Source organism: Bacteroidota bacterium, assembly GCA_016715425.1.
In the GTDB taxonomy this organism is placed as follows: Bacteria; Bacteroidota; Bacteroidia; order Chitinophagales; family BACL12; genus JADKAC01.
Genome location: JADKAC010000008.1, coordinates 218,015 through 333,357, shown reverse-complemented (window position 1 = coordinate 333,357; position 115,343 = coordinate 218,015). Strand labels below are relative to the sequence as shown.

92 protein-coding genes, 1 tRNA gene and 1 pseudogene (2 of these 94 running past the window's edge) are annotated in these 115,343 nt (G+C 34.6%); 51 read left to right on the top strand and 43 right to left on the bottom strand.

Annotation, left to right across the window (positions count from 1 at the left end; genetic code table 11):
* The 5 genes from rplM to IPN31_15490 all read left to right on the top strand — a co-directional run.
* Positions 1–143: the 3' end of a 50S ribosomal protein L13 gene (rplM, locus tag IPN31_15510; protein MBK8683282.1), read on the top strand. The gene continues 298 nt to the left of window position 1, outside the view; the window shows 143 of its 441 coding nt (coding positions 299–441); the start codon falls outside the window, past its left edge; it ends in the stop codon at positions 141–143.
* A 9-nt stretch (positions 144–152) separates the two neighbouring features.
* Positions 153–539 carry a 30S ribosomal protein S9 gene (gene rpsI, locus IPN31_15505; GenBank protein MBK8683281.1) on the top strand — a complete coding sequence of 129 codons (387 nt, stop codon included), beginning with the start codon at positions 153–155 and terminating at the stop codon, positions 537–539.
* Positions 540–557: 18 nt separating this feature from the next.
* A complete protein-coding gene (gene rpsB / locus IPN31_15500) occupies positions 558–1,448 on the top strand; it encodes a 30S ribosomal protein S2 (protein MBK8683280.1) in 891 nt (296 codons plus the stop codon).
* A 22-nt stretch (positions 1,449–1,470) separates the two neighbouring features.
* Positions 1,471–2,310: an elongation factor Ts gene (locus IPN31_15495; protein ID MBK8683279.1), complete on the top strand. Its 840-nt coding sequence runs from the start codon at positions 1,471–1,473 to the stop codon at positions 2,308–2,310.
* A 75-nt stretch (positions 2,311–2,385) separates the two neighbouring features.
* Positions 2,386–4,023 carry an ATP-binding cassette domain-containing protein gene (locus tag IPN31_15490; GenBank protein ID MBK8683278.1) on the top strand — a complete coding sequence of 546 codons (1,638 nt, stop codon included), beginning with the start codon at positions 2,386–2,388 and terminating at the stop codon, positions 4,021–4,023.
* Between the two features lie 296 nt (positions 4,024–4,319).
* On the opposite strand, the gene IPN31_15485 is transcribed toward IPN31_15490, so the two are convergent.
* From IPN31_15485 to IPN31_15475, 3 genes are read right to left on the bottom strand one after another with little or no spacing between them, the layout of a single operon-like run.
* Positions 4,320–5,282, bottom strand: a complete 963-nt coding sequence (locus IPN31_15485) for a HipA domain-containing protein (GenBank protein MBK8683277.1) — start codon at positions 5,280–5,282, stop codon at positions 4,320–4,322.
* Positions 5,283–5,287: 5 nt separating this feature from the next.
* The gene (locus tag IPN31_15480) at positions 5,288–5,608 is read right to left on the bottom strand and encodes a HipA N-terminal domain-containing protein (protein ID MBK8683276.1); all 321 of its coding nucleotides are present in this window, start codon (positions 5,606–5,608) and stop codon (positions 5,288–5,290) included.
* Positions 5,595–5,831, bottom strand: a complete 237-nt coding sequence (locus IPN31_15475; protein MBK8683275.1) for a helix-turn-helix transcriptional regulator — start codon at positions 5,829–5,831, stop codon at positions 5,595–5,597. Before IPN31_15475 ends, IPN31_15480 begins: the two co-directional genes overlap by 14 nt.
* A gap of 592 nt (positions 5,832–6,423) precedes the next feature.
* Between IPN31_15475 and IPN31_15470 the strand changes: the two genes are divergently transcribed.
* The 7 genes from IPN31_15470 to IPN31_15440 are packed head-to-tail and all read left to right on the top strand — an operon-like array spanning position 6,424 to position 11,507.
* The gene (locus tag IPN31_15470; GenBank protein ID MBK8683274.1) at positions 6,424–7,098 is read left to right on the top strand and encodes a winged helix DNA-binding protein; all 675 of its coding nucleotides are present in this window, start codon (positions 6,424–6,426) and stop codon (positions 7,096–7,098) included.
* Positions 7,099–8,592: a phytoene desaturase gene (gene crtI, locus IPN31_15465; protein MBK8683273.1), complete on the top strand. Its 1,494-nt coding sequence runs from the start codon at positions 7,099–7,101 to the stop codon at positions 8,590–8,592. It begins immediately after the preceding gene.
* Positions 8,576–9,412 carry a phytoene/squalene synthase family protein gene (locus IPN31_15460; protein MBK8683272.1) on the top strand — a complete coding sequence of 279 codons (837 nt, stop codon included), beginning with the start codon at positions 8,576–8,578 and terminating at the stop codon, positions 9,410–9,412. Before crtI ends, IPN31_15460 begins: the two co-directional genes overlap by 17 nt.
* Entirely contained in the window at positions 9,409–9,864 is a 456-nt protein-coding gene (locus tag IPN31_15455) for a hypothetical protein (protein MBK8683271.1), read from the top strand. The genes IPN31_15460 and IPN31_15455 overlap by 4 nt, the downstream gene beginning before the upstream one ends.
* 4 nt (positions 9,865–9,868) lie before the next feature.
* Complete coding sequence (locus IPN31_15450; protein MBK8683270.1) at positions 9,869–10,342, top strand: SRPBCC family protein; 474 nt, start codon at positions 9,869–9,871, stop codon at positions 10,340–10,342.
* A complete protein-coding gene (locus IPN31_15445) occupies positions 10,339–10,791 on the top strand; it encodes a sterol desaturase family protein (GenBank protein ID MBK8683269.1) in 453 nt (150 codons plus the stop codon). Before IPN31_15450 ends, IPN31_15445 begins: the two co-directional genes overlap by 4 nt.
* 2 nt (positions 10,792–10,793) lie before the next feature.
* Entirely contained in the window at positions 10,794–11,507 is a 714-nt protein-coding gene (locus tag IPN31_15440; protein MBK8683268.1) for a lycopene cyclase domain-containing protein, read from the top strand.
* A gap of 444 nt (positions 11,508–11,951) precedes the next feature.
* Here the strand turns inward: IPN31_15440 and IPN31_15435 are convergent, their stop codons facing one another.
* The gene (locus IPN31_15435) at positions 11,952–13,307 is read right to left on the bottom strand and encodes an RNA methyltransferase (protein MBK8683267.1); all 1,356 of its coding nucleotides are present in this window, start codon (positions 13,305–13,307) and stop codon (positions 11,952–11,954) included.
* Between the two features lie 87 nt (positions 13,308–13,394).
* Here IPN31_15435 and IPN31_15430 point away from each other — a divergent pair, with 87 nt between their 5' ends.
* Entirely contained in the window at positions 13,395–17,390 is a 3,996-nt protein-coding gene (locus tag IPN31_15430) for a lamin tail domain-containing protein (protein MBK8683266.1), read from the top strand.
* A gap of 129 nt (positions 17,391–17,519) precedes the next feature.
* On the opposite strand, the gene IPN31_15425 is transcribed toward IPN31_15430, so the two are convergent.
* Complete coding sequence (locus tag IPN31_15425; protein MBK8683265.1) at positions 17,520–18,416, bottom strand: polyprenyl synthetase family protein; 897 nt, start codon at positions 18,414–18,416, stop codon at positions 17,520–17,522.
* A 227-nt stretch (positions 18,417–18,643) separates the two neighbouring features.
* Between IPN31_15425 and IPN31_15420 the strand changes: the two genes are divergently transcribed.
* The 4 genes from IPN31_15420 to IPN31_15405 all read left to right on the top strand — a co-directional run bounded on the left by IPN31_15420 (position 18,644) and on the right by IPN31_15405 (position 25,191).
* The gene (locus IPN31_15420) at positions 18,644–19,441 is read left to right on the top strand and encodes a M48 family metalloprotease (GenBank protein ID MBK8683264.1); all 798 of its coding nucleotides are present in this window, start codon (positions 18,644–18,646) and stop codon (positions 19,439–19,441) included.
* A gap of 577 nt (positions 19,442–20,018) precedes the next feature.
* Positions 20,019–23,540, top strand: a complete 3,522-nt coding sequence (locus IPN31_15415; protein MBK8683263.1) for a S8 family serine peptidase — start codon at positions 20,019–20,021, stop codon at positions 23,538–23,540.
* Complete coding sequence (locus IPN31_15410) at positions 23,537–24,499, top strand: hypothetical protein (GenBank protein MBK8683262.1); 963 nt, start codon at positions 23,537–23,539, stop codon at positions 24,497–24,499. Before IPN31_15415 ends, IPN31_15410 begins: the two co-directional genes overlap by 4 nt.
* A gap of 8 nt (positions 24,500–24,507) precedes the next feature.
* The gene (locus tag IPN31_15405; protein ID MBK8683261.1) at positions 24,508–25,191 is read left to right on the top strand and encodes a hypothetical protein; all 684 of its coding nucleotides are present in this window, start codon (positions 24,508–24,510) and stop codon (positions 25,189–25,191) included.
* A 257-nt stretch (positions 25,192–25,448) separates the two neighbouring features.
* On the opposite strand, the gene IPN31_15400 is transcribed toward IPN31_15405, so the two are convergent.
* Together IPN31_15400 and IPN31_15395 are read right to left on the bottom strand one after the other, a co-directional pair.
* A complete protein-coding gene (locus IPN31_15400) occupies positions 25,449–25,793 on the bottom strand; it encodes a DUF86 domain-containing protein (protein MBK8683260.1) in 345 nt (114 codons plus the stop codon).
* Entirely contained in the window at positions 25,786–26,085 is a 300-nt protein-coding gene (locus tag IPN31_15395) for a nucleotidyltransferase domain-containing protein (protein ID MBK8683259.1), read from the bottom strand. The genes IPN31_15400 and IPN31_15395 overlap by 8 nt, the downstream gene beginning before the upstream one ends.
* 129 nt (positions 26,086–26,214) lie before the next feature.
* Between IPN31_15395 and IPN31_15390 the strand changes: the two genes are divergently transcribed.
* The 3 genes from IPN31_15390 to IPN31_15380 all read left to right on the top strand — a co-directional run bounded on the left by IPN31_15390 (position 26,215) and on the right by IPN31_15380 (position 34,992).
* A complete protein-coding gene (locus tag IPN31_15390; GenBank protein MBK8683258.1) occupies positions 26,215–28,365 on the top strand; it encodes a T9SS type A sorting domain-containing protein in 2,151 nt (716 codons plus the stop codon).
* A 232-nt stretch (positions 28,366–28,597) separates the two neighbouring features.
* Positions 28,598–30,247 (top strand): T9SS type A sorting domain-containing protein, encoded by a 1,650-nt coding sequence (locus IPN31_15385; protein MBK8683257.1) that lies wholly within the window; start codon positions 28,598–28,600, stop codon positions 30,245–30,247.
* Between the two features lie 65 nt (positions 30,248–30,312).
* Entirely contained in the window at positions 30,313–34,992 is a 4,680-nt protein-coding gene (locus IPN31_15380) for a T9SS type A sorting domain-containing protein (protein MBK8683256.1), read from the top strand.
* Positions 34,993–35,104: 112 nt separating this feature from the next.
* Here the strand turns inward: IPN31_15380 and IPN31_15375 are convergent, their stop codons facing one another.
* The 8 genes from IPN31_15375 to IPN31_15340 all read right to left on the bottom strand — a co-directional run bounded on the left by IPN31_15375 (position 35,105) and on the right by IPN31_15340 (position 44,453).
* Positions 35,105–35,581, bottom strand: coding sequence for an OmpA family protein (locus IPN31_15375; protein MBK8683255.1), 477 nt, complete (start codon positions 35,579–35,581; stop codon positions 35,105–35,107).
* Complete coding sequence (locus IPN31_15370) at positions 35,581–38,178, bottom strand: T9SS type A sorting domain-containing protein (GenBank protein ID MBK8683254.1); 2,598 nt, start codon at positions 38,176–38,178, stop codon at positions 35,581–35,583. Before IPN31_15370 ends, IPN31_15375 begins: the two co-directional genes overlap by 1 nt.
* 59 nt (positions 38,179–38,237) lie before the next feature.
* Positions 38,238–38,612: a fluoride efflux transporter CrcB gene (crcB, locus tag IPN31_15365; GenBank protein ID MBK8683253.1), complete on the bottom strand. Its 375-nt coding sequence runs from the start codon at positions 38,610–38,612 to the stop codon at positions 38,238–38,240.
* Positions 38,613–38,636: 24 nt separating this feature from the next.
* Positions 38,637–39,161 (bottom strand): flavin reductase, encoded by a 525-nt coding sequence (locus tag IPN31_15360; protein MBK8683252.1) that lies wholly within the window; start codon positions 39,159–39,161, stop codon positions 38,637–38,639.
* Positions 39,162–39,215: 54 nt separating this feature from the next.
* Positions 39,216–40,832 (bottom strand): alkaline phosphatase family protein, encoded by a 1,617-nt coding sequence (locus IPN31_15355; protein ID MBK8683251.1) that lies wholly within the window; start codon positions 40,830–40,832, stop codon positions 39,216–39,218.
* A 229-nt stretch (positions 40,833–41,061) separates the two neighbouring features.
* The gene (locus IPN31_15350; GenBank protein MBK8683250.1) at positions 41,062–41,886 is read right to left on the bottom strand and encodes a universal stress protein; all 825 of its coding nucleotides are present in this window, start codon (positions 41,884–41,886) and stop codon (positions 41,062–41,064) included.
* A gap of 82 nt (positions 41,887–41,968) precedes the next feature.
* On the bottom strand, positions 41,969–42,784 hold the full coding sequence (locus tag IPN31_15345; GenBank protein MBK8683249.1) for a universal stress protein: 816 nt from the start codon (positions 42,782–42,784) through the stop codon (positions 41,969–41,971).
* 91 nt (positions 42,785–42,875) lie between these two features.
* Positions 42,876–44,453, bottom strand: a complete 1,578-nt coding sequence (locus IPN31_15340) for a choice-of-anchor L domain-containing protein (protein ID MBK8683248.1) — start codon at positions 44,451–44,453, stop codon at positions 42,876–42,878.
* A gap of 161 nt (positions 44,454–44,614) precedes the next feature.
* Between IPN31_15340 and IPN31_15335 the strand changes: the two genes are divergently transcribed.
* Positions 44,615–45,325: a methyltransferase gene (locus tag IPN31_15335; GenBank protein ID MBK8683247.1), complete on the top strand. Its 711-nt coding sequence runs from the start codon at positions 44,615–44,617 to the stop codon at positions 45,323–45,325.
* Between the two features lie 240 nt (positions 45,326–45,565).
* Here the strand turns inward: IPN31_15335 and IPN31_15330 are convergent.
* Together IPN31_15330 and IPN31_15325 are read right to left on the bottom strand one after the other, a co-directional pair.
* Positions 45,566–45,832 (bottom strand): annotated as a pseudogene (locus IPN31_15330) (hypothetical protein).
* 12 nt (positions 45,833–45,844) lie between these two features.
* Positions 45,845–47,386 carry a glutamate--tRNA ligase gene (locus IPN31_15325; GenBank protein MBK8683246.1) on the bottom strand — a complete coding sequence of 514 codons (1,542 nt, stop codon included), beginning with the start codon at positions 47,384–47,386 and terminating at the stop codon, positions 45,845–45,847.
* Between the two features lie 77 nt (positions 47,387–47,463).
* On the opposite strand from IPN31_15325, the gene IPN31_15320 reads away from it, so the two are divergent.
* From IPN31_15320 to IPN31_15290, 7 genes are all read left to right on the top strand, one after another.
* Entirely contained in the window at positions 47,464–48,093 is a 630-nt protein-coding gene (locus IPN31_15320) for a polysaccharide deacetylase family protein (GenBank protein ID MBK8683245.1), read from the top strand.
* Positions 48,080–48,856 (top strand): TatD family hydrolase, encoded by a 777-nt coding sequence (locus IPN31_15315; GenBank protein MBK8683244.1) that lies wholly within the window; start codon positions 48,080–48,082, stop codon positions 48,854–48,856. Before IPN31_15320 ends, IPN31_15315 begins: the two co-directional genes overlap by 14 nt.
* A gap of 68 nt (positions 48,857–48,924) precedes the next feature.
* Positions 48,925–49,012, top strand: a tRNA-Ser gene (locus tag IPN31_15310).
* 116 nt (positions 49,013–49,128) lie between these two features.
* Entirely contained in the window at positions 49,129–49,860 is a 732-nt protein-coding gene (locus IPN31_15305; protein MBK8683243.1) for a MotA/TolQ/ExbB proton channel family protein, read from the top strand.
* A gap of 18 nt (positions 49,861–49,878) precedes the next feature.
* On the top strand, positions 49,879–50,199 hold the full coding sequence (locus IPN31_15300) for a hypothetical protein (GenBank protein ID MBK8683242.1): 321 nt from the start codon (positions 49,879–49,881) through the stop codon (positions 50,197–50,199).
* A 10-nt stretch (positions 50,200–50,209) separates the two neighbouring features.
* Positions 50,210–50,764, top strand: a complete 555-nt coding sequence (locus IPN31_15295) for a biopolymer transporter ExbD (GenBank protein MBK8683241.1) — start codon at positions 50,210–50,212, stop codon at positions 50,762–50,764.
* Between the two features lie 6 nt (positions 50,765–50,770).
* On the top strand, positions 50,771–51,241 hold the full coding sequence (locus tag IPN31_15290; protein MBK8683240.1) for a biopolymer transporter ExbD: 471 nt from the start codon (positions 50,771–50,773) through the stop codon (positions 51,239–51,241).
* A 243-nt stretch (positions 51,242–51,484) separates the two neighbouring features.
* On the opposite strand, the gene IPN31_15285 is transcribed toward IPN31_15290, so the two are convergent.
* Together IPN31_15285 and IPN31_15280 are read right to left on the bottom strand one after the other, a co-directional pair.
* Positions 51,485–52,777 carry an amidohydrolase family protein gene (locus IPN31_15285; GenBank protein ID MBK8683239.1) on the bottom strand — a complete coding sequence of 431 codons (1,293 nt, stop codon included), beginning with the start codon at positions 52,775–52,777 and terminating at the stop codon, positions 51,485–51,487.
* A 3-nt stretch (positions 52,778–52,780) separates the two neighbouring features.
* Positions 52,781–55,753, bottom strand: a complete 2,973-nt coding sequence (locus IPN31_15280; GenBank protein MBK8683238.1) for an amidohydrolase family protein — start codon at positions 55,751–55,753, stop codon at positions 52,781–52,783.
* 75 nt (positions 55,754–55,828) lie between these two features.
* Here IPN31_15280 and IPN31_15275 point away from each other — a divergent pair, with 75 nt between their 5' ends.
* From IPN31_15275 to IPN31_15245, 7 genes are all read left to right on the top strand, one after another.
* The gene (locus IPN31_15275; GenBank protein MBK8683237.1) at positions 55,829–56,620 is read left to right on the top strand and encodes an alpha/beta hydrolase; all 792 of its coding nucleotides are present in this window, start codon (positions 55,829–55,831) and stop codon (positions 56,618–56,620) included.
* Positions 56,621–56,805: 185 nt separating this feature from the next.
* Complete coding sequence (locus IPN31_15270) at positions 56,806–59,082, top strand: gliding motility-associated C-terminal domain-containing protein (protein MBK8683236.1); 2,277 nt, start codon at positions 56,806–56,808, stop codon at positions 59,080–59,082.
* A 32-nt stretch (positions 59,083–59,114) separates the two neighbouring features.
* On the top strand, positions 59,115–61,241 hold the full coding sequence (locus IPN31_15265; GenBank protein MBK8683235.1) for a PKD domain-containing protein: 2,127 nt from the start codon (positions 59,115–59,117) through the stop codon (positions 61,239–61,241).
* A gap of 125 nt (positions 61,242–61,366) precedes the next feature.
* Positions 61,367–62,443, top strand: coding sequence for an anhydro-N-acetylmuramic acid kinase (locus IPN31_15260; GenBank protein ID MBK8683234.1), 1,077 nt, complete (start codon positions 61,367–61,369; stop codon positions 62,441–62,443).
* Between the two features lie 6 nt (positions 62,444–62,449).
* Positions 62,450–63,469 (top strand): NAD-dependent epimerase/dehydratase family protein, encoded by a 1,020-nt coding sequence (locus IPN31_15255; protein ID MBK8683233.1) that lies wholly within the window; start codon positions 62,450–62,452, stop codon positions 63,467–63,469.
* On the top strand, positions 63,466–64,170 hold the full coding sequence (locus IPN31_15250; protein ID MBK8683232.1) for a noncanonical pyrimidine nucleotidase, YjjG family: 705 nt from the start codon (positions 63,466–63,468) through the stop codon (positions 64,168–64,170). The genes IPN31_15255 and IPN31_15250 overlap by 4 nt, the downstream gene beginning before the upstream one ends.
* 174 nt (positions 64,171–64,344) lie before the next feature.
* Positions 64,345–68,100 carry a T9SS type A sorting domain-containing protein gene (locus IPN31_15245; protein ID MBK8683231.1) on the top strand — a complete coding sequence of 1,252 codons (3,756 nt, stop codon included), beginning with the start codon at positions 64,345–64,347 and terminating at the stop codon, positions 68,098–68,100.
* 49 nt (positions 68,101–68,149) lie between these two features.
* Here the strand turns inward: IPN31_15245 and IPN31_15240 are convergent, their stop codons facing one another.
* The 6 genes from IPN31_15240 to IPN31_15215 are packed head-to-tail and all read right to left on the bottom strand — an operon-like array spanning position 68,150 to position 71,856.
* Positions 68,150–68,473 carry a hypothetical protein gene (locus IPN31_15240; GenBank protein MBK8683230.1) on the bottom strand — a complete coding sequence of 108 codons (324 nt, stop codon included), beginning with the start codon at positions 68,471–68,473 and terminating at the stop codon, positions 68,150–68,152.
* 13 nt (positions 68,474–68,486) lie between these two features.
* Positions 68,487–69,179: a phosphatidylserine decarboxylase family protein gene (locus IPN31_15235; GenBank protein MBK8683229.1), complete on the bottom strand. Its 693-nt coding sequence runs from the start codon at positions 69,177–69,179 to the stop codon at positions 68,487–68,489.
* Between the two features lie 54 nt (positions 69,180–69,233).
* Positions 69,234–70,061 (bottom strand): phosphatidate cytidylyltransferase, encoded by an 828-nt coding sequence (locus tag IPN31_15230; protein ID MBK8683228.1) that lies wholly within the window; start codon positions 70,059–70,061, stop codon positions 69,234–69,236.
* Between the two features lie 44 nt (positions 70,062–70,105).
* Positions 70,106–70,306: a DUF2007 domain-containing protein gene (locus IPN31_15225; protein MBK8683227.1), complete on the bottom strand. Its 201-nt coding sequence runs from the start codon at positions 70,304–70,306 to the stop codon at positions 70,106–70,108.
* Positions 70,248–71,240: a CPBP family intramembrane metalloprotease gene (locus IPN31_15220; GenBank protein ID MBK8683226.1), complete on the bottom strand. Its 993-nt coding sequence runs from the start codon at positions 71,238–71,240 to the stop codon at positions 70,248–70,250. Before IPN31_15220 ends, IPN31_15225 begins: the two co-directional genes overlap by 59 nt.
* 43 nt (positions 71,241–71,283) lie before the next feature.
* Complete coding sequence (locus IPN31_15215) at positions 71,284–71,856, bottom strand: hypothetical protein (protein ID MBK8683225.1); 573 nt, start codon at positions 71,854–71,856, stop codon at positions 71,284–71,286.
* A 62-nt stretch (positions 71,857–71,918) separates the two neighbouring features.
* On the opposite strand from IPN31_15215, the gene IPN31_15210 reads away from it, so the two are divergent.
* Positions 71,919–73,229, top strand: coding sequence for a UDP-glucose/GDP-mannose dehydrogenase family protein (locus tag IPN31_15210; GenBank protein ID MBK8683224.1), 1,311 nt, complete (start codon positions 71,919–71,921; stop codon positions 73,227–73,229).
* A gap of 28 nt (positions 73,230–73,257) precedes the next feature.
* A complete protein-coding gene (locus IPN31_15205; GenBank protein MBK8683223.1) occupies positions 73,258–74,214 on the top strand; it encodes an SDR family oxidoreductase in 957 nt (318 codons plus the stop codon).
* 204 nt (positions 74,215–74,418) lie between these two features.
* On the opposite strand, the gene IPN31_15200 is transcribed toward IPN31_15205, so the two are convergent.
* From IPN31_15200 to IPN31_15185, 4 genes are all read right to left on the bottom strand, one after another.
* Entirely contained in the window at positions 74,419–78,957 is a 4,539-nt protein-coding gene (locus tag IPN31_15200; protein MBK8683222.1) for a T9SS type A sorting domain-containing protein, read from the bottom strand.
* A 134-nt stretch (positions 78,958–79,091) separates the two neighbouring features.
* Positions 79,092–79,733 (bottom strand): response regulator transcription factor, encoded by a 642-nt coding sequence (locus tag IPN31_15195; protein ID MBK8683221.1) that lies wholly within the window; start codon positions 79,731–79,733, stop codon positions 79,092–79,094.
* Between the two features lie 61 nt (positions 79,734–79,794).
* Complete coding sequence (locus IPN31_15190; protein MBK8683220.1) at positions 79,795–82,914, bottom strand: hypothetical protein; 3,120 nt, start codon at positions 82,912–82,914, stop codon at positions 79,795–79,797.
* A 44-nt stretch (positions 82,915–82,958) separates the two neighbouring features.
* Complete coding sequence (locus IPN31_15185) at positions 82,959–84,083, bottom strand: saccharopine dehydrogenase NADP-binding domain-containing protein (protein MBK8683219.1); 1,125 nt, start codon at positions 84,081–84,083, stop codon at positions 82,959–82,961.
* A gap of 61 nt (positions 84,084–84,144) precedes the next feature.
* Between IPN31_15185 and IPN31_15180 the strand changes: the two genes are divergently transcribed.
* The 4 genes from IPN31_15180 to IPN31_15165 all read left to right on the top strand — a co-directional run bounded on the left by IPN31_15180 (position 84,145) and on the right by IPN31_15165 (position 87,224).
* A complete protein-coding gene (locus tag IPN31_15180; GenBank protein ID MBK8683218.1) occupies positions 84,145–84,636 on the top strand; it encodes an N-acetyltransferase in 492 nt (163 codons plus the stop codon).
* A 35-nt stretch (positions 84,637–84,671) separates the two neighbouring features.
* Positions 84,672–85,310: a class I SAM-dependent methyltransferase gene (locus tag IPN31_15175; protein MBK8683217.1), complete on the top strand. Its 639-nt coding sequence runs from the start codon at positions 84,672–84,674 to the stop codon at positions 85,308–85,310.
* A gap of 82 nt (positions 85,311–85,392) precedes the next feature.
* Positions 85,393–86,679 carry a LysM peptidoglycan-binding domain-containing protein gene (locus IPN31_15170; GenBank protein ID MBK8683216.1) on the top strand — a complete coding sequence of 429 codons (1,287 nt, stop codon included), beginning with the start codon at positions 85,393–85,395 and terminating at the stop codon, positions 86,677–86,679.
* Between the two features lie 29 nt (positions 86,680–86,708).
* Positions 86,709–87,224 (top strand): hypoxanthine phosphoribosyltransferase, encoded by a 516-nt coding sequence (locus IPN31_15165; GenBank protein MBK8683215.1) that lies wholly within the window; start codon positions 86,709–86,711, stop codon positions 87,222–87,224.
* On the opposite strand, the gene IPN31_15160 is transcribed toward IPN31_15165, so the two are convergent.
* The 4 genes from IPN31_15160 to IPN31_15145 all read right to left on the bottom strand — a co-directional run bounded on the left by IPN31_15160 (position 87,225) and on the right by IPN31_15145 (position 93,250).
* On the bottom strand, positions 87,225–89,489 hold the full coding sequence (locus IPN31_15160; protein MBK8683214.1) for a carbohydrate binding family 9 domain-containing protein: 2,265 nt from the start codon (positions 89,487–89,489) through the stop codon (positions 87,225–87,227).
* A gap of 46 nt (positions 89,490–89,535) precedes the next feature.
* The gene (locus IPN31_15155) at positions 89,536–90,282 is read right to left on the bottom strand and encodes a hypothetical protein (protein MBK8683213.1); all 747 of its coding nucleotides are present in this window, start codon (positions 90,280–90,282) and stop codon (positions 89,536–89,538) included.
* 6 nt (positions 90,283–90,288) lie between these two features.
* Complete coding sequence (locus IPN31_15150; GenBank protein MBK8683212.1) at positions 90,289–90,669, bottom strand: hypothetical protein; 381 nt, start codon at positions 90,667–90,669, stop codon at positions 90,289–90,291.
* Positions 90,670–90,748: 79 nt separating this feature from the next.
* Positions 90,749–93,250, bottom strand: coding sequence for a S8 family serine peptidase (locus IPN31_15145; GenBank protein MBK8683211.1), 2,502 nt, complete (start codon positions 93,248–93,250; stop codon positions 90,749–90,751).
* Positions 93,251–93,352: 102 nt separating this feature from the next.
* Here IPN31_15145 and IPN31_15140 point away from each other — a divergent pair, with 102 nt between their 5' ends.
* The 3 genes from IPN31_15140 (at position 93,353) to obgE (ending at position 96,170) form a co-directional block, all read left to right on the top strand.
* Positions 93,353–94,471 (top strand): PQQ-dependent sugar dehydrogenase, encoded by a 1,119-nt coding sequence (locus tag IPN31_15140; GenBank protein ID MBK8683210.1) that lies wholly within the window; start codon positions 93,353–93,355, stop codon positions 94,469–94,471.
* 97 nt (positions 94,472–94,568) lie between these two features.
* Positions 94,569–95,147, top strand: coding sequence for an adenylate kinase (locus IPN31_15135; protein ID MBK8683209.1), 579 nt, complete (start codon positions 94,569–94,571; stop codon positions 95,145–95,147).
* Between the two features lie 6 nt (positions 95,148–95,153).
* On the top strand, positions 95,154–96,170 hold the full coding sequence (gene obgE, locus IPN31_15130; protein ID MBK8683208.1) for a GTPase ObgE: 1,017 nt from the start codon (positions 95,154–95,156) through the stop codon (positions 96,168–96,170).
* Between the two features lie 203 nt (positions 96,171–96,373).
* Here obgE and IPN31_15125 read toward each other — a convergent pair whose 3' ends face one another.
* The 9 genes from IPN31_15125 to IPN31_15085 all read right to left on the bottom strand — a co-directional run bounded on the left by IPN31_15125 (position 96,374) and on the right by IPN31_15085 (position 105,988).
* Positions 96,374–97,255 (bottom strand): NAD kinase, encoded by an 882-nt coding sequence (locus IPN31_15125; GenBank protein MBK8683207.1) that lies wholly within the window; start codon positions 97,253–97,255, stop codon positions 96,374–96,376.
* Entirely contained in the window at positions 97,233–98,645 is a 1,413-nt protein-coding gene (locus IPN31_15120; protein MBK8683206.1) for a hypothetical protein, read from the bottom strand. Before IPN31_15120 ends, IPN31_15125 begins: the two co-directional genes overlap by 23 nt.
* A complete protein-coding gene (locus IPN31_15115; protein ID MBK8683205.1) occupies positions 98,645–99,310 on the bottom strand; it encodes a CBS domain-containing protein in 666 nt (221 codons plus the stop codon). Before IPN31_15115 ends, IPN31_15120 begins: the two co-directional genes overlap by 1 nt.
* 1 nt (position 99,311) lies before the next feature.
* Positions 99,312–100,070, bottom strand: a complete 759-nt coding sequence (locus IPN31_15110) for an alpha/beta hydrolase (protein MBK8683204.1) — start codon at positions 100,068–100,070, stop codon at positions 99,312–99,314.
* Positions 100,071–100,122: 52 nt separating this feature from the next.
* Complete coding sequence (locus IPN31_15105) at positions 100,123–100,698, bottom strand: aminodeoxychorismate/anthranilate synthase component II (protein MBK8683203.1); 576 nt, start codon at positions 100,696–100,698, stop codon at positions 100,123–100,125.
* The gene (locus tag IPN31_15100; protein MBK8683202.1) at positions 100,695–101,258 is read right to left on the bottom strand and encodes a CvpA family protein; all 564 of its coding nucleotides are present in this window, start codon (positions 101,256–101,258) and stop codon (positions 100,695–100,697) included. Before IPN31_15100 ends, IPN31_15105 begins: the two co-directional genes overlap by 4 nt.
* 4 nt (positions 101,259–101,262) lie before the next feature.
* On the bottom strand, positions 101,263–101,715 hold the full coding sequence (locus IPN31_15095; protein MBK8683201.1) for a GatB/YqeY domain-containing protein: 453 nt from the start codon (positions 101,713–101,715) through the stop codon (positions 101,263–101,265).
* A 17-nt stretch (positions 101,716–101,732) separates the two neighbouring features.
* Positions 101,733–102,884: an N-acetyl-alpha-D-glucosaminyl L-malate synthase BshA gene (gene bshA / locus IPN31_15090; protein MBK8683200.1), complete on the bottom strand. Its 1,152-nt coding sequence runs from the start codon at positions 102,882–102,884 to the stop codon at positions 101,733–101,735.
* 146 nt (positions 102,885–103,030) lie between these two features.
* Entirely contained in the window at positions 103,031–105,988 is a 2,958-nt protein-coding gene (locus tag IPN31_15085; protein ID MBK8683199.1) for a serine hydrolase, read from the bottom strand.
* 185 nt (positions 105,989–106,173) lie between these two features.
* Between IPN31_15085 and IPN31_15080 the strand changes: the two genes are divergently transcribed.
* From IPN31_15080 to IPN31_15065, 4 genes are read left to right on the top strand one after another with little or no spacing between them, the layout of a single operon-like run.
* A complete protein-coding gene (locus tag IPN31_15080) occupies positions 106,174–106,428 on the top strand; it encodes a hypothetical protein (protein MBK8683198.1) in 255 nt (84 codons plus the stop codon).
* 9 nt (positions 106,429–106,437) lie between these two features.
* Positions 106,438–108,249, top strand: a complete 1,812-nt coding sequence (gene mutL / locus IPN31_15075) for a DNA mismatch repair endonuclease MutL (GenBank protein ID MBK8683197.1) — start codon at positions 106,438–106,440, stop codon at positions 108,247–108,249.
* 12 nt (positions 108,250–108,261) lie between these two features.
* Positions 108,262–108,966 carry a rhomboid family intramembrane serine protease gene (locus IPN31_15070; protein MBK8683196.1) on the top strand — a complete coding sequence of 235 codons (705 nt, stop codon included), beginning with the start codon at positions 108,262–108,264 and terminating at the stop codon, positions 108,964–108,966.
* Positions 108,936–109,850 (top strand): rhomboid family intramembrane serine protease, encoded by a 915-nt coding sequence (locus IPN31_15065; GenBank protein MBK8683195.1) that lies wholly within the window; start codon positions 108,936–108,938, stop codon positions 109,848–109,850. Before IPN31_15070 ends, IPN31_15065 begins: the two co-directional genes overlap by 31 nt.
* A gap of 191 nt (positions 109,851–110,041) precedes the next feature.
* Here IPN31_15065 and IPN31_15060 read toward each other — a convergent pair whose 3' ends face one another.
* Positions 110,042–111,895, bottom strand: a complete 1,854-nt coding sequence (locus tag IPN31_15060; protein ID MBK8683194.1) for a T9SS type A sorting domain-containing protein — start codon at positions 111,893–111,895, stop codon at positions 110,042–110,044.
* A gap of 570 nt (positions 111,896–112,465) precedes the next feature.
* Here IPN31_15060 and IPN31_15055 point away from each other — a divergent pair.
* From IPN31_15055 to IPN31_15045, 3 genes are all read left to right on the top strand, one after another.
* On the top strand, positions 112,466–113,560 hold the full coding sequence (locus IPN31_15055; GenBank protein ID MBK8683193.1) for an endonuclease/exonuclease/phosphatase family protein: 1,095 nt from the start codon (positions 112,466–112,468) through the stop codon (positions 113,558–113,560).
* Between the two features lie 76 nt (positions 113,561–113,636).
* Positions 113,637–115,139 carry a cysteine--tRNA ligase gene (locus IPN31_15050; GenBank protein MBK8683192.1) on the top strand — a complete coding sequence of 501 codons (1,503 nt, stop codon included), beginning with the start codon at positions 113,637–113,639 and terminating at the stop codon, positions 115,137–115,139.
* A 41-nt stretch (positions 115,140–115,180) separates the two neighbouring features.
* On the top strand, positions 115,181–115,343 hold the start of the coding sequence (locus IPN31_15045; GenBank protein ID MBK8683191.1) for a class I SAM-dependent methyltransferase. The gene runs 650 nt beyond the window's last position; the window shows 163 of its 813 coding nt (coding positions 1–163); the start codon lies at positions 115,181–115,183; its stop codon lies beyond the right edge, outside the window.

Genomic DNA, 115,343 nt, shown 5'->3' with positions numbered 1-115,343 from the left:
AAAATCCAACACATTTATTAGAGCGTTCTATAAAAGGTATGTTGCCTAAAACAAAATTAGGTGCAGCCATGTACAAAAAATTATTTGTTTACGCCGGTCCGGACCATCCGCATCAGGCGCAGAAACCAATCACCTTAAAATAACAGCAGCAGATGGAAACTATAAATGCAGTAGGTAGAAGAAAAGCCGCAGTAGTGCGTGTGTTTCTTACCAAAGGCAAAGGCAATATTATTATTAATGGAAAGGACTATAAAGAATATTTTCCGATTCAAATGTTGCAAGCCAAAGTATTACAACCATTACAAATAATTAAAGTAGAAGGTGAGTTTGATATCACCATGAATGCTACTGGTGGAGGTGTGAAAGGACAAGCCGAAGCTGCAAAGCTGGGTATTGCAAGAGCACTTGTAAAATTAGATGCTGAAAATAAACCTGCCCTGAAAGCAGAAGGGCTGATGACTCGTGATTCCCGCAGAGTGGAACGCAAGAAATACGGTTTACGCAAAGCACGTCGTGCAACACAATTCTCGAAACGTTAATTTAAAAGAGACAGACAAATGGAAAAACTATCATACAACCAATTGCTTGAAGCCGGCGTGCACTTTGGTCACCTGCGCAAGAAATGGAATCCGAAAATGCTTCCTTATATTTTCATGGAAAAAAAGGGCATTCACATAATTGATTTGTACAAAACAATTGATGCTTTGGAAGAATCTGCAGGTGCATTAAAAACAATTGCACGCAGCGGAAAGAAAATCATGTTTGTTGCTACAAAGAAACAAGCACAGGAAATTGTGGAAGAACAAGCATTGCGTGTAAGCATGCCTTTCGTAACTGAAAGATGGTTAGGCGGTATGCTCACCAACTTTTCTACAATTCGTAAGAGCATTAAAAAATTGCAGACTATTGATAAAATGTTATCTGATGGCTCTGCAGAAAGTATGACTAAAAAAGAAAGACTTGTATTGAGTCGTGAGCGTGATAAACTGGAAAAAGTGATTGGTGGTGTTGCACAATTAAACAGATTGCCTGCAGCATTATTAATTGTGGATATCGGACATGAACATATCGCACTTGCCGAAGCACATAAACTAAACATCAATACATTTGGTATTGTAGATACAAACTGCGATCCTACAAAAGTAGATTTCTCTGTACCTGCAAATGATGATGCTGCAAAGTCAATCCAGATAATTATTAAGTACTTGACGGATGCTATTGAAGAAGGATTAGAAGAGCGTGCAAAAAATAAAGAGGAGATAGATGAAGCAGCTCAACATGATAGAGATGATGATGATGATAAAGAAAAATTGAAAATGTCTGATGAAGATGGAGAGGGCGGAAATAAATCAGGTCGCAAATTTAAAGGTGCCACAAGAGGAGATGCAGGGGCAAATAAAAAACCACCTGCCCGCAGACCTGCCAGCAAACGCCCTACAAGAAATTAATTTTAAAAAAAGGATTTATATAATGAGTACAGTAACAATTAGTGCAAGTGATGTAAATAAGCTACGCCAGATTACCGGTGCAGGTATGATGGATTGCAAAAAAGCATTAACTGAAAACAATGGAGATTTCGATGCATCAGTTGATTGGTTGCGTAAGAAAGGTCAAAAGGTGAGCGAGAAACGTGCAGACCGTGAAGTGAATGAAGGAGTAGTGATTGCAAAAGTGAGTGAAGATGGTTCTTACGGAGCTATTTTCGGATTAGCTTGCGAAACAGATTTCGTTGCAAAGAATGAAGACTACATAAAATTTACAGAAAGCATTATGGATCTGGCAATGAAAAATAAGCCTGCCGATAAAGATGCATTACTCGCTTTGCAAATGGATGGATTTAGTGTTGCAGAACGCATTGCAGAATACGTAGGAAAGATTGGCGAGAAATTAGAAATTCCGGATTATGCATTAATTACAGGAACTTCTGTAGTAGCTTACAACCACTCCAATGGAAAAGTAGGTGTTCTGGTAGCAATGAATCAAAATGATGAAGCAAGTAAGAATATCGGAAAAGATATTACTATGCAAATTGCAGCTATGAATCCAATTGCAATTGATAAGAATGAAGTGCCGGAAGATGTGAAAAATCGTGAAATGGAAATTGGTCGTGAGCAGGCAAGAGCAGAAGGAAAACCGGAAAATATTTTAGATAAAATTGCAATGGGAAAATTGGAAGCTTACTTCCGTGATAATACATTGCTGAATCAAAAATTTGTGAAGGATAATTCTAAAACAATTGCAGAAGTATTAAAATCTGTAAATAAAGATCTTATTGTTACCGCTTTCAAAAGAATCGGTCTCGGAGCTTGATCTGTTAAATAATAAAGATTTAATTGCGCTGCACCCGTTGCAGCGCTTTTTATTTAATTAAAGTGTAATAAGAATATGTTAAGTACAAGAAATATCACTCTCGCTTATGGCAAGCGGGTTTTGTTTGATGATGTGAATCTGAATTTCACCAAAGGAAATTGCTATGGAATTATCGGTGCAAACGGCGCCGGAAAAACTACATTCCTGAAAATTCTTTCAGGTGAAATAGAGCCGAATAAAGGCAGCATTGATATTACACCCGGCGAGCGTATGGCAGTTTTAAAACAAGATCACTCAGCATATAATGATAACCTTGTTTTACAAACAGTAATTATGGGTCATGAGAAATTATGGCAACTAACGGAAGAGCGTGAAGTGATTTATGCAAAAACAGATTTCACTGAGGAAGATGGTATTCGTGCAGGTGAATTAGAAGCCGAGTTTGGTGAGATGAATGGTTATATGGCGGAAAGCGAAGCAGGTACTTTACTCAATTCATTAGGTGTGCCTGATGCTATGCATCAAATGTATATGCGGGATATACCAGGAAATTTAAAAGTGCGTGTGTTAATTGCACAGGCATTATTCGGTAACCCTGATATTTTATTATTGGATGAGCCTACGAATGATCTGGATGTGGAAACAATTAATTGGCTTGAAGACTTTTTAGGCGGTTATGAAAATATCATCATCGTTGTTTCTCACGATAGACACTTTTTAGATTCTGTATGTACACATATTGCCGATGTTGATCGGCAGAAAATAAAAATTTATACCGGTAACTATACCTTCTGGTATGAGAGCAGTTTGCTTGCTTTACGTCAGGCTAATGACAAGAATAAAAAGATGGAAGACAAGCGAAAAGATTTGTTGGAATTCATCGCTAGGTTTAGTGCAAATGCCTCAAAAAGCAAACAAGCAACAAGCAGAAAAAAAGCATTGGAGAAATTAGTGCTTGAAGATATTACACCTTCCACAAGAAAATATCCGGGCATCATTTTCAGACCTGATCGTGAAGTGGGTAATCAAGTGCTTACCGTAGATAAACTTTCAAAATCAAACGACGAAAAAGTATTATTTAAAAATGTAAGCTTCACAATAAATAAGGGAGATAAGATTGCTATTTACAGTAAAGATCACTTAGCAGTTACTGCATTTTTTGAAATAATAAATGATGAAATGCAGGCCAGTAGCGGAAGATTTACCTGGGGTACCACTATTACAAAAGCATATCTTCCAAATGATAATTCAAAATATTTTAATATGCATGTCACCTTGATGGAATGGCTTGCACAGTTTGTTCCGCCAACAGTGACCGATGCAGATGAGCCATTTTTAAGAGGCTATCTCGGGAAGATGTTATTTGGTGGTGATGATATTTTAAAAAGCACCAAAGTGTTGAGCGGTGGTGAAAAGGTACGTTGTATGATTAGTCGTATGATGTTGCAAAATCCAAATACATTAATCTTAGATGAACCTACAAATCATCTTGACCTGGAATCTATCCAGGCATTCAACGAAAGCATGATTGAATTTAAAGGTATTGTTTTACTGAGCAGTCATGACCATACATTTATGCAAACAGTTTCTAATCGTGTGATTGAATTAACTCCAAATGGTATTATTGATAAACTGATGAGCTTCGATGAATATATTGCCGACGAAAAAATTCATCAACTGCGTGAGGAGATGTATGGGGAAATGGCGGTTTAGTAAATTGACAATTGAAAGTTGACAATTGACAATGGGAAAAAGGATATTGGCTGTTAGCTATTTGCAGTTAGCTAAAAAAGTTTCGGGTTTCGGGTTTTAATACATAGACTTATTGACTATTGAGCAAAAGGCTATTGCTGTTTGCTATTGGCAGTTGGCTGAAAAAGTTTCGGGTTTCAAGTTTCGGGTTAAAAAACTAATTTTTGATTATTTATCCCTGATTACATCACTCATTACTGATTACTCATCACTGATTTATCCACTATTCACCATTCACTACTCACTAATAAAACTCATCACTGATTATTCACCATTCCAATCTGTGAAAATTTTTTATTAATTAATTCTTTATAATTCTCTTTCATTTCTTGTGGGAGAAAACTGATGTCAATATATTTTCTCCATTTGAAATATGATTTTTCCAATTTGTTAAACATCGCTGCAATTACTTTCTCATTTAAATGTGCACGTTTAAATGCTTCCACAAAATCTGATTGTTTTACTTTTCGTTTTTTGCCATTTAGAGTGAGCGCCAAATCTTCTTTGTCAATTGGATTTACTAATGCAGAAGCAACCATATCATAAGCCGGTGCCAATGTATAACCTGGCTTAGCATTTTTAATTAATGAGAAATTTTTTAGATGCATATCTGCATTACCGGTTAGAAAAGAAAATAAAACCTGCTCATAAAAATTTATTACATCTAAAACGGGATGTATAGAGAATTGTAAAATCGCTTTTGCAATTTGTTCATACGAGCCATCATATTTATGCTCAGTAAGTCGCTCAGTAATTTGACAAAAATCTTCCATATGTATTTTTTCAGAATTATGTCTGTCAATTCTTTTAGTTATATAAGCTAAACTTCCATCTTGCAAACGAATTAATGAATGCGGTACTGTTTTTATTTTGCTAATAGTTGCAAGATGCATGGTGGTATCTTCTACTTCCGGTAAATGCAGATAATTTTTTGTTGGGGGTTTTAAAATATAAGCTCCCCACAAACCAACAATGGTAAATCTTTTCGATTGTGATGGCTTTTTAGTTAGTTCAATATCCAAAGAAATTTTTGGTTGAACTCCTGTTACTGATATACTACTTTGAACTACTTGTAATGCTAAATCAAACATTTGTGATTCACTAAATGGCAATATAGGCACCTCTGTTCTTCCGAATATTTTTTTGCTGCATCGGGGATGAAAATCATGAAGTCCTTCTTCAAGAATTTGATAACAATATAGGCATCTTGATTCTTGCATCGTCATTAATCTATTATCTCAATTATACTTACGGCACCGATGCAATCTTTACAACATGCAAGTAACAAACCCATGCGATCTCGTGGGTTGAGCTTCCAGTTTTTTTCGGCAATTTCAAGAAGCCATCCTTCCGGAATAAGCCCATCAAAAAACGGAAACATAATCTTACTTTTAAATGGGGCATTCTGTAAAGGAAGTGTGATACTAATTGCTTCCGCACTTTTGTTTTCCAAATACTCCTGATTGTACATAAATGAAAAACCTTCCTCATTTTGAAAGAGATAACCGGCAATTTTATCATGCATTTTAATTTCAGCCTTTCTCATTCAATAATTTTTTTCTGTCCATATTCACAGCACCTAATTCACAGCCAAAAAGTTGTAATACTTGATTTACTTTATCCATTCTTAATGTAGTTTTCCCTTGTTCTATTTCACGAATAAAGCGCAATCCTACACCTGCTTTTTCTGCCAGTTCGGACTGAGTGAGGTTTTGTTGTTTGCGTTTTGCTTTAAGAAATTCCGCTAATGATATTATTTGCTGTTCCATTTCTATACCCTATCGGGTACAAATATATGTATTTCATTTTGATTTATACCTGAGCGGGTATAGTTAGTTGACAATGGAAAAAAAACTTTGACTATTGACATTGACTTTGACAAAAATGTTTTGGGTTTCAAGTTTCGGGTTAAAAAACTCATTGTTGATTATTCATCACTGATTATCACTCATTACTGATTACTCATCACTGATTTTTCACTATTCACCATTCACCACTCACTAAAAAAACTCATCACTGATTATTCATCACTCACTATTCACCATTCCAATCTGTGAAAATTTTGAGAAAGATTCCCGGCAAGTTTATCATGCATTTTTACTGTGCACTGTCTCACCCCTCTCTTCCCAAGAGAGGGGCAGGGGTGAGTTAGAAGCCACATTGAACTTTGGGGTTCTCACAGATACCTTTCAAAAAGAATTCTGTGAGAAATAATTATTGATTATTCCACTTTTCACAATTCACTTCCAATATTAGGTATAATAATGTACTAATACTCTCGATATTTTCATAAAACTAAAATATATAGTATATAAATGAACTATATTCCTACTTTTGTATTATTAAAAAGTGCAAAAGATTATGAATTATACTTTATTAAAAGATACTATCAATTTATTGGAACGCTTTGAGGCTGAAATACAGCATAGTGAAGATTCTTCCAATACTATCAATGACTTTAAATCCTGGATTGCCGAATCTAATAAGGAAGTAAAACCAATTATGATGGAACCCGAATGGGAAGGCAAAGAAAAAGGGAGAAGCCCGGAAAGTGTGATCAATACTCTGATAGTTCACATGAACCGCTATGCAAAAACATATTCAAAGGCTGCCATGCATGACTCAGATTTCTCTACTCAGGAAGAGTTTATCTATCTCATTAATCTGAAAGCAAAGGGCGCAATGAGCAAGATGGAGTTGATAAAAATGAATATCCAGGAAAAACCCGCAGGTATGCAAATAATAAATAGAATGCTGAGGCAAGGATGGATAGAACAAAACGATTCACAAACTGACAAGCGAAGTAAAATAATAGCGATTACTCCAAAAGGCTTGCAGGCATTGGAACAACAAATGGAAAATATTCGCCAAGCGACAAAGATTGTTACTGGAGATCTTTCCTATAATGAGAAAATGGAATTGATAAAGTTGCTCAAAAAACTAAAAGATTTTCATCACCCGATATTCAGTAAAAACTTACCCAGTTCTCAACTATTGGAAACAGTATTGAAGAACTATCAAACCCAGAATAATTAAATGAAAAAGAAAATTGCCGTTATTGGCTCAGGTATCTCAGGATTGTCGGCTGCGGCTTATTCGGCAAAGGCCGGTAATGAGGTGCATGTGTTCGAAAAAAACAGTGGACCCGGCGGCAGAGCACGTCAATTTAAAACTGATAATGGCTACACTTTTGATATGGGTCCGAGTTGGTATTGGATGCCGGATATCATCAATAATTTTTTTCTTGATTTTGGTTATGAGGCAACAGATTTTTATAAACTGATATCGCTAAACCCGCAGTTCGAAATGATTTTTTCTGATGGTAGTTTAGCTGTTCCTGAAAATTATGAGGAGTTAAAAAATTTATTTGAAAAAATAGAAATTGGTGCAGGAAAACAATTAGATGCATTTATGAAATCAGCACGCTACAAATATGAAGTAGGCATGCAGGAGTTTGTAAATAAGCCATGCTACTCATGGATGGAATTTGCATCTCCAAAAATTGCAATAAGTGCAATGAAATTAGATTTACTTTCCGGATTTCGCAGTTATGTAAAAAAGTATTTTACAAATCCAAAGCTGATTGCTTTGATGGAATTTCCTGTAATATTTCTCGGGGCATCACCTAAAGATATTCCTGCATTATATAGCTTAATGAATTATGGTGGATTCGTATTGCGCACATGGTATCCAATTGGCGGATTTTATGAATTAGTACTTGCCATGAAATCTGTGGGAGAAGAACAAGGTGTACAATTTCATTTTGATTCAGCTATCGAAAAAATAAATGCCGGCGATGGCAAAGTAAATTCATTAACTATTAATGGAGAGAAATTATATTTCGATGCAATAATTGCTTCTTCTGATTATCATCATACAGAAACATTGTTGGATGAGAAGTATAGAAACTATACTGAGAATTATTGGGAAAGAAAAACATTTGCCCCATCCTGCTTAATTTATTATTTGGGTTTCAAAGAGAAAATTCCAAATCTGCAACATCATACTTTATTTTTTGAGAATGATTTAGATGCGCATATTGATAGCATTTATGTAGATAAAAAATGGCCGGAAAAATCATTGTTCTATGCATGTTGTCCTTCCAAAACTGATAATACAGTTGCACCGGATAATCATGAAAATATTTTCTTGCTGATGCCATTGGCAACAGGTATTAATGATGATGAATCTATTCGTGAAAAATATTTACAGGAAATGATTCAACGTCTGGAAAAACATACCGGCACTTCCTCTCTGCTATCCCAGATTGATTACAAAAAAAGTTATTGTGTAAGTGATTTTATTCAGGACTATAATGCCTATCAAGGCAATGCATACGGACTTGCAAATACATTATCACAAACGGCAGTTTTAAAGCCGGGTATAAAAAATAAAAAATTAAATAATCTTTTTTATACAGGTCAACTCACGGTTCCCGGACCCGGTGTTCCTCCTTCCATTATCTCCGGAAAAATTGTAGCCACAGAAGTAAATAAACTTAAACTAAAACATCATGAAGCAGCTATTTGATGAGCTCTCTTTTGAAGTGAGTAAATCCACCACTCAAAAATACAGCACCAGTTTTTCGCTGGGCATATTAGCATTGAGTCCTTCTATTCGTCCTGCTATTTATGCAATCTATGGCTATGTGAGATTAGCTGATGAAATTGTTGACAGCTTTCATGGCTATGATAAACAAGTGTTATTAAACAGGTTTAAAGAACATACCGAACAAGCATTAAATGAAGGCATTTCTCTGAATCCAATACTGCAATCTTTTCAGGAAACAGTAAATAAATATGATATAGATAGAAGTCTTATTTCTCAGTTTTTAAAAAGTATGGAAATGGATTTACATCCTGTAGATTACAATACAGATAAATACAACGAATATATTTTAGGTTCTGCTGAAGTGGTGGGTTTAATGTGTCTGCAAATATTTGTCGAAGGAAATAAAACAGATTATGAATTACTGAAACCTGCTGCAATGAAATTGGGATCGGCATTTCAAAAAGTAAATTTTCTGAGAGATTTAAAAGACGATTATCAGATTTTAGGTCGCACTTATTTCCCCGATATTAATATGGATTTGTTTGATAATGATTTAAAAGCAAATATTGAAAACGATATAGAAAACGAATTTAAAGAAGCCTTAAAAGGAATAAAAAAATTACCTGCCTCTTCTAAGTTCGGCGTGTATTTGGCCTATAAATATTATTTATCTCTATTCAAAAAAATTAAAAGAACTTCAGCTCAAAATATTTTAATTGAACGAGTGCGCATTCCAAATGGTAAAAAATTATCGTTGATGATGAGTAGTTATGTACAATACAAAACGACGATTTTATGAAATTAATGATAACATGTTTTGCATTTATTCTCGGCACTTCATTCACCACTTCTAAATTAAGTTTGGATGATATTCGCAGGAATTATCAATTGGCAGTGGATGATAAAAGTATTTGTCGCAGTATGATAGATCAACTAGGTGAAAATACTCAGGATAATGTGCAGTTAGCATACAGAGGTGCATTTCAAACAATATGGGCAAATCACACTTATAATCCGATGAGTAAATTTAATACGTTTAATGCGGGCAAGGATAATATAGAAAAAGCAGTTGCGCTTTCTCCTAATAATGTGGAGATAATATTTATAAGATATTCAATACAAAAAAATATTCCGTCGTTTTTAGGTTATAAAAGCAATATGCAAAGCGACAGAAAATTTTTACAAAATAATTTAAACAATATTTCTTCTGCCGAATTAAAAAAGATGGTGGTGGCAGTTTTAAATAGTTAACATAATGATATATCAACTTCATACTTCACAACAATTAAATTGCGATTTAAAAACCGCCTGGAATTTCTTTTCTTCACCACATAACCTTGCCCGGATTACACCGAAGGAAATGAATTTTACAGTGTTGTCGAATCTTGAGAATGAATCTATTTATGAAGGCATGGAAATAGAATATAAAGTGTCGCCTCTTCTTGGTATTCCTATGCATTGGTGCACTGAGATTACACAAGTAAACTATCAACAGAATTTTACAGATTTTCAAAAGAAAGGTCCTTATAAACTATGGAAACATTTTCATGAATTTATTCCCAACGAACAAGGCGTGCTGATGAAAGATACTGTAGATTATGAATTGCCTTTGGGATTTCTTGGAACTATCGGCAACACATTATTAGTTAGAAAAAAAGTACAACATATTTTCGATTACCGTTTTAAGGTATTAGAACAATTATTTAATACTCAAAATCCTTTTGTATGAATTTCTTAATAGTTATGTCCACATTTTTATTGATGGAAGGAAGCACCTGGATAATTCATAAATATGTGATGCATGGCTTTCTTTGGGTGCTGCATAAAGATCATCACGATCACAGCAACGAAGGTGAATTAGAAAAGAATGATTACTTCTTTATCATATTTGCGATACCTGCAATTATTTTGATGTATTTAGGAAGCCAACATGGATTTAATTATGTGTTTTACATCGGACTTGGAATTACAATTTATGGTATGGCGTATTTTTTTGTACACGATATTTTTATTCATCAGCGTATTAGCTTTTTAAGAAATACAAAAAATTCATACCTGCTTGCATTGCGCAGAGCACACAAACAACACCATAAATATTTAGGAAAAGAAGATGGTGAATGTTTTGGATTTTTATGGGTGCCTGTTAAATATTTCAAAATGTATTTGAGTAAAAAATAATAATGCAGTCTTACACTTATTTATTAGTTGATATACTTACCATCATCATTTGTTTTATTTTTTCTTTCCACAAAAGAATTCAATTCAATACATATTTTGGTGCATTTATAAAGGCAAGTGTTTTAGTTGCTATCCCGTTTATAATTTGGGATGTGTGGTTTACCAAAATGGGTGTGTGGTGGTTTGATAGTAAATACACAATAGGACTACGCATAGCAGGATTGCCATTAGAAGAGTGGATGTTTTTTATTTGCATTCCTTTCGCTTGCATATTTACTTATTACTGTATCAATAAATTTTTTAATCTCAACCGGACAGATAAATTCAGTGGTGGAATAGTTTTGATAATAACAATTCTTTGCGCAATAGTAGCAATGAATGCGCATCATAAAATTTATCCTTTAGTTACTGCAATAGTTGCCGCTTCTACTCTCTTGTATTTATATTTTATTGCAAAGGTGGATTGGATTGGTAAAGCAACCTTAGTATACTTGATTCTTATGCCGGGATTTTTTCTGGTGAATGGAATTTTAACCGGAACAGGATTAGCAAGCCCAATCGTAAATTATAATCCAGAAAAAATTCTAAATATTCGTATGCTCACCATTCCGGTGGAAGATGCGATGTATGGCTTTGCACAATTTTTATTGAACGTGTATTTCTTTAAGGTATTTAGCCAAAAGCCAAAGGCTAAAAGCCTACAGCCAAATACGTAGTGATGAGTTTTTATTAGTGAGTAGTGAGTGGTGAATAGTGAGTAAAAAAAATGAGTAAATGAGTAATCAATGATGAGTAATTAGTATCACGTTTTTCACAAAGTTCCCTTCGAAAGGTAGTGTTATAAATTCCTTTTAGAGAGGCGGTTAATTCGGTGAGAACTCCGAAATTAATAGTACTGTCTTACCCCTCTCTTCCAAAGAGAGGGGCAGGGGTGAGTTGGAAGGGCTTAATTGAATATCTCTCAAGCTTACCAATAAAAATCAATGCATCTTTCACAGAGAGTTCCCTTCGAAAAGTAGCTTAAACAATTCAGAGCAGAGAGTCGGGTAACTCTGTGATAACATCAACCCGAAACTTGAAACCCGAAACTATTTTGTCAAAGTCAATAGTCTATGTTTTTTTCATTGTCAATTGTCAACTGTCCATTGTCCATTTAAAAATCACATCCTAATCCTATACTCCGCCGGATAATAATTATTAATGCGGTTCGGTAATTTTTTTATCCAGCCTAAGGATTGGTTTTTATAACATACAATTGCCCATCCTTTAAAATCGCCGGTTAAATGTATTTCCTGTTTGCGCAAATATTGTAATGCAGTTTGTTTATCCAATTCAAATTTTGGAATAGTATCTTTTAATAAACTACTCATTGCAAATGCATGCGCCGGAATAAAATCTTTTCCTTTTATTTCTCCCAATGCTATTCCCGATTGCAATACCAAAAGTTTGGTAGCAAGCAATTTTATCTCTGCCAATATATTTTTTGGCAAAGCAATTATGGTATTGTTGATTTTAAAAAAATCGTGCAATGCAATATCATTTATCCATGCAGCAACAATACTTTTTTCGGTAGGTGTTACATCTTGAATCAAACTCTCTTTTGTTTTATAGAGTTGATTATTCTCTATTGCTTTTGTATTGCGCAACACAGAAATATAAAATCCTTCTCCTTTCACTTTATCCGGATAAAAGCGATAACCAATTCCACCTGCCGGAGTGTTCACTTCAATAATATTCCAGTCGACAAGTATTGGAATTGCTATTGATTGGAAGCCGAATTTATTAATTAACAGATCTGTAATGTTTTCATCTTCTTCAATAGAATAACTGCAAGTGGAATATATTAAAATACCATTTTCTTTTAACGCAGGTAATACATCTTCTAAAATTTTTTCCTGCCGTTGCAAACACATTTGTAAATTATTCAAATTCCAATGTTGCATTGCGTTTTCATCTTTCCTGAATAAACCACTTCCGCTGCAAGGTGCATCAATAAGTATTGCATCGAAATACTGTTGCAATGCACTAAAATGTTTTGCTTCATTATGTGTGATGATTTCATTTTCATAACCCCACTTCAACATATTTTCTTTCAGAACCTGTACTCGTTGTTTCACCAATTCATTACTCACCAAAATACTTTCAGGAGATAATATGGAAATGATATCTGTAGATTTTCCTCCTGGTGCTGCACATAAGTCAAGCACTTTTAATGGCCGATTTAAATCCATACAATGTTGCAAAGCATAACCTGCGAACATACTACTCGCTTCCTGCACATAATAACAACCGGCATGCAATAGCGGATCGAGTGTAAATACAGGACGTTCTTTTAAGTAGAGTGCATTTTCACACCATGCTACCTGTGCATCTATTTCAAATTCACAATATTTTTTTTTGGGATTTATGCGTATGCTTACCGGCGCATTTTCATCATGCGCCTTAATAAATGTTTCTGCATTGAATCCCGCAGCAGAATGTATATTATTTAAAAAATTTTCAGGAAACTCCGACATACTTTCTAAATCAAAAGTAAAAAGATTTGATGCAACATCTGATATTGGAATGATAGTCTGCTAAACAGTAACGCTTATCTTTATAATATGAAACTCACGAGGCTCCTGATAACAACCATGGCAATTGTATTTTGCAATTTTGCATTTGCTCAAATAGTGATTAATGAAATCAGTACTCGTGGTATTGTATTGTCTGCTGCAGAAAATGAAAGTGATTGGATAGAATTATATAATGCAGGAGCTACAGCAGTAAACTTGAATGGATATGGATTAAGTGATGATGCGGTGTATTTAAACAAATGGATTTTTCCTGATGTTACTATCAATCCAAATGAACATTTGCTGATTCTTGCAAGTGGAGATAATATTAGTTTTCTAATTAATCATTGGGAAACAGCAATTAATTATGATGAGGTTTGGCGATACAGATCAAACACTTCTGCACCTCCTTCTGATTGGAATACAAATAGTTTTGATGATAGCGTATGGAGTACCGGCGAAGGAGGTATCGGCTATGGAGATAGCGATGATAATACATATATCAGTTCCACTTATTCTATTTGTATGCGCAAAACATTTGATGCTGATCCTGATATTCTGGCTAAGGTAGTTTTGTATGCAGATTATGATGATGGTTTTGTTGCGTATTTAAATGGAGTTGAAATTGCACGGTCATCAAATATTGTTGGATCACCACCAACATATAATGCCGGAACAACAATAGATCATGAAGCGGTTTTATATTGGGGAGGTGTGCCTGAAGCATTTGTAATTCCGGATGCAATTTTTTCAGCAGCAATTGTACCTGGTGAAAATGTACTTGCTATTCAAGTGAATAATCTGAATTATTATTCCTCTGATTTCTCTTCTTTGTTTTGGTTATCATTTGGAATTACAACAACAGATAATCCTTATGGAGATGTGCCGCCGTGGTTTGCTTATGGAAGTACTTATTTAGAAACAAATTTTAAAATAAGTACAGCAGGAGAAACTATTTATTTAAGTGATGCATCAGGAAATATTTTAGATCAACAGTTTACAGGATATTTAGATGTGCATAATAGTATTGCAAGAATTCCTGATGGAAGTACATGGTGTGTTACTGCAAATGAAACACCCTCCACTACAAATGATTTTGCAACATGTACAGGAGGTTATGAACCTGCACCTGTATTTTCTTTAGCCCCCGGTTTTTATTCCGGCTCACAAACTATTGAAATATCTTCTACCTCTGCCACTGCTGAAATTCATTATACATTAGATGGTTCGCATGTAGATATTTCTTCACCCATTTATACTGATCCAATTACTATAGATACTACTTGTGTGGTGGCAGCAAAATGTTTTAGCAGCAGCACATTACTTCCATCACCCATGATTAAGAATACCTATTTTTTGGATGAAGGAGATTTCGGAATTAATATAATCAGTATTTCAACCGATCCCGGAAGTTTATGGGATAATGATACAGGCATCTATGTATTCGGTGATACCTATGATTATTGGTATCCCTATTTCGGTGCTAACTTCTGGGAGCCTTGGGAAAAATTAGCACATGTAAGTTATTATGATATGGATGGCAATGCATTATTCGAACATCAAATGATGCTTGAAATTCATGGAGGATATTCAAGAGCAGAAGATAAAAAAAGTTTCAGATTAGATTTTAAAAATAGCCTTGATGGAGATTTGGGATATGCCATTTTTCCGGATAAACCGGAAGTAAATTCATTCAATAATATTAATCTCCGCAATGGTGGTCAGCATGTTTGGTACAGCATGATACAAGATTCATATCTCGCCCGTGTGATGCGCAAAACAAATATTGATTATGAAGCTTACACACCTGTGCATGTTTTTCTGAATGGATCTTATTGGGGCTTGTATGAAGTGCGTGAAAAAGCAGATGAACATTTTGTAGAAAGTAATTATGGCAATGATGCAGATGATATTGATTTGTTAAATGGATGGACAGCTCTTGCAGGTTCTGATACCGGTTTTGTGAATATGTATAATTGGCTGATGGATCATTCTGTGGATGATGCAGATTTCTATAATTATTTTGCTGACCGGGTGGATGTTCAGAATTATGTAGATTATTATATCGGTGAAATTTATTATCAGAATTCTGATTTTGGTGGTGCTTATTGGGGACAAAATAATATTAAATTATATCGTGACCGTACCGGTGGAAAATGGCGACATATTATGTATGATATGGATGGTGCAATGGGTTGGTTTGGCGGTTCTGTTTGGGATAATTTTATTGACATTATTCGCAATCCTGCAGGTACTTCTATGAATTCACAAATCTTTGATAAGATGTTGGACAATGCAGAGTTCCGCATTTATTTTATCAATCGTTTTGCTGACTTAATTAATACGATTTGGCAAACAGAAAATATGGAAGCAGAAATGACGGAAATGCGAAGCCAATTAATAAACGAAATTCAAAGAACTGCTGATCGTTGGGGGCCTCCTTATAATGCATTAACCTGGATGGATTACACGCAATGGATTTTGGATTATAATGAAACCCGAATTACACCTGCACGTTATCAAATAAAATCTTCTTTTGGTTTAACGCAACAACGATTTATTACATTACAAGTAAATCCACCGGAAGCAGGTTATATTCAAATCAGTACAATTATTCCACAAGATTTACCATGGGAAGGTGTGTATTTTGAAGATGTGCCATTAATGATTACGGCTATTCCAAATCCGGGTTATACATTCAGCAACTGGACTTCTGTAGATGTAATTCCAACGGGTGAAGAATTGAATCAAAGTGTAACCTTATTTTTAAATTCAAGTGAAACATTTGAAGCAAACTTTACCGGTGCAGCAATAGAACCAGAAATAATTATTACAGAAATAAATTATAACAGTGAGAGCAGTGCAAGCAGTGGTGATTGGTTTGAATTATTTAATAATGGCAGCGATGCAATTGATATTTCCGGATGGCAAGTAGCAGATGCAACTGGTGTAAATACTTTTCACATTCCTATACAAACTATTTTAGAACCCGATGCATATTTGGTATTTAGTAATGATCTGGAAAATTTCTCTGCAAAAAATCCAACAATAGAAAATGTAATTGGTGAATTAAATTTTAAACTAAATAATACCGGTGATCGCATTGCATTGATTGCATTAAATGGCGACACAATTAGTAATGTTGTTTTTGCAGATAGCAGCGGATGGCCACAAGGTGCAGATGGTACAGGTCGCACATTGGAATTAAAAAATTATTTTGGAGATCAGAATGATCCAACCAATTGGTTCGACGGATGTATGTTTGGTTCGCCCGGTATTGCGTATTCTCCATGCGATGAAACACTTGTATTCAGTGAAATAAATTATAACAGTGCCGACACTGCAAATGCAGGTGATTGGGTAGAGATTTTAAATACATCTTCCACTACATTGGATATGAGCTTATGGAAATTTGCGGATAGCAATGATTCCTTGGTTTATCAAATTCCACCGGGAACAATGTTGCCTTCGGATAACAGATTAATCATTGCAAATAATTCTGCATTATTTAATGAACGTCATGCTGATATAGATCCGTTGACAACAAATTTTATGTTTGGATTAGATGCATCAGGTGATGTATTGCGCATTTATGATAACAATGGTGTAATTCAATTTTCTGTTATTTATAATGATGAATTACCCTGGCCGACAGAAGCGGATGGTGGTGCTAAAACATTAGAACTTGCAGAAATAAATGGAATGATGAATGATGCATCCAATTGGTTTGCGGGATGTCCTGAAGGTTCACCCGGCATTGCGTATGATCCGGATTGTGGTGTAGTGGTTTTTATTAATGATCCTGCACTTTCTTTTTCAGTATATCCGAATCCTGCGGATGATTATTTTATTGTGGAATCAGACATTGCAATTTTAAGTTTAGAAATTATGGACTTAAGTGGCAAAGTGATTTATGAAATGAATGCAAATAATTCATTGAAAACTATAATTCCAACTTCATATTTGTACAATGGATTCTACCTGATGAAATTGCATTTTGAACAAGGTGAAAGAATTTTAAAATTTATTGTGCAACATAAGTAGTGAAAACTTATATATAGAAATATGGGGTATTACGAATAATATATTTTATAAACACAGTTCAACAGTTCGACAGTTCAACAATTCTACTTTCTATAATACAAACTGAAAAAATAATTTTCAGATAATCTATTATTTTTTTCTTTCCGTAGTATAAAGCACCAATTGTTTTAAACCATTATTGCTTGCATTTGCGGGGAAACTCTTCAGCACATCAAATGCTTTATTTTGATAATTATTCATTGCTTGTTCTGCATATTCAATTCCGCCGGATTTATTTACAAAATCAATTACTTCCTTCACTTTTTTAGGATCGTTATTATTATTTTTTACAATATTTTTTATGCGACGTTTATCCATTGTTCCGGCTTTACTTAAAGCATAAATAAGTGGCAATGTCATTTTGCGTTCTTTAATATCACTACCTGTTGGTTTGCCGATATCATCTGCACCATAATCCATAAGATCATCTTTAATCTGAAATGCAATACCAATGTATTCACCGAACAATCGCATTTTTTCTATCATCACTTCATCTGTTGTTACCGATGCTGCTCCTGCGCTGCAAGCGGCTGCAATTAATGAGGCAGTTTTTTTTCGGATAATATCATAATAAATATCTTCTTTAATATCTAAACGTCTGGCTTTTTCTATCTGCAATAATTCGCCTTCGCTCATTTCCTTCACTGCATTACTTGTTATTTTTAAAATATGATGCTGATTGCGCTCCAGCGAAACCAATAATCCTTTTGCGAGTAAATAATCCCCAACAAGCACAGCAATTTTATTTTTCCAAAGTGCATTCACAGAAAAATATCCACGGCGTTCATTCGAGTCATCCACCACATCATCATGCACTAAAGTTGCTGTATGTAATAATTCAATTAAGGAAGCAGCAGTATAAGTGGATTCTTCAATTTTGCCGAATAAGCCCGCACTGAACAACACAAACATCGGCCGCATTTGTTTCCCCTTGCGATGTACAATATAATGCATCACACGATCTAACAAGGGCACATTACTGCGCATTGCATCCCGGAATTTTGTTTCGAAAATTTCCAGTTCAGCCTCAATCGGTTTTTTAATGATATCTAATTGTGCGGACACGCTTGCAAGTTATTACCGGAACAGCATTTTACATAATATTAGTCTCAACCACTCCCTTATTGTTATTAATGATATATTCCAAACATTTCACTTCCTTAAACTTTCTTTTGGAATGATGTTTGAAAAACAAGAAAATAAAAAATCAGATCATGCATAAACAAATCAGCTTAATACTACTTCTCTTAACTGCAAGTATTTTTAGTTTGTCCTCTTGTTCAAAAGGGGGAGGTATAAATATTTTCAGTATTGAGGATGATAAACAATTAGGGGCACAGATTGCAACTGAAATTGCAGCAGATCCAGCAACATATCCTCTGTTAAATGAAAGTGATTATCCGGAAGCATACGAGTTGTTGTATGATATTCGTGATCGCATTTTAGATGCCGGTGAAGTGGAGTATAAAGATGAATTTGTATGGCAATTAAAAATCGTGAAAGATGATGATGTATTAAATGCATTCTGTACTCCCGGCGGATATATTTATGTATATACCGGATTAATAAAATATTTAGAAAATGAAGCACAATTAGCGGGAGTTTTAGGACATGAAATTGCGCATGCAGATTTACGCCATGTTACTGATCAGCTAACCGAGCAATATGGTATTTCACTTTTATTAAGTTTGGTATTAGGGCAAAATCAAAATGTATTAACAGATATTGCAGTGAATCTTGTGAGTTTATCATTCAGTCGTGCAGATGAAAGTCAGGCAGATGAATACTCAGTAATTTATTTATGTCCAACAGAATATTATGCAGCCGGTGCAGCAGGATTTTTTGAATTAATAGAAGCAAGTGGCGGCTCTGATATTCCTGAATTTTTAAGCACACATCCAAGTCCTGAAAACAGAATAGAAGATATTCATGCAGAAAATGATTTGTTGGGTTGTGATGGTGACGAAACATTTGATGTACGCTATCAGCAATTAAAAGATGCGTTGCCATAAATGGTATTGGGTATAGAGTATTGAGTAGTGAGTATTCTTGTATTCGACTCAAAGAGTGCTCTTCGAGTAATTCTGTAATAACCGGAAGAGGAACGAAATTTTTTTCCTCTTTTTTATTTGTAATAATTGGTGTTCTTACATACGTCTCTGTTATAACATAAAAAATAAATTCATAGATCATTAATTCAAGAAAAAAATTACACGGAGTTGCCCAGAGAAATACGGAGTTACACGGAGAAATTAAATCTAAAAATCTTTAATGCGAAATTTTTTTAAGTTCAATTTTTAATTGTTTTTATATAATTGAAATAAATAAAATTAATTCTCTTTGAAACTTATGAAATTATAGCAAAATCAAAATTTAAATTGGATTTATTTGCAAATAATAATCCACTTGAAGAATATTAGAAGAATAAATAAAATATTGATACTAAATAATTTTTTATTACCTTAGTCATCTAAACCAATTTATCATGAAAAATTTATTTACTAAATCTACCCCCCCCCCCCCCGCAGAATCTTACAAATAGCATCATGCTTAATCTGCCTTCTGCTTTTTAATTTTAATAATTCACTTATGAGTCAAACTTTGGTCAACCAACTTTGGCAACTTGAATTAAACTACCCCGATACAGTAGAATGGAATGCATCTATATTAGATGGTAGCAATCTGATTACCACAGGAAATACATGGAATGGTGCAACTCAAAAAACAAACATCGTTACTACAAAAACAAATCAAGGTGGCAGCATTGTTTGGCAAACAGAATACAACGGCACAGCAAGTGGATTTGATTATGGTGCTGCACTTATAAAAGATGCCAGCGGTAATGTATTTGTCGCAGGTGCTACAAATGCGTCCGATGATTATACTTATGATATTGTTGTAATTAAATATAATTCAATTGGAGTGCAACAATGGGCTACCACTTTTGATGGTACAGGTGCAGGTAATGATATACCTTCCGATATACTTTTAATTGGTACTGATATATATGTATGTGCAGCAAGTATTGGTATTACTACCGGCTACGATAATTTATTGTTAAAATTAAATTCAGGCGGTACAGTGCAATGGAATAAGCGATATGATTATACGAGTTTATACGATATACCCGGTCATCTGATTAGCAATGGAGGAACTAATATTGTTGTGAGTGGTGCAAGCCAATCTTCAGCTACAAATTGGGATTATACTTCATTGAAATACAGTTCTTCCGGCACATTAATTCAAACACAACGCAGCAGTGCAGCCGGTTATGGTTTCGACAGACCAACAGGATTAGTTACTGATGGCAGTGATAATTTTTATATAACAGGTTATACTTATAATGGTACTGACTACGATATGCGCACTATTAAATTAGATGAAGATTTATCACCTGTTTGGACAGTAAGCGAAAACGATGGTGGCGAGGATGGAAGCAATGCAATATGTATAGATGGCAGTGATAATATTTATATAGCGGGCTATGCAGAAAATTCGATTGATAGCAGACAAATAAAAATAGTAAAGTACAATAGCGGCGGTACATTACAATGGGAGAAAATACTACAAAACAGCAGTAACGATATAGAAGCCCAAGCAACAGGCATTACTTATAACAGTACCAGTGACCGTGTAGTAATTACAGGTTTCTATGAATATACATCAGGCAAAAAAGTAATTACCACTTTTGCATTAAGAACTGATAATGGAAACCTCACATGGAAAAATGAATATCCTAACTTGGGTGAAAGTATTGACATACCAACAAATGTATTAGCCAATAATAATTATGTATGGGTATATGGTAGAAGAACTGAGGATGATACTACAAGATATGTTACGGTGAAGTATGAGACAATGACTTATCCTTATGAAATAATAAATGACACAAGTGGGAAACCAATTTACGTTGATGAGCAAATGATAATATCCTTTAAACCTGAAAATGTTGATTTGAATTTTGTAAATAACACTCAAAAACAATTTTCAAATTTGATTGATGTAATTGATAGTGGAACGTACAATACTTTATATCCTCTAATTAAAGGCCAGGGACAATTTACACCAAAAGTGTATAAGATATATTCAAAGTTAACAGCCAATGATTCTCTATCAATTACGAGGCTTGGGGACACTATATCAATACCAAAATTTTGGTCCTCATTTATAGTTACATTGAATGTAAACATTGAAGATGTATATGATACCTTGAATAATATGATTTCTATTATTGATTATTCGCATCCCAATTATTTATTTGGCCAAGATTTTTCCCCCAATGATGATGACTATAACTTACAAAATAGTTTATTTGACGGATCAACATCACTTGAAGATATCAATACCGAAGGTGCATGGGATGTGGAAAAAGGAGGAACTCACATTAAGGTTGGTGTATTTGATACGGGTATTTATTGGAAACATGAAGATTTTCATCTAACATCTGGAAATGAAGAATTTAGCGACTCTAAAATTATTGGCGGTTGGGATTATGAAAATGATCATGCAGTTTATGAAGATGATAATTCACTTTCAAATTCTAATAATCACGGAACTTGCGTGGCAGGAATAATTGGAGCAATTACAGATAATGATATAGGAATAGCTGGTATTGCAGGTGGGGATTTAATTACAGGTGATATAAATTCAACAGGAGTACAGCTCTTTGATATGGAAGTAGCAAGAGAAGAATATAATCCTTTAATCGAACATGAAGAACCTTTATATGACACATGGTTTTGTGCAAATGCAATTACTGAAGGGGCGTCTTATACACCTGATGGAAGTTATGGATATGGATTACATATAATGAATCATAGTTGGGGAACTGGAATTGTAGGTCAAATAATAGATTGGAATTTTGATGCTATGAGTAATGCTATGAATTTTGCATTTAAGAGCCATGTAATTCAAGTTTGTGCAAAAGGCAACGAAGCAACAGGAGACTTACATTATCCTTCAGATTTAAGCGATAATTATATATTAAGTGTAGGTGGTTCAGGTAATGATGGAGAATTTTACGAAGGAAGTTCTGGATCCGGTTCTAATTTTGGGAATAATATTGACTTGATGGCGCCTTATGGTTCTGAAGGAGTTACAATTTATACAACAGATAACGGTGCAACAGATGACTACATAACATTTGGAGGTACATCTGGAAGTGCACCACATGTAAGTGGCGTTGCTGCTTTGATGTTAAGTCAAGTGAATAATCATGATTCTGCGCCTCATTTTGAAAATCTAACACAAGAAGATGTAGAAGCAATTTTACAAATTACAGCAGACGAAAGATTTGAACCACCTTGTAATGAAGATATCTATGATGACTATTGTGGCTGGGGGATATTAGACGCACAAGAAGCATTGGAGGTTATTGAAATGCCAAAGTATAAAGTGATTCATATTTGTCAAGAATATAATGTTACAGATGATGATCTTGATGAAGAAGAAATGACAATATTTATAGCAGAAGCTGGAGATTATGTAGGAATAAGTGCTGGGTATTATTGTGCAGCACGTTATAAAATTAATAGAGCTGCTTATCACTCACTTTCAGCTTCAAGTGTAATTCTTAACAATTGGATTTTACCAAGTATGTCGAATGTTTTAGGTTTAAATGATGCAGTTCAGATTGTAACAGATGACCCTTCTTTTACGATGTCATCTCCCAGTTTATCATCAACCACTGTTGAGGGTTATATTTATTTTTTATATCATACATCCTCTTGCGAATTATATGGTAGTACAGTAAATAAATGGATTCCATTTGATCCAAATACAACAAAAGCCAAGTTTTGCTATTCCTTACATGTTTATGATGAATATGCAACTGAAATTACTGCGTTAGGTGAGGAAGTTTCTATTACCATTTTCCCAAATCCAACTTCTGATTTTGTAAATATTGCTAGTGAAGATTTTATCGGAATGAATGATTTAATAATTCAGGTAAAAGACATAACTGGGAAAATACTTTACAGTAGTAAAGAAGACAGATTTTCAATATCAAATAATTTTATTTCCATCCCAGTTGCAAAATACCAATCCGGTATTTATATTATTTCAGTTAATGATGGCTATAAGCAATTAACCGGTAAATTCATCAAATTATGATTTTAATTATCAAAAGAATAATAACCGTATTAATGATGTTATTCTTTATATCTTGTGATAAACCTATTATTGATATTTTCACTGATTGCGATTCCATCAATTATTCTTCAATAAATACATGGGAATATGCAAATAATTACTATCTGGCACCTTGTTTTAATCCTGAAAATTCAAATGAATTTATTTATGTTTTAGATAAACCGAATGATCCCACTTTTAGTAAGCAATTATGGAAGTATAATCTGACTACAAAAGAAAAAAGCTATATAACCGATAATGTTTGGTATTACCCCAAATATGGTTTAGATGACTGGATTTTCCTTAATAGATTTAATCAGCAGATATGGAAAGTGAAATCGAATGGAGATAGTTTGCAACCCCTATTTACAGAAGAATTAAATTATGATGTTGAACCATGCATTCATGATAAAAGAATTGTATTTCGCAGAATTATAGAAAGTGATTATTTTGTAATGTTTTCTGATTATAATGGAAATATTTTATATCAAACTATAGATAAAGTATTTAGTGATGGGGCTTGGTCAGGTAATGGCGAAAAAATTCTTTCCTTATATAGCAATAATTCAGGAAGTTTGGATATGGGGATTGCTCTATACGACACTCTGTTTAATCTAGAAAAAATAACTTTAGGATTTCAGTATGAATCCTATTATGATGCTATTCACGGCATGGATTGGTTTTCAGATTCAGAAAATTTTGTATGGTGTAAACTAAGTGGACTCTATAAAGTTAATATCAACACTGGTGTGCAAGAATTATTAAAGGAAGGTTGTGATGTAAGTGAAATTGGTTGGCCTTCTGTAGCAAGTGATAATTCGGGAATTTTACTTGAATCCTATGTAAGAAGTAAAATTGAAAATAACACTTGGCTAATGGAATCAAATATTATTTTGACCGACATGAATGGTGAAAATGAAATTATCTTAAATCTGGATTAATGAATTTTATGAAGAATAGTATCACATTAATAATTTGCAGTTTATTATTTTTAAATTGCTATACTCAAAATAATTTTTCTATATCGGCAAATTATGGTTACGGCAATACAGTTTGGGGAATTAAACCAATTGAGTTTAGTTTTCATGATATTTATGGCAATACGGATACTACAGTTTTTATTTATACATCTTCATCAGATCCTTGTTATGCTTTTCAGATTTCAGGAGAATATGCATGGAATAAAGCCATTGTTGGTTTATCTGCCGGAATGCAACATTTTTATGTAAGAAACTTAATATACGATGGCATACCTGCACTCGGTATTCCCACTATTATAAGTCCTGTGGCAAATCCTACACCTACACATTATAAGTTTGGAGTTTATGGCGGATATACTATTGCTGCAAAGAATAATATTACAGTTACACCTTACTTGCAATTAGGAACATTTATAGATGATTATGTAAGTGACGAAGAAGGTTTTCATTGGTATTTTAATACATCTATGCAGTTTGCTTATCTGATTGCAGATAATTTCAAAATATATATTCAACCATCTTATGATTATTCACGATGGAATTCAAATAATGAAAATAATACCGACGATCAAAAAATTTGGATAGATATATATTCTTTTACAACAAGTTTTGGAGTAAGCTATATTTTTGGGAATAAGAAATTAAGCGAATAATATTATTTTAATAAAGTTTACAGCGACTACCTTCAAATAAATTGTGATTGGATGATGCAGGTTACACTTATAGAATAAAAAAAAATTACACGGAGTTGCCCAGAGAAATACAGAGTTACAGAGATAAAAAAAATTTAGAATCTTTAATGCGGAATTTTTTTAAGTTGAATTTTTAATTGTTTTCATATAATTGAAATCAATATAATTAATTCTCTGTGCACCTCTGTGATAACATGAAGGTGATGGTGGAATGATTGTTAATTTTTTATTAGTAACTCAATTTCTTCTTTGAGTTTAGGAAGATGATTTATTAAAATTGACCAAATATTTTCGTCCGATATATTGTCATAAGAATGAATAATCTGATTTCTTAAACCAATAATAGCTTTAGCATTCGTAATAATATCAGCCCAACTTTTATCTTGTTTAATTATTCTGTTAATAGCTTCGCCAATTATTTCGAGGTTTCTTTCCACCGCCCGCTTCAACATTATATTTTTGCGGTATAAATTAAAGTCTCGCTTTTCAGTTATAAAATATGCATCAATCTCATCAATTGCCAATTTGATATCATACAAATATTTTAAAATTCTTTCATCCATATACCCTTTCTTTTGATCTATTAATTGACTGAATTAAAATCGGATTCTTTAAAGTCTGTTCTTCTAACAAATCCACTTTTCTACCAACTAAAGATTCAAGTTTTAATTTAAAATCCATATAATTATCAAAATAGTTTTCTAACTCAATGTCTTTAAATTTAACAAGAAAATCAACATCACTTTCATCATTAAAATTTGCGTTAATTGAAGAGCCAAACACATACATTGTTTCTACATAATGTGTGTTACACAATTTTCTAATACTTTCAATATTTGATTCTATTACCATTATTCAAAGCTACAAAACATTGTACTCAGTATCTCCAAGGTTGGCAGCCAATCCTTTCTGTGCTCACAGAATCTCTGCGAATAACTCTGTGAGAACATGAAAAGCTTAATCAACTTCGCTTACATTTGTTGAATGAAATATTTACTCCTTTCATTTATTTTATTTATTTGCTGTTCCCTATTTGCACAAGTGCCTGCTGATGGTTTGGTAGGATTTTATCCGTTTAATAATTCTACAATTGATTCAAGCACATTTCACAATGATGCTATTGCGGGTGGTTGCTCTTTTACAGTTGATAGATTTGGAAATGAAAATGCAGCTCTTGAAATGAATGGTATTTCCGATTCATTGATAATTCCAATTCCTGAACTTGCTCCACTGCCAAGTGATTTTACAATTTCTTTTTGGATGAAAACAAATTCACCCGAAAAACTGAATCTCTTTTCACTGAAAGATTCACCTAACGATACTATCAATAATTTTGAAATTCAATTCAGTTCTACAAGCAGCTTGCAATCTATACTGGAAATTTACTACGGTTTTTATACTTACTGGAATGGTTCAGGTTGGGGGGATAATTATTTAGCAGAAGGTGCTGCAGGTACATGGTATGATGGACGTTGGCATCATCATGTATTAACCAGAACCAATGACACCTTAAGCGTTTGGCATGAAGGGCTAAACTATACATCTGTGTATTACGAACATTATGCAGGACCAATTGGAGATGCGTTGAATTTTGTTGTTAGTGCAGCACCAAATAAATTGAAAGGAACAGTAGATGATATTGCATTTTATAATCGTGCATTATCCGAAATTGAAATACTGAATTTATTTCATGATCATAATCCATTTAATTTTATTGACCCAAAATCCACAGATGCATATTTTGAAGGAGATACAATTTTGGTAAGATGGGATTTTGATGCAACACAAGTAAGTGATTCCATTGATTTGGAATATCGTATTAATGAAACCGGCGATTGGATACTTACAGATCAAAATCATTTGGTGGAATATTTTTTCTATCCCTTTGTAATGAATTATCCGATAGGAACAAAAGTGGAATTACGCATTACTGATAGATTAAATACAGCAAACACAAAAACTGTCGGGCCATTTATTGTTACAGATTATCAATGGCAATTAGTAAACGACTCACTACCGTTTACACCAAGAGATGGAAGTGGATTAGTAAATTTTAAAAATAAAATGTGGTTGTTCGGTGGATGGGATCCTCCTTATCATGAACCCTTTTATACTTGCAGTGAAATCTATAGTTCAACAGATGGAATTAATTGGGAATATCATGGTGAAGCCCCCTGGCCAGCACGCCATATTTCGGGTTGGCTTGTGCATGAAAACTTCATTTATCTTATAGGTGGCGATCCGCAATCTGGTGCCCTGAGTGATGTTTGGAAAAGTGATGATGGCATAAACTGGATACAGTTATTGGATTCCATTCCCTATTTTTTACCACACCGGCACAGTATAAATGTGGCAAGTGTAAATCATACATTATTAAATTTTGGAGGGCAACAAGTGGATTATGTTTCGGGTGGATTAAATCAGGTTTGGAGAAGTACCGATGGTATTGATTGGGAACAATTACCGGATGCCCCATGGACAGGCAGAGGAATGATTTTAAATAATTGCGTAGATACAATAAATAATGTCGCATGGATGCTTGGTGGTGGCAGACTTTGGGACAGGCGATGTTATAATGAAGTTTGGAATACTGCAGATGGTGAAAGTTGGAATCTTGTAAATGCAAACCCACCATGGCAAGCGAGGTATTGGCATACAGTTGCATGGTTTGATAATAAAATGTGGGTGATAAATGGAGTAGTAAATCAAACAGATAATAATGAAACATGGTACAGTGCAGATGGTATTACATGGTATGAATTAAAGTATCCGAAATATTTACCACGACATGCACATTCAACAACTGTGTATGATAATGCATTATGGATGATGGCAGGAATTGCTTCTAACGATAGTTGGAAACTTGTAAATACAAGTCCTCCAATTGTTGAACAAATACAAAATCAGAAATTTATTTTTAATGTGTTTCCAAATCCTGCGAATAAAATATTGCAAATAACTATTTCACCTGATGTAGAAATTTTAAGCATCCGCACATATAATTATTTGAATCAATTTGTGTCGGTAAATTTTAAAAATAATCAAGCCAACATCTCTCATCTTGATGCCGGTATATATTTTACAGAAATAATTTCTGAATCAGGCAGGTGGGTACAGCAATGGATTAAATTATAGATACTATTCTCACTTTCCCATAATCTTAAATTCCAATCGCACATGTATTTTTGTCCCAGCATGTTCGCCACATTTTACATTAGTGCGTGCAAGGCTATATTTGGTCAAACCTGCTTATACTTTTATTTGAACAATACAGGAAGCAAATAGCATTTTCCATTACAAAAAAGCCCGTATTCTATTCTTTCTTATTTAACAAAAAATCCCTACCTTCCTTTCCAATTCTTCCATTATGCAAAAAGCAAAATATTATATCACCTCATTTTTACTTGCAATTGCTTTTACTATAAATGCACAATTACCCACAGGACCGGAGATAGTATGGCAGAGATGTTTTGGATCAAGTGGAGTTGATTATTTCATTGACGTAATAAAGTTAGCCGATAGTAGTATCCTTACTTCTCAAGTCTATGGATTTCCTGATGGTGATGCTGAAGGGCTCTATGAATTATCAGTGCCTGCAATTCTCACCAAGTTTACATCTGATTTAGAGATCATTTGGCAAAGATATTTTGGAGGAAACACATGCGGAAGCGGAATAACCAATATTATACCCTTGCCTGATGGAACAATAATGACTGCTGGTGGAACCTGCTCAACTGATGGTGATTTCACCGATAATCATAGTGATGCCGGAGATATTTTCTTATTGAAAACGGATGTAGATGGCAATAAATTATGGAGTAGGTGTTATGGAGGAAGCGCTAAGGATTATATTACAGGTTGCATTGCCACGCAGGACGGCGGATTTCTGATTACCGGATATACGGGTTCCTCAGATGGTGATATTCCATTTCATTACGGCGCATCGGCTTTTTATGATGCTCTTATTTTTAAAACCGATAGTGCAGGTAATATTGAATGGTTGAAAGTAATTGGGGGGACTTCTGTTGATTATGTGATTTCAAGTGTTGAAATAGATTCTGAGAAATATTTTTTTGCCGTAGCCAGCACCTCTGATGATATTGATTTTGAAGGCGTAGGTTTAGATGATTATGCCAAAGTATTGTATTTTGAAATTGATATTTCTGGCAATATTAATCAGAAATCCTATTATTCAGGTGATAATGAAATACGGGGATACATTAGTGCATCTAAAATACATGATGGTAAAGTATTGCTGGTTAATGTAGTAGCTGATAGTAGCAACTATGTAGAAAGTTTTGGAATGGAAGATGGTGTAATTGCAGTATTAGATGATTCACTTCATTTCAATACAATCAAAAATTTCGGAGGTAGTAAAAATGATGCATTGTTAAGAGTAGTTGCTGACGAAGCAGGTAATTATTATTTGTTAGGGTACAGTTACAGCCCTGATGGTGACCTGCCCGGAAACTATAATGATGGAGCCTATAACGACTATTGGCTCATGGCTACAGATCATAATTTCAATCTGCTATGGAGCCGCAACTTTGGAGGTAAATTCAATAATAACAAAAGTGATGTAAGTACATTACTAGGCAATTTGATTGTGGATGAAAATTATATTACTTGCTTCATAAGTTGTGTTGTGCCTGATAGCTTTCCTGATATGGACATTGAATGTGGCTTTCCAAGTTTATCGTCGGGTTACACTGATTCATGGATAGTTCGCTTTGATTTGAATACTGTTTCTGTTCAAGAGCCTTCAATAACACCAGATTTTTTCACAGTATATCCCAATCCAACCCAACATCAAATTACAATAACTATGAATCAAGATATTTCGCCATGTTATAATAATTATGTTGTGCTCATAGATATGAAAGGCAGAAAGTTAGCAGAAGCAGAATTTAATTATACCTATTCTATGGATGTTTCAAACCTTGCACCTGGTTTATATATGGTACTTGTATATTGCAATGAGTTTTTACAATATAAAAAAATTGTCATTCAACATTAAAAATAAAAGATATGAAAAGCTATTTATTCATTTTAATCCTATGTGTTTGTAACATGTGTTATATTATGTCTCAGACTATAACTTGTACTGATTCAGAATTCCCTTCTGACTGGAAAGCAATGGGGCCATTTGAATTTATAGATGGTAATGTAATGGGAAGAGTAGCTGCTATTTCACCGGATAGAAGCGATTTAAATAATATAATTATTGGCACCCGTGCAAGTGGTTTATGGCGGACAACAGATGGAGGCGGTACATGGAGCAATATAACAGGTTACAGTATACCTGCTTTGGGTGTAGATGGCATAGTAAGATTTGAAGATACCTATGATATATTATATGCAGTTTCAACCTTTACAGGTTCAGATCTGAATATTTATAATGCAGGCCTTATTTATTCCGATGATGGTGGGTATGTATGGAATGAAGTAGAAAGTTATCCGTCGGATTATCAGCTTAATGGTGATTATTTCACAACAGAAATTTTTCTTGAAGATGAATCAGATAAGGTTTGGTTAGGAAATAACAAAAAATTATTTTGCAGGAATGTCGGCGGTTTCTGGGAAAGCAGACCATCCTATGTTGGTGAATATGTCTTTGCTGACCTTGATGAATTCACAACTGATGATAACCACAGGATAGGAGAAGTAGATCTGGTACCTGGAAATGATGAATTTATTGTTGTGAGCCCATCACAGGGTTCAAATCTCGACTATATTTATTCTAAGGACGGCAGTGAACATTGGTATAGTTTTAACATTCCTCATTTACCTACTGTGCCTCTTGATGGTCATTATGAAATGACTGTATTGACTTCCATACCCACACCAAATAAGGCTTATACAATTTTTCTATTTAATATTTATGATGCAACTAATACTAAGGTTGGACATGATAACTATTTAACCCATTATGATCTTACTTTGCCTACACCATATGCAGGTTCTACTTATTCTATCAGCACTGATTTACTTAGTAGCGGCGTAATCTCCTATTTTGAAGTAATACCGGGTGATGGCTCAACTACTAATGATCAATGCTTTATTGGCAAAAGTCAAGATAGAATGCAAAGAGCTTCAATTCCTTCTACACCTTCCGATTTCAGTTTTTCTTCAATCAGTAACTACGCTGGTTTTGGGTCAAATTGCCATACTGATGTTCGGGATGTAAAAACACTATATGATTTTAGTGCTGGTAAGTATATATGCTTCATAGCTCATGACGGTGGGGTAAGTATGGCAGAGGATTTATTAAACACAAACAGTGATAGTGATTGGAATAATATTAATGGTGTAGGTTTATCCATAACGGAATTTGTTGGATTCGGAAATTCCGAATTGGAAAAGGAAAGAGTTTTAGCTACTGCCGTTGATGGAAACTCAAAACGTAGAATGATATCTACAACACTACCAAATGATCCAACTTTTTATCAGGGACCAGGTGGTGATAGCTACGATTGTGCTGTTTCTACAACTGATGTAGATAGAGGCGTTTTAATTACCAATAGTTTCGGTACAAAAGATCCGGCTAATACTAAAGGTTATACTTTTTCAACTAATGTCACACAATCGATCACTTATTCCAAAGCTGATGGTGCTGATGAAGGTTCTGCCCTTGATAACTATGCTTTACGTCCTTTGAATTTTGATAATCAGGATCGTATATGGAATGGAACTACTGATGTTTTTATGTACCCGGATTATGTGAATACATCTACTTCATATGAAGCCATTACTTATTCTTTTCATAAATGGAATACTTTGCCCCCTTCCGAACGAATTACAAATAATGTATTAACGGCTTATAAATGTGTTGAAGAATATCCTTCACCGGGTAAAACAGCATGTTATTATGTAACTAAAAAAGAAAGATTGTTAGGTACACCTTATGCAGATCCGGTGAAGATTGTATATCAAGAGTATGATCCGAGTTTCATTGGCAATGAATATTTTTTTTGGAATGATATAACCCCATTTTTTGATGAAGATGAAGACCCATCAAATGGAATTTCAAATCAATTTGATTTGGCATTTGCAAGCGACCTTGAAATAAATAGTGATAATCCTAATCAGATTTGGGTTTCTTTTGGTGGAAATACACAAGGAGGTAATGGTCAAATTTTGGAGTATATATTAGAGGATGATGCTTTGGCTAAAGTGGGCAAAGTATATTTTTATGATAAATCAACAAATATCTGGACTAATCGCTCTGAGGGCTTACCACCAAATCCTGTTTTGTGTCTGGAATATTTAAAGGGTTCAGATGATATCATTTTTGCCGGAACAGATGTAGGTGTTTACATTTGGAATAAAACTGAAGAGCAATGGGAGTGTTATGATACGGAGGATAAGCTGCCTTATTGTAGTGTGAATGAATTAGAAATAAATTATTGCACCATGACATTACGTGCTTGTACCTACGGTTTTGGCATTTGGGAAACCCCACTTCCCATCGGTACATATTACAGCCGCCCGGGTGCTCCTGCACTTGAAATAACAGGTGATATAACATGGTCGCAAAGCAATGACATTGGCAGAGATATTCGAATAAAACCCGGTGGCAGATTAACCATTCAAAATTGTGAAATCCGCATTCCTAAAGAGCATACTATAATTGTGGAGCGTGGTGCTGCTCTAATTTTAGATAGTGCTATTCTTGTAAATTATTGCGAGCCCTGGCTTGGTATTGAAGTATGGGGTAATACTTCCAAACCTCATCCATTAGTTACAAATGTTTTAAACGGAACTTATCCATCAGCAAGCGATGATCAGGGAGTGGTGTATTTAAACAACGACAGCAGAATAATAAATGCAGAAACTGCAATCAGCACTTATAAATCTACACCCGAAGGTGATGCATCTGCATTTCGTGGTGGAATAATTATCGGTGAATCTTCTTCACTTATTAATAATCAACTCGCAATTCGTTTTATGCCTTATGATTATCCTGTAGGCGGAGCATATGATACGGATGATGATAATATTTCGTATTTCAAAAACTGCACTTTCAGTATGGATGATGCATATATGTTTGAAGATATTTCTGACTATCAAATTTTTCTTTGGGATGTGGATGGCATAGATTTTCTAGGTTGCGATTTTACAAATGGTATCGCACAAACAGACGTTACCGAAAGAGGCGAAGCCATCTATTCTGTAGATGCTACATACAAAGTGAGTAATTATTGCACCGATCCCTATTCACCTTGCGAACATTATGATAACTCTAATTTTACGGGATTTTTCCGAGCAATTGAAGCAGCCAATACACGCTATCTGCCTTTAGATATTACTATCACCTATAATGTATTTGATAATAATCAACGAGGTGTGTTATTAAGCAATGTTGAAAATTCTTCTGTTTTTCTAAATACATATTATGTCCCAGATCATGCATTAGTGAATAATTATGGAGTGTATTTAGAACAGAGTGAAGGATACAGAGTGGAAGAAAATAGTTTTGAAGGTATCGGTACCTTTATTCTTGCCTTACCATATAATGCCGGAATTTATGTAGGCAATAATTCAAATGCCGTTACAAAGATTTATAAAAACAGTTTTATAAATTTAGAAACAGGAATCAGAAGTCAAACTATAAATAAACGACTCCAATTAAAGTGTAATATATTTGATAATATTTATTTCTTCAATATTTACGTTACAAGCGGCGAATTAGAAAATCAAGGTAAATGCCTGAATGCATCTTATCCATTAGCTGAAAGAGTGCAGGCGCCAGCCGGAAATGTTTTTTCGAATGAGGTGGATCCGAACGGAGATATAAGAGTATTAAGTGCCGCAGAGCCATTTATATATCGCCATCATATTGATTTAGATCCGATGTATTATCAATCAACTAAAGTCACTTTAGATCAGTGTAATATTTACAGCACAGCAGGTGATGCATGTCCATCTTATCTCGAAGGTTCCGGTTCGGCATCTATGATGATGAGTATGGCAGAAGAGATAGAAGATGTAATAAATACAATTACATCTGAAATTGATGCTATTGCATTTTCTGCATCAGAATTAACGGTAGAAGAATTAGAAGAAGACCTCAGTATTTTTGAAGCAGAAAAAGAATATTACACTACAGAAGCAGTTGACTTATATATTGCAGAACAAAAAACGGATTCAGCAATTGCCATATTACAAAATGAAGAAGCACAATGGGCACAACAGCGATTAGTAGAAGTGTATATGCTAACCGGTGATTTTGAAAATGCAAATGCACAATTAAAAACATTGGCAACAGATGAACTTGCCACACAGGATTTTGTATCACTGATGGAAGTTTTGATTAACATGCAAAGCAATGGCAGAAATTTAGATTCATTAACCGAAAAAGAATTAGCAATAATAGAATCTTTACACGGCAAACAAAGTCCATCAGGAGTTGCAGCAGAAAATATTTTGCAACTCATAAACAAAATAGATATACCCGAAGTATTTGATGCAGAAACGGAAGAAGATATGCGCTATGCAAATACCGAAATTACATCTGCAATAAAAGTTTTTCCAAACCCAACTACCAACGAATTATTTATTGACTTAACTGCAATCACCGAAACACAAATTCCGGTGCGCATAGTTATTTATAATTTAATAGGTAATAAAATTTCGGAGCAGGAATTTTTAGCCGGAGAAATACAAAAAATTGCACTCAACAATTTCAGTACAGGTATTTATTTATTGCAGTGTTATCAGGAAAATATTTTGTTGCATACAGAGAATGTGATGGTGGAATAGTAGAGAGTATCGAGTAGTGAGTATCGGGTATTGAGTAGTGAGTATTCTCATAAGCTTTGATGTTATTACAGAGTTCTCTTCAAGTAACTCTGGGAGAAATGAATTGTAAAGTCTATTCTTTCTTTTCAATAATCTTAAATTCCATACGCACATTTTTCATTTGTTCTTCTTGAGTGCATTCCACTTCGTCCGTACAATGATTTAATAATTGTGATTCACCATATCCTTTTGGTACTAATCTATTTTGAGGAAATTGACAGATGGTTACTAAATAGTTTCCAAACAAATTTGCTCGTTTTTGCGAAACATTCAAGTTGCGTTGCAAAGTACCAACGCTACTTGTGTGTGCACCAATTTCAATAATACAAGTATCCGGAAGTTGCGATAGTATATCGTAAATAGAATCATAATAATAATCGGCGATATACTGCTTATTGCTATCTAAAAACTGTCGGGGATAAGTGCGAAAAAATTCTCCGGTTAACGGCTTATTAAAATCAATTGTACTTGTATCAATAATATTTTGACTTTGCGAAATTGAATTCAACATTGCAGCAAACACAATTGACAAACACAGTTTATATAGCATCAGGATTTAATAAATTTCTGAACTGATTTTTTATTGCCCGTATTCACTTCTAAATAATACACCCCTGCACTGAGTTGATTTAATAATAATATATAAGGCACACTTTTATTTAATCCTACATTTTGTTGTTGCATTACTAATTTACCACTTGCATTAAACACAGAAATAATTGCTGAAGGAAAATATAATTCACTTACTATTTGCAATTGCTCTGTTGCAGGATTTGGATAAACAGTAAAATTATCTTTAGTCGGAATACTTTGAATTGCTACCGGAGGTTCTATAATTTCTTCTTCAAATAATTTAAAATCAAAAATTCCACGACCATGCGTACCGAATCGCAATGTTTTAATTGTATCTACATATTCAACACTCCAATACACTTGATATGGCGCATCTAATCCTGCGAAATCATACCAATAATTTTCTGCAGGTATATATACATAAGGCCCCACTTCTGTTGCTGCAAATAATAAACTATCCTCGGGTAAAATATCCATATCATATACTAAAGTGTATGGCAGTCCATCACTCATACTTGTAAAGCTTACACCGTTATCTGTTGATTTGTAAACTGCGGGATTACTGTAACCACTTCCACCAATATAAACAGTACCTAAATCAGTTTTGGAAGGAACAATACTGCTACCATAAAAGTAATGACTGTCAGGACCATCGAATACGGAATTTTTTGTCCATGTAACTCCTGCATCCGTGCTATAAAAAAAGTAACCCTTACTTGTCATTACATACCAATAATCTGTATTTAATTCTGATGATGCTATAGCGGCAATTGAACCTGCACTACCTGCACTAAAGTTGTAAGTTTTTTTCTCATAGTTTAATCCACCACCTGTATAATACACTCTGTACAAATAAGAATCACCAGTTGCACTTCCACCACCCAGCCACACTTGTTCAGGGTTCAACGGATCGGCCATTAAAGGAGGTATCCATAAATTTCCATAGCCAAGAAAATCCCAGGTATATAAGTCAACTCCACTTTTTGCAAGCATTGTAAATCCGGGGTAATTCATCCATAAATTATCGCCGCCATCGGAGCTTACAAGATGTCCGTAATCACCACTATAAATTTGTTCGAAATAATAATTACCACCTATATCATAAATGCTTTGTTGGTATCCCTGATCTTGTGCACCGGCATACATTATTTCAGGTAAAGCTTTATAAGTATATACATCATAAAACTGTGCATTGCGCATTCCAACTAAAGTAATATTTGTATTACTCACTCCGTAGTTTGCAGATTTAAATAAACCACCATCGGTACTAATTAATAATGTTTCAGCATTTGTTATTGTATCTAAATACGATTGAATAAAAGGAATATCCGCATGCAGTTTTGTCGCTTCTTGACCATAGTAATCATACCATTCATTGATTGTAGAAAAGGTAGTTCCTCCATTACTGCTTCTCACACAATTAACGCCACCATACCATAAATTGCCTTCTGTTTTTTGAGAGGCATTAAAACTATTTAAACTGAAATAAGTAAAGTTTACTATGCCTTTTTCATCCCATGAAACACCTGCATCCGCAGAGCGATAAAAAGTAGTTTTATTCGTTGTCCAATTTGCAGAAGCTAAGTATAAATATGTATCTGTTGTATTTTGAAATCCGCTCAACATATATACATTTCCTGTTGTGGTTGGCAGTGCTCCAACAGTAGTAATAGTTGCATCCGCATCCACCATTAATAAACTATCTTTTGCTGCGATATATGCTATCGGCATTCCATAACGAGGAGTCCACAATGCGAATTTATTTGAGTTACCATACGTCGCTTCATCCCAACAAAATATTTTATTAAAAGTGGTTCCTGTATCAATGGAACGATACAAACAAGTGTTCCATGCCCAAGCATCATAATCCCATTCCAATGCTAATAATAATATAGTGTGTGCTGTATCATTCAGCATTTCCACATCAAAAATATTTCCCCATATAGACACATCATCCAGTCCTGTTGCTTGTGTCCATGTAATACCTTCATCATGTGTTTTATAAAATCCTTGAGTGCCCCAATTATTTGCAGCCATCAATAATATTGTATCTATCTTGCGTAAAAAAATTGCATCTTGCACATTAAATCCATCATTAATTACACTCCAGTTAGCACCATCTAAATCGCTTTTCCATAAGTTGCCACCTTGTGAAAATGCATATACAGTATTTGTTGTAAAATCTACTTCGGATGCACGCATTCTACCTGCTACATTAAAGGGACCTACTTCATTCCATTTGCCGATGAGATTATCATTTGCAAGTGTATCCCATTCGCCTGCACGAGTACCTTTTAATTTATATTGTTCTGCACGTTCCTGCATTTTTTGAAAACGCAATTCTGCATCCATTTTTTTCCAATCAGTTCCCGGTGCAGCAGCATGCATAATTTTTATCCATTCCTCACGATCTTTTTTATTTTCATTCCCTTCCTTTTGTTGTTTATTAATTTCAGTTGGCTCGGGCAATGTTGTTTCTTGTGTATCTTTTTTTCTGGTTGCAAGAATCATTAAAACAATCAGAGTTAATAAAGTAGTACCGATGACAAGACTGAGTGCGATTTTCTTTTGCATTACAAATAATTAAGAAATAAAATTAAGATTTAAAACAATACGTTATCAAACAACAATTTTTATGAATGAAAAATTACTTTGCCCAAATATAAACCTGCAAAGCATAAACTGATTCCTATCACATTATTTAATAGCACATTCATTAATGCAATACCAATTGCATCATTTTCAACTAATCGTATTGTTTCTAAAGAAAAGGAAGAGAATGTGGTAAAGCCACCTAATAAACCGACGAATAAAAATGCTTTTGTGTATTCATTTAATTGAGGCGCTGCATTCCATAATAAACCAATAATTAATGAACCGATTGCATTTACTAATAAAGTGCCTATTGGAAATTCTCCTTTATAAAATTCAAAGGCTGCTAAATTCATGAAGTAGCGCAATACAGAACCTACTGCACCACCAATTGCTATCCAGAATATTTGTATCACAGCATAAAGTTACAGGCTGTAAATCTATTCTATATGATGATCCACAGACATGCGACGATAATTGCGATCGTAATATAATAATGGTTTTGCCTGATGATTTGTTTGTCCTGTATTTAATACCTGTCCGCCAACAATTACATGGGTTGACATATTGCGAATTTGAAATACTTCACAATCTAACCATGCAATACTTTCCTGTAAAATAGGGCAGCCGGTAGTTGCAGTAAAAGTGGCGATATTATGAAAGCGATCTTTTCCTTCAGGTAAAATTTTTTCACCTGAAAATTGTTTTGAAATATCTAAATGATCTTCACCTAAAATGGAAACAGAAAACTTTTTTGATTTGCGAATCAATTCTAATGTGCCTGCATTTTTATTTATACAAACAAGTACATGCGGAGGATCGAGAGTGATGGATGCAAATGCACTTACCGTCATGCCACTCTGCATCTTTTTATGTGTAGAACAAACTACTACTACACCACTTGCCCATAAGCGCATTGTTTTGCGCATGGCTTCCGGAATATGTAAATCAGTTTCTGTATTCATTGTAATTACTTATTGCACTCAACCATCATTATGTACTAATAGTTTATCCAGAAATTATTTCATTTCATCTATAACTCTGCCGATGCATCCACTGGGGGCTTTTATGCGTAACATCGCTGCTAATGTGGGGGCAATATCTGTTACTTCAGTTTTGCGCCATGTTTTTCCATTCGGAATTTTCCAACCATACCATAACAGTGGAACTTGTGTATCATAATTATACATGCTGCCATGCGTGGTTCCATATTTATAAGATCCCATCCAGTTAGCTTCATATAAGATTTCAATATCTCCACTGCGTTTTGCATTCACACCATTTACTACCATCGTTTTATAAACATCAGGAAGTTTTGCGTTGGCGATATTACTCAGGTTAATTACATTGGATACACCATCAACTGTAATTAAATAATTAAAGAGTACATCATTAATCATAGCAACCGTAATATTATTTTCTGCTAATTTTTTATGATTTAAAAAAATCTGATCATTGGAAAAATTGGCTATCAAATTATCTACTGGAAAATTGATTTTCATTACAGAATCAATTTGTGTTTGTAAAGCGGAGGAGCTTATTAATCCCGAAGGTACTTTTAATGATTGCATGTGTCCGGCGGCAGGCGCAACACCATGATCGGCGGTAAGAAATACCAAATAATTTCCGTCGCCGATTTTTGAATCTAAAAATTCAAATAATCTTGCTAAATCTTTATCTAATCGAATATAAGTATCTTCTGTTTCCATGGCATACGGTCCATAATAATGTCCTACATAATCAGTAGATGAATAACTTACACATAACATATCCGTGGTAGAATTTCCAAAGCCTAATTTTTCCTGAGCAATTGTTTCCAATGCAAAATCTGTAGTTAATGAATTGCCGAAAGGAGTGCCTTTAATTGCTTCCATTGATTTTGCATTTGATAATTTATGTGGAAATACAGATGTTGTTTCTCCTTCATCTCTGCGTTCCCACTCCACATTATCTACAGTACTATTTGTATAATTTATTTCAGGTAATAATAAATTCCAATCCTTGGAAATATAATCATTCGCTAAATGTTTTCCATTAAATGTTTGTACCCAATCCGGTAATGCTTGCATATAATAAGTGCTGCTTATCCATGCATTTGTATTTCCATCAAACCAATAGGCTGCATTTGCAGTATGACCTGCAGGTAAAATTGCGCCTCTGTCTTTTAGTGAAATACCAATCACTTTTGATTTATTATTGGATGCAATTTTCAGTTCATCGCAAATACTTGTGGTCAACATATTTACGGGTGACATTTTTCCAGCGGGCAGAGTCGATCCAACACCTTTTACGGATGAATCACCGGAGCAATACATAAATGCTCCAGATTGTTTATCGTACCAATCATTAGAAATAATTCCGTGAACAGCGGGCACAGAACCGGTATAAATACTTGCATGTCCCGGAGCAGTATAAGTAGGTATATAATTGTAATGATGATTTTCGCAAGAGAAACCATTTTTTACTAATCGTTTAAATCCACCATCGCTATAATTTTCCCAATAGCGATACAAAAAATCATAACTCATTTGATCAACCACAATTCCTACAACTAATTTCGGACGAGCATTTGTTTGTGCGTTTAACAACGAAGCAACGCAGAATAAAAATGTAAGTATGGATAGTTTTAATTGCATTTGAATAATTTAGAATAATTAAAATTTTGGATAAAACAATTTCCAGATTGTAACCCTTTAAATTGAAGATAGAATATTTTTATTTATACTATTCTGTCGAATAAAATTCTTTTTCTTCAATGTAAACAAATACCGGATAACATTTATCCTATATCAAAATTATTTGAGCAGCAGGTAACATCAATTCCAAAGGTTTATACTATGAAATTTCAATAGTATAATTAAAATTTTAAATAGCCTTTAACACCAGAACCGGAATATCTATTTCATTTGCTAACTCCTTAGTTACACTTCTATTAAACAGGCGCTCATAGAACAAACGTTTGTGTGTAAATACCACAAGCATATCAGTTGAATTATTTTGCAAATAATGTTCAATGCCTTCCACTACATTGGAATTTACTTCTGAGGCATAATTAAAATTATGAGTATGAAATTTTTCCTGCATAGTTGAAGCTAATTCGGTAAAATTATTTTTATTTCTTTGTTCCTCATCTGAAAAAATATGCAACATAGTAATGGTAGCATTTAGTTTAGAGGCAAAGTAAGTTACTGTTTCAAATTCTTCTTCAGTTTGATATAAGTCGCAAGCATCTACCATTTTTTTTACAGGTTTTAACTCTGCTTTTGCAGGTACCAATAATACAGGATACTTGCTGTTCATTGCCACATGTGCGGCAACACTTCCAATAAACACTTTTTCTAAACCAGTTAATCCTTTTCTACCGAGAACAATTAATTCTACATTTTCTTCTTGAGCCACTTTTTCAATAATGCGAGCAACAGGATATCCTATTTCAACTCGTAATTGTAAATTTAATTTTCTGCCAAATTCTGAGTCCAAACTTTCGGCGAATTCCTGAAATTTAAAATAGGCTTTTGTTTTCATTGATTCCAGTAACATGGACGACATGGATGCTGCAGGTGGCCCATCCATATAAACCACATTTAATAAAACGATTTCGCCTTGAATATTTTCGGTAATTTTTATTGCATATCGAAGCGCATGTTTTGATGCGTCTGAAAAATCAGAGGTAGCTAATATTTTTAACATAATAGTATGTATTAAATTTTGCGGTGAAGGTAAATAAAAGGCAATTAATAAAATGGTTATATAAAAATATTACACCATGATTTTAATTTTTTACAACAAGCATTGGCACTGCCGATTTTCCTGCCAAATCTTTGGTAATTCTATGGCTGAAAATACGATCCAGATAAACTTGTTTGTGGGGGAATACAGCTAACAAATCCGGATTTGTTTTATTCAGATATTTTATAATTCCTTTTACTGCACTTGTGTTGACCTCATATTCGAATCGCACATTATTAAATCCATATTTATCCATTGCTAATTCTTGAATTGTTTTTGCCTGGATACTATTTGCTCGGTCGGCATTATTGTAAACATGCAGCATAGTAACATTTGCTTTTAAGATTTCTGCAAATTTCATCATCCGCATAAAATCTCCTTCCGTTTGTTCTACACCGGTTGCATTCACAATAGTTTCAATACGTTTAATAGCTGCTTGCTGCGGAACAATAATAACTGGAAAAGCACTGTAAGAAACAAGATGTGTTGCCACATCACCCATTACCATTTGTTCTAAATTATGACGCATCCCTGCACCTGCAATTATTAAATCTGCATTTTCTTCCCGTGCAGCTTTCTCAATTACAGAATGTACTGAAGAACCATATTCAATTCGGTTAATGATTTTAGAAAATTTCGGTTGGGTAATTTCTGTAAGCAAATTTTCAAATTTATATTTTGCTCTTAACTTCAGTGATTCAATTAATTTATTGAACATAAAAGCCGGTGGTGGTCCATCCACATGCACTACATGAACAAGAATAAATGCAGTGTTCTCTGCATCAAATGCATTAAATGCATATTCCACCGCATGCTTAGATGCCGGTGTAAAGTCGGTTGCAACAATTATTCGTACCATAGTTTGACAAAATACGGCAAATTGGCAAATCAAAAAAGTTTTTATAAAAAAAAGCGGGGAATGCCCCGCTTTTTTAAAAATTAATAGTTAATTATTTTATTTCAATTAATTGTGTACCAGTATTATTTCCGTCAGTAACAGTTATTGTGTACATGCCCGGAGTTAATTGGCTACAATTAACAGTAGTTGTATTTCCTGTAATTGATGTAGTGGATATCAAACGACCTTGAATATCACGCAGGGCAATTGTTCCCTCCATCATTTCAGTATTAATTGTAATTAAATCAGTAGCAGGATTTGGATACAATTGGAAATTAATTGCCTGCAATGCATCTATTCCTTGTGCACTTTCAATAACAACTGATTTACATATAGAAGAAGTACAACCCTGATCATTTGTAATTGTTAAGCAAACTTCATAAGTGCCGATTGCTACATATGCATGAATTGGATTAGGTCCTGTAGAAGAAGTACCATCACCAAAATCCCAATTGTATTCAACGGCTGCATCAGAATTATCACTGAATGTAACTTCACTTGCAGTTGCTTCATAAGTAAAATCTGATTTCAGTTTATCTTGCAAGGTAACAATTACACTATCATACACATATAATGATTGCGGATTGTATAAATAAAGAATTACTGTTTCTGCAGATTCAATTGCTGCATCTTCAATTGGTATAATGGGTAAAGTTGCTGTTGACATTCCTGCAGGAATAATTATCTGACTGGAAATTTCTTCATAATCCACGCCTTCTGTTGCAGTACCTGCTACATAATAATTAATCACTAAATCCATATCACTTGGAACATAGTTCGTGAATTCAATATAACCATTGGAACAACCTTCGGCAGCACTATTGCTTTCACCATCGCCATAATAAGCAGTACCCATTCGTAAGCTTCCTAAACTACCGGTTTTAAGAAATACACCTGAGTCTAAAATCATATCACCTGCATCGGCAATTGCAATTTTCATGTGATAGGTTTCTCCTGCGGTAACTGCAATACTGCCATCTAATACTGTTGTCAATCCATCGTATTGCACATACATACTATCACTCATATAAGGATCTTCATAACCATCGCCATTATTTACATAATAATCAGAATAACTTATGTCATTCACATTATTAATTGCAACTGGAACATCAGTTCCTGGAATGGTTGCAATATTTACAGGATCAGGAATTCCGGGACCACTAACCCAAAATGCAAATACATCATTAAATGCAGAGCCTACAAACTCTAAATATTCTTCTGAACCGAAAACATAAGAAATGCGGACTGTATCGGCGGCAACTGTCATATCAAATTCGATAACACAGGCATCATAAGTATAATATCCCGGAATTAAAGCATCCAAATCGACATCGCCATCTGTATCTAGAAATCCGCTTGCTCCGCCGTTTGCATTTGGTCCGAGAGCATTTGCAATTGTACCGGAAGTAAGAAGAATTCCTTCATCAATTCCAACGTAAGCTGAGGATGCATTATAAAATCCCGATCCCGATTCACCACATGTTCTCGTGAGATTGGTAATAGTAACACCCGGACCTGCGAGTGAATAAATAAAAGTGGTATCATTTGATTCTTCTGTTACCACAAGTTGTGCATTTACAGTATATATAAATGCGCAACAAATAGAGAGGAGTAAAATTTTTTTCATTGCTATTTTATTTTTATGAGAAATAAATGTAGAAATAATAGTTTTATAAAACGAATATTAATATTTGTTATAAACCATTTACGAGTTTAAAATGACACTGTAGGGATATTTACCTTTTATTTATAATGAGATCCAGCATAAAGCAATTTAAAATTTTATATATGTTTCAATTTAAACAATTTGCTATTCAACAAGAAAAAGTAGCTATGAAATTAGGTACGGATGCGATATTGCTTGGCAGTTGGGTTGATATAGAAAATGTTTCTTATGCACTTGATATTGGCAGTGGCACTGGTATTCTTGCATTGATGATTGCACAGCGAAATAGCATTGCATTGATTGATGGAATTGATATTAATAAAGATGCTGTTGAGCAAGCAAAAGCAAATGTGTTGGCGTCACCATGGGCGAATCGAATTCATATTTTGCATTCGAATTTGCATAATTATTTTCACACTTGTAAGAAGAAGTATGATTTAATTATTTGCAATCCTCCATATTTCAGCAATGGATTTCCTGTTGCTGACATTGGAAGAAACATTGCCCGTGTTGCAGAAAATCTTGATAGTGAAGTATTGATTTCTGCTTCTCAACATTTGCTTTCAGAAACCGGAAAGCTGGCAGTAATTCTTCCTTTTGAAACTGCAGAGAAATTTTTGAAATCAGCACTACATAACAAATTGTTTTGCCATCGAAAAACTATTGTTTATTCAAAAGCGGATAAGCCTCCAATTCGCATACTTGTAGAAATTAAAAAGCAACAATCAATAGTTCAGGAAAATATTATAATTATTGAAGGTGACAAACCTAATACTTACTCAGGCACTTTTAAAAATCTTACTGAAGAATTTTATTTACACTTCAGAAAATAAAAAAAGCCGCAATAAAAATTACGGCTTTAAAAAACATTGAATTAAAATCTATTAGTTATCGTCGAAATTATAATCATCTTCTTCACTGAAATCATCAGCATACTCATCTAAAAATTCTTCTTCATTTAAATCGCCTTCAATTTCATCTTCATCCTTACCTTTTTTCCCTTTGGCTTTTCCTTTTCCTTTACCTTCTACAAGTTCTTCTAAATCTTCCAGATCTTCATCAAATCCTGAGTCATCATCATCATCAAATTCGTCGAAATCATCATCGTCATCAAAATCATCATCATCGTCCGTGTCTTCCTCTTCATCACCCTTTTTAGCATAGGGGATGTTTTCCAGATCACGAAATTTTTTGTCGTCCACATGACTGTTCAGGAATTTGTTGATTTTATCAATTGGCATGTTCGAAGTAATTTCTCCGAACTCATTAATGCCCACTTCAAATCCTTCGAGTTCTTTGTGAACTTCGGGTTTTCCACTCATTGGTTTCTTCTTTGGCATAGCATTCAAATTTTAGTGCAAGGTATTAAATTTTTTAATTGCAAATATTAATCGGTTAACTGAAATATTTTTTCCAAGAACATGCATCATATTAAAAACCGGCGGGCCTTGTAATCCACCTGCCATAGCCAATCTTAAAATGGGCATTACTTCTCCTGAATTTAATTGATTATCGGTCATAAATTGCTTTACAATTTTCTCTAAATTTTCAACCGTAAAATTATCTGTATTTTCAAGTAATTCGGCAAGTGATTCAAAAATATTTGATTTTTCTTTTTTCCATTTTTTTCGAATGATAGTTTCATCATAAGATTCCACATCTTTAAAAAAGTAAATGCCTTGTTCGTATAGATCAGGAATAAATACAGCCCGCTCCTTCATTAATTCGCAAACTGCGGCTACATAATTTTTATCGGCTTTTATTTCATGTAAATCCAGAGTAGATTGAAGCAGTGTTGCTAATGCTTCGCCACTCCGCATTTTTATATGTTGCTGATTAATCCATTTGGCTTTTTCCGGATCGAATCGTGCACCGCTTTTACCCACTCTTTCTATAGTGAAGGCTTCAATTAATTCTTCGGGTGAAAACACTTCCTGATCGCCACCGGGATGCCATCCAAGCATAGCAAGAAAATTCATATATGCTTCAGGTAAAAATCCTCGCTCTGCCAACCCTGAAATTTTTTCTCCGGTCAATGGATTTTCCCAATCCAAAGTATAAATAGGAAAGCCAAGTCTGTCGCCATCCCGTTTGCTTAATTTTCCATTGCCTTCCGGTTTTAATACTAAAGGTAAATGTGCAAATAGAGGCATTGCTTCTTCCCAACCGAGATAGCGATATAATATCACATGTGTAGGTGCACTTGGCAACCATTCTTCTCCTCTTACCACATGTGTTATTTGCATCAGGTAGTCGTCAACCACATTGGCAAGGTGATAAGTAGGCATACCATCACTTTTAAATAACACTTTATCATCTAACTGATTTGAATTAAAAACCACCCATCCTCTTATCAAATCATTAAATTTTATTTCTTCATTGCGAGGCATCGAAATACGAATCACATAAGGAGTATTATTTGCCAAACGTTCTTTCACTTCATCGTGTGATAAGGTGAGAGAATTTTTCATGTATTGTCGGGTGATATGATCATAGGCCGGTGAAGGATTTCCTTGATCGGTCATTCGCTTGCGCATATCTTCCAATTCTTCCTGTGTATCAAATGCATAATATGCATTGCCACTTTCAATTAATTGCTGCGCATATTGCAGATACAAATGCTTGCGCTCACTTTGTCGGTATGGCGCAAATGGCCCACCGATATGTATGCCTTCATCAAAAGTAATTCCTGCCCATTTGCAACTATTAATAATGTAATCTTCTGCACCGGGAACAAACCTGCTTTGATCTGTATCCTCACTTCGCAAAATCAATGTACCGTTATTTTTTTTTACGAATAAATAATTGAACAATGCAGTTCTGATACCACCAATATGCTGAGGACCTGTTGGGCTGGGCGCATATCGCAATCTTACTTTCTTTACTGTACTCACATCGCAAAGTTAAAACATCGCACATAAGACATTGCAAGAAATGGATTAGAAAAATAAATTAGTATTATTGTTTATAAATGTATTGGATTAAAACACCTTGGTATGTGAAAGCAGTTTATCCCGGACTCATTTGGAATATGTCTGGGCAAAAAGAAATTTATCTTACGTTTGATGATGGTCCTGTGCCGGTGGTTACTGAAAAAGTGTTGGAATTGTTAAGCCGATACAATGCCGCTTCCACATTTTTTTGCATTGGAGAGAATATTAAAAAACATCCGGATCTTTTTGATAGAATTATTAATGAAGGTCATACCATTGGCAATCATACTTATAACCATTTGAATGGATGGAAATCTAAAGATGAAGAATACATTAATAATATAGAGGCCTGTAATACACTTGCAAATTCAAATTTATTCAGACCGCCCTATGGACGCATTGGAATAAAGCAAATTCAGCATTTGCGCAATCAATATCGTATAATAATGTGGGATGTGTTGAGTGGTGATTTTGATGTTGCGCAAACTCCGGAATCATGTGCTGATAATGTTATTCAACATACTGAATCAGGAAGTATTGTTGTATTTCACGACAGTGAAAAAGCAAAACATAATGTATTAGGTGCCTTGCCCCTTGTATTAAAATATTTTTCTGAAAAGGGTTTTACTTTTAAGCCTCTACCAAAAGCGATGAATGAATTTAATTGATACACATGCGCATATTTATTTGCCGGAGTTTGATGCCGACAGAGATAATATGATAGCGAATGCAAAAGATGTTATCAGAATTTATATGCCCAATATAGATTTAGAAACTATTGAGCCGATGTTGCAGTTACATTCTAAATATCCTGAAAAATGTTTTCCAATGATTGGTCTGCATCCATGTTCCGTGAAAGAAGATTTTAAAAGTGTGTTGGAAAAAATGGAAGAACAATTTCAAAATAAATCAACAACATTTTACGGTATTGGTGAAACAGGGTTGGATTATTTTTGGGATTTGAGTTTTAAGGATCAGCAAATTGCTGCATTTGAACAACAGATTATTTGGGCGAAGCAAATGCAGTTACCTATAATTATACATTCCCGCAATGCCACGGATGATTGCATACATATAATAGAGAAACATCAGGATGGAAATCTTACAGGAATTTTTCACTGCTTCTCAGGAAGTACTCAACAATTGGAACGAGCTATAAATACCGGGTTAATGATAGGAATAGGAGGAGTGGTAACATTTAAGAATGGTGGTCTTGACAAAGTTTTGTCAAATTATCATTTGAAGTCAATAGTGTTAGAAACTGATTCTCCTTATCTTGCACCGGTTCCTTATCGTGGTAAACGCAATGAACCGGCTTACATAAACCTGGTTGCAAAAAAATTATCTGAAGTTTTAGAACACCCTGTGGAATTAATAGTAGAAGTAACAAACAAAAATGCCAATAAGGTATTTAAATATGCCGGAGAGTAGAGTTAGTGATAAAATTAATGTTTGGTGCTATCGGTATTATTTTAAACCTTTGTCGCCCTTATTAAAATGGAGAGATGTCCGAGTGGTTTAAGGAGCACGCCTGGAAAGTGTGTATGCCTCTAAAGGGTATCGAGGGTTCGAATCCCTCTCTCTCCGCAGGAAATGGAGAATTATTTTTTTAAAAATTTAACTTGCTATTTCGTGTACACGTTTAAAATTGCTTTATTTGTATCTCAATCTTTTAAATATCTAATAAAAACAAATTTCACTTTATGAAAAAGTTGATTGGAATTATCGCCCTGTTAGGGGTATTTGTTATCATCCCTGGTGTGTTAATGGCACAGGATGCTGCTGAAGAAGTAGTTGCCAGCGAAGGTGGTATTACTTTAATGAAACGCTACTTTATAGAAGGTGGCTGGGCTTTTATGTCTACTATTCTTGTTTGTCTTATTCTCGGACTTGCTTTTTGTATTGAGCGTATCATTACTTTAAGTCTTGCTGATATCAATGCAGATAAATTATTGGCAAATATTGAAAAGTCTTTAGTTGCAAAAGATGTGGAGAAAGCGAAAAGTTTTTGCAAAGCAACACGTGGTCCTATTGCTTCAATCATGTATCAGGGTCTTACCCGCACCGACGAAGGAATTGATATCGTAGAGAAAACTGTTTCTTCTTATGGATCTGTTCAAATGGGTCAATTAGAAAAAGGGTTATCCTGGATTTCATTATTCATTGCATTGGCGCCAATGCTTGGATTCTTTGGAACAGTAATCGGGATGGTTCAGGCTTTTGATGATATCGCTAACGCCGGAGCTATTTCAGCAACCATTGTTGCAAGCGGTATTAAGGTAGCATTATTAACTACAGTATTCGGGCTTATTGTTGCCATTATTCTGCAAGTATTTTACAACTTTATTGCCTCTAAAATTGAAAGTATTGTAAATAAAATGGAAGACAGTTCAATCACTTTCATAGATTTACTTGTGAAGAATAAAATTGCCTGACCAATAAAATAATTACTAATGGAAAGTTTAATGACAAATATTGTTCTGCCTGCAGGCGTTATACTTATTGCTATTTGTACAATATTATTTGTATTCTCTTTATTCGCAGGTATATTTCAAAATTTAAAAGGTTCTTTAAAACTATTGATTGGTGTGGGTATCATACTGGTTATATTTTTTATATCCTTTGCAATGGCTTCCGATGTAAATCCGGCTGCTATTGATGTGAGTGGAGGTACTGTGAAATTTGTTACAGCAGGAATTATTACTATGGCGGTGCTTATTATTGTAGCTGTGGTTACAGCTATCGGTACTGCGATTGTTGATGCATTTAAATAAACCGAAGAATATGCATAAAAGAAAGAAAAAAGATGCGCCTGAAGTAAATGCCAGTTCAATGGCAGATATTGCATTTCTATTGCTGATATTTTTTCTGGTAACTACCGAGATAAGTATTGACGAAGGAATTAATGTAACCTTACCACCTTATACCGATGTGCCACCACCTCCTGTAGAATCTAACAATAGAAATACATTAACAGTGAATGTGAATTCACGTGACCAGTTGCTGGTAGAAGAAAATGTTATGGAAGTAACTCAACTCAGAGATTTTACCAAAAAATTTATTAATAACAATGGTGCAGATCCTACAATGTCGGATAGTCCTTTGGATGCAATTGTTTCTTTTAAAGGAGACAGAGGTACTTCTTATAATATGTATATCGAAGTATATAATGAATTGAGAGGAGCCTATTCTGATTTGAGAGATGATGTCTCGAAACGAAAATATGGTAAGGTAATGAATGACCTGACAGATTCAGTTCGTATTGATGAAATAAAAACTATGTATCCTATCCGGATTTCTGAAGCGGAGCCTACAGAATTCGGAGCGACTAAAAAATAAAAGAATATGCCTCAGTTTGTCAAGAAACCAAAAAAAATACCCGGGATAAGCACATCTTCGCTACCGGATATTGTATTTATTCTATTGTTCTTCTTTATGGTGGCTACTCGTTTGCGTGAAACTGAAATTAAAGTAAAACAATCATTGCCGCAAGCTACAGAAATGGAAAAATTAGAGAAGAAAGATTTGCTCAGTTACATTTATGTAGGTGCGCCAGAAAAAATGTATCAGAAAGAATTAGGTACATCGCCAAGGCTCCAATTAAATGATCAGTTTGCAGATGTTTCTGATATTGCCGCTTTTGTGGAAACCGAAAAACAAAAAATGCCTTCGGAGAATCGTGCTAAAATTATTATGGCGCTAAAAGTGGATAGAGATGTAAATGTGGGAATCTTGACGGATGTAAAAACAGAATTGCGAAAAGCAAATGCTTTAAAAATTACTTATATTACTACAGGTCGTATTGAAAAGAAATAATTGATTTAAAATTTTTTATATAGAAAGCTCCTGAATGTCCGGGAGCTTTTTTTTGCAGTAATAAATTTTTTCTTTTTCAGATTATATTTTATTCATAAGGATTATTTTAATCCTCTATCAAAATTTAATTTTTGAAATAAGGAAAAAATTCAGCCTTTTATGCATCATAAAAAAAATGCAGCCACGAACCTGCCTGCCGGCCAGGCAAATGCACGAAGAAATCATTTATTAGGCTAATAAAAATTATTTCAGATTATATTTTTTACTGTATTTCTCATATAAAGCATTCTGCCAGTTTTCTGTTGCAACTTTTCTTCCTCTGATAAATGCTGTGCTTATTTTATTTGTGCGCATATCTAAAATGTCTCCTTCACAAATTAATAGTGTTGCATCTTTTCCTTTTTCCAATGAACCTGCTGTAGAATCTATACCAAGTATTTTAGCATTATTTAGAGTTATGCATTGCAATGCTTCTTCTTTTGTTAAACCATAAGCTGCTGCTGTTCCGGCTTCAAAAGGCAGATTGCGTTGGTTCCAAAAACCTTCGCTGCCATTACTTACAGATATTCCGTAAAGAATTCCTGCTTGTTGTAAAATAAAAGGAAGTTTATATGCCATGTCAATATCGTAATCATTACGGGAAGGAAGCGCATGTACACGTTCAAGAATAACAGGAATATTTTTTTCTTTTAATAAAGTCAAAACAAGATTTGCTTCATTACCACCTACAATTACAGGAGTAATTTGAATTGATTCTGCAAAGTGAATTGCATGTGTAATTTCTTTAGCGCCGTTTGCATGAATAAATAATTTCTTCTCACCATTAAATACACCCTGCATCGCTTCAAATCGCAGATTCACCGGTGTATGTGTTTCATCTTTACTGTATGCCAATGCTAGTTGAAAATAGTTTTCTATTTCAGAAACAGTATTTACATAATCTGGATTTTCAATTACCTGATAACTATTATTCCATTTATAAGTATTAAAAGAAGGCCAGTTAATTTGAAGACCATTATCCATTTTATAAGCGGCATCTTCCCAATTCCAACCATCTGTTTCCACTATAGATGAAGTGCCGCTGATTGTTCCTCCTACAGGTACTATTTGTGCAAATAAAATTCCATTAGTGCGCAAAGTAGGAATTACTCTGGAGTCTGTATTATATGCAACAATACTGCGAACATTCGGATTAAATTTTCCGACTTCCTGCATATCATTGGTAGCCCGCACCGCTTCTAATTCATTTAAACCAAGTGTAGTATTTGGTGCAATAAGTCCCGGATAAATATGTTTTCCGGCGGCATAAATTACTTCAAATCCTTCAGGATTATATTTTACAGTTCTCGCATCACCAACAAATAATATCACACCTTTTTCAAAAGCGATAATTCCATTTTCAATCACAGTACCATCACCAATATGTATAGTTGCATTTGCAATTATAATAGGCTGTGTTTGTATTGTATCATAACTCTGTGCAAATGCAACAGTCAGAATAAATACACATGCGTATGTTGTTATTATTTTTTTCATAAATTAATAATCATTACCGGTTATAAAATCAAAATCATCGTCGCAGTGAAATTCAGGTTCCAGAATTTCTGAAACTGTAATAGTGGCTTCACCATTCTTTTTTGAAGCAAGCATTTTTGCAATTATTCTGTTGCGTTCTGTTTGTAATGCTTCTTGTTTTTGTTGTTCTGTATCAATATCATAATAGAGAATTCCATCAACAAATGTTTTTTCTGCTTTTGCATAAATGCTCAATGGATTATCGCTCCACAAAACAACATCTGCATCTTTACCTTCTTTTATACTTCCCACTTTATCATCAATATGCATCAGCTTTGCCGGATTCAGTGTCACCATTTTTAATGCATCTTCTTCACTCATGCCGCCATACTTTATACTCTTTGCTGCTTCCTGATTTAAATGACGACCCATCTCTGCATCATCAGAATTTATTGCAGTGATAATTCCAACTGCATTCATAATACTTGCATTAAAAGGAATGGCTTCCACTACTTCATATTTATAAGCCCACCAATCAGAAAAAGTAGATCCACCTGCACCATGTGCTTTCATTTTATCTGCTACTTTATATCCTTCTAAAATATGCGTGAATGTATTGATACGAAATTGGTGCGCATCAGCAACTTGCATCAACATATTTATTTCGCTTTGCACATAACTATGGCAAGTAACAAATCTTTTACCTTGCAATATTTCTGCAATTGCTTCTAATTCCAAATCAATTCTTGTGTTTGCAGGATCAGCTTTTTTTGCAGCAATATATTCTTCACCTCTTGTAAATGCATCGTCAAATGTCTGTTCCACACCCATTCGTGTTTGGGGAAAACGTTCTCTTCCTCCAGAACTCCAATTGGAGCGTTTTACATTTTCACCTAATGCAAATTTTATAAATGGCGGAGCTGATTGAAACTTCATTTCTTCAGGCGCTGCACCCCATCGCAATTTAATAATTGCACTTTGGCCGCCAATCGGATTGGAAGAACCATGCAGCAATTGCGAAGTAGTTACACCACCTGCTAATTGACGATAAATATTTATATCATCGCAATTAATTACATCACCAATTCTAACCTCCGCACTCACTGCTTGTGTACCTTCATTGACACCACTACTGATTGCAATATGTGAATGTTCATCAATAATTCCTGCTGTAAGATGTTTGCCGGTTCCATCAATAATGCGAGCATCTTTTGCATTCATATTTTTGCTCACTTTACTTATTTTTCCTCCCGAGAGAAGTACATCATAATTTTCAAGAATGCCCTCTTTTTCATTTGTCCAAACGGTTGCATTTTTAATGAGTACATCTTGCTGTGTTGGTTTTATTGTCCATCCAAATGCATTGAATGGATACATGATGTTACCAATAATTACTGTATCAATTTTCTTATCAATTTTTTTCTCTGCATACACATTTGCAAACGTTGCATTCCAATTAATCCATGTAGAATTTAATTGTCCGCTGCCGGAAAAAGTTGTATCGTTATAAGTGCCGGTTAAACGAAACAGATTTATTGAATCTTTAAAATAAAGTGTTATATAATTTCCTTTTAAATCGCCATCCGCTGTTAGTGTATCTGTATTTTTAATAATCGAAAATTCCGGTTTATTTATTTTTCCTTTAATTAATAATCCATAAGTATAATTACCGGCTTGTAATTTATAAGCACCTCTTGGATCTGTATCAATCCAGGTTTGATTAATATACATTTTACCATTCACCCAAGTTTGAAAAAGCATCGTTTCTTCTTCAAAAATTGGAGCTGAAGTAATTATAAAATTTGCAAGTTTTCCTTTTTCTAAAGTACCACAATTATTTTCTATACCAATAATTTTTGCCGGATTAATTGTAAGTGCCCGCAATGCATCTGCAGAATCTAATCCATTTGAAATTGCTTTGCGAATATTTTTTAAAAAATCCTTTTTATTTTCTAATCCTGCTTGAGTGAAAGCAAATAAAATTCCTGCATTTTGCACCATTGCTGCATTTGCAGGTGCTAATTCCCAATGCTTTAATGTGGTGATGGAAAGGAGGTTTGCATCCAATGGATCTTCTACATCAGGCAGTGCAGGAAAATTAACCGGCAGGATTAAAGTAGCTCCAGTATTTTTTATTTCTTGCAATCGTTGATATTCATCTCCACCACCTTTTATAATATATTGAATACCGAATTCATCACCGATTTTATCTGCTCGTAATACTTCCAATTTATTACTTACATCAAAAATTTGTTTGAGAGTTAGATTTTGATTTAATGCATCCAGTGCAATATTATATTCTTCCTGATTCCCAGTTTTTGCATACCATTTTGCATCGTACATGCTTTGACGAATTAATGCAATTGCGCCCATTTGCGAACTCGGATAATCTTGACCTGAAGCGCCTTTTCTAAAACTATATTGTAATGATGCTTTGTCTTTTAACAACATTTGATTTTCTCGTTCATTGCCTGTTAAAACAATTGCACCTGTCCCTCGAATTATTCCATCTGTATTATGTGCAAGCACAGCAGCAAATCCATTTTTACGCAATACATTTGCTTGAGCAGTATCAATAATAAAATGTGTGTAGCTATTAAATTCAGGTGTGATAGATTGATTCCAACTGTAAGCACCTTTTCTTGCATTTTCAGTTTGCGGATAGGATGAAGAAGAGGTAAGCGTTGCAGGTTTTGTAATTCCGTAATCAGAATACAAATCAATAAAAGCGGGATAGATATATTTTCCTTTTAAATCTATTACCACTGCATCCGCAGGAATAGCAATATTTTTTCCTACTTCAATAATTTTTGATTCTTTAATTATCAATGTTGCAGAATCTAATTGCAAATCCGGATTCACAATAATATGTGCATTGGTAAATGCATAAGTAATTTTTCTTACATCATGAACTCCATTCACCGGAAAAGTTTCCTGGCCAAATAAATTTGTAATCAGGAGTGAAAAAGTAAAAATCAACAACACCGCTTTTTTCATAACCGTATTTTAAGTAATGCTAAAAATAGAAATTTTGCATTGAGAAGTATAAGTTTGTACTATAAAACCTATACAATGGATACTTCAAAGTTTATAGAAATAAATTCCCACAAATTTTATTATTCACTAAATGGTGAAGGAAAATGTCTTATTCTGATTCATGGTTATGGCGCTGCAGGTTACATATGGAATTCAATCATTCCATTGATAGATAAACAATGGTGTGTATTAATTCCTGAATTACCCGGTTCGGGAATTTCTGATGTACAACCCAATGCATCTATTGAGGACTTTGCAGATATGCTGCATGCTATTTTGAAAAAAGAAAGTATATCTCAGTGTGTAGTAATCGGTCATAGTATGGGCGGATATATTGCTATGGAGTTTGCAAAAAAGTATGCATCCATGATGTTGGGTGTTGGCTTATTACACTCCCATGTATTTGCTGATGATGCAGAGAAAAAAGCAGGTAGAAATAAATCAGCAGAATTTATTATTCAACATGGTGCAGAAGTGTATTTAAAAGATTTTACCCCTAAATTATTTTCAAAAAATTCAGATCAACAATTTATAGATACGCATTTGCAAATGATATCAGCAACTCCTATAAAGGGATTGACTACTCACTTGAAAGCAATGGCAAATCGTGAAGATACTTCTGAAGTATTGCGCAATGTAAATGTTCCTGTATTTTTTGGTATAGGAGAAGATGATGCCATTATGCCTAAAGAAGTATTGCTTAAGCAAACAAGTATTGCCGCCGTTTCACAAGTGGAATTGTTTAATAAAAGTGGTCATATGAGTATGATTGAACAGCCTTCGGAACTTGCTGAAGCAATGAATAATTTTTTAATTTTTTGTAGTTAAGTCTTTCAGCAATAGTTTACGATTTAACGTTTTATTAAATTGACTGGCTAATGATAAATTCTTTGGTTGCTTTAGTCTAATTTTATAAATCCAATAATTACAGTTTTTTGAAACACTTTCTATATATATCATTTTGTTTGCTGTTTAGTATTTCGAGTTATGCTTACCATTTAATTGGGGGTGAAATGTATTACGACTGCCTAAGTGATAATAATTATAAGGTTACGATAAAAATTTACAGAGATTGCTATTCTTCCGGTGCCGATTTTGATGACCCTTTATACTTATATATCTATAACAGTAGCGGAGTGTTACAACAGCAAATTTCTATACCCTTATTAAGCTCCACTTTAATTGATCCTGACTTAACGAATCCATGTATTGTGGATGCACCGGATATATGTGTGGAAGAAGGGGTTTATGAAGTGATAATTAATTTACCTAATAGTTTAGGAGGATATGATTTAGTTTATCAGCGTTGTTGTCGAAATTCTTCTATTATTAATCTGGATGAACCTGATTCACAAGGAGCTACTTATTGGGCATATATACCAAACCCGGGAGATATTTGCAATTCCAGTCCAAGGTTTAATACATTTCCACCAATCGTTATTTGTGGGGGATACCCATTTCAATTTGATCATTCGGCAACTGACCCTGATGGAGATTCTTTAGTGTATGAATTATGTGCACCGTTTCTTGGAGGTGGGTTAACTGCTCCAATTCCCGACCTGTTTTCTGTGCCTCCTATTAGCTCACCACCATTTCCAACTTTGGATTATGCTGAGGGGTTTAGTGCTACATATCCCATGGAAGCCAGTCCGGAATTAACTATAAATTCAGAAACCGGATTGTTAACCGGAACACCAACTTTGTTCGGGCAATTTGTTGTCGGTATTTGTGTAAAAGAATACAGAGATGGAGAATTAATAGAAACCCATTTGCGGGATTTTCAATTTAATGTTACCGATTGTACGCCGTCGTTATATGCTGATTTTCCTGCGGAAATAAATAATTGTGATAACCTCACCATTGATTTTGATAACAACAGTTTTGGAACATCTTCTTATTACTGGGATTTTGGTGTGCCTTCAATAGGAAGTGATAGTTCTACGACTTTCGAACCTATATATACTTATCCAGACACAGGCACTTATATAGTTATGTTGGTGGCAAATCCCGGAACAATATGTTCTGATACTAGTTATTCTGAAGTGAATGTGTATCCGCAATTGATTGCTGATTTTAATTATGAAGCAGCATGCGCCCAGCAATTACTATTTTTTGATGATGCTTCTACAACAGATCATGGAGAATTAACAGAATGGATTTGGGATTTTGGAGGAGGGATTACTTCTACTCTTCAGGACCCTTCGCTAATGTTTGAAAGCGGAGGTAGTTTCCCGGTTACTTTAAAAGTGAAAAATGACGTGGGTTGTACTAAAGAAATTTCAAAGAATATAATAGTGTATCCTTTGCCACAAGCAGATTTTATCTGGGATAGTCATTGTCTCGGGCAATCTGCAGAATTAATGGACAACAGTATAATTGCTGAAGGATATTCAGTCATAAATGGTGAATGGACTTTGCCGGGAGAAGCTTCTGCAACAATGGGTGCCAGTTCAACTATAAATTTTGATACAACAGGAGTTTTTGAAATTACTTACGTTGCAATTTCTGATAAAGGTTGTACGGATACAATTACACATTACATAACTATTGCTCCGCAAGTAATTGCCGAATTAGAACCGGATACCGCTATTTGTATTTATGATACAGTTCAATTATTAGTGCGCAATGGTTCTTCTTATCAATGGACACCTGTGTATCGCATTTCGGATGATAATGCTTTTAATCCTTATGTATATCCGGAAGTAAGTACACTTTATACAGTGCTTGTTTCTGATGGTTGTACTTCGGATACCGCATCTATTTTTATAGAGGTATTACCACGACCGGAAATTACTGCTTGGCCGGATACTGCGGTATATAGATTTGAACCTGTACAATTATATTCTGAAAGTGATGGAATAAGTTTTAGTTGGTGGCCTTCGCAGGATTTGGATAATTCAGTAACTGCGAACCCTGTTGTTTCTCCTTCGGAAACATCTGCATACATAGTTACAGCTACGGGAGAAAACGGATGTACTAATGCCGACACCATAAGTATTGTAGTTTGGTTAAGATGTAATCGCTATGATATACCCAATGCTTTTACACCAAATGGAGATGGATTAAATGATGCATTCCGTATAGTTTCTTTTGGTGATGATGCAGTAGATAATTTCAGTATCTATAATCGCTGGGGAGAAATTGTATTTGAAACCGATGATATTACAAAAGAATGGGATGGCATAAATAAAGGTAAGGAACAGGAGACAGATGTGTACTTTTATGTGATAAATGTAAAATGTGAAGATATTCGGCAAACTCTAACTGGTACTATCACGCTTTTGAGGTAATTTTTTTAATTTAGAACCCTAATCATTCTACAATGAAATTTATAAGATTACTCTTTCTGCTTACTATAATTTTTATAAGCACTAAAACTTTTGCATCACACATTATTGGTGGTGAAATTTATTACACTTGTACGGGTGATAATACTTATGAAGTTACAGTAGTCTTATATCGTGATTGCACTAGTGCAACGGCATTTGATAATCCGGCTTACTTAGGAATTTATAATTCTGATGGTGATCTAATTGAAAACGTGGCAATGTATTCACCTGAAACTACAGATATACCCATCGAAGTGGATAATCCATGTTTGGATGTACCACCGGGATTATGTATCGAACAAGGTATTTACACAGTTACCATTGAATTGCCTGATGATGCAGATACTTATGATTTAGTATATCAGCGTTGCTGCAGAAATGCAGGCATTATAAATATTGATGCACCGGAGGATACCGGCTCAACAATCTGGCAACAAATTCCGCCGGGCAGTGCAGCGGAATGTAATAACTCTCCCGTATTTAATAATTATCCGCCACCCGTTATTTGTGTAGATGATCCACTCAACTTTGATCATAGCGCTTCTGATATTGATGGCGACTCTTTAGCTTATAAATTTTATACTCCGTTTGAAGGTGCAAGTTCATTTGCACCGGCTCCATCCCCACCGCCGGCACCGCCTTATGGTTCCGTTGATTGGGCTACCGGTTATGATGTAGATTATATGGTAGATGCAAGCCCAGAATTGGCAATTGATGTGAATACCGGGTTGCTTACAGGCACTGCTCTTTTTGAAGGACGCTATGTTGTAGGTATTGTTGCCGAAGAATGGCGGGATGGTGTATTATTGGGAAATCATTATCGTGATTTTCAGTTTAATGTGGAATTATGTGAACCGACACTTACTTCAGTGATTGGCGTGGATGGTGCTGTTGTCGAGGAAGTATATTTAGACTGTGAAGATTTTACAGTAAACTTTGACAATCTGAGTACAGGTGCAGATGATTATTTGTGGGATTTTGGAGATGGAACTACATCCACTTCTTTTGAAGGAGTGCATGTGTATGCTGACACAGGAAGTTATACCGTTACCCTAATTGCAAACCCCGGTTTTGTGTGTGCCGATACTGCAATTATTGATGTGCTGATTTATAATGTAGTTACTGCTGATTTTGATTATATCGCCGGTTGTTCAAATGCATCTGTAATGTTTATTGATCAATCTGTTTCAACTCTTGCAGGTGATATCACCGAATGGGCTTGGGATTTTGGCGATGGTGGTTCAAGCACGGATTCTAATCCGGATTATTTATATGCTGCTGGAGGAAGTTATACTGTGAATTTATTTGTAGAAACAGAAAAAGGATGTACGGCAACAATTACACAATCTATTGATGTTTTATCTGGCCCTGAAGCCGACTTTGAGTTTGATGATGTATGTCAAAATGAAAGTGCAGAATTTTCAAATCTTTCTACAATTCCAGACGGAGCATCTATAAGTACATATTCATGGAATTTTGGCGATGGTGGTAGCAGTACTTCTGAAAATCCTTCGCATAATTATGATCCTGCAGGAACATACACTGTTACTTTAATTACTACAGCAAATAATGGTTGTAAAGACACCATCTCTTACGATATTGTAATTGGCGTTTTACCTGAAGCGTATGCAGGTCCGGATGATACAATCACCTATTTGGATTATTATACTTTACAAGGTGAAGGTCTTGGTTCGTATAGCTGGTTTCCAGCAACATTCGTGAGCGATCCGTTTTCTGCAACTCCTGAAATTCGTCCACCACTTACTGTTACATATACCCTTACTGTTACCAGTCCTGATGGTTGTGTTGAATCCGATGATGTAACTATTTATGTTTTGGATATCACAGTAATAGATATTCCAAATGCATTCAGTCCAAATGGTGATGGTATTAATGATGAATTATTATTATTAACACACTCCGTTGAAGCGCTTGATGTATTTGCCATTTATAATCGTTGGGGTCAGGAATTATTTTCTACTACAGATGTAACTCAAGGTTGGGATGGAACATACAATGGAAAAGAACAAGATATGGGATCTTATGTATATCTGATTCGTGCACGAAATCTTGATGGATCACAAGTGGATTTACAAGGTTCTGTACTGTTGGTACGCTAATAAATTTTATTATTTCTGAAAATAGCTTTGCAATATTTTTTAATATGGCAAAGCTATTTTTTTTAAATGCAGTGAATCTGAAATTCAACTTGTACCAAAATATTTAGAGAATAAAAATGAACAGATTGAACAACAAGAAATCATATAATGTAGTGGGTTTAATGTCGGGGAGTTCTTTAGATGGATTGGATATTGCCTATTGCAGATTTGATATTCAAGAAAATAATTTTGATTTTGAAATAGTACAATCCATTACAATTCCTTTTCCTAAAAATATTATGCAAGCATTGCAACAAGCAGTAATTGATAACAACAAAGTGCAAGAAGCAGATTTATTATTTGGAGATTTTTGTGGTGCAGAGATTTTTAAATTTTTGCAAAACAACAATCTCATTCTTCCTGATTTCATCGCTTCGCATGGACATACAATTGCGCATCATCCTGAAAAAGGATTTTCATTGCAAATCGGCAATGCAATTAATATTAGAAAGCATGTTTCTGTTCCTATAATAAATGATTTTCGCAATGCAGATATTCGTGCCGGCGGACAAGGTGCGCCACTTGTTCCTATGTGTGATGCAAAGTTGTTTAGTGATTTTGAGGTTTGTTTAAATATTGGTGGCATTGCAAATATTTCTTTGGATAGCAATGGGAAACGATTTGGTTTTGATATCTGCGGAGCTAATCAAATATTAAATTCTATTGCAGGAAAATTAAATATGCCTTTTGATGATGGAGGTAAAATTGCTGCTACTGGAAAATTAAATCAAGCACTTTTACAAGCATTAAATGCAGATAAATTTTTGCATGCACCCTTTCCAAAATCATTGGATAATGCTTATGTACAAAAGCATTTTATAAGCATACTCGATAATTTTAATGTATCCTTGCAAGATCAGATGGCAACAGCAACAGAACATATTGCGCAACAAATCAGCAGTGCTATTCAATCTGCATTTTCCGATTGCAAACAATTAAAAATACTTGTTACCGGAGGTGGAGCATACAACACCACATTAGTAAACAGAATTGCTATTTTATGCAATACACGAATTCAATTACCTACAGATTCCATTATTCAATTTAAGGAAGCATTAGCAATCGCATTAATGGGTGTGTTGCGATGGAAACAATTACCAAACTTTTTCCCTTCAGTAACCGGTGCAAGAATAGCAGTTTGTGGCGGTGAAATAATTCAATAAAAAAAAATGCAACAAAGTCATTTTATAACAGGTGCAAACGGATTAGTAGGAAGCTATCTTGCAAGATATTTATTAATGAAAGGGGAAAGAGTGCGTGCATTGCGAAGAAATACAAGTGATTTAAAATTAGTGGCAGATATTGCAGATGAAATAGAATGGATAATAGGTGATATTACAGATGTTGATTCATTAGCAATTGCAATGGAAGGCGTTGATTATGTGTATCACACTGCGGCAATTATTTCCTATGTGAAAAAGGATGCAGAAAAGTTGATGAATATTAATGTTGAAGGAACAGCAAATGTGGTAAATATTTGTTTGGAATTACAGATAAAAAAAATGCTTCATGTAAGTTCAATTGCTGCCGTGGGCAGAACAGGAATTTCAGGAGAATTAGTTGTAGAAAATAATAAATGGGAAAATATAAACAGTATCAGTGATTATAGTTTAAGCAAACATCTTGCAGAGAGGGAAGTGTGGCGAGGAATTGCAGAAGGCTTAAATGCAGTAATAATAAATCCTTCTATTATTGTTGGTTCAGGGAATTGGAATAGTGGTTCATGCAGGTTATTTACAACTGTGAATAATGGTTTTAAATTTTATACCGAAGGAATTACAGGTTATGTAGATGTGCGTGATGTAGTGGAAATTGCTTATCGTTTAATGCAAAGTGAAATTCATTCCGAACGTTTTATTCTGAACAGTGAAAATATTATGTACAAAAATTTTTTATGGATGGTTGCAGATGCATTGCAAGTGAAACGACCACCTTATAAAGCAAAACAATTTATGTCGGAATTAGCTTGGCGGGCAGATGCATTGCGCAGTATTTTCACCGGCCAAACTCCCTCAGTTACAAAAACAACAGCTCGTATTGCTAACAAACAAGTGTATTTCGACAGCAGTAAAATTCAAGAGCAACTAGATTATACATTTAGCCCCGTTGCAAAGGCTGTTGCTGATACCGGCGCCGCATTTATAGATGAAAAAAAATCAGACAAATTTCATCCAATAGTTTTTAAATGATGAATTCAAATAACGTAAAACATATATTCTTCGATCTGGATAATACGCTCTGGGATTTTAGTGCAAATTCAAAAGTAATTGTAGAGAAATTATTTTATGATTTTGATTTACCCGGCAGAGGGATAAAAAATTTTGATCAATTCTTTCTTAACTACAAACAACGCAATGAATTCTTGTGGGATGCATATCGCTATGGAAGAAAGAACAAAGAAGAAGTGCGATTCGAACGATTTTATGTTACACTTTATGACTTCGGAATTGACAATCGCTCCATCGCTATGCAAATGGCAGAATATTATATTCAACATACAAGACATTTAAAAGAATTATTACCCGGAGCAATAGAAACACTACAATATTTGAATAAAAAATATCCACTGCATATTATCACCAATGGTTTTAATGAAGTACAATTTTTTAAAATAAAGAATTGCGGTTTACAGGATTTTTTTAAAACAATTACCACCGCCGAATCTGCAAATTCTTTAAAGCCGGATAGGAAAATTTTTGAAACTGCATTGCGTGATGCAAATGCATTTGCTAATGAAAGTATTTATATCGGTGATTCACCGGAAGTGGATGGAAAAGGTGCATTGAATGCAGGAATGCAGTTTGTCTGGTTTAACTACAATGCAAATGAAAATCAATATGGTTTTGAAAAAAATATTTCTAATCTTTCTCAATTGCAAACCATATTTTAAATATGCATTTTTCAATAATTAAAATTGTGTTTTAAATTATTAATTATCACGCATATCAGATAAAACTCCAAAATTGAATTAACCCTTTCTTACTAAAGATTAGTTAGCTTTAATAAATAACTCGTTACATGGTATATTCTTTGGCTTACAGATGCAATTACAAAAAATAATTTTATGAAACCTTATTTACTGTGCATTCTTTTTATTCTTTCGGGCTCATTACTTTTTTCTCAAAGCTTTTTATTCGCCAAACGATTTCATGGTAACGACACTCAAGTAAATAGTGATGTAACTACTGATGCAATAGGGAATATTTTTACTGCATGTAATTTTTATGGCTCAGTGGATGCTGATCCCGGACTAGGTGTAACCACATTTACTTCCGTTTCATCCTTAGATATAGCAATTGTAAAGTTGGATAGCGATGGCGATTTTATTTGGGCTATACATTTAGGTGGTAGTGGGTTTAGTAATTCATCAGTTTTAGAAACAGATATTGAAGGAAATGTATTTGTATTCGGATATTTCAACGGCACATTAGATATGGATCCAACGGCTTCCGTTTTTAATCTTGTATCTGCTGGCAGCGATGAAATTTATTGTGGCAAATATGATGCAGATGGCAATTTATTATGGGCAGCAAAATTTGGTGGAACTGGTACTGAACAGAATTATGGTTTTGCCTTGGACAATGATGATAATATTGTAATTCATGGATATTTTCAGAATACTGTTGACTTCAATCCGGGTGCAGGAACATTTAATCTTACCGCAGGTGTAATGGGGAATGATTTTATTTTGAAATTAGATAATGATGGCAATTTTTTGTGGGCATTAAAAATGGATTCATTTTGGGGAAATGAAACTATGGTGGATGCTGAAAATAATATCGTTATTGCTGGAGAATTTTTTGAAACTGTTGATTTTGATCCGAGTCCATCCACACATAATTTAACTGCTTATGGATTTGGTGCAGATGCTGTTGTTCTTAAATTGGATAGTGATGGAAATTATATTTGGGCAGTGGCTTTTTCAGGCAATATGAATGAACAGGTTCTATCAATTGCCGAAAGCACTTTGGATAACACATATATTACCGGTGGATTTTTTGAAGGAACAATGGATGCGGATCCCGGAGCCGAAATAAGTAATATTATTTCTGCAGGTTATGTGGATGGATTTACAATTAAAATTAATAATAGTGATGGCAGCTTGGTTTGGGGAAAAGGAATTGGTGGTTTAGGATTTCAATCGGTGAATGATTTGCAAGTTGATGAAACAGGTGGTATACATTTTACAGGAGCATTTGAACAAACTGCAGATTTTGATCCTTCCGGTTCAGTATTTAATTTGACTTCAGCAGGTTACACAGATTTTTATCGCTTGGTATGGACATCTGCCGGAGAATTTATTGCAGCAGAAAAAATTGGTGGTACGTTAAGTGATTGGTCGTATAAAATACATTTAGATAATTCAGGAGCTGAATTAATTACCGGCTACTTTGATGCAACAGTTGATTTTGATCCGGGTCCTTCTACTTTTAATTTAAGTTCTGAATTTACAGGATGGGATGGTTTTCTTGCAAAGTATTGTACTTCCTATACCATTCATAATTATATAAATATTTGCGAAGGTGAAAGTTTTTTTGCCGGCGGTGAATATCAAACTGCCACAGGTGATTATTATGATTATTATACACCCTTAGAAGGTTGTGATAGTACAGTAATAACTCATCTTAATGTGAATGTTCCAATTGTTGATCTTGGTTTGGATACAATGATTTGTGAAGGAAATAATATACTGCTCAATGCTGGAAATTCTGAGGCCACTTTTACTTGGAGTACCGGAGCCGAAACTCAAACAATTACTGTTTCTGAAACAGGTATTTATTCAGTAACAATTACTGATGTTGCCGGATGCATTGCATCAGATGAAATTGAAATAAATATGGTATCTGGCCCTGTTGTTTTTTTAGGTGAGGATATTTCTATGTGTTCCGGAGAATCTGTTGAGTTGGATGCAGGAAATTCAGAAGCTGAATTTTTATGGAATACCGGTGCAATTACACAAACAATTACTGTAACAACTTCAGGAAATTATGGTGTTTCTGTAACCAATGATGCGGGCTGCGAAGCGATAGATATTGTTACAGTTACAGTGCACACAAATCCTATAGTTGATTTAGGTTTGGATACAGGAATATGTTTAGGTAATACATTATTACTTAATGCTGAAAATCCGGGTGCAGAGTATTTATGGAACACGGGTTCTGCAAATCAAATAATTGAAATAGATGCAGCGGGATTGTATTATGTTACAGTAACAAATACTTTTAATTGCTTTTCTTCAGATTCAATTTTTGTAGAAATATTTCCAGCAATTACAGTTGATTTAAATGATGATATTGAAACTTGTGATGGTGATGTGATTACTTTAGATTCCGGCTTTCCTGATGTTGAATATTTATGGAACACAGGTGCAATTACTCAAACAATTGATATTACTGAAAGTGGTACTTACTATGTATTTGTAACTAATAATTTTGGTTGTTCGGATGCAGATACTGTGGTTGTAATATTGAATGAAATTCCTTTTGTTGAATTTCCGGATACAATAGAATATTGTGAAAATGAAATTGCTTTATTAGATGCAGAAAATATTGGTTCAACATATTTATGGAGTACAGGAGAAACGACACAGCAAATTATTGCGGCAAGTTCAGGAATTTATGATGTGGAAATTTCAAATGATTTTGGATGTACTTACAATGCAGAAACATTTGTTAACTTATTTCCAATTCCAGAAATATCTCTTGGATCTGATATTGAATCCTGTTATGGTGAAATTATTTTGTTAGATGGTGCAATTCCTTCCGGGACTTATCTCTGGAATACTGGTGCAACAACCTCAACAATATATGTTACTACAAATGGTATGTATTCGGTTGAAGTAACAAATGCATTTGGATGTTCAAATTCTGATTCTATTGAAGTTATATTTAATGCAACTCCTTTTATTGCATTTGACGACTCAATAGGATTTTGTGAAAATGAGTTTGCATTATTGGATGCAGAAAATTTTGGGTCAACATATTTATGGAACACTGGAGAAACCACACAACAAATTATCGCACCAAGTTCTGGAATATATAGTGTGGAGATCACCAACATTTTTGGATGTTATTTTTTCGAAGAAACGGAAGTTATTATTTATGAAATACCTGAAATTTTTATAAACGCAGATACAGCACTTTGCGCAGGGACACCTGTAATCTTAGATGCCACTATTACATCAGGCACCTATTTATGGAATACCGGTGCTACCACTTCAAATATTTACGTTGTAAATGGAGGAACATATTCTGTAACCGTTACAAATACATTTGGATGTACTTACTCTGATACTATTCTGGTGATTTATTTTTCACCACCAGTAACAACGTTTAATCTAAGTACAGATATTATTTGTATTGAAGATGCAGCAATTACTTTAGATACTGGTTCACCAAGCGGTGGTATTTATTCTGGCCCGGGTGTTATTGGCAATTTATTTACACCATCAATTGCAGGAGTTGGAACACATACAATCTCCTATACTTACACAGATACGAATGCATGTACCGGCTCATCATCTGATTTAATTACTGTTACTATTTGCCAAAATATTGAAGGTGAAAATACAAATTCAAACATCTCAATATTTCCAAATCCAGTAAATGAATTCCTAACAATTTACAATAGAAGTGCAGAGGCGTTGGAATTTATTGAAATGTATGATTTGTCAGGAAGAATTACTTTCTCAAAAAATATTTCTGTTTTGCCGGATAATTATTTTCAAATTCCAATGCAGAATTATGTAGCGGGTAATTACATGGTAAAAATCTTAAGCGATTCACAAGTGTATTTGGAACAAATAATTATTACTAAATAAAAAAGGACACTGCGTACACAGTGTCCTTAAAAAAAATTTATAGATATTGTTATTCGCTTTTCTCAGATTTTTTAGCACTTGCGCCAATAGAAACAGTTTTTGCTTTATCACCTTCTTTGCCTAAAGCACTTGCTGCACTGCTGTTTGAAGAGGTACTCTTACTGCTGCAACAAGATTTTGAACTGCTTGCGCCTTCTTTACATTCTTTCATTTTTTCAGGTGTGCAATCCGCTGCATTTGTGCTTTGGGAATGATCCGCAGCATTCACTGTAGTTGTTGCTTTGGTTGCTTCTGAAGTTGTAGAATTACTTTGTGCCATTGCAAATGCGCTAATAGCAAAAACGAGTGTAAGTGTTGTGAATAGTTTTTTCATAATAATTATTTTTTTAAAAAATGGATTGATTTTTTGGTTTATGAATTCTTGCAATAATTGTTTGTCCGCCTTTTACCTTATCGCCAACTTTCACATTTAATTGTGCATCCACAGGTAAAAATAAATCTACTCGTGAACCGAATTTAATAAATCCGAATTCAGCTCCTTGTTTAACATCATCTCCTTCTTCTACATAAAACTTAATGCGTCTTGCAACAGTACCTGCAATTTGTCGCATTAATATTTCAACATTATCATCTTCATCTTCTATTACAAATGTGGTTCGTTCATTATCGGTTGATGATTTTGGGTTCCATGCAAGTAAATATTTACCGGGATGATATTTAAAATATTTAACCTGACCACTGATTGGTGTGCGATTAATATGTACATTTTTAACGCTCATAAAAATAGAAATCTGTAAGCGTTTATCACCAAAGTATTCCCCTTCATGTGTTTCTTCAATTACCACTACTTTACCATCTGCCGGCGCAATTACTGCACCTTCTTCCTGAAATAAAATTCGCTTCGGATTGCGAAAAAACATCATCGTAAATAAAACTCCAATTAATGAAACTATTAGAGAAATGAGATGTAATGTTTTATTATCTGGAAATGCAGTATGAAAGAAAACATTTAATGCTACTAGCAAGAATAAAAAAACTACGATGAGTTTTCTGCCTTCTTTATGAATAAGTTTTACCATGTCTGATTTTAAGCCGAGTTGGCAAAGTTACTACAATTCGCATGGCATTCCGGTTCAAATCAGGCTGAGCCATGCATATACAAAGGGAACCGCTATTAATAGGGCATCGAAGCGGTCTAGGAAGCCACCATGTCCGGGTAATATTCCACTGCTGTCCTTAATTTGCAGACTTCTTTTAAACATACTCTCAGATAAATCACCAAAGGTGCCGGCAATACTTGCCAATGCACCTGTAATTATCCATTCTTTTACAGTGAGTAAGGATTCGTATTCAGAAAAGATATATGCACAAGCAATGGAAGCTACAAACCCGCCTACAAATCCCTCCCATGTTTTCTTGGGTGAAATGCGCTCAAATAATTTATTTTTTCCAAAAGCTCTTCCTGTGAAATAAGCGAAGACATCATTGGTCCAGATAATAAATAATATACCGAGAGTGATTACAGGATAAAAATTATCTGCGGAAATAGAAATAGTATTTAATAAGGCAAATGGAATTACCACATATACCAAACCTATAATTCTAAGACCAATATATTGAAACGGGTTTGGACGATTTTTATATAATTCTAAAATGACAATGAAAGCAAATAACACAAAAAATAAACTGAAATATTTTGTGCCTATAACTCCATACGATATCAACATGATAAGAAAATATACAATGGTTCCTAAGGTGAGATTTCCTGCAATATGTAATTGTGCTTGTGGGTTTTCTTGTTTCAATGGCTTTATCATCAATAGATATTCGTATTGCGTCAGCATTGCAAGTAAATAAAAACATGCAGAAAATGTATATGGACTAATAAATATGCAACTGATAATTGCGGTTGCTCCGAAAAGTGCTGTAAAAAATCTTTGACCCAGGTTAGTTAATTGCATGTGTATTTTACTGTGATTAAAAAATAACGTATTCGAACATACAGTTATTCGTTGTTATTTTCATTATTAAAAATTATTTCTAAAGCAAGTTCCGCTTGAGAAGTATGCACCATTAAATCAATTTCTCCGGGAACAAAACTTACATAAGGGCTACTTGTTTTATCAAGCATCACTACTTTAATTCCTTCACTTTCCAGAGCTGTTCTCATTATCCATGCTCTCGGTTGTTCGCTGGTAGTGAACACTGTTATCCAATCTTTTTCCATATCCTGTACTTCTATAATAAAGTAAAATAAAAATTATAAATAGAGGAAGTGTTATCAATGCCTGCAACCATCCGGAAGGCTCTTCAAATTTTTCGGATAATACATTTGTATTTATCAGATAATAAGTAATAACCGCTCCCGTATTATTTATAAAATGCGCAAATATCGGCGCTCTTAAACTTCCACTCCAACCATATACATATCCCATAACAGCACCTAAAAGCAGCCGTGGGAAAAACCCAAAAAATTGCAAATGAATAAAACTAAATACAAATGCACTAGTCCAAACAGCTAGATGCAATTTACCTGTATGATCATAAATGATACGCTGCAAAATTCCCCGGAATAATAATTCTTCACCAACAGCCGCAACAATACCAATAATAAAAATATTAATCAGCAATCCACCAATTGTTGTTGTTCCTAAAAATGCATCTGTTTGCAACTGTGCCTGCTCTTCCAGATTTTTCATCATCTGCTCCATTTCAGCAAATGTATTTGGCAAATGCAAAGAAGCATTCCACTCTTGCATAAAACTAATAATAGCAGTGGAGGATAAGATTACAGCTATTATTAAAACGATATTTCTGAAATTAATTTTTTTATCTAATCCTGTAGAAAAAACAACTGATTTATTTTGCAGATATAAAAAAATAAGTGGAGTAATTATAAATCTGCCAACAGAAGAAAGCAGTTGAAATAATTTTAGTGATTGCACTTGTGCAATCGTAAATTGATCGGCAGATGTGTAACTGTCAATATCAAAAACCAACGTTTGTATATTGCCATCGGGAATAATAAAAGATGTGAGATATAATGCAAGATAGCTGAACAAAGATTCACCTAACAGATATAAGCCGAGCAGAATAAATAATTTTCCGCCTAATGGATAATTTGCAATAGCTCCACGCATCATTGTAAAGTTACATACGGTAATTCAAAGGATTTTTTTTCTGTTATTTAAAAAGAATTGACAGCAAATCATCAAATGGAAATGCTTCAGAATAATTTCTACCGGAATAATAATGCACTTGCAGTTGTAAATCAAATGATTTTTCATCTATCATCCGGAATTCAATAATGATATTTCCGAATTGTTGTTCCAGAATAATATTGTCAAGATTTATTTTTGGTTTCAGATAATGGCGTTCAATTATTTCAACATAATCATTGCGCAAAAAATGGCGCACATCCGAAACATACTTTTTATAATTATGCTGCAACAATTCATGTTTCCATGCATCTGCAATTAATTGCAATTCATTTTTTTCAAAATAAGCCGGTGTAAATGTGATGCGAATATTATTGCTTGCATTGTTTTGCCGACGTTCGAATGTATGATTAATTCCGGTGTCGTCATGCAATACAAAATATTGATGAAGCAATTGTTTTATATCTGCATATCTATCCGAAAATATCCATGCTTGCAATGCACTATCATAGTCTGCATCACGCTTTAAAACCTCATGCAGGAAAGGCTTTGCAGGGTTTTCTGAAAATTCGAATAGAGAAGTTAGTTCGTCGCTCATTGGTAAATGTTCCGTCAAAATTAAACTAACTTTGCGCCTGCTTATAAAAAATAAAAATATAAATGAAATTAGCAGTTGTAGGAACGGGTTATGTTGGTCTTGTTACAGGAACTTGTTTTGCTGAAACAGGGAATCATGTGATATGTGTAGATATAGATGCAAAGAAAGTAGAGCGCATGCGAAATGGTGAAATACCAATTTATGAACCGGGATTAGAAACAATTTTTTCACGCAATATCGAACAAGGTAATTTAACTTTTACCACTGATCTTCAATTTGCAGTTGACAATAGCGAAGTAATATTTCTTGCATTGCCCACTCCACCAAATGAAGATGGCTCTGCGGATTTGCAATATGTATTACAAGTTTCGGAACAGTTGGGTAAATTAATTAAGGAGTATAAAATTATTATTGATAAAAGTACAGTACCGGTGGGCACAGCAGAAAAAGTGCGTGATGTAATTGCAAAAAATTGTACTGTAGATTTCGATGTAGTTTCCAATCCTGAATTTTTAAGAGAAGGTGTGGCGGTAGAAGATTTTATGAAACCCGAACGTGTAGTTATTGGAACAGAAAGCGAAAGAGCAAAAGAGGTTTTAAATCGTTTGTATGCTCCATTTGTACGTCAGGGAAATCCCGTAATTTTTATGGATGAACGATCTGCAGAATTAACCAAGTATGCGGCAAATGCTTTTCTTGCAACCAAGATTACATTTATGAATGAGATTGCAAATTTGTGTGAAATAGTAGGTGCAGATGTGGACATGGTGCGCAAAGGAATTGGCAGTGATTCAAGAATTGGAAAACGTTTTTTATTTCCGGGTGTGGGTTATGGCGGCAGTTGTTTTCCGAAGGATGTGAAAGCACTGAATCATATTGCAAATGAAAATGATTATGATTTTCATGTGTTGAAAAGTGTAATTGAAGTGAACGACAAGCAACGTACAATTCTTGTAGAAAAAATTAAAAATAAATTCGGTAATAAATTAAGTGGAAAAAATATTGCAATATGGGGTTTGGCATTTAAACCGAATACAGATGATATCCGTGAAGCACCTGCAATTTATATTATTGATGCATTATTAAAACTCGGTGCAACAATACATGCATTTGATCCTGAAGCAATGGATAATGTGCGCAAAATTTATGGTGATAAAATTCAGTTTGCACAAAATGCATATGATGTGCTGCAAGATGCAGATGCATTGGTAATTATTACTGAATGGAATGTATTCCGCTCTCCTGATTTTGATATGATGCGCAGCATGATGCGCCAACATATTATTTTCGATGGACGCAATGTGTTTGATTTACAGGAAATAAAATCACAGGGATTTTATTATGAAAGTATCGGTAGAAAAGTAGTTGAATAATTTAATTGAATAGACATATATAGTTTACATGAAACGAATTCTTATTACGGGTGCTGCAGGATTTCTCGGATCACATTTATGCGATCGTTTTATTAAAGAAGGATACCATGTAATAGGAATGGATAATTTGATTACAGGTTCGCTGCGCAATATTGAACATTTATTTAAGCTGGAACATTTTGAATTTTATCATCACGATGTTTCCAAGTTTGTGTATGTACCTGGCAATCTCGATTATATTTTACATTTCGCTTCTCCTGCAAGTCCAATTGATTATTTAAAAATGCCAATTCAAACTTTGAAAGTAGGTTCGTTGGGTACACATAATTTATTAGGATTAGCAAAATCAAAAAATAGCAGAATATTAATTGCATCAACGAGTGAAGTGTATGGAGATCCGCAGGTACATCCGCAGAATGAAGAGTATTGGGGTAATGTAAATCCAGTTGGTCCACGTGGTGTTTATGATGAAGCAAAACGTTTTCAGGAAGCAATTACAATGGCGTATCATACTTTTCATGGATTGGAAACTCGCATTGTAAGAATATTTAATACTTATGGCCCTCGCATGCGATTGAATGATGGTCGTGCATTACCTGCATTTATCGGGCAGGCAATTCGTGGAGAAGACATTACAGTATTTGGCGATGGCAGTCAGACACGTTCATTTTGTTATGTAGATGATTTGGTGGAAGGGATTTATCGGTTGTTATTATCTGATTATTCTAGTCCTGTAAATATTGGTAATCCCGATGAAATAACTATTAAAGAATTTGCAGAAGAAATAATTGCGCTTACAAAAACAAATCAGAAAATTGTAAATGAATTATTGCCGGTAGATGATCCCAAACAACGCAGACCGGATATTTCACTTGCAAAAAAAATACTGCATTGGGAGCCAAAAATTTCCAGAGCGGAAGGATTAAAAATTACGTATGATTATTTCAAGCAATTGCCTGAGGAATTATTATATCAGCAATTGTAAAATAATTTTATAGCAATAATTTAATTCAAATAATTTCTCTATTTTATTTTAGAATTATTCTGGTGCATCCAATTTTCTTTTATAAGTTTTTATTATTCCATAAATTTTTTACGACAATTAACTAATAATATTTCCATCTACAAGCAAAAACATCAAGCAAAAAAAAGAGCGGCCATAGCCGCTCTTTTTATTAAGTGTTTTCACTTACTTATTGATTACCAAAGGATGTTGATTCATTGTTCCGTTTGGAAAGTGTATCACAACTGAATACATGCCACTTGCAAGGTCAGGTAAATTGATATTTAATATCTCTCCTGAATATGATTGTGTATGTGTCATTGCAAATACTTCGCTGCCGCTGATATCATAAATTTGAATTATCAGCTTCGCATTTTCTTCGGCTGTAGTAGAAATATTAAATGATTCACTTGTTGGATTTGGCCATAATTGAGATTCAATTTCTGACTCAGATGCAAAACGACAATCTACTATTACCTGTACAATATTGGATACTCTTCCGCAGCCATCTAATGTGGATACAACTCTGTATTTTCCGGTAGTGGTTGCTTCATAAATATTAGCGGTTGCTCCGATTATTTCAACGCCATTCCTATACCATTGATAAGTTACTGTAGCATAATAATCTACTGAAAGAACAACTGAAGAACCATCACAGATATAGGAAGTTCCTGCGGGTGTTATTGGCAGATTTTTATAGTAAGTAACCTTTACTGAGTTTGAAGTTGCCGCATCGCAAACTCCATTGTCAACAGTACATGTGTAGTGTCCTGATTCTGTTACTGAAAGTGTAGAACCAGTTTCACCACTGATATCCATTCCATTTCTTTGCCATTGCAAATCTCCGGATGAAGCTGTTGCAGATAATAATACACTGCCTTCATAACAAATCTTATCCGGACCTATTGGTGATACACTTACACTTGCTTCTTCAACTACGGTTACTGTAATTGTATTGGAAACGAATGCTCCATTTGATACTGAATAATCTCCACTTTCTGTAGCTGTAATTGATTGTGTTGTTTCGCCTGTGCTCCAGATATTTCCGGTTGCTTCACTTGATGTAAGTATTACTGATCCACCTGCACAGAATGTGGTTTCTCCTTCTGCAATTATAGTAACTTCTGTTCCGCAAGATTCTACTGTTACTTCAACTGCTTCTGCTTCTCCGCTACATCCTTTTGCATCGGTTACTGTAACACTATAACTTCCGCTTTCAGTTACATTAATGGATTCGGAATTTGCTCCTGTACTCCATGAAATATCGAAGTAAGAATCTACACTTAGGTTCACACTACCACCATCACAGAATGTAGTCGGACCATCAGCAGAAATCTCAGGAGTTGGATTTGCATTTATTGTTACATCTGTATTTTCTGATGTTGCACTACATCCGTCTTGTGTTACTGTTACACTATAAAGACCTTCGGAAGATGCAACGATTGATGCACTTGTTTCGCCTGTGCTCCACAAGTAAGAATCACCTGCGGATGCAGTTAGCATTACGCTGCCACCTTCACAAAATTGAGTATCGCCATCGGCTGATATTGTGGCTTCCGGATTTGCATTTACTGTTACTGTAATTGTGTTGGATGTGTTATCTCCGTTTACACATGAGTAATCTCCACTTTCAGTAACTGTAATTGATTGGGTGGTTGCTCCTGTGTTCCAAACATTTCCTGCTTCTTCACTTGATGAAAGTATTACTGATCCGCCTTCACAGAATGTAGTTGGACCATCAGCAAAAATCACAAGCTCAGTACAAACTTCTGTGGTTACGGTTACATCCGATGATGTTCCCATACAGCCGTTGTCATTTGTTACAGTTACATTGTAAACACCTGCTTCATTTACATTTATTGATTCGGTGTTTTCTCCTGTACTCCATACAATATCGAAGTAAGAATCTACACTTAAATTCACACTACCACCTTCGCAGAAAGTAGTTGGACCATCAGCAGAAATAGAAGGAGTTGGATTTGCATTTACTGTTACATCTGTATTAGATGAAGTTGCACTACATCCGTTTTCTGTAACTGTTACACTGTAACTTCCTTCTGATGTTGCAGAGATAGATGCACTTGTTTGGCCAGTGCTCCATAAGTAAGAATCACCACTTGATGCAGTTAGCATTACGCTGCCGCCTTCACAAAATTCTGTGTCGCCACCGGCTGAAATTGTTGCTACCGGAATTGGATTTACGGTTACTGCTACTGCATCAGATTCATTGGTACAGCTATTTTCATTTGTAATTGTTACTGAATAATTTCCACTTTCAGATACTGTAATTGATTGTGTGGTTTCTCCGTTGCTCCACAAGTAAGAAGATGCTGTATTTGCTGTAAGCATTACATCTTCACCTTCGCATAATGTGGTGGATCCATCAGCATTTACTGTTGCTGTTGGATTTGGATTTACTGTAATTGCAATTGGATCGGAGATAGCAGAACAATCATTTTTATAAATGGTAACTGAATAGTCACCGCTTTCTGATACTGTTATTGAAGAAGTGGTTTCACCGTTGCTCCATAAATAGGAATCCGGTGAACCGGGAACATTTGCAGTAATAGTAACTGAACCACCTTCACAGAATGTGGTTGGGCCATCCGCTTCAAGTACTGCAACAGGATTTGGTGTTACATCCACTGCTAGGGTATTTGATGTGCGCACACATCCATCGCCATTATCAATAGTCAATGAGAAATCACCTGCTAATGTTACTGCGTTTGTTTCGGTGGTTGAACCGTCGTTCCATAAGTAACTCCAATGATGATCGGGTGTGGTGAGTATTACTGATTCTCCTTCACATAAGGTAGTTTCTCCTTCTGCAATAATTGTGATTGCATCGGGGCAGTAAGTGTTGGTGAGGGTATATGGCGTATAATCAGAGGAAGAATAATAACAATTTACCAGAACAATATAATTACCTGCGGCAAGATCAGATTTAGTAAAAGTATATCCACCTAATGCATAACTTCCACCTAAAAAAGTAACACCATCGGCGGAATATAACCGGCAATATATATATACATTATTAATTGCATCCACTGTTAAGGTAAGGTCACCTGATGATGATAATGTAATTGCATAATAATCATATTGATCTCGTATCCCTGAGTTATAATATCCAATATGGCCCTCAACGGTAACATTTGTTTCTAAAGGAGATGCTGTAGCTACAACATTATTTGGTTCAGGATCATTTGCCTCAGCTGGTGGGGTTAAAGTATTTGTAATTGAATAGGTATTGTATCCACTGGAATAATACATTCTTACACGTAAATAATAGGTTCCTGCGGCAAGATCATTTCTGCTAATGCTAAATGGGACTGTACTATAATCGGAAACCAATGAAGTAGTTCCGTCGGTATCATAAATATACATGTATGTATTTTGTGCTAAGCTTCCTGTAAGAGAAAAATTAAGATTACCATCTTCTGTCGTTGTGATCTCATACCAATCATCCAGATCTCTTGCTCCATCGGTATAATATCCAATATGTCCTTCAATGGTTGAATTTGCAGCAATTGTTATTGCAGAACCTACTACATTATTTGGTTCAGAATCATTTGCCTCAACTGGAGGAGTTAAAGTATTTGTAATTGAATAGTTATTATATCCATCGGAATAATACATTCTTACACGTAAATAATAAGTTCCTGCGGCAAGGTCATTTCTGCTAATGCTAAATGGGACTGTACTATAATCGGAAACCAATGAAGTAGTTCCGTCGGTATCATAAATATACATGTATGTATTTTGTGCTAAGCTTCCAGTAAGAGAAAAATTAAGTATTCCATCTTCTGTCGTTGTGATCTCATACCAATCATCCAAATCTCTTGCTCCATCGGTATAATATCCAATATGTCCTTCAATTGTGGAGTTTTCGGATATGCTAACTGCATTAGCAGCGACATCATTACTTTCCACATCATTTTCATACGTAACAGGGAAGGATGTATTTTTCAGTGTATATGGGGTATAACCATTGGAATAATACATTCTAATCAAAATATGATAAGTACCCGCAGCAAGGTCTTGGCGATTAATGGAAAAAGCGGTACCACTATAACCACTTGCCAATAAAGTTGTTCCGTCAGCGTCATATAAATATATAAATGTCGGGCTTCCATTTAAAGGATTGAGATAGATATATAATGGCCCATCTTCAACAGTAGTTACTTCATACCAGTCAGTTGAATCTCTGTCTAAATTATAATAATATCCAACATTTCCTGTGGTAGAATCATTTAAACCAAGTGTATTCGCAAGTGGATAGTAGTCGTTGGGTTCATTATCAGGATCTACAGATGGAGCTGTAAATGTAGGAGTGAACGTATAATCAGTTGAATCTCCTGAATAGAAACAATTTATTCTGATATAATATGTTCCTGCCTGCAGATCGTTTCTGCTGATATTAAAGGAAGCACTGCTATATGTACTAGCTAGCAATGTAGTTCCATCGTTATCATATAAATAACACCATAAATATTTAGAGTTTAAAGGCGTGGTGTTAATTGTGAGATTGCCATTTTCGGGAATTGTAATTTCCCACCAATCCTGATTAATGGTGTAACCGGCGCTTCCGGTATTTGCAATTCCGAGATCGGCAACGTTTGATGTTTCATACGTGTCGTTTGGTTCTGACTCGGTGGCTGAATAAAGATTCACAGTCAGTAGCAAGACTAAAGCCACTGCAAAGTTTTTGAATAAAAGCTGTTTCATAAATTAAATTTTTTGGTAATCAAATAGGTTCATAGCAAAAATAATTTAAACACATATGGTTTTAACCCACTAATTCTCGCAGGTAAAAAACTTGTGCAATCAATTGTATAAATCCAATAATATTGTGATTTAGACTAAACGATCTTTTCTTTCAGTGCTTTTGCAACTGCTTCACTTACACTGTGCACATGTAATTTTTTGTAGATATTGCGGATATGAAAATTCACGGTATGGTAGCTGCTGTTTACTTTGTCTGCAATCATTTTATAACTCAATCCATCTATTAGTGCCACTAGTATTTCTTTTTCTTTATCTGTGAGTTGAAAATCCTTTATCTGTTTGCTGATCAATGGGCTTTTAAAAAACTTCAGCACTTTGCTTGCTATCTCTGGAGTCATTGGTGCACCACCTTCATAAATTTCTTTTATTGCTTCCAATAATTTAATAGGAGAAGCTTTTTTAAGCAAATAACCTGTTGCTCCCGCAAGAATGCTTTGAAACACTTTTTCATCATGATCAAATACTGTTTGCATCATTACCGGAATTTCGGGAAAATTCTCTTTAATTATACCTACTGCTTCTATTCCATTTATTCCAGGCATATCAATGTCCATAAGAATTACTTGTGGCTTTGATTGTACAATATTTTCCAATAAATGTGAACAGTCTTCAAAAGCACCAACACATACATAGCCAAGTGAATTGTTTAATAACAATTGCACGCCATCACGCCGGGTAGCATTATCATCAAAAATTGTTATCCTTATAATGTCCATCAGGCTCAAATTTACTTGTATGTGACGTGAACATTAACTACTAATATTAGTAGCTAAAAATCTATTTAATATTAAAGCGCAACCAAACCTCTGTGCCAATCCCTTCTTCGGAAGTAATCTGCAATTCTCCCTCTAATGTTTTTGCCCGCTGTTGCATTGAATGTAATCCATTGCCCGAAGATTGTCGTAAGGTATTAAACCCAATTCCATTATCTATTACCCGCATTAATAATAAATCTCTTTGTTGTACAAAATAAATTTTTACTAGAGTACAGTTTGCATATTTTACTATATTATTTATTGCTTCTTTAAATATCAGGAATAATTCTTTGCGTTGCTCTGAAGATAAATGTAAATCTTTTACAGATTCATGTGCATTAAAATCAAGTTGAATATTTTTTGAATCCAAAGCTTCTGAAGCAAAGTATTTTAATTTCAATACTACTTGTTCAAAATAATCATTGCGGGGTTGCAGACTCCAAACAATATGATTCATGTTCTCCTGCATCTCTAAACTTGTTGATGAAATTTTATCCAGAATATCAATCAATTCATTGTTCTCTTTTTCTGATTTCATTTTTGCTACTTCGCTGTATAAATTAATTGTACTGAGTGCACTTCCAACATCATCATGCAAATCATTCGCAATTTTATTTCTTACTTTTTGAATTTTTAATAATTGCTGTTCTCTATTTTGTACCCATGCGTACGTTAAGCCTCCGGCAATAGATATTATTATCAGATAAAACCACCATTGCAACCAGAATGGTCTTAGAATTTGAAAGTTGGAAATCACCACCGGAGGGCTCCATTGTCCATATTTGTTACTTACTCTTAATTCCAGAGTATATTTTCCATGTGAAAGGCTATTAAACGTTAGATGATTTGGTGTTTCCACCGGCAACCATGAATCTGAGATGCCGGTAAGTTTGTATTCAAATTGGGGTTCTGCTATTGCCGTTAGATCAAGCGCAGAAAATTTAAATGTTATAAAATTTTCATTATGGCTAAACGACATATTTTGGCTATTGAATACATCGCTTATACTCGTATTATATAACTGTACATCACGCAAATAAATAGAAGGAAATAACTCATCAAATTTCCAGGAATCCGGTTGAATACTAACGAGTGCATTGGGTGAGGCATAAAAAAAATTATTCTCTTTATCCACTAATAATTTCGTGTTTTCCCGCATTATAAATTCTTCTCCAGGTAACACCAGTCGATAAAATTTTTCTTCTGTTAAGTCAAACACTTCAAATCCATAAGGAACAGGACACCATAATCTGTTACTGTTGTCTGCATACACTCCTAACATTGTATGTCCTTGTAAAACTAATGGGTTAAAGTGTTCAAAATACTGGCCGTTATATTTATTTAATCCTCCTCCTAAAGTCGTTACCCAAATATTATTCTGTGCGTCAGCATAAATACCTGACACTGCATTTGAAGAAAGTGATAAACTATCATGAGGGTTATTTAAAAATGATTGAAATATATTTTTAGGAGGATAACTTTTTTGCCATTTAAATAAGCCTTCCGCAGTTCCCACCCATATATCACCTATCCTGTCCTTATAAATACATCGTGTCATACTATTCTTAATACTTACAGAATTAGAATCTTGTTTATATAACAAACTGAATTGATTATCTTGAGGATTAAAGAAACCAATTCCTTGACCTAATACTTCTAATAACAAAAGTGATATACCATCAATTGTATCAGGAATAATATTTCTTATTTGCATTACACCGCCTTTATAACTGCGGGTTTGTTCTTTATAATTTTTGTCAAAATAAAAATAATTAATGAGCAAGAGTGATGCATTTTCTGTATTCATGTTGTATGCACAAATATTAGTTTCGGTTCCTAAGAATCCTTGACCGTGGGCAGATTCATAAATAAAATTGGGAGTTAAAAAAAGGTCTTCTTCATAAAAGGTTAGGTGTTGAAATTTTTTTTCTTGTGGTAACCATTTATATATTCCATTCGAAGTACATACACGAATGTTTGATGCTACATCTTTATGTACACTATATACTTGCGCAACCGGATTATTGATAGATTCAAATGCATAGGAGTCAAAATTCCATTGACGAGGATTGTATTTTGCTAAACCATTTTTTGTGCCTATCCATATATTTTCCTGCGCATCCTTGAACAAGCAATTAATATTATTAGAAGGCAATGAAAATTTATTAGCTACTTCTGAAATCAAAGTATTATATGATAGCTCTCGAGTATTAATTTGTAATAACCCTTGAGATGTTGTACCTGCAAGTACTATACTATCATTCATTTTAAGCACTGCGATTACATTATCATGGATGTCGAATAATTTGTGGTCTGATATAAGTACCGAATCATTTTCTTGCTGCCAGTCTAATACTTTTATATATAATCCCTGCCACCAGGTAGCCAGCCATATAGTATCACCGGTAAAAACAAAATCTGTAACTGATGAAGATCCTACATCCTTCAAGTCACGATTTATTTTTTGCCCGTCTTGTGTATAAACATGTAATGTCCCATTATACAATCTTGAAATAAAGTAATGTTCCTTGTAAGTTTTTATTTTGTGCATCCAATCCGGCAAGGGATCCTCAGGCTCGATATTCGGATTTGGAAAATAATTACCGGATTTACTACCAAGCTGCATTTTTACATCATGTGTTTTTTTATTAATAAAAATGTAGGGATAGTTTTCACCACCAGCCAAAATATACATACTATCATAATTGAATAAGCATAAAATTCGATTAGTAGAAATGGTGGCGGTATCACCGAGCACATTCATAATTTTCTTAAACTGCTTTTTTTTAGGAGCATCGGAATCAAATCTTGTTATTCCACCTCCTCTGGTAGCAATCCATAATATACCTTCTTCATCTTCCAGAATATCAGCTATATAATTTCCGCTTAAAGAGTTAGAATCAGAAACATCTGATAAATATTGTTCGAAGATATTACCGTCAAATTTATTTAACCCGTAGTCAGTTCCAATCCATAAAAATCCTTTTGAGTCTTGATAGAAGCAAGTAATATTATTACTTGTAAGTCCATCTTCAATTTTATATGTAACAAAATGTAATTGGGGAAACTGACTATAACTTTTTTCACATATTATTATTGATGCTACCAAAACAAAACCAAATAACCAATTTCGATATATCATCCTTATTTAAAAATTAAAATAATTTCTTTTCTTAATTAATTGAATCATACTGAAGTTTTTTTATAGTAAATATTTCTTTCTTGTAAATATTGCAATATAAACTGAAAATGTGCTTCTTCCTCTCCCAGATATTCCGGTGAAAAAACACCCTTACTTTTAAACATATTATTTAATACCAATTGCGCTGCGGCCGTACAAGTATAACCTGTTGTTCTTGCCATGCTGGATGTTTTTGTAACTGCGTCGTACTTATCCAATAAATTATAAGTATAGATTTTATCCTTTCCGTTTTCGTTGCCTTCCACTATAATGCGCATCACAGTAAATTCATGTTCTTCATCACCTAATTTCCATTTAGGAAATAATAATTTACTGGTTAAATCCAATGGTGCAATTTTTTTTCCTTTCACTTCAATTTCTTCTTTGCTAAAAAATCCTGTTGCCCGCATCACACGCATTAATTCTATATGACCGGGATAACGCAATGTGCGTTCAATTAAATTAGGAATATGTGCCATCGTGTTTACCAAGCTGCGCAAGCCATCACTATTAAATGCTTCCAATGTTCCCACACCTTCAAAATACATCAACTCTGGATCCGTGAGTGCTTCTTTAATAATTAATTTTCCATCACGAACAAATCTTGCAGGTCGGGTATATTCCTCCAATACATCGGCAGGTGAAAACGGTGCTTTATATTCGTAAGGCCAAACACGTTCTGCAGGTAATCCACCAACATAACATTCAAAATTTTTCACTTGCATGCGCTTGTTGTGATAGCCAAGAATAATATTATCCATTCCGGGCGCAACACCCACATCCATAATTGCAGTTACATTATTTTTTTTAGCAAGATCATTCAACACAAATGGATCTTCATTAAAAAAAGAAATATCACAAATATTTTTACCGGCTTCAATCACTGTCTTAAACATTTCAAAACCCATAAAACCCGGAACAGCACCAATCACTAAATCTGCAGCCTGAATTACCGATTTAATTTTTTCATTATCCGATAAATCACATTGAATAGTATTTATACCAAATGCAGAAAGTTTAGCAAGATTATCATCGCTGATATCTGCAGAACTTACTTCACATGTTTTTGCGAGATCAATCGCCATTGCACGGCCTACCATGCCTGCACCTAGTACTGTAACTTTTTTCATAATTTATAAATATGCACCATAAAACTAAAACGATTAAATATACCCACTGTAATTTTATTGTATGATTGAAATCAGACCTTTGGTGCAAGATGATTATCCTGCGATAAAAAATATTTACGATATGGGTATCGCTGCCGGCAACGCCACATTTGAAACACAGTCACCGGAATGGGAAATATTTGATAAAAAGTTTCTTCCACATTCACGTTTTGTTTCTTTAGAAGAAAATACAATTACTGGTTGGATAGTATTATCAAATGTTTCTCCGAGAGAATGTTATAAAGGTGTGTGCGAACTTACTTTATATGTACACGATGATTTTAAATATAAAGGAATTGGAAAGGCACTTATTGAAAAAGTAATTGTAACTTCTGAAAAACATGGCTATTGGAGTATGCTTGCTGTAATTCATAATGATAATCCGGCGAGTATTCACTTGCATGAGAAATGTGGCTTCCGCATGATTGGTTATCGTGAACGAATTGCCTTTTTAAATGGTGTTTGGAAAACAACAGTGATAATGGAAAAAAGAAGTAATACAATCGGAATTTAATTCTTGTCAAAACACTTTTACAAATTAAAACAAATATGGAAATTATACTTTCTCAAATTGAACAATATATTTCTGACCATACAACAGAAGAAACAGCAGCATTAAAAGAACTTAACCGACAAACACATTTAAAAGCGATGATGCCGCAAATGCTGAGTGGCAAAGTGCAAGGGAAAGTGCTGGAATTTATTTCGAGAATGATGCAGCCAAAATCAATTTTAGAAATAGGTACTTATACAGGCTACAGCGGTATCTGTTTAGCAAAAGGATTGCAACCCGGCGGAAAAATAATTACAATAGATATCAATGATGAACTTACACCTATGGTAAAAGATTATGTTGCAAAAGAAAATCTTACCAATGCATTTGAAATACTTACCGGTAATGCATTACAAATAATTCCAACACTTCATCACACATTCGATTTGGTTTTTATAGATGCCGACAAACAGAACTATGCAAATTATTATGATCTTGTTTTTGATAAATTAGTTACAGGCGGATGGATTATCGCCGACAATGTGTTATGGAGCGGCAAAGTAGTGGAAACAGAAAAAGATAAAGACACACTTGCCATTGATGCATTTAACAAAAAAATACAAAAGGATACAAGAGTTGAAAATGTAATTATGAGTGTAAGAGATGGTCTTATGATTGTTCGCAAAATTGGATAAGCCACAATTCTGTGTATAATAAGCTATAACTTTTACTCGTTTGCCAAAGTAGATTTACATCTGAAGAATCTGACGTAAAGCAATGAAGAAAATAATTCTATTCTATTTTATTCTAAGTGCAAGTACAACTGCATTTGCCTCCGGAAATAATACGGACGTAAACAATTATATTTTGCAATATCGGGCAATCGCTGTGCGGGAAATGATTGAGTATGGTATTCCGGCAAGCATCACCTTAGCACAAGGTATTTTAGAATCCGGCTCAGGCAAAAGTGAACTTGCAAAAAAATCCAATAATCATTTTGGAATTAAATGTCAAAGTGATTGGGCAGGCAGCAAAGTATATTATGATGATGATGCAGCCAACGAATGTTTTCGCAGTTATAATAATCCGCAAGAATCTTTTCATGATCACAGTTTATTTCTCACCACAAGAAATCGCTATTCTGAATTATTTACACTTGAACCTTCAGATTATAAAGGTTGGGCTAAAGGATTAAAAAAAGCAGGGTATGCCACCAATCCAAAATATGCGGAATTGCTAATTGGATTAATTGAAGATTATAAATTATATGAGTATGATGGTTTCACTTTAGCTGATTTAAATAAATTAGAAAAATCGGATGGTACCAATAAAGAATATCTGAAAGAAAATCCTAAAGAGGATATTGCTATTGCCACTACTTCAGTAAAGTTTTATTTCAACAGAATTCCTACCGTGCTTGTGCAGAAAGGTGATACGCCGGAATCTATTGCATTAGCGAATAATATTTATCTAAAGCGCATTTTAACATATAACGATATTCGTATAAATACAGAATTAGAACCCGGAACAAATATCTATTTGCAACCCAAACGCAAAAAAGGAAGTGTGAAATATCATACAGTAAAAACCAACGAAACAATGTGGAGCATCAGCCGTGATGAGGGAGTTGAACTTGATAGATTATATAGTTATAATTTGATGAATAAAGGTGAAGAGCCTGCCGCAGGTGAAATATTAAATCTGAGAAAAAAACGCAAAGAGAAAGTAAAGCTTCAGAGTCCCGCACCAAAAGTAGATCCGGAGAAATCCAAAGAGATAAAAACTAAAAAAGTACCATTGGAATTGGCAGCACCGGAAACTGAAGAAATGGAATTTGAAAATTATAATCAGCAAACGCTTGATATAGATTCGTCAGAAGAAATAATTCCTGAACCACCGAAAACGATACAACCGGAAAAAATAATGCATAAGGTACAATCCAAAGAGACATTATATTCTATCTCTAAAATGTATGAAGTAACAGTTGCAGATATTCAAAAATGGAATAAGCTGAATGGCAATACAATTTCTATCGGACAACAATTAATTGTTGGCTATAAATAATTGTGCTTGCAGATGTGTTATTTTGTTCTATGATTTTAGAGGATAAGCATTTTATTAAATACATCAGCAACGAGCAGATTCAATCTGCAATTTTAAAATTAGGCACCGAAATCTCCGATATGTATGCAGCTAAAAATCCTTTGTGCATTGTGGTGTTGCAAGGTGCATTTATGTTTGCTGCTGATCTGGTAAAGCATTTTCAATATCCTGTAGAAATTGTTTTTATAAAAATAAAGTCATACACCGGAACACAAAGCGGAGAGATAATTCACAATGAAAATCTACCTGATGTAACAAATAGAAATGTGATTATCATAGAAGATATAATTGATACGGGAAATACTTTGCAATACTTAATGAAGAATATAAAACAGCAATCTCCAGCTTCTGTTTTCACAATTGCATTATTACAAAAACAAATAGAAAAACCTATTTCTGCCGATAGAGTTTGCTTTAAAATAGCCGATACTTTTGTGGTGGGTTATGGATTGGATTATAATGAAATTGGTCGCAACTTAAAAGATATCTGGCAGCTTGCAGAATAATTATTTTACAGTAAAGGTTTTAACAAACTTCACAGTGATTCCCTGATTATTTACTACCGGTAATTCAGGCATCATGTTCAACGGATCTGTATTTAAATCCTGATTAAACACCACATACAAATCTGTGCCTTCTACCGGATTATATCTGAATCGTAAATTGCTGCTTACCTTATCAGAAATATCATCGTATTGCGTAAATAACTTAATGGAAATTTTAGAAGAGAAATAACATGAAATATTTAATCGGATTAAGTTGCTTATAAATAATGCGTTGTTATCACCGCTTGCAAATTCGGTGGGGAATTGAATATGATTGTATTCATAATCTATTCCTATTTGCAAATTCTTTGTTATAAAATAATCTACTGATGGGTATAAACTAAATCTATTTCCCCCATAAAAATCACCGAATTTCATAAACACATTTCCACTGTAATCTCCATCTGACGGAGCCTCTATATTCAAATCAGGAGAGTACATGAAGTATGTATTTTGCGGAATGGTAATATCATTATTTATATTCCAATCATAAAACAATAAATCATTATTTATCTCCAAAGGTTTTACCTGAATACCTAATCCATTTTTAAAATAGAGTGAACCTTCCGCAGAAAAAAATTCTGTTTCATTTTGCTGTAAAGTAGGTTTGTAACGATAGCGGGAAAATGTGTAAATATTATAAGAACTAATTGTTGCACTTTCCGGTCGCCATATATAACCCACTTTTAATCCGGTATTCAACAAATCATTTTCTGCGATATAACCCATTTCAGGAACAAAATCTTTTCCTATCAAACTCGCATCAAAACCTAAATTCCATCCTTGCCTTACATTGCGATTTATACCAAAATTATAATACACCCGATTTGCGAATGCAGCGAGATCCATATTTTCATATGTACCTGAAATAGCAGAAATAATGGATAATCTAGAATTAATATATTTTACACCACCAATACCCAGACTTTGAAATGTTGCAGGCGATTCACCTACATTAATTTTATTTGTAATAATGCCTCCCCAGAAACTGCCAAGAGAGTCAAAAAAAACACGATTGCGAAATACAGTAAAATTACTCGACGGGGTTGCACCATCATTTGCAGAACCGGTTTGCATATTCAATGCACCAAATTGAAAATTACCTACTTTACCGGTAACTCTTGCACCACCAATTAAAGGAATTATTTCTCCATCATCCTGACCAATACTTCTCGAAATAAAAAGTTGATCTCCTGAAGAAGTACCGAAACTAAAATAGTTTTTAGATTCTAAAAAGAAGCCTCTTTTCTCCGGTAAATTCACTTCATACTTGCTGAGATTAATAATTACATTGTCTGCTTCTGCTTGTGCAAAATCTGTATTCACTGTTAAATCAAGAGTAAGATTTTTACTGATTCCATATTTAATATCGCCACCGATATTACTCAGTATTTTATCTACCACTTCATTATCCGAATAATAATTGCGCTTCATAAATTCGGTTTCTTTTTCATACGCAGTTCCATCGCTATTCAATTGTTGTATTTCGCCATAACCTGCGGTAACGTATGGAATAATATAAAATGGTTTAGCACTTTCCAGATTTGTTAATTGCATTTCTCTTGCAAGCGACACTTTCCAGAATGCATTATCAATATCCGGCGGACATGGGGGATAGATACTATATTCATTTAATCTTTTTATTAAACGTATTGCACGAATTCCCATCGTTACCATTGAATCAGATTTAAATCGCATTGAAGAAAACGGAATACGAAACTCGCTGTAATATCCTGTTGAATCAGAATAAGAAGTTACATCCCAAAATGTATTATACGAATCATTTTCTGTGGTTCCGTCGCTGGAAAATTCCATATCCCATCTTGCACCTAATGTATTGGTAATAAAAGCAAGGCCTGTACTTTTATCATTGTATGTATCTATAATAAATGCAATACCATCATCACGACCTATTTCAAAATCACGCTCTAAACTTAACGCAATCATTTTATCCGGTTCAGGATCAAAACAACTGTAGGCCACATACATAAAATCATCGTCGTACATAATGCGAAGCTCTGTAAGTGCGTAAGGTTGTTGACCGGGAAAGGGGTCGTATTGCATAAAATCATTTATCACTTCCGCTTGCTGCCAAACAGGTTCAGAAAGTCTTCCATCCAAAGAAATTTTTTCATAAATGCGCAATGGAATATAGGGCGGTAATTGTTGCGCAAAAATTATAGAGGAGAAATAAATACTTAATGTGAGTAGAAGTATTTTTTGCATTTAATAAAAGATTTTCAATTTGGGTTTTAGATATTCTGATGAAAATTTATGCGGTTTTATTTTCAGGCGACTTATCAAATATACTTGTAATTACCTGCTGTCGGGAAGTTTGCCATTTATAAGCAAATACATCAGCAATTGTTTTAATTACAACAAATAAAGAAGCAAATGCTATAGTTCCCGCTTTTGGATAATCGGGAAACACATAATTACTTACCCATTGAGAAAGAAATACGCCAAGTACAATAACGATATGTAAAACAATAGTGCGGCCATCAAAAATATTTGCCAGTTCCTGCAAACTTGTAATTTGATATTGCTTATCACGGATATATAAAATGTAATCAACTAATTGAGCAAGAATATAACTGAGTAAAGTAATTTGCATCCATGAGTCACTGAAGGTAATTGCTCTACCAAAGCTTACATAACTATCTGTATTACTCGTATCCCAAAGGCCTACAAATACAATGATGAAAACAAGATAAAACATTAAAATCGCACTTCGCCAGAAAAAATACATGCCCATCATAAACACTCTGCTGTTTACTTTCTTAAATGTGAGTGGTTCACCATTTATGGTAACGTTTTGGTTGGCTTCTTCCTTTTTATTTGCATTAATCATTTTCAACCAACGGAAAATACCAATCAGCACTGTTTCTGTCCAATACAAATAAAAAAAAGCAAAGAAGGAAAGATCGTAAAATAAAATACCCACTAATGGAAAAATATTAGTTACCACTAACAGCGGCATCATGGGAATGGGTTGCTCTCTCTCATCAAAAACCGGCATGTGTAATTATTCTTTCAGGTGTGTTAAATAAGCAATACCGTCTTCACTTATTCTAAAAGTTTTAATAGTCATTGCATAATCATACACCACATGTGCACAATCTTCTTGAATATTAAAATTCATTCTTACCGATCCTGATTCAGTAAAAAAAATCATATATCCATCGTATCCGCATTTATAAAAAGGTGTTTCCTCATCGGTAATAAAATTGGCAATACGTTTAATTTCTTTTTTATCCGTGATGTCTGTGTAGTTCAGTAAATCATCGGTAAAAACAATTTGAATACGTTCTGTTTGTTTGGCTAATTCATCCACTTCAGATACTTCTGAGCAACGCATAAACATAATTGCCATAAAGGTTAAATACACTCCTAATAGTAATCTCATATCGCTACTAAATTACTACATGCATCAGAAATAAATATTTTCAAATGTTTGGCATACATTTTTTGTTGAAGTAGCCTTGTCAGTTTTTAATAAAATTAAATAGCGCAGTTTTATCTTCTGCGGATATTTGCAGAATGTAAGCAGCAGCAGGTAAGCCCTGCAAATTGAAAGTAAATTCTCTTCCATTTAAATTACCATTTGCAATTGTTTGACCCATCATATTAATTACAGCATATTCTGCATTTTCAAGAGTGCCATATTCTAAGGTAAGATTTAAAATAGTGTTAACCGGATTGGGATAGATGCTGATTCCGGATAAAATAGTTTCAATATCAAATTGTTGAAAATCCTGATTAATTGTAAATGTGTTCGATCCATATTGAAATGAAAAACTGCGATTCACATTATCCATGTTTTCATTTAACGAATAAATAAAATATCCATTTCCCGTACCTGCATTATTTATAATGGATATCCAGGATGGCGGAGCAGGTGTTACTTCCCAACTGCATCCGGAAGTAGATTCAATTTGTAAAGAATCAGTGATTGCATTTTTATCATAAAATACTTCACTGCTTTGTGGACTAAATTCACATGCAATATAAATAGAGCGGCATGCAAGATTATTTAATTCGTTGTATTCGGCAATGGCATTATTGTTATCTGCAACCAATACAATTTCATAATCTCCTGCTTCAAAATATTCAGGAATTTCCATAGTAGAATTGTATATAATTGTTTCGCCGGATATAATAGCAGGAGCATAAAAATTTGTAAGATTAATTGCATCTTCAGCAGAGCAATCCTCAGATAAATAAATTCCATTTTCAAATCCCTCACTTCCGGCAAAACCATTGTTTTGAATAAACATTTCAATAGGATAATTTTCTCCCGGATACACGGTGTCTGTAGTAAATGCTTCAATACCACAAAGAATATCCGGAGCCGTAGCTGCTTCCAATGCAAGACATGCATTTACTCTACCATAACCTAATTGACTTGTCCATGTACTATTTGGATGAGAGGCGTTTTCATTATAAGTATAACCACCTACTTTTTCACAAGTGCTTTCCAAAAGAAATCTCACCTCTTCATAAGTAAGCGCAGGATTGTAAGCAAGTATTAAAGCCACTACTGCTGCTGCTGCCGGAGTAGCGCTACTGGTTCCATTAAATTCCAAATTATAATCGCCTGAATTATAACCTGCAGAACCAGAAATATCAGTAGATGGCATTTTCACTCCGGGGGCAGCCACATCTAATGCAGTACCGTAATTGCTTCCCCACCAATATTCTCCGTCACATGAAGAAGTAGATTTTCTTTCATCACACATACTGGTTGCGGCAACACCAATTGCATTAATATTATTTCCCGGATAATGCACTTCAGAAACATTTGAATTACCAGCGGCCGCAATAAAAACTGCTCCCAAACCATCTCGACCTTCGGTAACTGCATATTCTATTGCACCATTAAAAGCGGTGCTTGCACTTCCACCACCCCAACTATTACTTAATATATCTGCGTTCGCATTATCAATACACCATTCCACTGCATCTACTCCCCAAAATGTTTCATATACCCATCCACCCCATGCATCCGAATATGCAATACGAACAGGAACTACCTTACTTTCCGGAGCTATACCTGTAACACCAATTCCGTTATCAGCAACTGCAGCAACAATGCCTGCGCAGTTAGTACCATGTGCATCATCCGAACCTGCTTTATAACTGCCCTGAGTATCCGAGCCGGTACCACCACCCCAATACACGGCATCATAACCTTCTACTAAATTCGGTGTAAGATCATCATGTGTAAGGTCAACGCCTTCATCAATAATCGCTACTTTAATTCCATCACCTTTTGTGTATTCCCAGGCACATAGAATATCTAAATCAGCACCCGGAGTTCCACTATATTGCACTGCGGAACCGATATTATTTATTGACCACTGACGATTGTAATAAGTATCATCAGTAAGTTTATTAATCAGAGAAACTAAATTTATTTCACAATAATTAAAATAGCCACTTGTATATAATGCATCTGCAAATGCAAACATGGAAGCGGTATTTTTTAAATCAAATTCTATTACATAAGTATTGGGAGCAAAATATTTTTGTGTAACAGTGATATGTGAATCTGCAAAAGTAGTATTCAACAATTGCATCATATCCTGCCACATGTTGCCGGATTTTAATTGTACAAATATTTTATTGGTGGGTGCACACAGCACATCATTTTCATCCCGAAACATCATTGAAGTATAAGCAACTGAATTATTGTTCGACAATTCTTCAACAGCTTGAAAAATTTCATTATTGGATAATCCGCTTTTCAATGGAACAAATGCATAGAAATAATTTATATCACTATTTGCAAAATTAAACGGCTCGAAGTATTGTGGATTTAATGCAGCAGAGCGATTCTCTAAAGAAGTTTGCGCATTAAATTTTACCATAACCGATGCATGATCCATTGTGAAAACTAAATTGTTATTGTAGGTGATAATATTTTCTTGTTGTCCGAATAATGGAAGTATTGGAAGCAATATCAAATACAAGAATACAATGCGCATAAAAAATTAATTTTGACAAAAATACAGTTTAGCCCCCTTAAATAAAGATTTTAAAGATGTATTCAAAAATTGTAACTTCATCTTGACATTCAAAATAACCCAATGAAAACAATTACACATATTCTATTCTTGTTGGTATTGCAAACATGTATTTTACAATTTTTTGCATGCACAAATACAAGTGGAAAACAATCAGCCTCATCGCTGCAAACAGCAGGCTATCAAATAGAAGAAGTAGCCAATAATTTAGATGTTCCCTGGGGTATGGAATTTTTGCCTGATGGCAGATTAATGTTTAACGAACGCTCCGGTGATATAAATATATTAGACATCAAAACTGGAGAAGTGAACGCATTGATGCAAAGAAAAAATAGTGCAAGAGCTGAAGGTGGTTTATTAGGTTTGGCTGTAGATCCAAATTTTGAAACCACACATTGGATTTTTATTTATGAAACAGTAAAAAGTGGTAATCAAATAGTGCGATTAAAATTTGTAAATAATATGCTTACCGAAGATTCCGTAATTATAAAAAATATTCCCGCAGCTATGTTTCATGATGGTGGCATTTTAAGTTTCGGTCCTGATGGTTTTTTATATGCAGGAACCGGAGATGCAACGGATCCGCAAAATGCACAAGATCTGCAATCTCTTTCAGGTAAAATTTTGCGTATGGATATAAATGGAAATGCAGTTGACGGCAATCCATTCGGCAATTTAATTTATAGCTATGGACATCGCAATGTGCAGGGATTTGCTTGGGATAATAATGGAAATATGTATGCAACAGAACACGGCCCTTCTGGAGAAGTAAACGGATGGTGTTGTCATGATGAATTTAATAAAATAATTCCGGGTGGCAATTATGGTTGGCCTTATGTAATTGGAAATGATAACAAGGAAAATATGCTTGCGCCATTAATTCACAGTGGAGATGATACATGGGCTCCTGGCGGTTTGGCTTTTGTGAATTCAGATAACACAAACACTTTCGGAGATACATTTATAATGGCGTGTTTGCGTGGCAGTAAATTAATAGTAATTCAAACTGTAGATGATTCTGCTTCTGTAAAAGAAATATTATTTGACGGAACATATAAACGTTTGAGAAATATAATTGCGGCTCCTGACAACAGTATTTTATTTTGTTCATCGAATATGGATGGCAGAGAGTCATCTCCTTTAGCAAATGATGATAAGATATATCGCATGCGTTTTAAATAAAAATAATTTCAGTATTGTGTGCATTCAGTTATTCTGTTGTTCAATATTTCTCCACGGTTATCTTCTTAACTTTACCCCATACACAATTCCAATTGTTATGATGAATATTATTTTATTTGGCCCTCCGGGAAGTGGAAAAGGAACACAAGCAGCAATGCTGAAAGAACATTTTAATCTGTTGCATATTTCCACCGGCGATTTATTGCGTGATGAAATTAGCAGAAGTACAACGCTTGGTTTGGAAGCAAAACAATTTATGGATGCAGGGAAACTTGTTCCCGATGCAGTGGTGATAGGAATGATTGGCAACACCTTGGATGAAGCAAGCAAACAAGGTAAGCAGGGAATTATTTTCGACGGCTTTCCCCGCACCGTTGCACAAGCAGAATCATTGGATATTTTACTACAAGATAAAGCGAGTAAAATACATGGTGTTCTCAGTTTAGTTGTAAATGAAGAAGAACTCACAAAACGTATTTTACAACGTGGACTTACAAGTGGCCGCAGTGATGATACCGATGAAGCAACTATTCGAAAACGTGTAATGGAATATCGTGAAAAAACAGAACCGGTGGCAGCACATTATCGCAAAAAAAATCTTGTAAAAGAAATAGAAGGGATAGGAAGTAAAGATTCTATTTTTAATGCATTAGTTTCTGCAATAGAAACACTATAATCAATTATGGAAAAGCAAAACTTTGTAGATTATGTAAAGATTATGTTTCGCAGTGGAAAAGGCGGAGCCGGTGCAATTCATTTTCATCGTGATAAAAAAACTGCGAAAGGCGGACCTGATGGTGGCGATGGTGGACGTGGTGGTCATATTATTTTAAAAGGAAATGATCAACTATGGACTTTGTTACATTTAAAATATCAAAAACATACTTACGCCGGCGATGGAAAAAATGGAACTGGTGTATTGCGAACCGGCAAACAAGGTGACGACAGAATAGTTGAAGTGCCGCTGGGTACAATTGCAAAAAATGCAGAAACAGGTGAAGTACTTGCGGAGATAATGCATCATGATGAAGAAATAATTTTATTCCCCGGCGGACGTGGAGGAATGGGTAACAATCATTTTAAAACTTCTACAAAACAAACTCCCCGCTTTGCGCAACCCGGTGAATCGGGACAAGAACTTTGGACAATATTAGAATTAAAAGTATTGGCAGATGTGGGTTTGGTTGGTTTTCCAAATGCAGGTAAATCCACTTTGCTTTCAAAAATCAGTGCCGCTAAACCCGAGATTGCAGATTATCCATTTACTACTATTGTTCCCAATCTGGGTATTGTAAGTTATCGTGATAATAAAAGTTTTATCATGGCAGATATTCCGGGAATTATTGAAGGAGCAAGTCAGGGAAAAGGATTGGGTGATAGATTTTTAAAACATATAGAACGCAATTCAGTATTGCTATTTATGATTCCTGTGGATTCAAAAGATATTCATAAAGAATATAAAATTTTACTGAATGAATTAAAACAGTTTAATCCCGAATTACTTTTAAAAGATAAAGTACTGGCCATAACAAAATCAGATCTTGCCGATGCGGAACTAGAAAAATTATTGAGTAAAGATTTACCTAAAAAAATTCCACATATCTTCATCTCATCTCACACAGAAAAAAATCTGCTTGAACTAAAAGATTTATTGTGGAAAGCGTTGCAGGGGAGTGATTTATTAGTCCCTATTTTATAAGTTATATTTTAAATCTATTTCTGGGCAAGAAATTGTTCACGAACTGTGAATATAAAAATATAGTGAACAAATGTATTCATAATAAATAATAAGTCAGATTATGTTCTCACATAAAAAACTTTAAAAGAAAGGTACTTGCAATTATTAAAAGTGGAAAGTGCAGAATTTGAAAAACTAGTGAAAAGGACTTAGCTAACTCCCCCTCAATTCCTCTTATCATAACCCAGCCCTAATTTATTGCGGAGGGTATCTAAGAAATTTTGTTCGTTCAATCGTAGAAGTGTGATATTAAAATCTGCTTTGCGCACTGCTAATTGTACGGTGCTGTCTATGGAGCGAAATCTGGAATCGAGTGTTACTAAAAAGTTTTCTGCTCGTCCTTCTATTTCAAAACTGATTACACTTTCATCACTCACTACAAGCGGGCGAATATTTAAATTATGCGGAGCTACAGGAGTAATTACCATGTTATGTGAACTTGGAAATATGATAGGCCCACCGCAACTTAAAGAATATCCCGTAGAACCTGTTGGTGTGGCTACAATTAATCCATCTGCCCAATAGCTCATCATAAATTCACCATTGATATATGTGTGAATTGTAATCATGGCAGATGAATCTTTTTTATGAATGGTAAAATCATTTAATCCGAAGGGATGTGCGCCAAAAATATCTTTGTTACAATCTACATGAATCAAACTGCGTTTGTCTCGAGAGTAAGTACCTCTTTCCAACGAATTAATACATAACTCAATTTCATTTTTTCCGATACCTGCAAGAAATCCTAAGCGACCGATATTAATACCGAGAATGGGTACATCAGAATCTTTAACGATTGTAACTGTATCTAACAAAGTGCCGTCGCCACCTAAGCTAATCAAGTAATCAATTTCACGAATCACTTCCGGATTACTGCGGCTGAAAGTTTCAGGTGTAGTATTAAATTTTATATTATTAACCAGATGCGGATAATAATCTTCGTAAATCAGAAACTTAATTTTCCGTGCTTCCAAAATGTCAAACAAATGTTGCACAGATGGAATTGCTTCCTTATTAATTAATCTACCATATACTGCAAGCTTCATAAGTAGTGAGGTCTAATCCTAAATGTAAAAATACACCTAATTCACCCATTGCATTTACGGCACTTTCTAAACGGAATACCCAATTGTAACTGCTGGTTATATCAATGCCAAGACCTGCGGAATATAAAAAGGAATTTGAAAGTGGATTTTCACCGTTATAATAATTATCAATTACATAACCAGCATCTGCAAAAAGTTTTAAATACACTTGCACCGGAATTTCTTCTATCTTATCAGATTGAATTATTGGTGGCTTCACTTTCCAATCAATAAATTTCCATTTAATATTATTTCGCAGCAGAAATGTATGTTGCCCATCCACCACATAATATTCATAACCTCGCACAAAAAATTCGCAATAACCTAAACTTTCCAAAAGATAGTAAGGATAGTCTTTTGAAAAATTCATTTTTGTTGCAAGCATCGAAGCAATAAAAAATTTACTGGACAATGGTTTATATCCATTTGCCTGCAATGCGATTGAAACTTGATTCACAGGACTACCAAAACCGATTTTATTTATTTCCGCTTCGAAATAATGGCCTTGCAAAGGATACTGATGATTGTCAGTATGATTATCTGCAAAATGCAAAGACACTACCGGAAAATCTAAAATTTTTCGTCCACCACCCAAGTAGTCCGGATTTAAATGTGCAATTGAATCAGTAATTTCTACATGATTAAATTGTAACTTAATTCCTGTTGTATAGAAAATATTATTTCTTGTATGTAAATTAATATCTGCTTTTATTTTCTTGCGCACATTTTCATCAGATTCAAAAAACACTTGTGCATTTTCTTTAGTGGTATAATATACTTGCCGGTTAGTTTGATATGCAAATGATGCACCGCCTCCCAATTTTGTTTTTTCATTAAAGAAAGGAAGATCATAACTTGCTGCAAATTTATTTGCAAAACCAAACACGAAATTTAATCGCAGCGGATCGTTATTGCCTGTAAGATTAAATGCCACCATACCCACTCCATATTCCAATCGGTTTAATTTATGATCTTTTTCATACCACCACACATTAAAGTTTCTGTCGGCAAGGCTTAGTGAAAATTGTGGATACACATACCAGCGTTCTTTTACATCCACAGTTATAATTATAGAATTGCGATTCAGCGGTTGAAAGTTGACATATACTTCAACAAATAATCGGGTGTTTAATACATTCATAATAGATGTATCCAACATCCCCGGAAGCCGGCTTATAGCAACAGAATCACCAACAGAAAAAAGAATTTCACGTAAAATAATATGATCATTTGTTTTATTGTTTCCTGTGATAGAAATGGAATCTACCGAAACTTTTACATGCTGAGCTTGCAGAGAAAAACTCAGCAAAAAAAAACAAGTACATGTAATTAAATACAAAAATGCACGCATCAGATATTGAGATAATTCATCAGCGAATCGAAACGGTCTTTATAGATATCGCCCATATCCGATTCATCAAAATATGCTTTCACTGTATATTCATATCTATTGAACGTAGCAACGATTGCACGGATATCCGTTACATCTACTTTTAAGAATACACTATAGTTATCATTGTCGGCATTGCGATTCAAAAACATACTTAAAATATGTGCATCATTGCTCTCCACTATTCTTGCAATGTCGCTCATTACATAATCTGCTTTGCTCTCCAATTCCAATACAATTACACCACCTACATCGCTGATAGAACTCATTTTTGCAAAACTGTATAACAGACTTTGCATAGAAATAATACCGAGGTAATTCATGTCTTCATCTACCACAGGTATAATTGTAGTTTTCAAATTTGTAGCAACTCTCAATACTTCAAAAATATGCTCGGTATGTAATACAAATGGTTTATATAAATTGCGCAGATAGCTGCCGAGTTTTTCGCCGGTATTATTAAAATCCAGAATGTCGTCTTCAGAAACTAAACCGAGATATTTTTTATTTTCTACAAGTGGCAGATGCGACAATTTAAACTCCATCATCCACTCAATTGCTTTTTCGCCGGTATCACTGCCTTTGAGTGGCGGTATATTGTCTGATATAATTTCTTCTGCTAACAAGTTATGGTAATTTATTTAAAAAATCCTCAAGATATTGATTGAAAATCTGTGGTTGTTCCATCATCGGTGCATGCCCGCATTTATCTATAAATAACAATGTAGAATTCGCAATTAATTTATGAAATTCTTCTCCTACAAACGGTGGGGTTACGGTATCATTGTTCCCCCAAATAAGTAAAGTTGGAACTGTAATTTTATGTAACTCTTCACCCAAATTTTGGCGTATTGCACTCTTTGCAGTTGCCAGTACACGAATTACTTTATTGCGATCATTTACTATCTCAAATAATTCATCAACCAATTCTTTGGATGCCATTGCAGGATCGTAAAAAGTAATTTCTGCTTTAGCTTTGATGTATTCATAATCACCACGTTTGGGATAAGTATCTCCCATCGCACTCTCAAATAATCCACTACTTCCGGTGAGCACAACACCACGAATTTTTGAAGGATTTTGTAACGCAAACATCAGTGCAATATGTCCGCCTAAGGAATTTCCTAATACCACTACATTTTTATAATTCTTATAATCGGTAAACCGCTCCACATAATTTACATATCCTGTAACCGTGGTTTCTTCGATAGGCAAATCGTATAAAGGCAATATAGGAATTACAACTTTATACTTGCCACGAAAATGTTCAATTAAGTCACCGAAATTACTTAGTGCACCGAACAATCCGTGCAGCAGAAGAATAACTTCTCCCTCACCTACTTCAACAAACTTAAACTCCTGCTCTTCATTAATCTTATATTCCATACTATGATGTGTCTGATACAAATATAAATAATTTACTATCCGACAGCCTACTTCATTTTATTACAGGCAACATTTCTGACCAATTATGCAAGAGCAATTTACCTGCAGATGTTAGAATAGATTCGGGATGAAAGAGAAAACCATAAAGCGGAAAATGGCAATGTTTAATAGCCATTGGTTCACCAGAAATGGTTTGTGCAATCACTTCTAATTGCATTGCCGAAATGTCTGCAATGTTCAATGAATGATAGCGCATCACTTGCATTGGGGATTGAATACCGGAAAATATAATATCCTGATTGTGCTGAATCAAGGATGTTTTGCCATGCATGGGCACAACTGATTTTACTAACGATGCACCGAAATAAATACCCAAAGCCTGATAGCCAAGACATATTCCCAACATGGGAATGCGATGGTGAAACGATTCAATCATCTGCATGGTGATACCAGCATCCATAGGTGTTTTGGGGCCGGGTGAAATAACTATTGCCTCCGGATTCAGGGTTTCAATTTGTTGTAAAGTACATGCATCATTTCTCCACACCTCCACTTGCTTTCCTGTTTGCGCAAGATAGTCATAGAGATTCCATGTGAAGGAATCATAATTATCCAACAACAAAATCATATTATTATTTGCGTTTCCTCCTCAGACTTTTCATTGTCATCCAGATTATCAAACCAATCACTGAGATTATTAAAAATATTTTTCACCGGAGGAATAATATAACTGATCACTTTATTTGTTAGCGGCGCAAATTCTATTAAAGTATAGTATGTTTTAGAATCTGTTTTTATTTTTTCTCCCGGTAATCCCACTCTGCTGCCATACCATAATAAAGTTGAAAATAACATAGTGATTGCTAGTGCCCATAAAACTGCTCCCGCCAATTTATTGTAGAAAGTAAGTTGTAAAAAAGAAAAAATATGCTCTATTGCTTTTGCAAGTAATCGAAAAATTAAGAGTACTGCAAAACAAATTATTACAAATGAAATCAACGGCATGTAGGGCGATTGCCAATGCAATGCGTTTTGCAAATATTCAGAAACCAAGCGACTTAAATTTACAGCAGCAAGTACTGAAATAACCATCGCAATTAATGCAAATAAGCTTGCAATTAATCCACGAATAAAACCGATAACTAAAGCAATAATTAATAAGGAAACATATATAATATCTACAGCCATCAGATTAAGGAGCCAGCAACTCTTTTACCATAGCGGAAATGGTTTTGCCATCTGCTTTTCCTGCCAATTGTTTACTGGCAGCGCCCATTACTTTTCCTATATCGGCCGCTGAAGTAGCGCCTACTTGTTGAATAATTTGCTGCAAACTTTCACGCAATGCATCAGCACTCATTTGCGCAGGTAAATATTTTTCAATTACTGCAATTTCTTCTTCTTCAATTTTTGCTAAGTCTGCACGATTCTGTGTTTGATAAATCTCCAGACTTTCTTTGCGTTGCTTTACTAACTTCTGTAATATCTGTAATTCTTTTTCTGGAGCAATTATATCACTTGCACCTTTCTCTGTTTTTGCAATCAACAGTGCGGATTTAATTCCACGCAATGCTCGCAATGCAGCTTCATCTTTATTGCGCATTGCCTGCTTTATATCTTCATTAATTGTATCTACTAATTGCATATCTGCCATAAAAATAATTATGATTTAATTAATAATTTTTTCTTGTTGTTTTCCAATACTTGATTATAAAATGATTCGTATTGCGGTAAAATATTTTCAATAGAAAATTTTTGTGCCTGCCTAAATGCATTCGCTTTAAATGTTGCCAATCTTTCTTCATCAGAAAGAATGTAAAGTGCTTTCTCCGCCATTGCTTCCACATCACCCACATCGCATAAAAAACCTGTTTCTCCTTCAATATTAATTTCCGCTAAGCCACCTGCATTACTGGATATCACAGGCACCTGACAAGCCATTGCTTCTAATGCTGCCAATCCAAAACTTTCTGAAGCAGAAGGTAAAATAAATAAATCTGCAATCGCCAATAACTCTTCCACTGCTTCTTGTTTACCCAGAAAATGTACATCATCAGGATCACACACTTTGCGTACTAATTTTTCAATATTTTGTCTTTCCGGACCATCACCGATTAATAATAATTTTGCGGGTATTTCTTTGCGTACTTCACAAAATACTTTTACCACATCCTCTACTCTTTTTACTTTTCTAAAATTAGAAGTATGCATAATTATTTTTTCTCCATGCCTTGCAATTACTTTTCGAAAATGTTCTTTATTTAATTTTTTAAATCTGTCAAAATCAATAAAGTTGGGAATCACTTCTATAGATTTTGTAATATCAAAATATTGATAAGTTTCTTTTCGCAAACTATCTGAAACTGCAGTTATACCATCAGACTTTTCTATACTGAATTGCACTACCGGAATAAATGTTTCGTCTTTTCCAACTAATGTAATATCCGTACCATGCAGTGTTGTAATAAAGGGCAATGCGTAATTTTTTTCTGCAAGAATTTGTTTTGCAATATACGCTGCGGATGCATGTGGAATTGCATAATGCACATGCAGTAAATCCAACTTTTCATAAAGTGCTACATCCACAATTTTACTTGCAAGTGCAGTTTCATAAGGTGGATATTCAAATAAGGGATAGTTGCTGAAATTTACTTCATGAAAGAAAATATTTTCATGAAAAGAATCTAATCGAAAGGGTTGTTTGTAAGTGATAAAATGTACTTTATATCCTTTATCAGCCAACGCTTTCCCGAGTTCTGTTGCCACTACACCGCTTCCGCCGTAAGTGGGATAACATACAATGCCTATGTTCATAATGTGAAGTTAATGGTTACTAAATGTAATCGGATGATAAAATGTTCAGCATACAAGAAAACACTTGCTAATGACGGATATAAATCAAGAGTATTCTAACAGATAAAAAAAAGTAAAAAGTATGATAGGTGAAAGATGTAAATAAATTATTTCATAGTGGTATCTGCATTGCTGCCGAGAAAGCTCTGATAAATAACATCCATGATTTTATTGCGGGTACCTTCGCTGCTTAATGTATTCGGATCCGCTTTGGGATACACTCTGTTGGAGAGAAAAATATAAATGAGATCATATTCCGGATCAGCCCAAACACAAATACCTGTGAACCCAAGATGACCAAATGCTTTTGCACTTGCATAATCGCTGGCGGGCGAACTTTTACCCGGAGTTTTTTCCGGTTTATCAAAACCAAATCCACGTCGTGAATTGCTGCTGTATTTACCGGTAAATTTTTCTACTGTTGCGGTACTGAAATAAGACTCACCACCATAACTTCCTCCGTTTAATAACATTTGTAAAATAATAGCAAGATCTTCTGAGTTGCTGAATAAGCCCGCATGACCTTCTACTCCACCCATCATTGCAGCACCCATATCGTGTACATATCCTTGCACAACCTGATAGCGGAAATAATTATCATCTTCCGTAGGTACAATGAATTTTTTTTCTTCAAAATCCAAAGGATTAAATCCGGTATGTTTTAATCCAAGTGACGTATAAAAATTTTCATTCACATATTTATCTAATGGCTGACCGGTAATTTTTTCAACTATTCTGCGGCAAATAAACATAGTGAGATCGCTATATACATATTTACCCGGTTGTTTTAATGGGGTATCTTTTATTATTTGCCACATCGTATCACGGTAATCATCCCTCATATAAATATTATCCGCTACAGGAATTTCAAAACCCGGAATTTTATTTTGATTATAATAAGTGGCATTTAATGTTTTATCTGCATTCAATGTTTTTTTATAAAAAGGAATCCATGCTACCAATCCCGCCTGATGTGTTAATACATCCGTCATTTTAAGATTACCGATTTTGCTTCCTTTAGTATCTTCCAGATAATCGTCCACTTCTTTGGTTACATCAAAATTGCCTTTATCATATTGATGCATCATCGCCAAAGTAGTAGCACAAATTTTCGATACCGAAGCAAGATCATAAATGTATTCACTAGTAATTTTTTCTTTTTTATCATATTTGGTATAACCATAACTTTTATCCCAAATTACTTTCCCATTTTTTGCAACTAATATCTGACAGCCGGGCGCTGCTTTTACATCAATACATACTTTAGCTAATGAATCAATTTTCTGCAATCGCTCACTTGCAATTCCCACATCTTCAGGAATTGAATATTGTATTCTGCCTAGATATGCCGTACTGATACCACTGTTTACTTTGTATTGCCCCGCACCCACAGGTAATTTTCCTTTAAAAGGAATAGCACCAAACAATGCCATTGCCGCACACTGTTGTGTATAGTTATCATTATCATAACACACAACTAAATTCTGCACAGTTTTAAAATTAGTAGCAGCGTAAGGTGTGCCGAAAATTACCAGAGTTACATCAGTTACATCCGCTAATTTTTTTACTAAGTCGAATGTATTTTGATTAATACCAAAATTTTTTGATGCACTGCGTGATGTTCCATGAACTCCTATAATTACTGATTCATAATTTTTCAATTTAGTATATGTAGCGTCGAAACCGGAAGAGGCTGCATCTTTATTTAATACTGTAGAATTTACTGCAGCATATTTATCTATATATGTCTGAAATTCAGTTCGACTTCCATCACCAATACTTAGCGTTGCAATACTAAGTGTATCCAATTTTAGGAATGGAATTAATTTATTTTTTGAAATAACCAAAGTGATACTTTGCTCAGTAATTTTTCGCTTTTGCAATTTTGCTTCTGTAGTATTTAAATCACTTGCAACATTTTTATTAGGGATAGGCTTAAACTTATTCAAACCTGAAAATGCTTTTGCTTTTAAAATTCGTGTAACACTTTCATCCAATTGTTGCTCAGAAATTTTTCCAGATTCAATTGCTTTTTTAATTGCATTAAACGCTATAGGAATATCAGATGAAAACAACAACACATCATTGCCGGCAAGAAACGCTTGCACTTCTAATTCACCGGGCTGATAGTACATGCTAACACCTTTCATGTTCAATGCATCGCTGAATGTCAGTCCACGAAATCCAAGTGAATCCCGCAACAATGTTCTGCCTACAATTGGCGAAAGTGAAGAAGCCTGATTTTTTGTTGCATCTAATGCAGGTACAAATAAATGTGCGAGCATCACCGAGCCAACACCTTCATTTATTAAAATTTTAAATGGATATAATTCTAAAGTATCCAATCTTGTTTTTGATGCAGTTACTGTAGGTAAACTTAAATGACTGTCAGCATCTGTATCACCATGACCAGGGAAATGTTTTGCGCATGCAATAATTCCATTTTCCTGTAAGCCATTTGTATAAGCAACACCTTTTAATGCCACATTAAATTTATCTTCTCCAAAGGATCTGTCCCCGATTACAGGATTTGCAGGATTATTATTGATATCAACTACCGGCGAAAAACTGACATGTACACCCAATCTCATTAATTGCGATGCAATTATTTTTCCGGTGTTGTAAATTACAGAATCATCCTGAATAGCACCCCATGTTAATTGCCGTTGAAAAGCAGGAATAGAATCCAGCCGCATAGCAGGTCCCCATTCTGCATCCATTGCAATTAACAATGGAATATCACTAATACTCTGATAGCGATTTGTAAGATTAATTTGTCGCACCGGTCCACCTTGCATAAATATTAAACCGCCGATATCATATTTTTTTATCAGTGTTTCAATTTGAATCTGATGTGCAGCATCCTGATTAGAATATGCAGCCACCATAAATAACTGACCAATTTTTTGATCCAAAGTCATTGCCTCCATCATTGAATCCACCCAAGCATAATTCTTATCGTAGAACGGAATATCTCTATCGGCAGTAACAGGCGTATTATCCACTGCAATATAAGTGGCACCGAATCCGGTGGAAAAAAATAAAATCCAAATCAATCGCTTCAAAATCATTAATGTTTGTGTGTTTACAAAAGTATAAATTGACTTACTATTAGCCGCATGTTATTCACGTTATCACTACTTATTTGTACCATTTACTAAACCTTGCAAAGCTGTTCGTTACCTTTGTAAGATATCACTCAGCAAACGATTTAACAAGCTGTTGTGTTTAAAAAGAAATTTTCAGGAAGATGTTGTTTGGTAAAAATTCTTTTTTTGGAGGGCGCAGTCCACGGCAGTTTAACTATAAACCCGTGTATTGGGATCCCGAAAAAGAAGAAGCACAAGCAAAAGCCCGCATGAGAGCAAAATCCCCGGAAGGCGAAAAGCTTTCTTTATTATTAGATTACAAAAGGGATTTGCGACGCAGCAAACGCAAAACTTACAATCTGCGCATATTTATTATCGTCATCCTGCTTTTGTTGTTTTTTATTTTTCTTACTTGATAAAATCTGATGGCAGACATTATTCATTTATTACCTGATACTATTGCAAATCAAATTGCAGCAGGTGAAGTAATTCAAAGACCTGCTTCTGCGGTGAAAGAATTATTGGAAAATGCAGTGGATGCCGGAGCCGATGAAATCAGATTGATTGTGAAGGAAGCAGGCAAGTCATTAATTCAAGTAATTGATAATGGCAGCGGCATGAGCCATACAGATGCACGGATGTGTTTTGAAAAACATGCTACATCAAAAATTAAAAAAGTAGATGACCTGTTCAATATTCGCACAATGGGATTTCGTGGTGAAGCAATGGCATCTATTTCTGCAATTGCACAAGTGGAATTAAAATCAAGATTGCATACCGAAGAATTAGGAACACAAATTATAATTGAAGGCTTTGAAGTAAAAAGTCAGGAGCCCTGTCAAACTTCTGCAGGCACTTCTATCGCTGTTAAAAATTTATTTTACAATGTACCTGCAAGGCGCAATTTTCTGAAATCCAATACTGTTGAATTACGACATATCATGGATGAATTTGAAAGAATTGCATTAGCACATCCGCATGTATTTTTCACCATGCATCACAATGGTGTTGAAATATTCCATTTAAAAAAAGCAAATCTGCGTCAGCGCATTATTCATTTGTTCGGCAATAATTATAATGAAAAATTAGTCCCTGTAGAAGAAAAAACTTCTGTTACCAATCTACATGGATTTATCGGCAAACCAGAAAATGCAAAACGCACAAAAGGCGAACAATTCTTTTTTGTAAACAATCGCTTTATAAAAAGTAATTATCTGCATCATGCATTAAAAACTGCTTATGAAGCAATGTTGCCCGATGGCAGTTATCCCCTGTATGTAATCTTTATTGATATAGACCCAAAACGTATTGATGTGAATGTGCATCCCACCAAACAAGAAATAAAGTTTGAGGATGAGCGCATCATTTATACTTTTATTCATGCTGCAGTAAAACATGCTTTGGCAGCTTATAGTATTACACCCACATTGGATTTTGAAGTGGATGCCACCTTCGCTCATTTACCCGCATTTATCCGACCAATATCATCACAAAGTCTTGAACCTGCTTTTAAGACAATGCAAAGTAAAATGAATGCAAATACAGATAATACCCTGCAATCAAATTTGGCAGATACAAGAAATTTTCGGGAAAGATTTAATGCGGCAGATACAACTATTTCTCAAACTGAACACTTCGAAGATTTAAATTTTCATGTAGAAGATTCTGTGATGCATGCTTTTCAGGTGCATAATCATTTTATCATTGCACAAATAAAATCCGGGTATGTAGTTGTTGATCAACAAGCGGCACATGAAAGAATTTTATTTGAAAAATATCTCACACAACTCAGCAATAAAAAACATATTACTCAACAACAATTATTTCCTGCCACATTGCATACTTCTGTTACGGATGCGGCTATCTTAAATGATATTTTAGAAGACATCAATTGTCTTGGCTTTGATATACAACCTTTCGGAAAAGATACTTTTGTAATTCATGGTGTTCCACCGGAATTGACAGATACTAATGAAAAACAAATAATAGAAAATTTATTAGAGCAGTTTAAGCAAAACACTGCGGATTTGAAATTAGATAAACATACAGCAATTGCAAAGGGTATGGCAAAGAGCAATGCTATTAAATCAGGCAAATCACTTACACTTACTGAAATTAAATTATTAATAGATGAGTTATTTGCATGCAAGGTACCGCATGCTTCCCCCGATGGCAATCACACATTTATTACCTTTGGTTTAGATGACCTGGTGAAACAATTTCTCAAAAAAAATTAAGGCTATAAAAAAATGACGCAGTTCGGAATGCAGCGATTTAATTTCCTGCCACCAGTAATAAAAAATTTATTAATCATTAATGGGTTGGTTTTTTTGGCAACTCTCACTTTCCCCTCTTTAATAGAAAAGTTGGCGATGTATTATCCTACGTCGCCCGAATTTCAACCTTATCAGATAATTACCCATTTATTTACGCATGGAAGTTTTGGACATGTGTTCTTTAATATGTTTGCCCTCTGGATGTTTGGAGCTGTCTTAGAAAATGTTTGGGGAGGAAAAAGATTTTTAATTTATTATTTTATTACCGGTATAGGTGCCACCTTATTATACACCGGCGTGCATGCAATTCAACTGTATCAAATCACCGGTTCTATTTCACCTGACATATTAAAAGAAGGGTATATTATTGGCAACTATTCCGAAAGTAATTTAAGTACTTTGCGTGCAATTTTTTCACCATTGGTTGGTGCATCGGGTGCTGTTTATGGTGTATTACTCGCCTATGGTATGCTGTTTCCTAACACACTTATTTATATATATTTCCTGCTGCCTTTAAAAGCGAAATACTTAGTGATGATACTTACCGCTATTGAATTATATATGGGCTTTATAAATAATCCTGCAGATAATGTTGCTCACTTTGCGCACTTGGGAGGGATGTTGGTTGGTTTTGTTTTAATTAAATATTGGCAAAAATCAAAAACAAAATTTTATTAATTCCCATGCTGAATGAAATAAAAAAGAAATATCACCTCGGAAATGTTATTACAAAACTGCTGATAATCAATATTGGCATTTTCGTTTTACAAAGTTTGGTAATGTTGTTTTTTACAATTTTCGGGAAGCAAGATTCTTTTCTTCGGGTGATGGATATGCTCTATTTCCCCAATCATATAAAAGAATTTTTAAGACAGCCCTGGAGCATATTTACTTATCAGTTTCTGCATACCCCTTTCGGCATTTTTCATGTGCTGTTTAATATGTTGTTTCTGTTTTTCTTCGGGCGTATATTCACGCAGTTTATGAATCCTCGTTATGTGTTTCCATTATATATTACAGGTGGTGTATTTGGTGCATTATTATTTATGATCACATTTAATATGTCGCCGGCTTTTCAATCAAGTGCTATGTTAGTCGGTGCATCTGCATCTATACTCGCTATCGTAGTTGCAGCCGCCACATTAGTACCTGACTATACAGTATTTCTGATGTTAATCGGTCCGGTAAAATTGAAATGGATTGCATTAGTTGCATTGTTGATTGATATAATAAATATTTCTTCAGGTAGCAATGCCGGTGGACATATCGCACATCTTGGTGGTGCAATGGCAGGCTTCTTTTTTATTATTTCATATCGCCAGGGTTACAATTGGTTTGGATGGATTTTTCGTTTGATTGATAAATATCATAAGCCAAAACGCAATAAACCTAGAGTGGCTTATGTAAGAAATAAACCGGTAGAAGAAAATGAAAAGAAAACTTCGGTTTCCAATCAAAAACGTGTAGATCAGATCTTAGATAAAATTTCTAAATCAGGATATGATAGTCTTACAAAAGAAGAAAAGGAATTTCTTTTTAAAGTAAGCAATGATAAAAAATGAATTGGCTATTTCAGAATTATTTGTTCCTACAATTTTCAATGTAGTATTTCAAATGTTTTATTAAATATCACTTCACCCAAAATAATTGTATTGAAATATTGATATGTTGATGATTTACATTTTTCTTTTTTCTTGAAAGATGAACATCAGAGAACATATTAATTCTATGTTCCCTGATGTTATGATAATTATTATTCTTTGATAAACTTTAGTAATGTAATTATATCTGCCTGTTGCAGTTTTACAAAATATATCCCCGCTGATAAATTGCTAATATCTATAACAACTATATTTTCTGATGTACTGATTGTTTGAACAGATCTGCCTAATGCATCCATTATTTCAATATGCTTTTCAGAAGCGTTATCATTTTCTATTTCCACAGTTAATTGTGATGAAGCGGGATTGGGATAAATAGTAACACCGCTACTTATTTCTCCAAGGCGCAATGGTAAGGTTGTAAAATATGCAACGGATGAGAAGTCGGTATTTTCTTCTCCGCATTTTGTTCTCACTTTGTATTCATATTCTGTACCTGGTGACAAACCTTTAATGGTTTTAGTATTTGAAGTTGATGTAACTTTTATCCATGTCAAATCATCCACCGGGCGATAATATATCTGGTATTTGTCTGCACCAGAAATTGTATTCCAGTGAATTTTTATAATGCTTGGTGTAATGTTGTGAACCATTAAACCGGAAGGGAAAGTACAAGTCTCCGGGTAAAGTTTTACTACCCAATAATCAAGACCACCCAAATTCGGTTCCGTTTTGTCGATTGAATTTTTCGATGAACTATATCCCCCTAAGAAATATCCACCATCGCTTGTCTGGATGACGGAATTCAGCACGTCAGTACCCACACCACCCCCTCCTATCGTATTCTCCCACTGGATATTACCTAAGCTGTCCAGTTTTACTACCCAGTAATCAACATAGTGGGCTGGCTCGGTCTTATCGCCGGAAATACCAGAACGACTTTCTCCACCTAAAAGATAGCCGCCTTCACTTGTTTGGATGACGGAATACAGCCAATCAACATCACTCCCTCCTATGGTATTCTGCCACTGAATATTGCCCGAGCTATCAAGTTTTACCACCCAATAATCATAAGAACCCAAACCGTCCTCTGATTTGTCACCTGAAATATTAGAGTTGCTATATCCTCCTAAAAAATAGCCTCCATCACTCGTCAGGGTGGCGGAATACAGCACGTCCAAATTACTTCCTCCTATAGTATTTTGCCACTCAATATTGCCTATGCTGTCAAGTTTTAAAACCCAGTAATCACCGCCTGAATTTGGTTCCGTCTTGTCGCCGGAAATATCAGAAGTACTATATCCAGCTAAAAAAAAGCCCCCGTCACTCGTCTGATTGACAGAATATAGGTAATCCACCATGCTTCCCCCGAAAGTTTTCTGCCACTGAATATTGCCCGAGCTGTCGAGTTTTACAACCCAGTAATCATCACCCAAACTACCCTCCGTCTTATCGCCGGAAATACCAGATTTGCTAGTTCCCCCTAATAAGTACCCACCTTCACTCGTCTGGATTACAGATATTAGGTTATCATCATTACTACCTCCAATTGAATTCTGCCACTGGATATTACCTAAGTTGTCCAGTTTTACTACCCAGTAATCTGCGATTCCCAGATTCGCCTCCGTCTTGTCACCAGAGATACCCGATTTACTATATCCCCCTAAAAGGTAGCCTCCATCATTCGATTGGATAACAGACCTCAGCAAATCTATTTCACTACCTCCAATAGTTTTCTGCCATTGAATACTGCCCGTGTTGTCGAGTTTTATTACCCAGTAATCATCAAAACCTTTACTCGCAACTGTCTTGTCGCCGGATATGTTCGACCAGCTAGATCCCCCTAAAAGATAACCACTATCACTCGTCTGGATGACGGAATATATCCAATCTCCATCGTCTCCCCCGATGGTGTTCTGCCATTCGATTAGTGGCGCCTGAGCTTTTAGTTGAATTGATATTACAATTGATATTATTGTAATAAATAATTGAAGTTTATTTTTCATTATTCAAAGTTTAAATCTGCATGTGCAGAAGGTTAAAAAATACTATTCAATCATTGGTCTCTTTTCTTCTTGAATTTTCTGCTGGATTTAATACTTGTTTGCCTGAAACAACTTGGTGGAAATTGCAAATCAACTTTGGGGTTAAGTGAAATTGTAAATTCCACTAATGGTATTAAAAGACGTTTATTTAAGATTTTCAGTTTTGTAATCTCCGGCTTAACTGAGATAGAACAGAGTCTTTATAGCCACCTGACAAATGAGAAATATTCGTCTAGGTAAATGTATCTTAAAAAATTGAGACTTGAAAGGACTAATGGTGTTAATTTTTCATTTTAACTAATTTCACGCTGTGAATATTTTTCTTATCCAATTCTCCTTTATAAACACAGATTTGAAAGTGCAGCAGAGCATGAAAACAATCGGCATTTTGTATGTTCTGATTAGTTTGCTGAACTTGTTATTCTTTGGTCGCTTCACTCCCTTTAAAGATGACCTTAATGTTATAATTATATATTTAATCTTTGGTGTAATGACAAGCTTCATTTTTATTTTATTAAACCACGATAAAAAATGAATTGGTCAAAAAAAATTCTGCTTATAATTACAATTCCTGTTTCAGTATTGCTTTTGCTGTCATATGCATCCATGTATATCAATCCTGCGAAAGTATGGTTTAGTCCTTTTTTCGGATTAGCATATATTCCTATCCTCATTGCAAATCTGCTGTTACTTATTCTTTGGTTTTTGATGAATAAAAAAGTATTTATTTATCTGCTGATTATTTTGCTTGTTGGATTTAAAGCGCATAGCGTAAGTTATGCAATGCATTTTCCAAAAAATAATACGGATGATGAAAATGCAATTCGTCTGCTCACATTTAATGTGCGAGGCTTTGATGAATTCAGTTCATCCACCACTAAAGAGTATCAACAATCTATTGTAGATGGAATTGCAGATGTGGATGCGGATATAATTTGTTTGCAGGAATTCAGTAGTTATCACAATTCAAAAAAAGCACAGGATAATTATCTTGCAATAAAAAAAGCAAGTGGATTAAAATATGAATACTATTATAAAGTATATGAGAATAAAAAACATACACGCAGCTACGGCATATTAATACTCAGTAAATTTCCTGTGAAGGATACCGGTAAAATAAATTATAAAGCATTGAGCAATACCAATTCTTCTATATATGCAGATCTGGATATTAATGGAAAAATGGTGAGACTGATTACTGCACATTTGCAATCCAATCAATTGACTCCACAAGATTTGGATGTAGTGGAATCTCCCAATGCAGAAGCGCTAAAAGAAATTGAAGCAAAACGCATTATCGGAAAACTCAGCACGAGTTACAGATTGCGTGCAGGTCAGGCAGAAGCAATTGATGAGGCAAAAGAAAACTCTCCTTACCCGGTAATTATTTGCGGTGATTTTAATGATACACCAGTGTCGTATGCTTATAGAAATATTTCAGAAAATATGCAGGATGCATTTTTAAATAACGGCTTTGGATTAGGTGCTACATTTAAACCATTTCCTTTTATTCGCATTGATTATATTTTATTGCAAGACGATGTTTTTAAAATATTGGATTATAAACGCATTGCAAATCCCGGTTCGGATCACTATATGGTAACGGCTGCATTTACCATTCAATAATTTATAATTTTCACATATTTTTCGTCTGAAAATCCAGCGCTAAAAAATTTGCATTTACCTTCCTTAACTTTACTACATGTCCAAAGAATTATTTCACCAGAACGCACTATTTGTTTACAACACATTAAGCAGACAAAAGGAATTATTTATTCCATTACATGCGCCATTTGTAGGTATGTATGTTTGCGGACCAACCGTATATTCCGAACCGCATCTCGGCAACTGCCGCACCTTTGTTTCCTTCGATATGATTTACAGATATCTGAAACATCTTGGCTATAAAGTGCGGTATGTAAGAAATATTACGGATGCAGGTCATATAGAAAATTCAGCAGGTGTTTCTGATGATCGTATCAGTGCGCAAGCGAAATTAGAACATGTAGAACCCATGGAAATTGTACAGAAATACAGTGTTGCTTTTCATCGTGTCATGGAAATATTTAATGCACTTCCACCGGATATTGAACCAACAGCTACAGGGCATATTATCGAGCAAATAGAAATGACGAAAGAAATTTTAGCAAGTGGTTTTGCTTATGAAAAAGAGGGCAGTATTTATTTTGATGTAGAAAAATTTGCAAAGGAATTTCCTTACACAAAATTATCAGGTCGCAATCTGGATGACTTATTAAATAACACTCGTGATTTAGGTGGACAAGAATTAAAACAAGGCAGATTGGATTTTGCACTTTGGATAAAAGCCAAACCGGAACATGCTATGCAATGGCCATCACCTTGGGGCAAAGGATATCCCGGATGGCATATTGAATGTTCAGCAATGAGTACAAAATATCTAGGAGAAACTTTTGATATTCATGGTGGTGGAATGGATTTAATTCCCACACATCACACCAATGAAATTGCGCAAAGTATTGCATGTAATCATGTTGATCCGGTGAAATATTGGCTGCATACAAATATGCTGACAGTGAATGGACAGAAGATGAGTAAGAGTCTAGGCAATTCATTTTTACCACATGAATTATTTACAGGCACGCATCCATTATTAAATCGTGGATATTCGCCGATGACAGTTCGATTTTTTATGTTGCAGGCACATTACAGCAGCACTTTGGATTTTACAAATGAAGCTTTAAATGCTGCGGAGAAAGGTTATAAACGCTTAATGCAAAGTGAGAAAAATGTGCAAGCATTACAAGCAGGAAATACAATTGATAACAATAGTGAAAATGCGTGTAATAAATTTTTAACGGATGTATATACCGGTATGAATAATGATTTTAATACTGCACAAGCAATAGCTTCACTCAATGAAATTTCTGCTTATATAAATACATGGTATCATACAGCTGAAAAAAAAGCACCAATCCTTCCAAATACTTTAATACGATTAAAAGAAACATTTCAAACTTTCATTTTTGATATTCTCGGATTGAAGCATGAAGAAGATGGCAATAGCGCACTGATGCAAAACGTAATGGAACTTGTAATTGAATTGCGCAAAGATGCCCGCATCAGAAAAGATTTTGCCGCTTCGGATAAAATTCGTGATACCTTAAAAGAAATTGGTATTCAATTAAAAGATTCAAAAGAAGGCACTACCTGGAATGTGGATTAATACAAAACAAAAAGTAAAATTCTTTTTTCTGAAAAATTATTATGCCAGATATTTTTCATGAACAACAAGCTGCAAATGCATTTAGTAAACAAGCACCCTTGTTTGATTCAATTTATGATAATGATTTCATTGTTCAATACAAACGTGAACGGGTAAGAGCACATGTAACCGGATTTTTAAACCCACAATCTGTTATTTTAGAAT

Excerpts from the sequence above, each read along its gene's own strand:
- rpsI (MBK8683281.1), top strand. The coding sequence starts at position 153 with ATGGAAACTATAAATGCAGTAGGTAGAAGAAAAGCCGCAGTAGTGCGT.
- rpsB (MBK8683280.1), top strand. The coding sequence starts at position 558 with ATGGAAAAACTATCATACAACCAATTGCTTGAAGCCGGCGTGCACTTT.
- IPN31_15495 (MBK8683279.1), top strand. The coding sequence starts at position 1,471 with ATGAGTACAGTAACAATTAGTGCAAGTGATGTAAATAAGCTACGCCAG.
- IPN31_15490 (MBK8683278.1), top strand. The coding sequence starts at position 2,386 with ATGTTAAGTACAAGAAATATCACTCTCGCTTATGGCAAGCGGGTTTTG.
- IPN31_15485 (MBK8683277.1), bottom strand. The coding sequence starts at position 5,282 with ATGCAAGAATCAAGATGCCTATATTGTTATCAAATTCTTGAAGAAGGA.
- IPN31_15480 (MBK8683276.1), bottom strand. The coding sequence starts at position 5,608 with ATGAGAAAGGCTGAAATTAAAATGCATGATAAAATTGCCGGTTATCTC.
- IPN31_15475 (MBK8683275.1), bottom strand. The coding sequence starts at position 5,831 with ATGGAACAGCAAATAATATCATTAGCGGAATTTCTTAAAGCAAAACGC.
- IPN31_15470 (MBK8683274.1), top strand. The coding sequence starts at position 6,424 with ATGAATTATACTTTATTAAAAGATACTATCAATTTATTGGAACGCTTT.
- crtI (MBK8683273.1), top strand. The coding sequence starts at position 7,099 with ATGAAAAAGAAAATTGCCGTTATTGGCTCAGGTATCTCAGGATTGTCG.
- IPN31_15460 (MBK8683272.1), top strand. The coding sequence starts at position 8,576 with ATGAAGCAGCTATTTGATGAGCTCTCTTTTGAAGTGAGTAAATCCACC.
- IPN31_15455 (MBK8683271.1), top strand. The coding sequence starts at position 9,409 with ATGAAATTAATGATAACATGTTTTGCATTTATTCTCGGCACTTCATTC.
- IPN31_15450 (MBK8683270.1), top strand. The coding sequence starts at position 9,869 with ATGATATATCAACTTCATACTTCACAACAATTAAATTGCGATTTAAAA.
- IPN31_15445 (MBK8683269.1), top strand. The coding sequence starts at position 10,339 with ATGAATTTCTTAATAGTTATGTCCACATTTTTATTGATGGAAGGAAGC.
- IPN31_15440 (MBK8683268.1), top strand. The coding sequence starts at position 10,794 with ATGCAGTCTTACACTTATTTATTAGTTGATATACTTACCATCATCATT.
- IPN31_15435 (MBK8683267.1), bottom strand. The coding sequence starts at position 13,307 with ATGTCGGAGTTTCCTGAAAATTTTTTAAATAATATACATTCTGCTGCG.
- IPN31_15430 (MBK8683266.1), top strand. The coding sequence starts at position 13,395 with ATGAAACTCACGAGGCTCCTGATAACAACCATGGCAATTGTATTTTGC.
- IPN31_15425 (MBK8683265.1), bottom strand. The coding sequence starts at position 18,416 with ATGCGCAGTAATGTGCCCTTGTTAGATCGTGTGATGCATTATATTGTA.
- IPN31_15420 (MBK8683264.1), top strand. The coding sequence starts at position 18,644 with ATGCATAAACAAATCAGCTTAATACTACTTCTCTTAACTGCAAGTATT.
- IPN31_15415 (MBK8683263.1), top strand. The coding sequence starts at position 20,019 with ATGAGTCAAACTTTGGTCAACCAACTTTGGCAACTTGAATTAAACTAC.
- IPN31_15410 (MBK8683262.1), top strand. The coding sequence starts at position 23,537 with ATGATTTTAATTATCAAAAGAATAATAACCGTATTAATGATGTTATTC.
- IPN31_15405 (MBK8683261.1), top strand. The coding sequence starts at position 24,508 with ATGAAGAATAGTATCACATTAATAATTTGCAGTTTATTATTTTTAAAT.
- IPN31_15400 (MBK8683260.1), bottom strand. The coding sequence starts at position 25,793 with ATGGATGAAAGAATTTTAAAATATTTGTATGATATCAAATTGGCAATT.
- IPN31_15390 (MBK8683258.1), top strand. The coding sequence starts at position 26,215 with ATGAAATATTTACTCCTTTCATTTATTTTATTTATTTGCTGTTCCCTA.
- IPN31_15385 (MBK8683257.1), top strand. The coding sequence starts at position 28,598 with ATGCAAAAAGCAAAATATTATATCACCTCATTTTTACTTGCAATTGCT.
- IPN31_15380 (MBK8683256.1), top strand. The coding sequence starts at position 30,313 with ATGTCTCAGACTATAACTTGTACTGATTCAGAATTCCCTTCTGACTGG.
- IPN31_15375 (MBK8683255.1), bottom strand. The coding sequence starts at position 35,581 with ATGCTATATAAACTGTGTTTGTCAATTGTGTTTGCTGCAATGTTGAAT.
- IPN31_15370 (MBK8683254.1), bottom strand. The coding sequence starts at position 38,178 with ATGCAAAAGAAAATCGCACTCAGTCTTGTCATCGGTACTACTTTATTA.
- IPN31_15360 (MBK8683252.1), bottom strand. The coding sequence starts at position 39,161 with ATGAATACAGAAACTGATTTACATATTCCGGAAGCCATGCGCAAAACA.
- IPN31_15355 (MBK8683251.1), bottom strand. The coding sequence starts at position 40,832 with ATGCAATTAAAACTATCCATACTTACATTTTTATTCTGCGTTGCTTCG.
- IPN31_15350 (MBK8683250.1), bottom strand. The coding sequence starts at position 41,886 with ATGTTAAAAATATTAGCTACCTCTGATTTTTCAGACGCATCAAAACAT.
- IPN31_15345 (MBK8683249.1), bottom strand. The coding sequence starts at position 42,784 with ATGGTACGAATAATTGTTGCAACCGACTTTACACCGGCATCTAAGCAT.
- IPN31_15340 (MBK8683248.1), bottom strand. The coding sequence starts at position 44,453 with ATGAAAAAAATTTTACTCCTCTCTATTTGTTGCGCATTTATATATACT.
- IPN31_15335 (MBK8683247.1), top strand. The coding sequence starts at position 44,615 with ATGTTTCAATTTAAACAATTTGCTATTCAACAAGAAAAAGTAGCTATG.
- IPN31_15320 (MBK8683245.1), top strand. The coding sequence starts at position 47,464 with ATGTATTGGATTAAAACACCTTGGTATGTGAAAGCAGTTTATCCCGGA.
- IPN31_15315 (MBK8683244.1), top strand. The coding sequence starts at position 48,080 with ATGAATTTAATTGATACACATGCGCATATTTATTTGCCGGAGTTTGAT.
- IPN31_15305 (MBK8683243.1), top strand. The coding sequence starts at position 49,129 with ATGAAAAAGTTGATTGGAATTATCGCCCTGTTAGGGGTATTTGTTATC.
- IPN31_15300 (MBK8683242.1), top strand. The coding sequence starts at position 49,879 with ATGGAAAGTTTAATGACAAATATTGTTCTGCCTGCAGGCGTTATACTT.
- IPN31_15295 (MBK8683241.1), top strand. The coding sequence starts at position 50,210 with ATGCATAAAAGAAAGAAAAAAGATGCGCCTGAAGTAAATGCCAGTTCA.
- IPN31_15290 (MBK8683240.1), top strand. The coding sequence starts at position 50,771 with ATGCCTCAGTTTGTCAAGAAACCAAAAAAAATACCCGGGATAAGCACA.
- IPN31_15285 (MBK8683239.1), bottom strand. The coding sequence starts at position 52,777 with ATGAAAAAAATAATAACAACATACGCATGTGTATTTATTCTGACTGTT.
- IPN31_15280 (MBK8683238.1), bottom strand. The coding sequence starts at position 55,753 with ATGAAAAAAGCGGTGTTGTTGATTTTTACTTTTTCACTCCTGATTACA.
- IPN31_15275 (MBK8683237.1), top strand. The coding sequence starts at position 55,829 with ATGGATACTTCAAAGTTTATAGAAATAAATTCCCACAAATTTTATTAT.
- IPN31_15270 (MBK8683236.1), top strand. The coding sequence starts at position 56,806 with ATGTATTACGACTGCCTAAGTGATAATAATTATAAGGTTACGATAAAA.
- IPN31_15265 (MBK8683235.1), top strand. The coding sequence starts at position 59,115 with ATGAAATTTATAAGATTACTCTTTCTGCTTACTATAATTTTTATAAGC.
- IPN31_15255 (MBK8683233.1), top strand. The coding sequence starts at position 62,450 with ATGCAACAAAGTCATTTTATAACAGGTGCAAACGGATTAGTAGGAAGC.
- IPN31_15250 (MBK8683232.1), top strand. The coding sequence starts at position 63,466 with ATGATGAATTCAAATAACGTAAAACATATATTCTTCGATCTGGATAAT.
- IPN31_15245 (MBK8683231.1), top strand. The coding sequence starts at position 64,345 with ATGAAACCTTATTTACTGTGCATTCTTTTTATTCTTTCGGGCTCATTA.
- IPN31_15240 (MBK8683230.1), bottom strand. The coding sequence starts at position 68,473 with ATGAAAAAACTATTCACAACACTTACACTCGTTTTTGCTATTAGCGCA.
- IPN31_15235 (MBK8683229.1), bottom strand. The coding sequence starts at position 69,179 with ATGGTAAAACTTATTCATAAAGAAGGCAGAAAACTCATCGTAGTTTTT.
- IPN31_15230 (MBK8683228.1), bottom strand. The coding sequence starts at position 70,061 with ATGCAATTAACTAACCTGGGTCAAAGATTTTTTACAGCACTTTTCGGA.
- IPN31_15220 (MBK8683226.1), bottom strand. The coding sequence starts at position 71,240 with ATGCGTGGAGCTATTGCAAATTATCCATTAGGCGGAAAATTATTTATT.
- IPN31_15215 (MBK8683225.1), bottom strand. The coding sequence starts at position 71,856 with ATGAGCGACGAACTAACTTCTCTATTCGAATTTTCAGAAAACCCTGCA.
- IPN31_15210 (MBK8683224.1), top strand. The coding sequence starts at position 71,919 with ATGAAATTAGCAGTTGTAGGAACGGGTTATGTTGGTCTTGTTACAGGA.
- IPN31_15205 (MBK8683223.1), top strand. The coding sequence starts at position 73,258 with ATGAAACGAATTCTTATTACGGGTGCTGCAGGATTTCTCGGATCACAT.
- IPN31_15200 (MBK8683222.1), bottom strand. The coding sequence starts at position 78,957 with ATGAAACAGCTTTTATTCAAAAACTTTGCAGTGGCTTTAGTCTTGCTA.
- IPN31_15195 (MBK8683221.1), bottom strand. The coding sequence starts at position 79,733 with ATGGACATTATAAGGATAACAATTTTTGATGATAATGCTACCCGGCGT.
- IPN31_15190 (MBK8683220.1), bottom strand. The coding sequence starts at position 82,914 with ATGATATATCGAAATTGGTTATTTGGTTTTGTTTTGGTAGCATCAATA.
- IPN31_15185 (MBK8683219.1), bottom strand. The coding sequence starts at position 84,083 with ATGAAAAAAGTTACAGTACTAGGTGCAGGCATGGTAGGCCGTGCAATG.
- IPN31_15180 (MBK8683218.1), top strand. The coding sequence starts at position 84,145 with ATGATTGAAATCAGACCTTTGGTGCAAGATGATTATCCTGCGATAAAA.
- IPN31_15175 (MBK8683217.1), top strand. The coding sequence starts at position 84,672 with ATGGAAATTATACTTTCTCAAATTGAACAATATATTTCTGACCATACA.
- IPN31_15170 (MBK8683216.1), top strand. The coding sequence starts at position 85,393 with ATGAAGAAAATAATTCTATTCTATTTTATTCTAAGTGCAAGTACAACT.
- IPN31_15165 (MBK8683215.1), top strand. The coding sequence starts at position 86,709 with ATGATTTTAGAGGATAAGCATTTTATTAAATACATCAGCAACGAGCAG.
- IPN31_15160 (MBK8683214.1), bottom strand. The coding sequence starts at position 89,489 with ATGCAAAAAATACTTCTACTCACATTAAGTATTTATTTCTCCTCTATA.
- IPN31_15155 (MBK8683213.1), bottom strand. The coding sequence starts at position 90,282 with ATGCCGGTTTTTGATGAGAGAGAGCAACCCATTCCCATGATGCCGCTG.
- IPN31_15150 (MBK8683212.1), bottom strand. The coding sequence starts at position 90,669 with ATGAGATTACTATTAGGAGTGTATTTAACCTTTATGGCAATTATGTTT.
- IPN31_15145 (MBK8683211.1), bottom strand. The coding sequence starts at position 93,250 with ATGCGCATTGTATTCTTGTATTTGATATTGCTTCCAATACTTCCATTA.
- IPN31_15140 (MBK8683210.1), top strand. The coding sequence starts at position 93,353 with ATGAAAACAATTACACATATTCTATTCTTGTTGGTATTGCAAACATGT.
- IPN31_15135 (MBK8683209.1), top strand. The coding sequence starts at position 94,569 with ATGATGAATATTATTTTATTTGGCCCTCCGGGAAGTGGAAAAGGAACA.
- obgE (MBK8683208.1), top strand. The coding sequence starts at position 95,154 with ATGGAAAAGCAAAACTTTGTAGATTATGTAAAGATTATGTTTCGCAGT.
- IPN31_15125 (MBK8683207.1), bottom strand. The coding sequence starts at position 97,255 with ATGAAGCTTGCAGTATATGGTAGATTAATTAATAAGGAAGCAATTCCA.
- IPN31_15120 (MBK8683206.1), bottom strand. The coding sequence starts at position 98,645 with ATGCGTGCATTTTTGTATTTAATTACATGTACTTGTTTTTTTTTGCTG.
- IPN31_15110 (MBK8683204.1), bottom strand. The coding sequence starts at position 100,070 with ATGGAATATAAGATTAATGAAGAGCAGGAGTTTAAGTTTGTTGAAGTA.
- IPN31_15105 (MBK8683203.1), bottom strand. The coding sequence starts at position 100,698 with ATGATTTTGTTGTTGGATAATTATGATTCCTTCACATGGAATCTCTAT.
- IPN31_15100 (MBK8683202.1), bottom strand. The coding sequence starts at position 101,258 with ATGGCTGTAGATATTATATATGTTTCCTTATTAATTATTGCTTTAGTT.
- IPN31_15095 (MBK8683201.1), bottom strand. The coding sequence starts at position 101,715 with ATGCAATTAGTAGATACAATTAATGAAGATATAAAGCAGGCAATGCGC.
- bshA (MBK8683200.1), bottom strand. The coding sequence starts at position 102,884 with ATGAACATAGGCATTGTATGTTATCCCACTTACGGCGGAAGCGGTGTA.
- IPN31_15080 (MBK8683198.1), top strand. The coding sequence starts at position 106,174 with ATGTTGTTTGGTAAAAATTCTTTTTTTGGAGGGCGCAGTCCACGGCAG.
- mutL (MBK8683197.1), top strand. The coding sequence starts at position 106,438 with ATGGCAGACATTATTCATTTATTACCTGATACTATTGCAAATCAAATT.
- IPN31_15070 (MBK8683196.1), top strand. The coding sequence starts at position 108,262 with ATGACGCAGTTCGGAATGCAGCGATTTAATTTCCTGCCACCAGTAATA.
- IPN31_15060 (MBK8683194.1), bottom strand. The coding sequence starts at position 111,895 with ATGAAAAATAAACTTCAATTATTTATTACAATAATATCAATTGTAATA.
- IPN31_15055 (MBK8683193.1), top strand. The coding sequence starts at position 112,466 with ATGAATTGGTCAAAAAAAATTCTGCTTATAATTACAATTCCTGTTTCA.
- IPN31_15050 (MBK8683192.1), top strand. The coding sequence starts at position 113,637 with ATGTCCAAAGAATTATTTCACCAGAACGCACTATTTGTTTACAACACA.